This window comes from Actinoplanes couchii, assembly GCF_016862075.1.
In the GTDB taxonomy this organism is placed as follows: domain Bacteria; phylum Actinomycetota; class Actinomycetes; order Mycobacteriales; family Micromonosporaceae; genus Actinoplanes; species Actinoplanes couchii.
In genome coordinates, this window is sequence record NZ_BOMG01000106.1 from 1 (window position 1) to 115,343 (window position 115,343).

Consider the following 115,343-nt stretch of genomic DNA (forward strand, 5'->3'; position numbering starts at 1 on the left):
CCTCATCGGGGGGTCCGCGCGAGGGGCGGACCGATACGGCAGTGCTGCGCGACGGCACCCATGGGGATGAGGTCGCAACGGAGCTGGGATATGAGAACCTGCGACGCCACGAACTACGACACACCGCCTCACCTGGCTCGCCGGACACGGATCGCTGACCACCACACAGCGGTATATGCATGTTGGCCAGTGATCGATCAGCGAAGCAGGCGACGCACTCACATACCCCGCGTTCCACCGACGGTCCGCGGCTGCAAGTGTCGGCCCACTCGCGCGGGAACACAGCTACAGCCGGCGGGCCCGCTGACCGCTACCCGGAGCCGGAGTGCTGCGGCCACCGGCCGGCCGGCTCACCTGCTCGCGCAACACCGATGCCGCGCGGCGGGCGCGCTCGGCCTCCGCCCGGTACGCCGCGGCTGCCCCGGCATCGCCGGCCATCTCCGTCTGCTCGCCGATGTCACCCGCACGGGTCAAGGGCTCCAGACCACCCAGAAATCGATGGGCAAAGATAAAAGAGGGTTTTCGCGTGGCCTGTGGCCTGCGAAAACCCTCTTACTGTCGGGCTGACAGGATTTGAACCTGCGACCCCTTGACCCCCAGTCAAGTGCGCTACCAAGCTGCGCTACAGCCCGATCCCGCCCGGAACATCAGTCCCGCGCGACATCTCCTAAAGACTACCAACCTCACCCATGGGCTTTTCCTCGACCCCCCGGCCCCAGCTTCTTGCGGGGCTTGACGGTCACCTCGATGGGGCTGCCCTCGAAGCCGTACTCCTCGCGGAGCTTGCGTTCGATGAACCTGATGTAGCCGGCGTCGAACGGGCCGGTCGTGAACAGGACGAAGCGGGGCGGGGCCACGCCTGCCTGGGTCGCGAACAGGACGCGCGGGGCGCGGCCGCCGCGGACCGGGTGCGGGGTGGCCTGGGTCAGCGCTGTCAGCCACTGGTTCAGGGCGCCGGTCGGCACGCGGGTCTCCCACGACACCAGGGCCCGGCGGATGGCGGGAGCCAACTTGTCCACCGCGCGGCCGGTCTTGGCCGAGATGTTGACCCGGACCGCCCATGTCACCCGTTTGAGGTCGCGGTCGATCTCCTTGTCCAGGTAGAACCGGCGGTCGGGGTCGACCAGGTCCCACTTGTTGAAGGCGATCACCAGCGCCCGCCCGGCCTCGATGGCCTGGCTGATGACGCGCTGGTCCTGTTCGCTGATGACGTCGCCGGAGTCCAGCAGGACCACGGCCACCTCGGCGGCCTCGACCGCGCCGGCGGTGCGCAGCGAGGCGTAGTACTCGGTGCCGGAGGCCTGGTGGACGCGCTTGCGCAGGCCGGCGGTGTCGACGAACTGCCAGACCTCGCCGTCCATCTCGACCAGGCTGTCGACTGGGTCGACCGTGGTTCCGGCGACCGAGTCGACTACCGCGCGTTCTTCTTTCGCGAGGCGGTTGAGCAGGCTCGACTTGCCCACGTTCGGGCGGCCGACCAGCGCCACCCGGCGGGGGCCGCGCGGGGCACCCTCCAGCACGGGCGGGGTCTCCGGCAGCGCGGCGAGGATGCTGTCGAGCAGGTCGCCGGAGCCGCGGCCGTGCAGGGCCGAGATCGGGAACGGCTCGCCCAGGCCCAGGGACCACAGCGAGACGGCTTCCAGCTCCAGGTTCTGGTTGTCGGCCTTGTTGGCGACCAGGATCACCGGCTTGTGGCTGCGGCGCAGCATCTTGACGGCGGCCTCGTCGACGTCCGTGGCGCCGACGGACACGTCGACGACGAAGATGACCACGTCGGCGGTCTGCACGGCGATCTCGGCCTGTGCCGCGATGGCCGCTGCCCGGTCTTTAGCGTCCGGTTCCCAGCCGCCGGTGTCGACGACGGTGAAACGGCGGCCGGTCCATTGGGCGTCGTACGGGACACGGTCCCGGGTCACCCCGGGCTTGTCCTCGACGACCGCCTGACGACGGCCGATGATGCGGTTGACCAGCGTCGACTTGCCCACGTTGGGGCGGCCGACGACGGCGACGACAGGGACAGGGCCGGTGAATTCCTCGGAAGTCGACGACGGATCAGCAGAGCCGAAATCGAATCCACCCTCGAAGTCGTTGAGATCGAGGCCGGCGGGAAGCTCAGTCACTTACTTACCTTGCTGTTCAGCAGATGCAGGAGGTGGGCGACGACCTCGTCGATGCCCATGCCGGTGGTGTCGACCTCGAGGGCGTCGGACGCCTGCTTGAGGGGGTCGACAGCCCGGCTGGAGTCGAGCTTGTCGCGGCGGGCCAGGTCGGCCTCGGTCGCGGCGACGTCGGCGGAGTTCTCGGCGCTGCGGCGGGCGGCGCGGGCGGCTGCCGAGGCGGTCAGGTAGACCTTCAGGTCGGCGTCGGGGGCGACGACCGACGCGATGTCGCGGCCCTCGACGATGATGCGCGGGTGCCCGGCGATGATGGCCTTCTGCAGCGCCACCAGGTGCTTGCGGACCGACGGCACGGCGGCGACGGCGGAGACCGCGCCGGTGACCTCCGGGCCGCGGATCGCTTCGTCGACGTTGGTGCCGTTGGCCGCGAAGTGCGGGGCGGCCGGGTCGGTGCCGATCGACAGTTCGGTCTCCAGGGCGATCTTGGCGATGGCATCCGGGTCGTTGAGGTCGGCGCCGCCGTTGATCACCGCCCAGGTGATGGCCCGGTACATCGCCCCGGTGTCGAGGTACACCCCGTCGACCGCGGTCGCGAGACGCCGGGAAACGGTGGACTTGCCCGATCCGGACGGGCCGTCGACGGCCACCACACACTTCTCCGGCCGTTGCTGAAGGGCCACCGTTCCTCCTGAGGGGCTCGCCGCCAAACCAACCCTCCCATTGTGCCCGTGGACCGAGTCATCGACGAACCGGGGCTGGTGCGCTATGTTACCGACAAGTAACTAAGGAGGCCCGGCATGCCGACCCTGGACCGCCACGACGACGTCTACGTCCTCGACCTGGGAGCGGGCGAGAACCGCCTGCACCCCGACACCCTCACCGAGATCAACACGCTGCTGGACGAGGTGGAGAAGGCCACCCGACCAGCCGCCCTGGTCACCACCGCCTCCGGCAAGCACTGGAGCCTCGGGCTCGACCTGGAATGGGTGGCCGCCAACGCGGAACAGCTGGAAACCTACGTCTCCTCCGTACAGCAGATGCTCGCCAGGTTCTTGACCTTGCCGTTGGTGACCGTCGCCGCGATCCCCGGGCACGCCTTCGCCGGCGGCGCCATGCTGTCGATGGCCCACGACCTGCGGATCATGCGCGCGGACCGCGGTTTCTGGTGCCTGCCGGAGGTCGACATCGACCTGCCGTTCACGCCCGGAATGAGTGCTTTGATCCAGGCGCGACTGACTCCGCAGGTCGCGCACGAGGCGATGGTCACCGCCCGGCGCTTCGGGGGCGCCGAGGCCGCCGCACGGCACATCGTCGATCAGGCCGTCCCGGCCGACGAGGTGCTGCCCACCGCGATCGCCCTGGCCACGGCCCAGGCGGGCAAGGCCGGGCCGACCCTCGGCACGATCAAGACACGGCTCTATCCGGGTGTGCTGGAGGCGTTGCGGGCGCAGCGGTTCTGACCGCCGGGCGGCTGCGGGAGACGGCGACACCCGCCAGGCACAGGGCGCCACCGATCAGAGTCAGCCAGCCCGGCACCTCACCCAACAAGATCCAGGACATCAGGACCACGATTGCCGGTACGACGTACGTAGTCGAACCCATCCGTCCCGCAGTCGTCCGCGCCAGTGCGTACGCCCAGGTGGTGAACGCGATCGCGGTCGGGAAGACACCCAGGTAGACGACGTTCAAGGTGATCGCCAGCGGCGCCTTCGCCACGTCCTGTACCAGCTGACCGGCGAACGGCAGGCACGCGACCGCCCCGATCACACAGCCGAACGTGGTGGCCTGCAGCGCCGTCGCGTGCTTGAGCGCCGGCTTCTGGGCGACGACACCTGCCGCATAGGTGACGGCAGCGACCAGACAGAGCACCACGCCGAGCACCGAAGCCTGACCGTTTCCGGACATGGAGAACCCGACAACAACCGTTCCGGCGAACGACACCGCCATACCGGCCAGCAGCCGTGGCGGAAAACCCTCGCGCAGCAGCCAGCCGGCCAGCAACGCCATCACGGCCGGCCCGATGTTGACGAGCATGGCGGCGGTGCCCGCGTCGACGAGCTCCTCACCCCAGTTGAGGGCCACGTTGTAGACGCCGAACCAGACGACCCCGGAGATCGCGATCCCCGGCCAGGCCGCGCGCGGCGGCAGCCCCTGCCGGCTCACCACCATCATGATCAGCAGGGTGACCGCGCCGGCGAGCAACCGCCCGAGCGCCAGCGAACCGGGCGTGAAGTGCGGCGCCGCCGCCCGGATCCCCACAAACGCGGACGCCCACAACACCACCGTCACGGCAGCCGCAGCGAGGGCGGCACGCGAGGGACGTACCGAAGAATCGTCTGTCACGACCACCGATCCAACCGTGCCGCGCGGGTGACCGCTAGCGGATAAGTCCGGAGTGGTCGATGCAGATTCCGAGGGGCTACGATGCCGAATCGAACAGGTGTACAGAACGGGGGGCGAGGTGGAGGCACAGGCGCCGGCTCGCCGGACCCGCGGAAAATCGAAGCAACAGAACTGGCGGCGAGCAAAGGATGCCCCTACCGCGGTCATCCGGCTGGAGCTCGATGCCAGTGATCCGTCCACCCGTCATCGGGCCGAAAATCTATTCGGTGCGATCTGGCAGCTACGCCGTACGTTGCAGGTTCAAGCCAGGTCACGAGTGGATGCCTACTGGACCGCGGGACGGCTCCGGGCAACCGAAGGCGGGCCGAAACGCGCGCGGGAGATGTTCGGGCTGTCACGTGCCGCACTTGAGCAGGCCGCAGCACGGCATGTAGACAGGTCCGGGTGGCTGGGTCGTCACCTGTCCAAGGCCCTGGTGATGCACCTCGCGGATGAAGTCTGGGCGACCGTCGAGCGACATCTGTTTTCCAATTCGGCCGGCACCCGGAACGGTAGACCCCGGGTCGGCACATGGTGGACGTCGACACGGATTCCCGGTCGGGCCCGCTCGCATACAAAACTGAATACATGGGAAACGTTCCGGCTGGTAGGAAGCCTCGACGCGCACTGGACCATATATCCCCAACAGCAGCCAGGAAAGCTTACGGTGCCACAACGTCCACCGGGTCGGCGCGGCTGGTGGGATCATGAAGGTCCGTTGACAGTCGTGTTTCCCGGTGCCGGGTCACGCCCGGACCTGGTATTTCCGGTCCGGTTGCCGCAGGGGCCGGGACGGCAGGGGCGCCTTGTTCACTTCCTCGGCAGCCCCGATCGATGGCACAAGATCGACCTGGTCAGGGTCGAGGATCCAAAAGCTCCCGGCGGCTGGCGGTACTACGCCCATCTGATGATCCTCGACCGCGGCTGGACCAGCCCTGCTGTTACCGCGATCCGGTCGGCCGCACCGCAGGATCGCGTAGGTGGCGTGGACGGCAACGTTTCGAACCTCGCAGTCGTGTCCATGCCTGCCAGTCACACCGACGTCGGTGACCTCGCCACCAGCATGATCAGCGTTACCGCGCAGCAGCGAGCCTCAGCTGAGCAGGAACGGTTGATCGCACGGCGTCGACAACGCGCCCTGGACCGGTCCCGGCGTAACAGCAATCCAGAACAATACGAGTTGTCTGCCCGGCAGACGAAGCGAGCCGCACGCCGCGCGGGTGCCGGCTTGAGCGCCCGACAGGTGCCGACCCCACTTGGCCCGCGAGTCGCGAACGCAGGTGGAATCCCCAGACAGGCGTACGCAAAAGACACACTGTCGGCCGCCTACCGCCGAACCCGGGCTGAGCACGCCACCGCCAGCCGGTCGAGTACCCAGGCGAAACGGGCCAGGGCCCGTGACATTGCCCGGAGGATCGTCGCCACCCACGGCCCTCGTCTTGTGGTGGAACATACCGACATCCGTACCTGGGCGAAGCTCTGGGGCCGAGGCATCGCACTGTTCTCACCCGGCATGTTCATCGCCGGCCTCAAGCTCGAATGCGCAATGGCCGATGGCCGGCTCCTACGTGCAGGAACATCGCAGACCGCGCTGTCTCAGCAATGCCCGTGCGGTCTACGAAAAAGAAAGCCATTGACCCAGCGCACCCACCGCTGCGCGACGTGTGGGTTGATCGGAGACCGCGACCTGGTCGCCGCAGCCATGGGCGCCTGCGTCCAACTGACTGACCCCGACCAACCATCCAGCGCGTACATCCACGAAGATCTTCGGGCCGCGCTCGCGGCCCGAATCGCAACAAGAGGGCAGCAAAAGGCCCTCGCGAGGTCAACCGTGTCCACCGATCCCGCCGTGCACGCGGCAGGCCCGGCAGGTACGGCAGCTGCCCGGCAACGGGAAGCCTCTGCCGAGCAAAACCCACGAGCCGTCACTACAGGTCGAACGGCGACCCCCGATGAGACGTCACGCCCAACGGCGCGGCGGCCAAGCGGGAAAGCCAGGACCAGGAAACTGCACGCTGAACACAGCGAGCAGATACGACTCGACTTTTAGCGGGGATCGGACGTCGCGTTGATCGCCTCGACCGCCTCGAAGGCGGGCGTCCGGACGGCGTAGCGGGTGATGCCCCACCGTTTCTCGTGGCGCACGATCGCGGACCGGATCTCGGCGACCGCGCCGATCAGCACGAACGGCACCTCCAGGAGATCACTTACGGACATGCCGATCTCTTCGGCGTGCGGAGCGGCGACCGCCTCCGCATCGTCGGTGATCTCCACGACCTGGACGAGGGACTCCAGCGCCGGGGAACCGGTCCCGGACCGTACCGCCTCGACCTGGCGGTCGATCTGGTCCAGGCGCCAGCGGGCGTCGTGCTGGTGGCCGTCGGCGAGGGTGCGACCGAAACCGGTCAGGCCGACGACGTCCGCGTGGGTGCCGGCCCACCGCAGCATCCGGGTGTTGGCGGTGCCCAGCAGCAGCGGGATCCGGTCCTGCACCGGGCGGGGCTTGTCCAGGCGGGCGTCGGACAATCGCAGGTGCGGGGTGTCGGCGGTGACCGTCTCGCCGGCGAGCAGCTTCCGGACCGCGTCGGCGACGCCCAGGCAGCGGTCCACCCGCCCGGCGACGTCGGGACGCTCCAGACCGACGGCCCGCCACTCGGCCGGGGTGTGGCCGGCGCCGAGCCCGAGGAACGCCCGCCCGCCGGACACCACGTCGAGCGTGGCGACGTCGGTGGCGAGCAGCAGCGGTTCCCGGATGCCGGCGTTGGCGACGTAGGCCCCGAGCCGGATCCGGCTGGTCACGGCGGCCGCGGCGGCGAGCGCGACATGCGGCGCGGCACAGCTGCCGGGATGGTCGGCGGCCTGCAGGGTGTCGAACCCGGCGGCCTCGGCCCGCCGGGCGAGCTCCAGCCAGGAGGCGGCATCGGTGGGTTGCGCCTGCAGCGCGAAAGCGGTCACCCGTCGACCCTGCCACCGGCCCACCCCGGACACCTCACGATTCTGCGCCCGGCAGACGTTTCACCTTCCGTGACGCATCGACTACTTTAAGTACAGTCGATGCAAGTCAGGGGTGGCTCCTATGGCGTATGTCCCGATCCTGAGCGGCCGCAAGGGCGAGTTCGAGGCGTTGAGCAAGCTCAGAGGCACCCAGGTCGGAGATGTGCTGCCAATCATCGAGGTAATGGCCGGAGGCCGGGGAACCACCGCGGATGTTCGCGAGTTCATCACCAGATCCCGGAAATTCCTGCCTCCAGGCCTTTCGATAGGCGTGGACCTCGATCGACTCGAAGCCGGGACCGGAGACCCACTGGACCCCCTCCGCGAGATCTCCGACGCACTCGACAACTTCTGCACCCCGGTTCGCCCGGTCATCCGGCCGCGAGCCGACCCCACACTGCTCCCCGGCCTCAGACACGCCGCCGAACTGAATGGCGGGCATTGGATCGCCCGCCTCGGCCGCGACGGCGGCGACCCGGCCGGCTCCGATGTGGAAGCGCTGGCCGCCGACACCGGCCTGTTCATCGAGGGATGCGACCTGATCATCGAACTTCGCGAGATCATGTCGGCCGACGGCTTGCGGCACGCCGAATCGGTCGTGCGCGCTGTCGGCCACTGGGTTCGGCGATACTCCTGGAACTCGGTGACCGTCGCCGCCGGCTCGATGCCGGCGAGCATCTCGAAGCTGCCGAAGAATCAGCCGACACTGCTCCAGCGACACGAGGCAACCCTCCGACTGAGAACGAGGGATCTCGGGTACCAGTTCGGCGACTACGGCATCGGCCATCCCCGGCCACTGCCACCGGCCGGCGGGCACCCGATCCCCAGCTTGCGCTACACGGCCGACGAGGGGTGGTGGATCTACCGCTGGGCCAAGCACGGCAAGGGCTACGACAGCTTCGGCGACCTCTGCGCCACCCTGATGAGCAACGACCACTGGCCGCCGGAGGGTGCCGGCTTCTCCTGGGGTGACGCTGAGTTGGCCGAACGCACCAGGGGCGACCGCGGATTCGGCGACGCGACGAAGTGGATCGCCTGGGGTACGTCGCATCACCTGGCGTTCATCCTGAGCCGACTGTGACTCACGGGTTGACGGATCGATTGTTATCGTTAACATACATGAAATAGAACCTCCTCGATTCCCCGTCGAGGAGGGTGCGGTCCCGCTTCCCCGAGTGGGCCGCTCATCCCCAGCTCCCCTGCGGAGGCGATACCTCATGCGTATTCGTCAACTGTTCCTCGCCGGTCTCGCCGGCCTGCTCGCGTTCGGCGTGGGTGGGACCGGAGTCGCCCGGGCCGACGCCTACCCCGGGCCCGGCGTGGTCACCGGGTCCACCAACGTGCACGACCCGTCGATGATCAAGCGGCCGACCGGCGGCTACCTGCTCGCGCACACCGGTGACGGGATCACGCTGAAGACCTCCAGCGACCGGACCGCGTTCGCCGACGCCGGCAAGGCGTTCCCGAACGGGACGTCCTGGGCCAACGCCTACACCAACAACGGCGCCAACCTGTGGGCCCCGGACATCTCGTACCGCAACGGCAAGTACTGGATGTACTACTCGGCCTCCACCTTCGGCTCCAGCAAGTCGGCGATCTTCCTGGCCACCAGCACCACCGGCGCGTCCGGCAGCTGGACCCACGTCGGCCGGGTGATCGAGTCGACCACGTCGAGCAACTGGAACGCCATCGACCCGAACCTGACCGTCACCTCCGGCGGCGAGTGGTGGCTGACGTTCGGCTCGTTCTGGTCCGGCATCAAGATGGTCAAGCTGAACCCGGGCACCGGGCTGCGCGCCGACGCCACCCTCTACAACATCGCCGAGCGGTCGGTGAACAGCAAGTCGGTGGAGGCGCCGGTCATCCACTACCGCAACGGCTACTACTACCTGTTCATGTCGTTCGACTTCTGCTGCCAGGGCGCGTCCAGCACGTACCGAACCATGGTCGCCCGGTCGACGAGCATCACCGGGCCGTACCGGGACCGGGCCGGCACCTACACCACCGCGGGCGGAGGCACCGAGATCCTCGCCTCCCACGACGCCATCCACGGCCCGGGGCATCCGTCGGTCTTCGCCGACACCGACGCCGACGTGCTGGTCTACCACTACTACAACTCCTCCGGTACGGCGAAGCTCGGCATCAACCTGCTGGGCTGGGATTCCTCGGCCTGGCCGTACGTGTACTGACCGCGGGACGCGCCGCGGCCAGCCACCTGTTGGGGTCGCGGCGCACCTCGTCCACCGAGCTCAGGGCCGCACCGATCACAGCGGCATCCGGGCCCAGCAGGGACGGGCGGACCTCGATCGGTGACCATCTGCTGGTCAGCACTCGGTTGTTCAGTTCGCGCTGGATGCCGTCGGTCAGCCAGGACGGGAAGATGGAGTAACCGCCGCCTAGTAGGACTACATCAACGTTGACCAGGTTGATCAATGTTGAGAGGGCTGTGCCGAGGGTGACGGCGGCTTGGTCCAGGGCGGCCAGGATCTCGGGTGAACCGGCGGACGCCAAAGCGTCGATGGCTACGGCGGGTGGCATGTCCCCGAAAGAACCGGCGGAACCCCCGGAATCGGCGGACCCGAGGATCTGCCGTAGGCCCGCGAAACACTGCAGGCAACCGGAGGCGGAACAGGCACACGGCGGGCCGGCGCTGTCCACCATCACGTGGCCCAGCTCTCCGCCCCACCCCTTGGACCCGCGCAGCGGCATGCCACCGAGCACCAGGCCCGCGCCGATGTCGAACTCGCCGCTCACGCACACGAAATCGCGCAGCTCCGGGCCGCCCGCATACAGTTCCGCGAGCGCCGCCAGACCGGCGTCGTTCTCCACGCGTACCGGAAAATCGGCTTGGAGAAGGGCGCGCAGCGCGGACGAGGCGTCCACGTCGCGCCAGCCGAGCGCCGGAGCGAACCGCACGACCCCGGCGTCGACCGGTCCCGGCGCGGCGAGTGTCGCACCGACCACGGTCAGGTCCTCGGCCCGCGCCGCCCGGATCGCGCCGTCTGCCAGCCCGGCCAGGTTCCGCAGCGTCGCCGCCGGGTCGGAGGCGCTCCCGGTGTGGGCGGCGAAGGCCAGGTGCCGGACGGTTCCGGTGAGGTCGACGACGCAGACCGACACGGTGTCGTCGCGGATGTCCAGGCCCAGGCCGGCCGGCCCGGTACGCGCCAGGCTCAACCCGACCCGGGGACGGCCGCTGCTGCCGGACCGGGCCGGCTCGGCCTCCACGATCAGCCCCGCGGACAGCAGCTCGTCGACGATCCGGCTGATCGTGGGCCGGGTCAGGCCGGTGGCGGTGGCCAGCTCGATCCGGGACAGCGGCGCCCGCCGGGCCCCGACGATCTGCCGGAACGTGAGGATCAGGTTGTGCGCGCGCAGACTGTCCTGCCGGACGGGCGTGTCGGTGGCGGGCGCGACCCGGTGTACCGGGCGGGTCATGCGGCCAGTTCGCCCGCGTAGGCGGCGGCCCGCGCGGGGCTGACCGGGCCGTCGGCTATCACCGTGACGATCCGCCGCTCCAGGGTGTCGCCGGGGGCCAGCAGCAGCGGCTCGTCCCAGGCCAGGGCGGAGCCGATGCCCAGGTAGTCGCGGGTGCGCACGAACCAGCGGTCGGCCCGGGTACGGGCGGTGGCACCGAGGAACACCAGGGTCCAGTCGCCGCCGTTCACCGACAACCAGTCGGCCGTACGCCCGTGCACAGCCGTCCCCCGCGCCGAGTCGACACGCACCGGCGAACCCGGCTGGGGCGCCCGCCAGAAGAAGCCGCCATAACCGGCGCCGGCCCGCCCGTGCACCGCCGGACTACGGAACGGCAGCTCCCGGACCGTCACGTTGGTCAGCGAGAACCCGAAGTCGAGCGCCCACGCGTCCGCCGACACCGGCCGGCAGGACAGCTCCCGGCGCTCGGTCAGCACCGCGGCACCGTCGATGCCGGTCCAGCGCAGCGTGTGCCCGAGCCGGTCCGGGCCGCGCCGCAGCCACCGGGTGTGCGCCTGGGTGCCCTGGTTGTCGAGCCAGGCCGGGCCGTGACCGGGCATGTAGGTGCGCCCGCCCCAGAAGTTCGCGCCGTCCACCTCGGCGACGGCCACGCTGACACCCAGGTGGTGCCGGTGCGACGCGGGCATCAGCTCGGTCACCGTGACACCGCCCAGAGTGCGGACCGGATGCAGGTACGGGCGGGGCGCCAGCGCCACCGGCAGATCGGGACGCCACGAGTACTCGGCGACCACCCGGTCGGTGAGTCGCAGAGTGGCTGTGGCGTCACCGGTCACGGCTGCCTCCGGGCGGGTCGGTCGATTCCCCAGCAGGATAGCCATCGATCCGCTCAGACCCGGGGACGCCAGCCGCCGAGGTACGTATCGACCGTGAACGCCCGCGCCTGTGCGGCGGTGAGCAGCGGCCGGTCGGCGCCGATCGCACCGGGACCGGTGTTGGCCCATTCGCCGAAACGCTCCCGCGGCCCGCTCCACGGATCGGCGGCGATCTGCGGGCCCAGCTCCGAGTCGCGCACCACGACCTGCCCGGATCGTCCCAGGCGCACGCTTCCCTGGTCGGCAGGACCCAAGACCGAGGAGCGGACGATCAGGATTCCGTACGGCCGGAGCGGGGCGGTGTCCGGTGCGGCGATCGTCGCGCCGGTGTCCGGCAGCAGCGTGCACCGGTCGAGGACTCCGGCACCCGGCCCGGTGATCAGGTCGCCACCGCCGCGCAGGGTGCAGTCGCGCAGGTAGGTGCGCCCGGCTCCGGCCAGCAGCCCGGTCAGTGTCGTCCCGGCGAGCGTGGTGCGGTCCCCGATCGAGCGCACGGCCGGCGCCCCGGTGCCGGTGATGGTCAGGCCGCGGATCGTGGTCCCCGCGCCGAGCAGGGTGAACGTGGCCGCGTCGGCGCCGAGCGGGCCGCCGTAGAACTTGTCCGCGCTCGACGACAGGTCGTAGGCGACGACCGCGTCCGGTGGGCCGGTGATGGTCACGTCCGACTGACTCGGCCACACCCGCACCTGCTCGCGGTAGTAGCCCGGCGCCACCCGGATGGTGACCGGGCCACGGACGTCGCGGGTCGCGCCGAGCGCCGCGAGCAGACTGCCGTAGTCGCCGGTGCCGTCCAGCGCCACGGTGATCGTGCGGGAACCCCGGGCGGTGGCCTTCTGCGGCCCGGCGTGCCTGGTGACCAGGTTCTTCACCTCGTCGACGGGATCCGGCTGGTACTCGTAGGGGATGTCGAAGGGCTCGCCGGCACTGTCGTGGCGTCCGGTCGTACCGCGGAATCGGTTGTTGACCTGAATCAACGTCGCGGTCGATCCGTAGACGACCAGTGGGTCGTTGACCTGGTCGAAGACGCTGCTCTCCACTTGGACGTGGGCGTTGTTGCGGCTCATCGTGCCGTACTGGGTGACGTTCTCCAGGTAGTTGTTGTAGAGGTGTGCGGCGGCGGTGTTGTCGATGCTCCAGTTGCGCTGGACCGTGTTGCGGATCCAGTTGTGGTGGGCGGTCAGCCTGGTCAGCACGTTGCTGGTCCAGCCGACGCCGAGCGCCTTGTTGATGTCGCTGATCACGTTCCAGGACAGGGTGACGTCGGTGGAGTCCTTGCGGATGTCGATGCCGCCGTCACCGACCCGCTCGATCCGGTTGTGGTCGATCCACACGTGGTCGGCGGTGTCCAGGCGGATGCCGTCGTTGTCGTTGTCGGCGCTCTTGCCGTCGAAGTCGCCGGGGATGTACGAGTCCCGGATGGTCAGGTTCCGGATGATCACGTTGTGCGTGCCGTTGAGGAACAGCCCGCCACCGACGAGTTCGGCGCCCGCTCCGTCCCCCACGATCGTCTTGTCCGAGGCGACCCTGACCATGTCCCCGAACGGATCCACGTCGATGCTGCCCCGCACCCGGATGACCAGGGGTTCGCCGGCGGCGGCGTAGGTCCGCAGCTGATCGAGGGTCTCAGCCCACACGATGACGCCGCCCGCCCCACCGGTGGTCCCGGCCGCAAATCCGGTAGCCGCCGCGCGGGCGTCGGTCGCGGCGGAAAAGGCAGTGGTGGCCGGGGCGGCGGGCAGCGGAGCTATCGCGGTGATCGCGGCCAGGAGAAGCGTGCTGATCATCGGGACTCCGATCGGGTGATCCGGAAGTGCGGGAAGTCGGCGTGGCCGGACGGTCCGGTGGCGAACAGGGCCAGGGTGGCGCCGATCCAGCCGCCGGGGGTGGCGGTGAACGGTGAGTCGCACTCCCACCGTTCACCGCCGTACTCGGCGGCGAACCGGGTGACCATCCCGGCCGTCACGGTCAGACGGAGCCGCATCCCGACGTTCTCCGGGACCGCGACCGGCGCCGCCGCGTCCTTCTCCACCTCACCTCCACCTCTGCCTTCGCCTCCGAAGTTGCCTCCGGATTCGGCTCCGGTCTCGGTCTCGGACTGGGCGAAACGGCAGGTCAGAAAGGTTCCGGCGGGTCGTCGTTCCAGACCGATCCATGCGTATGTGCGACCGTGCACCGCCAGCCCGGCCCGCGATCCGACCGCCCCGTCCAGGCGAACCTCGGTCTCCACGACGACGTCCGGTCCGGGCAGCGGCTGCCCGAGCAGGTTCGGCGCGGCGCGCAGGTCGTCACCACCGGGCACACAGCGCAGGCGCAATCCGTCGCCGGAGTGGCCGATGATCCACTCCGGCGACGGGTTCGCCGGCCAGCTCCACCACGGGCCGGGCCGCCCGCCGGAAAAGGTGTCGCCGACCGTCGCCGGTGAAAGAAGACCGCCTGCCGGAAAGGTGCCGCCGACCGCCGCCGGGAAGCCGTCCCCCAGGGCGATGTCACCGGCTGCTGGCGGTGCCGAAGGGCGGACCTGCGGGACCGGGTGGGTGCGGACCGGGGAACCGTTGGCGCCGATGACCGGCCAACCCTCGTCGTCCCAGGTCATCGGCTGGAGGTGGACCACCCGGCCGTAGGCGTCCAGGTCCTGGAAGTGCACGAACCAGTCCGCGCCGTCCGGGGTGTCGACCCAGGCGCCCTGGTGCGGGCCGTTGATGTCGGTGTCGCCCCGGGACAGCACGATCCGCGGCTCGTAGGGGCCGAACACGTCCCGGGAACGCATCGCGTACTGCCAGCCCTGCGCGACCCCACCGGCCGGGGCGAAGATCCAGTACCAGCCGTCGCGGCGGTACCACTTCGGGCCTTCGAGCGTCCGGCAGCCCGGTATCGCGTGACCGTCAACGATCATGCGCCCCTGATCGAGGGGACGGGACAGGTCGGTGCTCGTCTCGTACGCGGAAAGCTGGTTGTTGAATCCGCACCGGCTCTTGGCCCAGCCGTGCACGAGATAGGCGCGCCCGTCGGAGTCCCACAGCGGGCACGGGTCGATCAGGCCCCGGCCGGGCAGCACCAGCGCCGGTTCGCTCCACTCCCCCGCCGGATGGTCGGCACTGGTCACGTAGATGCCGTGGTCGGGGTCGGGCCAGCAGATCCAGAACCGGCCGGCGTGTTCCCGGATCGAGGGAGCCCACACCCCACACCCCGGTTTCGGTACGCGGTAGGAGTCCTCGGGAATCAGCCGCCGCAGCGCGTGCCCGACGATCCGCCAGCGCACGAGGTCGGTGGAGTGCAGCAGCGGCAGTCCGGGCACCCGGTTGAAACTCGACGCGACCAGGTAGTAGTCGTGACCGGATCGGATCACGTCCGGGTCGGGCCAATCGGCGTACAGAATGGGGTTCCGGTACTCGGTCACACCGCCTCCTGAGCTGCTCGGATCGTCGCGTCGCGGGGTGGCCCGTCGGCGATCACCACGGCCAGCCGGCGGGTGAAGGTCCGGCCGGGGGCGATGACCAGCGGCCGGTCCCAGGCGATGGCCGAGCACACCCCGGCGTAGTCGGTGGCCCGCACGAACCACGGGTCGACGGCGGCCTCCCCGGCGGCCTGGAAGATCAGCGTCCACGGATCCCCGGTGGCACCCGCGCCACTCAGGACCACCCACGGGTCACGGCTGCCGTGCACGTCGCCGTTGGAGTCGCGGCCGTAGGCGTGCACCCGGTCCAGGTCGGCCGGTGCCCGCCAGAAGAATCCGCCGTACCCCGCTCCGGCCCGCCCCCGCGTGGCCGGGCTGTCGATGGTCAGCCCGCCGGCGCTGGTCAACGTGTACGAGACCCGCAGCATCCAGGCGTCGCCGGTCAGCTGCGCGACCGCGAGGTCCCGGGATTCCACCGCGAGCAGCGTCCCGTCCCGCCCGGTCCAGTGCAGCTCGTGCGACACCCGGTCGCCGGTCCGGTGCAGCCAGCGCCGGTGTGCCTGCCGTCCGTGGTTGTCCAGGCGCACCGAGCCGCGTCCGGTCACGTACGTGCTGCCGCCCCAGAAGTTGACCTCGTTGACGATCGGCACGGCGATGCTGGCGCCCAGGTGGTGCACGTGGTCGCCGGGCATGAAGCCGGTGACCGTGGTGCCGCCGAGTGTGGTGACCGGGTGCAGGTAGGGCCGGGGCGAGACGGTCGCCGGCAGCTCGGGATCCCAGACGTAGCGGGCGACGACCCGGCCGGCGCAGCGCAGTTCGTGGGCCTTCGTCATGCGCCGCAACTTATCGACGCCGCCCGATTAGGTCAACGTCTGAAACAAATGGCGCGACCCCTGTTGACATGGACGCCACTCGATAGATAAAACACTGAAACAAATCACCGGCACCGGGAGGGACATCGATGGACACCCAGGCGTTCAGCCGCCGTCGGGCGCTGGTGCTCGCCGGGACGGCGGGGCTCGCGGCCACCCTGCCCGGCTGCGGTCGCGGTTTCGGCGGCAAGGGCGCCGACGACGGCAAGATCGAGATCAACATGGTGTGGTGGGGTGACGCCCAGCGCGCCGAGTTCACCCAGAAGACCCTGGACCTGTTCCAGACCGCGAACCCCGGCGTCCGGGTGAAGACCGAGTACCAGGACAGTTCGCCGTACAAGGACAAGCTCGCCGCCCGGTTCGCCGCCGGTGACCCGCCGGACCTGATGGCGATGCGGTTCGACAGCCTGCGTGAGTACGCCGACCGCGGCACCCTGCTCGACCTGGCCGAACACGCGCAGCACCTGGACCTGTCCGGGCTCACCGCCCCGGCCCGGGCGCTCGGCGAGGTCGGCCCGCAGATCTTCGGCGTCCCGTCCGGCCTCAACACGATCAGTTTTGTCGTCGACAAGGCCCTCACCGACAAGTACGGCGTGACGATCCCGAACGGCGACACCTGGTCCTGGGACGACCTGAAGACGTTCGCCGCCGAGGTGACCAGGGCCAGCGGCGGCAAGGTGTACGGGGCCAACTTCGAACCGTGGACGGTCGCGAACCTGCTGGTCTTCGCCCGTCAGCGGGGTGAGGACTTCTTCACCGCCGACGGCCGGCTCGGCGCCACCGCCGGCACGATCACCGCCTGGTTCGACCTGACCGAGGGGCTGCGCGCGGCGAAGGCGTTCCCGCCGGCCGGGTTCATCGACCAGAACAACGGCGCGTCCCCGGCCCAGTCGTACCTGGCGAAGAAGTCGATCGCCTCGCAGATCATCCCGTCGAACAACCTGCTCGGCTACAACCAGGCCTGCGGCGGCAACCTGGTCATGCTGCGCATCCCGGGTGAGACCACCCGGCGCGGGCAGTCCATCGACACCCCGGCGCTGTGGTCGGTCGCGGCGAACTCCAAGCACCCGATGGAGACACTGAAACTGCTGAACTTCCTGATCAACGACGTGGAGGCGGCACGGACCGCCGGCGCCACCCGCGGGGTGCCGCCGAACCGGGCGGTGGCCGAGCAGATCGCGCCGGGGCTGGACGCCGACAACAAGCGGGCCACCGAGTTCCTCAGCGCGCTGCAGAACGAGAAGCTGCCGCCGTCGTACCCGTACCCGGTCGGCGCCAGCAAGCTCACCAACATCCTGAAGACGATCGGCACCGAGGTCGAGTTCGGGCGGCTGAAGACCGCGGCGGCCGGCGAGCAGTTCATCACCGAGGCGCGGAAGGCCATAGCCGGGTGACCACCGCGATCAGCAGGCCTAGGCGACGGCAGGACCGGGCCGGTTACCTGTTCCTGCTGCCCTGGTTCGGCGGCATGGTCTTCATGATCGTCCCGTTCTTCGCCTCGCTCTACCTGGCGTTCACCGACTACGACCTGCTCACCCCGCCGACCTGGGCCGGGCTGGCGAACTTCCGGCGGATGCTGGACGACGCCACGCTGCACCAGTCGCTGAAGGTCACCGTGATCTACACGGTGGTCTCGGTGCCGTTGTCGCTGATGGTGGCGCTGGCCGTGGCGATGGTCCTGGACCGGGGTGTCCGCGGGCTGGCGATCTACCGCAGCATCTACTACCTGCCGTCGCTGCTGGCCGGCAGCGTCGCCATCGTCATGCTGTGGCGCTACATCTTCGGCTACAGCGGGGTCGTCAACGACTTCCTGGCCTGGTTCGGCATTCAGGGGCCGGGCTGGGCGTCCGATCCGCGGTACGCGCTGAGCACGCTGATCCTGCTGCACGTGTGGACGTTCGGCTCGCCGATGGTGATCTTCCTGGCCGGGCTGCGGCAGATCCCGGCGATGTACTACGAGGCCGCCTCGATGGACGGTGCGTCCGGCTGGAAGCAGTTCCGGTCGATCACGCTGCCGCTGCTCAGCCCGATCATCTTCTTCAACCTGGTGCAGTCGCTGATCGCGTCCTTCCAGACCTTCACCCAGGGGTACGTGATCAGCAACGGCACCGGCGGACCGGGCCAGTCGACGCTCTTCTACAACCTGTACCTGTACCAGAAGGGCTTCGCCGAGTTCGACATGGGCTACGCGTCCGCGATGGCCTGGCTGCTGCTGATGATCATCGCCGGCTTCACCGTGGTCAACTTCCTCGCGGCCCGTTACTGGGTCTTCTACGACAATTGACGGGGCCTCACATGTCGCTGACCCTGACCCGCCCCACAAAAACAGAGCCGGAGACGACGCCGCCAAAGAGGCGGACACGGCCACGCTTCCTCAAGCACGTCCTGCTCAGCGGCGTCGGCATCGTCATGATGTACCCGCTGCTGTGGATGATCTCCAGCTCGCTCAAGCGCAGCGACAGCGTCTTCACCGACGAGTCGCTGTGGCCGTCGGTGTGGGAGTTCGGCAACTACGCCCGCGGCTGGACGTCGCTCAGCGAGCCGTTCGAGATCTACCTGACGAACTCGCTGGTCATCGTGGTGCTGAGCATCGTCGGCAACCTGCTGTCCTGCTCGCTGGCGGCGTACGCGTTCGCCCGTCTGCGGTTCACCGGCCGCAAGCTGTTCTTCGCGATGATGCTCGGCACGATGATGCTGCCCGGTCACGTGCTGGTGGTGCCGCAGTACGTGATGTTCGACCGGCTGGAGTGGCTGAACACGTACTATCCGCTGCTCGTCCCGCACTTCCTGGCCACCAACGGGTTCTACATCTTCCTGATGGTCCAGTTCATGCGGTCGCTGCCGCAGGAGCTGGACGACGCGGCCCGGATCGACGGGTGCGGCCCCTTCCGGACGTTCTGGAAGGTGATCATGCCGCTCTGCCTGCCGGCGTTCGCCACCACCGCGATCTTCACGTTCATCTCGGTGTGGAACGAGTTCTTCGCCCCGCTGCTCTATCTCACCGACCCCGAGCTCTACACGGTCCCCCTGGCGCTGCGGCAGTTCATGGACTCCGAGGGCCAGAGCATGTGGGGCGAGATGTTCGCCATGTCGTTCCTGTCCCTGGCCCCGGTGATCGGCTTCTTCATCGCCGGTCAGAAGTACCTCGTGAAAGGCATCGCCACCACCGGTCTCCGCTGATCCCCCGTCCCCGAGAGGAATCCCCATGCGAAGACTCTTCGCACTCCTGCTCCTCACCACCGCAGTGCTGGCCGGGCTCCCCCAACCCGCCCAGGCCGCTCCCTCCACCGGCGTCAACTACCAGCTCAAGGTCACCAAGTCCGGCATGTGCCTGGACGTCCCGGGCGCCTCGACCGCCGACGGCGCGCTGCTCCAGCAGTGGGGCTGCACCAGCAACTCCACCTGGCAGCAGTTCAGCCTCGTCACGTCCGGCTCCGGCTACCAGATCAGGAACGTCAACAGCGGCAAGTGCGTGGACGCGCGATCGGGCGGGCAGCTGCAGCAGTACACCTGCGCTGCCCAGACCAGTCAGCAGTGGACGCTCACGGCCAGCGGCTCGAACACCTACCAGGTGATCAACACCGGCACCGGGCTCTGCATGTCCGACAAGGACGCCTCCACCGCATCCGGCGGAGCCATCATCACCGAGACCTGCACCGCCAACACCAACAAGCAGTGGGCCTTCGCCACCGAGAGCACCGCCGCCGCGACCGTGGCCAAGGACGGCACCGGCCAGTACACCACCGTGCAGGCCGCGGTCGACGCCGTCCCGGCGAACAACACCACCCGCCGGACCATCACCATCAAGGCCGGCACCTACCGGGAGATCGTGACGATCCCGGCGAACAAGCCGTACATCACGCTGCAGGGTCTCGGGTCGTCGGCGAGCCAGACGGTGATCGTCAACAACCACAGTTCGGCCGGCGGCTGGGGCACCTCGGGCAGCGCCACCGTGTTCGTCAACGGCGCGAACTTCGCCGCCACCAACCTGTCGATCTCCAACGACTACGGCGAGGGCAGCCAGGCGGTGGCCGCGAACCTCAACGGCGACCGGTCGGTCTTCGACAACGTGCGGTTCCTCGGCGCCCAGGACACCCTGCTGATCAACAACTACCGGCACTACGTGAAGAACAGCTACGTCGAGGGCACCGTCGACTTCATCTTCGGCGGCGGCACCGCGGTCTTCAACGCCACCGCGATCTACCAGAAGCGCAGCACCGGCGGCCCGATCACCGCGGCCAAGACCGACGCGGCCAATCCGTACGGCTTCCTGATCTACCGGAGCACCATCACCGGTGCCACCAACAACACCACCCAGCTCGGCCGCCCGTGGGGTCCGGCCGCGCAGGTCCTCTACCGCGAGACCAGCATGAGCGCCACCATCGCCACCGGGCAGCCGTGGACCGACATGTCCAGCAACAGCTGGAAGAACGCCCGGTTCTTCGAGTACGCCAACACCGGCTCGGGGGCGACCACGAACAGCAACCGTCCGCAGATGAGCGCGTCGACCGCGGCCAACTACACGCCGCAGAAGTACCTGGCGGGCTCCGACGGCTGGAACCCGGTGGGCTGAGCGATGCGCAGACTCCTCGCGGCAGCACTGCTCGTGGCGGTGGCCGTCCTGGTCCCGTCCGCCCCGTCCACCGCGGCGCCGTCGACCGGCGTCAACTATCAGCTGAAGGTCACCAAGTCCGGCATGTGCCTGGACGTCCCGGGCGCCTCCACCGCCGACGGCGCGCTGCTCCAGCAGTGGGGCTGCACCAGCAACTCCACCTGGCAGCAGTTCAGCCTCGTCACCTCCGGCTCCGGTTACCAGATCAAAAACGTCAACAGCGGCAAATGCGTCGACGCCCGATCGGGCGGACAGCTGCAGCAGTACCCCTGCGCCGCCCAGACCAGCCAGCAGTGGACCCTCACCGCCAGCGGCTCGAACACCTACCAGGTGATCAACACCGGCACCGGCCTCTGCATGTCCGACAAGGACGCCTCCACCGCCTCCGGCGGAGCCATCATCACCGAGACCTGCACCGCCAACACCAACAAGCAGTGGGGCTTCGTGTCGACAGCCGGCCGGACCTGGCCGTCGACCCCGGACGGCTTCGCGTCGACCGGCGGCGGCACCACCGGCGGGGCGGGCGGCACCACGGTCACCGTCACCACCCAGGCCGACCTGGCCCGGTACGCGGCGATGTCCGGCTCGTACGTGATCCGGGTGAACGCCGCAATCAGCATCAGCCCGAAGGGCACCGAGATCCCGGTGTCGTCGAACAAGACGATCGTCGGGGTGGGCACGAACGGCCAGATCGTCGGCGGTGGCTTCTTCCTGGGCGCCGGCACCCGCAACGTGATCATCCGGAACCTGACGATCCGGGACACCCGGATGGCCGACGACGACCCCGATGACGACGTGTACGACTACGACGGCATCCAGATGGACACCGCCGACCACATCTGGATCGACCACAACCTGATCACCCGGATGAACGACGGGCTGATCGACTCGCGCAAGGACACCTCGTACCTGACGGTGTCGTGGAACGTCCTGACCGAGGGCAACAAGGCGTTCGGAATCGGCTGGACCGACAACGTGACCGCCCGGATGACGATCCACCACAACTGGATCCACGACACCGGGCAGCGCAACCCGAGTACCGACAACGTCGCGTACGCCCACCTCTACAACAACTACCTGCAGAACGTGTCCTCGTACGGCAACTACTCCCGGGGCGCCACCAAGATGGTGCTGGAGAACAGCTACTTCCAGAGTGTGAAGGACCCGTTCTATCCGGACGCGACCGCCCAGCTCCGGCAGAGCGGCAGCATCCTGGTCAGCTGCACCGGCAAGCAGGTGACCAGCGGTTCCGCCTTCACCCCGGCCAGCTTCTACGCGTACACCCTGGACGCGGCGGCCGACGTCCCGACCCTGCTGCGCACCTACGCCGGACCGCAGGCCAACATCGGTACGTGACCACTGCCGAACCCTCACCCACCACCCTGCGCTGGGCCGCCGAGCCGACCGGTTCGGCGGACCCGGCGCGGGTGGTCCGGCAGCTCGCCGGCGGCACACACGCCGTCACCCACCTGGTGCGGACGGCCCGCCCGGCCCGGCGGATGGTGCTGCACCGCTACCCGGCCGGCGACACCGCCGCCACCCGGCAGGCCGCCGTGCTGACCGCGCTCGACGGTCTGGACGGCCTCGCGCCCGAGCTGATCGCCGCCGACCCCACCGGGCAGCGGACCGGCACCCCCGCCACCCTGATCACCTGTCTGCCCGGCCGCACCGACCTCACCTCGATGCCCCCGGAGGTGGCCGCCGAGCAACTGGGCCGGGTCCTGGCCCGGATCCACGCCGTCCCCCTGGACCGGGTCGGCCCGCTGCGTGACCTGCCGTTCGACGGCGATCCGGTGCTGACCCACTTCGACTTCTGGGCCGGCAACGTGCTGTGGACCGGCCGGGAGATCACCGGTGTCGTCGACTGGTCCGGGGCGTGCCGGGCGCCGCGCGGTTTCGACGTCGGCTGGGCCCGTCTCGACCTGTTCCTGCTGCACGGCGCACCGACCGCGGACATGTTCCTGAACGCCTACCAGCGAGCGGCCGGGACGACGGTGCCCGACGTCGCGTTCTGGGACCGCCGGGCCGTGACCAGCGCCGATCGCACCGTCGAGGAGTGGCACCCGAACTATGCCTCCCTCGGCCGCGCCGACCTGACCGCCGCCGAACTCCGGGCCCGGCACACCGCCTGGAGTCGTTACCTACCCGTTACCTGATAGCCAGAACAAATCCATAGTGGATCTCATCGGATTTAATGACAGGGCGGCAGACAGCCGCTCGAACCACGGGGAGAAACACATGAACAAGCGTCTGGCTCTCGGCGTCGGCACCGCGGCAGTGGCCGCCACCCTGGCCGGTGCGTCACCGGCCGCGGCAGCGCTCGCCCAGGACGCCCTGGCCACCGCTCCGGTCCAATACGCGACCACCGTTCCGGTCGCCGAGATCCCGACGACGGTGCCGGCCTCCACCGCCCTGGTCAACGCGGTGCCCGAGGACGTCCAGCTGGTCGGGGACAAGCTGTACCCGGTCGGCGACCTGCGGGTCACCGTCACCAGCAGGTACCAGGACGAGGCGCGTTTTGTGCTCCACCTGCCGCAGACCGCCCGGCTCGTCCCGGGTCAGCAGTGCGTGCTGCTCGACTGGAACCTGTCCCAGTGGCTGTGCGAGGGCACCCGCCTGGAGGCCGGCGAGTCGGCCACCACCACGCTGCAGGTCCGGTCGATCCTGGAGCAGGAGGACCACGGCAAGGACGTCGGCTACGTCCAGGGCCTGGCCAACAACAACGAGCGCAGCGAGAAGATCTGGTTCGACATCAAGTGGCCCGCCGCGTGACGGACGCCTGAAGGGGGTGCCGGGCACGTGCCCGGCACCCCCGGCGTGGTCAGGCAAGGTTGATGTAGTCCAGTTCGGCGTACCCGGTGCCGCCCGCGTAGTTCGGCGAGCCCTTGGCCAGCCGGATCATGTTCCAGCCGGCCTTGAGCGTGACCGACGTGCTGACCGTGGAGCCGAAGACGCCCCAGGCCGCGGTCGCCGGATAACTCACGGTCTGCCAGGCGCCGCCGTTGTACGCCAGCCCCTGCGTGGCCGTGGCCCCGGTGCCGTTGGCGTACCCGATCGTCATCGTGTAGCTCCGGGCGGCCGGCACGTTCACCAGGAAGTCGACAAACGCCTGGTTACGCGGGTTGGCCGAGCCGTCGATCTGCCCGACGTACCCGCCGTTGGACGCCGACCCGGAGGAGAACCGGTTGGCGTTGACGACCGTCGCGTTCTCCGCCTCGTAGCGCTGCTGCCACGTCGGCACACCACTGGTCGGGGTGACCAGCAGCTGGTAGGAGTCCCACGCGTGCATCCCGGTCACCGGCACACTGATCGCCCCGCCGGACACCGTGTAGGTCGCCGACGACACCGCGATCGGGGCGCTCTGGTTGGTAGTGCGCCCGGTGATGCCGCTGCGCACGACGGTGGCCCGGACCTGGGTGCCGAGCGCGCCCAGCCCGGTCACCCGGACCGTGTTGTCGCCGCTGTCCCCACCGAAGACCACGTTCACGATCTTGCGGGTGCTGTCGTACGCCGCGACCCCCTCCAGCCACGAGCCGGGCGTGGTCCGCACGACGTTGCCGGCCTGGTCGCCGTACCACTTGTAGGTCCAGTACGAGCTGGTCGGCGCGTTGTTGTGCAGCAGCCCGTTGAGCGTGCCGGCCTCGTACCAGTAGGCGCGTTCCGCCGACCGGATCCCGTGCCGCTCGAAGACCGCCATGTAGTGCACCGAGACGCTGGGAATGTCGACCTGTGACGGCGACGCGTACTCGTTGATCGAGATCGGGCGGGGCGAGATGCCGAGCGACGACTCGATGGCCCGGTAGTCGGCGACGTGCGCCTGCACGTTCAGGTACGAGTCGTTGTCCAGCTCGTGCCAGACGATCACGTCCGGGAGCGTGGCGGTGTCCCGGGCGTTGGTCAGGAAGCTGACCATCCAGTCGTGGTTGTAGATCGAGTGGCTGGGCCCGACGATCGGGGTGACCGTGTCGAGCGTGCGGATCAGCCGGTGGGTGCGGGTCCACCCGGCGTTGAACGTACCGGCGGCGCTGGTGTTCCAGGTCCAGTCCGGTTCGTTCCACAACTCGTAGCCGTCGACGTTGGTGGTGGTCGTCGCGGTCAGCCGGGCGTTGACCATGGTGCGGACCTTGTTCTCCCAGTCGGTCCAGCTGACCCACTTGTAGGGGAAGTCCTTGTAGATGTCCGGCAGCCGCCAGAACTGCTGCGCGCCGGCGCTCGTCACCTTGCCGGCGACGAGGGCGCCGTCGCAGCACGGTTCGGTCGCGCCGTTGCCGAGCTGCTGCACGCCGGGCGGCGGCTGGGTGAGGTGGTTGAGCCGGAGCGGGTACATCTGCTCCAGCGGCGGCTTGCTGCCGACATCGACGGCGTAGAGGCCGCCGGCCGCGACGTGCGTGACCGGGCGGACGACGGTGCCGACGTCGACGGTGAGGGTGTTGCCGGCGGCCCGCGCCGGGCTGGGGACGACCAGCCCGGCGACGACCAGCGGCAGGACGAGGAGTGCTGCCTTTCTGCGGAACACGGTTCACCTCGGTGGGGATGAGGGGACGGGGATTCAGTCCTCCCGTGCGGCCAGCGGGATCCAGACCCGCATCGGGCCCGGCTCGCGGTTGGCCCACAGGAAGTAGGGGATGGCGGTGACGGTGTCGGTCGCCGCCGGCGGGACGGTCCGGGTCAGACCGCGATAAAGATCAACTGCTTCTGGCGGCCGTACGCGGACCAGGGCGCGCAGTGTCACCGGGGACAGACCACCGCTGTGGTACGCCACCGAGATCGGCGCGGACGGATCGAGTTCCAGGTCCTCGAAGAGCACGTCAGGCGTGTCGACGTGTTCCAGGCAGTACACCAGCGGCCCGCGGACCAGGGCTGCCGTGCCCCGCACCGCGTCCACCCGCGGGTGCGCGGCGACCAGCCGGGCCGGCATCGCGAGCGTGAGGATCACCTGGTCACCGGCGTGCCAGATGCGGTGCAGGCGCAGGTACCCGTCCTGGGCCAGGACCGGCGCGACGGTGCCGTTGATCGTCAGCCGCACGTCGGAGCACCAGGCCGGCACCCGCAGCGACAGCGCCCACGGCTCGTCGTCGGTCGCGGCGACGGTGACGGTGATCTGCTCGTCCCACGGGTACCGGGTGGTCACCTCGACCGCCCGGCCGGCGCTCTCGAACCGGCCGCTGCCGTACAGGTGCAGCTGGAGCCCACTCTGGTCGCCGGTCGCGGCGTAGGTGTGCAGCGACGCCATCAGCCGGGCCAGGTTCGGCGGGCAGCAGGCGCACTCGTACCAGTCGAGGCGGTGCCCGGGCGCGTTCTCGCCACCGCCGTCGTGTCCGGTGCGGCGCTGCAGCGGGGTGGAGTAGAAGAACGCGTCCCCGGCGACCGCGGTGCTGGCGGCGACCGCGTTGTGCAGGACCCGTTCCATCTCGTCGGCGTACTTCACGTTCCCGGTGGCCAGCAGCAGTCGCCAGCCCAGCTGGAAACTCGCGATGGCGGCGCACGTCTCGGCGTAGGCACGGTCCGGCGGCAGCTCGTACGCGTCGCCGTAGGCCTCGTCCCGGTGCCGGGAACCCTGCCCGCCGGTCAGGTAGGTGCGGCTGTCGATCGCCGAGTCCCACAGTTTCCCGGTGACCGCCAGCAGATCGGTGTCGCCGGTCTCCACCGCCACGTCGACCGCCCCGGCCAGCAGGTACAGCTGCCGGACCACGTGACCGGCGACCTCGTCCACCGACCGCAGCGGCTGATGGTCCTGGTAGTAGGCGGCGCCGAACCGGCCCTCCCCCAGCTTGCCGTGGCCGCGGTTCGCCACGAACCGGGCGGCCAGGTCCAGGTACGGGCGGTGGCCGGTGACCCGGTACAACTCGGCCAGGGCGGTCTCGATCTCCGGGTGGCCGTCGACCTCGTCGGAGGACCCGTACCGGCGTACCAGAAGATCGGCGAAACGGCGCGCGACCGCCACGACCTGCTGGGCCACCGCATCGCCGGGCGCGGACCGGGCCGCCGCCACGGCCGCCTGGATCAGGTGACCGGCGGTGTACATCTCGTGGCTGAAGTGCAGCTCGTTCCACTGCCGGTCCCGGGTGGCCGGCTCCTGGTAGAAGGAGACCAGGTAACCGTCCGGGTCCTGGGCCTTCTCCAGCAGCGCGGCGGCCTCCTCGCTGAAGGCCTGCGCGGTCCCGGACCAGAACGCCGCTTCCAGGGTCTTGTGCACGTCGGTGTCGGCGAACCAGAAGCCCCGGTACTCCGCGTCGCTGTCCCCGGTGACACGCCGCAGATTGTCCAGGTTGCCGTAGGTCTCCACCCGCGCGACACAGTGCGGCAGGGTCGCGTCGGCGTTGCGGGCCTGCCAGCCGCCGAGCAGCCCGTCCGGGTCGAGCCGCACCCGGTTCGCGGGCAGCGGCCGAAGCCTGCTGATGGCCTCCGGGGTCGGTACGACAGGGCCGTGGAGTTCAGAGCTCATGGGTGTTCCTCTAGTCCTTGACGGCGCCGGCGGTCACACCGGCTGCCACGTACCGCTGGGCCAGGATGAGCAGCAGCGTCGCGGGGATGGAGGCGATCACGGCGGTTGCCATGATCGCGTTCCACTGCTGGTTGTTGTTGCCGATGTAGTGGTAGATGCCGAGGGTGATCGGCTGGGCGTCGCCGCCGCCGTCCAGGGTGGTGGCGAAGACGAAGTCGGACCACGCCCACAGGAAGGCGAACAGGCTGACCGTGACGATCGCGTTGCGCGACACCGGCAGGATCACCGACACGAAGGTGCGCCAGGTGGTCGCGCCGTCGATCATGGCCGCGTTGATCAGCTCGTCGGGGATGCCGGACATGAACGCGGTGAAGATCAGGACGCCGAACGGGACCGCGATGGTCGAGTCGGCGAGGATCAGGCCGGGCACCGTGTTGAGCACACCGAGTCGCAGGTAGATGGCGTAGAAGCCCATCGCCATGATGATTCCCGGGATCATCTGGGCGATCAGCAGCACGAAGCTGAGCGCGCCGCCGCCTTTCGGGCGCAACTTGGCCAGGGCGAACCCGGCCGGCGCGGAGAGCACCAGGGTCAGCAGCACGGTGCCGAGACCCACGATCAGGCTGGTGCCCAGGTACGGCAGCTGCTGATCGATGACCGCGCGGTAACCCTCGAGCGTCCCGTCGTACGGGAAGAGGTGGGGTGGATCGGCTCGCATGTTCGTGTCCTTGGTGAAGGACACGTTGAGCATCCAGTAGACCGGGAACAGCATGATCGCCGTGAGGATCAGACCCAGGCCCGTTTTGAGGTGCTGCCGCATCCTCACTGGTTGAGCCTCCTCTGGAAGCGGATGTAGAGCAGGCCGAAGAAGAGCGCCATGATGATCAGCAGGTTCCCCACCGCGGCGCCGGGGCCGAACTCGGGCAGCAGGCTGCCGAAGCTGAACCGGTAGGACCAGGTCGCGAACGTGGTCGACGCGTCGGCCGGCCCGCCCTTCGTCATGATCCAGATCAGGTCGAAGACCTTCAGCGTGTAGACCAGCCCGAGCAGCAGGGTGATCGCCGAGACCGGCCGCAGCAGCGGGAACGTGATCCGCCAGAACCGCTGCCAGCCGGTCGCCCCGTCCAGGGCCGCCGCCTCGTAGACCTCGGCCGGGATCGCCTGCAGTCCGCTGTAGAGCACCACCAGGTTGAACGGGATGCCGATCCAGACGTTCGCGATGATCACGCTGGTCAGCGCCCAGTCCGGCGAGGTCAGCCAGTTGACCGGCTCGACACCGAAGAACCCGAGGAACGCGTTGACGATCCCGGAGTCGCTGTTCAGCATCCACGCCCACGTCGAGGCGCTGACGATCAACGGCAGCAGCCACGGGACCAGGAACAACGCCCGCAACGTCGCCGACAACCGGAAACTCTGGGCGAAGAACACCGCGAGGGCCAGCCCGATGGCGAACTGGAACGCGATACTGACGAACGTGAACACCACCGTGTGCAGGAACGCCGGCCCGAACGCCGGATCGGCGAACACCTCGCGATAGTTGTCCAGCCCGGAGAACGGGGCGTCCCCGCGCACGAACGACCGGACCGTGTAGTCACGCAGGCTCAGGTCGAGGTTGCGGTAGAGCGGGTAGGCGTAGAACGCGATCAGGTAGATCACGATCGGCGCGCAGAACGCCCAGGCGGTCCAGTGACCCCTGCTTCTCCGCCGCGGCGCCCCCGCCCCCGCCGAAGCGGAGGCGGGAACCCGGGTCAGCACGTCCTGGGCCATCGTTACTTGGTCGCCGAAGCTGCCGTGGTCTGTGCCGTCTTCAGCGCGTCCGCCGGAGTGGCCGACCCGCTGAGCGCGGCCTGGAACGCGGTCCACAGCGGCTGCGAGATCTTCGGGTACTTGGTGCCGAGGTCGTCACTGGTCCGGCCCTTGGCCGCCTTGACCGCCTCCACCCAGACCGTCAGCTCCTTGTTCTCCGCGACCTGCTTCTGCTGCACCGCGTCGGTGGCCGCGATGTAGGAGAGGGTGGTGTCCGTGGTCAGCGCGTTGTCCGCGTTGGTCAGGCAGGCGATCAGCTTCTCCGTGACGGCGTACCGGGCGGTGTCGGACTGCACCGGCGCGGTCACGAACTCGCCGCCGGTCGGGGCCGGCGCGGTGCCACCGGACTGCGACGGGATGGGGATGATCCCGTACTCGAATCCGGTCTTCTTGGCGTTGGCCAGCTGCCAGGTGCCGTTCTCGCTGAACGCGAAGTCACCGGCGGCGAACTCCTGCCAGCTGGTGGTCTGGGTGTTGTTGAGCACCGAGTTCGGGGCCAGCCCGTCCTTGAGCCACCCGGTCCACAGGTCGAGCGCGGCGACACCCTGCGCGGAGTCGAGCTGGGTCAGGTTCGCCCCGGAGCCCCAGAACCACGGCAGGAACTGGAAGCTGCCCTCCTCGGTGCCGATCGCCGAGAAGGTGATGCCCTTCTTGCCTTTCTGTTTCACGGTTTGGAGTGCCGCGGTCAACGACGCCCAGTCCTTGATCGTCGCCGGGTCGATCTTCGCGTCGTCCAGGATCTTCTTGTTGTAGTAGAGCGCCAGGGTGTTGGCGCCGATCGGGATGCCGTACGCCTTGCCGCCGATCTGGCCGGCCGCGAGCAGGTTCGGCGAGACCGCGGCGGTGTCGATCTTCATCTCGTCGGTGCTGGTCAGCACCCCGGCGTCGGCGAGGGTGGACACCACCGGGTTGTCGACGATCAGCACGTCCGGCGAGTTGTCCTGTTGTGCGGCGAGCAGAGCCTTGTTGGTCAGATCGGTAGTGTCGTAGCCGGTCCGCTTGACCGTCACCCCCGCTCCGGTGCCGCACTCGGTCAACAGCTTCACCCAGTCCGACGAGCCGTCGAACTGCGGGTACGGATCCCAGATCGTGTATTCGCCACCGGCGGCGTCAGCGCCGTCGCCGGTGCCGGCTCCGGTTCCGGTGGAACAACCGGTCAGTAGACAAGCCGTGAGGGCGAGTGCCGCCGCGGCACGAAAGGTGGTCATATTCGGGTTCCCCTTGCACATGGAGGAAACGCTTAGGAAATCGATTGCCTAAACGCTAAGTAGCGACTTGCTCGCATGTCAAGAGCAAGTTACGGTCACGTGAAACGCCTCTTCGGACGCGTTAGGAAACTGGGGAGGAAACACTGAGCACCATGGATCGCGCGGTGACCATCAGCCAGGTGGCCGCGCTCGCGGGGGTCTCCACCGGCACGGCGTCCAAGGCACTCAACGGGCGCGGCGCGCTGCGGCCGGAGACCCGGTTACGGGTGCAGCAGGCGGCCGAGCAGCTCGGTTTTGTCGCCAACGCGGCGGCCCGGTCGCTGCAGACCGGGCGCACCTACACGGTCGGCATGATCACCACCGACAGCATCGGCCGGTTCAGCATCCCGCTGCTCATCGGCGCCGAGGACGCGCTCGGGGCCGGGCAGATGTCGATCTTCCTGTGCGACGCCCGGGACGACCCGATCCGCGAGCAGTACTACCTGCGTACGCTGCTCAGCCGCAAGGTCGACGGGATCATCGTGACCGGCCGCCGCACCCAGGCCCGCGCCCCGATCGGGGTCGGCCTGCCGGTGCCGGTGGTCTACGCGTTCATCAGCTCCGCCGACCCGGCCGACTGCTCGGTGGTGCCGGACGAGGCGGACGGCTCCCGGCGCGCGATCCGGCACCTGCTGGCCGTCGGCCGCCGCCGGATCGCCCTGGTCACCGGCCCGGAGCACCACCATTCGGCGAGCGTGCGGGCGCGCGCCGCCGAGGACACCCTGGCCGCCGAGGGGCTGCGCCCGGCGGTGCCGACGCTGTACGGCGAGTGGAGCGAGGCGTGGGGCCGGCAGGCCGCCGGGATCCTGCTGTCCACCGGCGCCGACGTGGACGCGGTGTTCTGCGGCAGCGACCAGATCGCCCGCGGGCTGGCCGAGGCGCTGACCAAGGCCGGGCGGGAGATCCCGCGGGACGTGGCCCTGGTCGGCTTCGACAACTGGGACGTCATGGTCGAGGGCTGCCAGCCGCCTCTGACCAGCATCGACATGGACCTGGAGGGCATCGGGCGGACCGCCGCCGAGCAGCTTCTCGCCGCGATCAACGGAACTCCGGCGCACGGGCAGCACGCCCGCCCCTGCCGCCTGGTCCCCCGAGCGTCGACGGCGGTCTAGGCCACACCCGCCCACCCTGTTCACCACCGCCCGCCCGGCTTGCCGCGCTCTCGAGGCAAACGATTTCCTGCTGAGTCATTGACGAGGATCGCTGGGGTTCGTAACCTACCGGAAATCCCTCGTTGACCAGAGCGCGCGGCTCGTTGAGCGCGCTCTTTTGTTAACGCTCACATCACGCTTTGGAGCGATGCATGAGAGCCTGGAAGATCCCCTTGGTGGCCGCGGTGCTGATCGCCGGGACACCCGCGATCCCCGCACTCGCCGCCGACCTGCCCACCCCCGTCCTCGCGTACGAGTTCGACGGCGACAGCACGAGCAGCGACGTCATCACCGACAGCTCCGGCAACGGCCTGAACGGAACCCTGGTCAACGGCGCCACCGCCGGCCTCACCGACGGCGCGCTCACCCTGCCCGGCGGCGGCCCCACCTCGAACGGCGCCTACGTCACCATCCCCCGGCGCGCCCTGGAAGGCCGCACCGACCTGACCGTCAGCACCCGGGTGAAGTGGGACGGCGTCACCGCACCCTGGCAGTGGATCTACGCGCTGGGCACCGACAACACCCGCTACCTGTTCAGCACGCCCTACAACGGTGACGGCCGGCTGCGCAGCGCCGTCACCAAGAGCGGCGGCAACGCGGAATCCCAGGTCACCGGCTACACGGCGCTGCCGGCGAACCAGTGGCGCACGATCACCGTCACCCTCGGCGGCGGGCGGCTGACCTCGTACCTGGACGGGGTCGAGGTCGCCGGGACACCGACCACCGTGACGGCCGCCGACATCCTCGGCCCGGCCACCGCGCCGGCCGGTTTCATCGGCCGCTCGTTCTACCAGGACCCGCTCTTCGACGGCGCGGTCGACTCGTTCCGGATCTACGGCACCGCCCTCACCGCCGCGCAGGTCGCCGAGGACGCCGCCGTCACCCCGCCGCCGGCCGTCACCGGGCTGGCCGCCACCACGTTCGACGTGCGCACCACCATCGGCGTCGCGCCCGCCCTGCCGGCCACGGTCCGCGGCACCTTCTCCGACGCGTACGACCGGGACGTGCCGGTGACCTGGGCCGCGATCGACCCCGCGCAGTACGCGCAGCGCGGCACGTTCACTGTGACCGGCACCGCGGCGGGACGGCCGGTGACCGCCACCGTGACCGTGATCCGCGACGGCGAACTCACCGTCGACCTGGGCACCAGTACCGGGGCGTTCCACGGCGGCGCGTCCGGAACCCTCTACGGCCTCTACGGCGACGGGCTGCCCACCAGCAACCTGATCGAGGGCATGAACCTGCGCACCGTCTCGACCAAGGCGCAGGACGGACCGCAGCACCCCGGCGCCGACGCGCTGGAGGTGGTGAAGCCGCTCGCCGACGCGACAGGTGGTGACGTCTACGTCTACATGACCGACATCCACCGCGGGTTCCCCTACCAGTGGCCCGGCAGCACCCCGGACGAGAAGATCACCCTCTTCAAGCAGAAGATCGCCAAGCAGGTCGACCAGGTCTCGACCCTCGATCCGGCGTACCAGAAACGCATCGTCTTCGTGCCCTTCAACGAGCCCGAAGGCAACATGTACGGCACCGGCGAGTGGAGTTACAACAAGGTCAGCTGGCTCAGCGACCCCACCGACTGGTTCCGGGCCTGGGACGAGGTGCACGCGATCATCAAGGGCAAACTCCCGGCGGCCCGGATCGCCGGACCCAACACCAGCATCCTGTACGAGCAGGTCAAAGGCTTCCTCATGCACACCGTCGAAGCCGGCACCCTGCCCGACGTGATCACCTGGCACGAACTGAGCCACCCGGAGGCGGTCCGGACCAGCGTCGCGAAATACCGCGCCTGGGAAGCCGACATCATCGGGCGGCGACTGCCGATCAACATCAACGAGTACGCGTTCAACTACCACACATCGGTTCCCGGGCAGATGATCCAGTGGATCTCGGCCATCGAGGAGTCCAAGGTCGACGCGGACATCGCGTACTGGAACATCGACGGCAACCTGTCCGACTCGGCGGTGCAGGCGAACCGGGGCAACGGGCAGTGGTGGCTGTTCAACGCCTACGGGCAGATGACCGGGAACACCGTCCGGGTGTCGCCGCCCTATCCGGGGCAGAACTACTCGCTGCAGGGTGTCGCCACCCTGGACAAGCAGCGCAAACAGGCCCGGGCCATCTTCGGCGGAGCCTCGTCCGCGGGGTACGTGCGGTTCACGAACGTGCCGAAGTATCTGGGGAAGTCGGTGCACGCGTGGATCCGGGAGATCCCGTGGACCGGGCAGGTCGGTGACTCGGCGCAGCCGCGGTTGATCGCCGAGAAGAACGTGCGTGTCGTCGACGGGGCGGTGGCCTTCGAGTTCGGGAAACTGGACGAGGCCTCGGCGTACGAAATCGTGCTCGGACCTGGCTCTCCGGCGGTGAACGGCACGAGCCCGGCGCTGTGGCAGGGCTCCTTCGAAGCCGAGGACGCCACCTACACCGGCAGCGGCTACAGCAGGAACGGGCCGGAGGGGTCGCCGTCGGACGTGTCGAAGTTCTACACGTCCGGGCGGTACGACGTCGGCGGGCTGCGCACCGGCAGTGACGGGGTCCTCGACTTCACCGTCGACGTGCCACGGGACGGGATCTACGACCTCTCGGTGTTCGCGAACTCGCTCAACACCTACGACCTGGTACGCGAGCAGGGGCCGACCAACGTGTTCCTGCGTGTCGACGGGGCGGCCGAGCAGGAGATCTTCCTGCCGCTCGGGTACAAGTGGGCGGTCTGGGATCACGCGGACACCACAGTTTCGCTGACCGCCGGGCGGCACACGATCTCGCTGGCCGCCCGCAGCCTGGACCTCTCCAGAGCCACCAAGGGTGACGCGATCGTCGACCGGATCACTCTGGAGCTGCCGAACCCGGTCGCCACCGACCTCTACGAGGCCGAGCTGGCCACATGGGATCACGCGTCGCCGGCTGCCGGTGGTGTCTCGCTGGGACGTAAGGGCAGCGCGACGTTCTGGGTCTACGCCGAAGCCGACGCGGCACACGTCATCAAGACGGTCGGCAAGGACGTCTCGCTGACGGTCAACGGCATCAAGGTGTCCGGGCCGGCCGTGTCGCTGTCCGGCGGTGTCAACAAGATCGTCGTATCGGGGACCAACTCGCGGTCCTTCATCGACCGGATCGTCGTACGGCAGGACACCCGCGCGCTGCCGTCGGTCACCTACGAGGCCGAGTCCGCCCGGATCGCCGGCACCGCCACGGTCACGGCGAAATCCCTGGCCAGCGGTGGTTCAGCGGTCACCGGTGTGGGCGGCGCCCCCGGCAACACCAACACGCTGACGTTCGACGTGCCCGCCACGAAGGCCGGCACCTACGCGCTGCGGATCCGCTACTCCAACCCGGAGCAGGCGGTGGCCACCCACTACAACCCGGACCCGCTGGCCCGGCACGCCGACATCACGGTCAACGGTGGTACGGCGAAACGGGTCCTGTTCCCGCACAGCTTCCACGACAACAACTTCTGGGACCTGACCGTCCCGGTGACCTTGAAACGGGGCCCGAACACGATCAGCTTCCGCTCCGAGGAACTCCCCAACTTCGACGGCACCACGTACGCCTCCGACGACTGGCCGGACGTGCTGCTCCGCTCGAAGTACGCCCCCCTGATCGACAAGGTGACGGTGGCCCCGTACAGCCGCTGACCCACCGACGACGAAGGCCCCGGTCCCCGCGGACCGGGGCCTTCACCCGTCCTGGCGCACGAAGTCGATCAACGCCTTGTGCAGACTGCTCCCGACCAGCGCCGACACGAGATCGTCGCCGTCCCGCAGGAGGCGGCGGACCGCCGACCGCACGGCGGGCCTGCCGATGTCCTCCCGGTCCACGGCGGTCTCGATGACACGTCTGTCCCGTTGCGGCTGCGGTCGCCGCCAGAAGGCCTCGTCCTCCAGGAGCAGTTCCAGGGCCGTCAGCGCCTCCTCCTCCAACTCCTCGACGCGGTGGCCGCCGAAGCTGTTCGTCTGCCGGTTGTGGTCGCCGATCTGCACCACGACCTGCGAGTTCCGGCCGACCGTCAGCGAGATCTTCCGGCTCCGGTTCTCCCTCTTCTGCGCATCCGCTCTGGCGAGCGCCCGCGGACCGCACCCGAGCCAGAGCTGCCCGGCGCCGGAGACCTGGACGGCGATCGTCGCGGCCTCCGGGGACGGCAGTTCGGAGTCGCTGAGCAGCGCGAACAGACGCCGCGACGACTCGTCGCCGACGGGCTGCAGGATGCCCCAGAAGAAGCAGGCCCGCATCGCGTGCATGACGGCGCCCGCGGAATGGCCCGGATAGTTGTGGGCCAGCGAGGCCAGAGTGGATCCGGGATCACGCGCCACGGTATTGACCATGGATTCCAGGATCTCGGTCGATTCCCGGACCATGTCCCGCGCACTCTCCGCTTTCCCGGCCGACCCGGCGGGTGCGCGGTAGCTGCGGTACAGGGCGTTCGCCTTCAGATGCCAGCCGTCCGACGTTCCGTCGCTGTAGCCGACCGCGATGTCCCCGTCGACATACTTGGCGATGCACAGCTGAAACCGTAGCCGCGGCTGCGCGGGCTTGGGCTGACCCCGGCCCGCCCGGGGACGGGTCTCCTCGTTCTGCCGCTTCTTGAAGATCCAGATCGGGCTGTTCAACCGGGTCAGCGGGCTGTCGGTCGGTTTGAATCCCCGCCACTCCGCGTTGGCCCGCCGCAGATTCTCCAGCGGCAGCCCTTCCCGGAAATGGTGCACCCAGTCCCGCCACGGAGCCCAGAACCGATACATCGACAGCCCGAAGGTGCCGAGGGCGACGAGCGGGAACACCGGCCCGACCGGCCGGAGGAGATGGGCCAGCGCCACGTTGACGATCAGGATCGGCGCCAGGGCGAACGATCCGGCCACGAGCTTCGAAGGACTCTTCGGTAACGGCGTCCCGGCGACCAGGTCCTCGGGGTCCAATCGATGACTGTTCGCGGCGATCGAAGACAAGTCGGCCCATCCTGATCCGGTCAACCAGCGCAGACTCGGCACAGTGTATTCACCAAAACACTGTGAGTCACGAGTCGGATCCGCGACAGGACATTCACAGGCGTCATCGCGGGACGGCCGGGAGGAGGGTGTGGGCCGACCGGATTCGAACCGGTGTCCTCGACCTGAGCAAGGCCGCGCGACGACCTCTGCGCTACGGCCCACAGGGAGGTGGAGGGGACCGGGATCGAACCGGTGTCCTCCTCCTTCGCAGGGAGGCGCGACGACCTCTGCGCTACATCCTCCACCTCGCCGGCGAGCCTACCGGCCCACCGGCTTCGATGGGATGCCCGGCTCAGTGGGCCAGGATCACCGGGATCAGGGCCAGGACCGCCGGGACGGTCTGGGCGTAGAGGATGCGGCGGCTGGCGGTCAGGGCTCCGACGACGCCGGCCACCGCCACGCAGATCAGGAAGAAGACGATCGCGCCGAAGCCGCCGCCCAGCAGACCCCAGATCAGGCCGGCGGCCAGGAAACCGTTGTACAGACCCTGGTTCAGGCCCAGCACCCTGGTCTGCTCGGCGAACTCCGGCGTCAGGTTGAACGCCTTGCGCCCCTGCGGCTTGGTCCACAGGAACATCTCCAGGACCGCGATGTACACGTGGATGAGAGCCACGACCGCGGCCAGGACGTTCCCGATGATCAGCATGAGGGGCAGCGTACCGCCAGCCTGATCATGGTCAGAGACCGTAGGTCTTGCCGATGATGTCGCGCTGGATCTCGCTGGTGCCGCCGTAGATCGTCGACACCAGGGTGGCCCGGACGTGGCGTTCCATGTCGTACTCGGTGGCGTAGCCGTAGCCGCCCATCATCTGCATGCCAGCCAGCGCCACCTCGCGGGCCACCTCGGTCACCTTCAGTTTCACCATCGAGCTCTCCCGGGGCAGCACCTTCCCCGGATCACGGTCGGTCAGGGTCGCCACCCGGTGGACCAGCAGGCGGCAGCATTCGATCTCGGTGGCCAGGTCGGCGATCCGGTGCCGCAGCGCCTGGAAGCTGCCGACCGGGCGGCCGAACTGTCTGCGCTGCCTGATGAAGTCCAGGGCGTCGTCGAAGGCGCGCTGGGCGGTGCCGAGCATCAGCGCGGCCAGGATCAGGCGCTCCACGTTCAGGCCGGCCATCAGCTGCTGCCAGCCCTTGTCGACGGTGCCCATCACGGCGTCGGCGGGCAGGCGTACATCAGTGAAGTAGAGGTCGTTGACCTCTTTTCCGCCCATCGTCTCGATGCCGTTGATCCGCAGGCCGGGGGTGTCGGTGGGGACCAGCAGCATGGTCAGGCCGTGGTGGTCGCCGGGGCTGCCGGAGGTGCGGGCCACCAGCAGGATCGCGTCGGCGATGTGGGCGTTGGAGCACCATGTCTTCTGGCCGTCGACGATCCAGCCGTCGTCGGTGCGCACGGCCCGGCAGGACAGGTTGGCGACGTCCGAGCCGGCTTCCGGTTCGCTCATCGCGATGGCGTACACCCGGCCGTCGACCAGGCCGCCGAGGACGGTCTTCCGCTGCTCGTCGCTGCCGGAGCGCCCGACCGCGGCCGCGACGATGGCGCTGGTGGTGAAGCCGCCGACCGGGGCCTGGCCGTAGGCGACATGCTCCAGGAACAGGCAGGTGTCGACCATGCCGGCGCCGGAGCCGCCGAACTCGTCGGGGACGGTGACGCCGAGCCAGCCGAGGTCGGCCATCTTCCGGTACAGCCCGGGGTGGTGTGGGCCGTCGCCTCGTTGTTCACGAGAGCCGGCCTCCCGGCGGCAGAAGTCGTCGATCGCCTCGGTGAAAGCCTTCTGTTCGGGGGTCAGATCGATACTCATGTCGTCGCCTTCCGGGAGTTACCGCAGGTGATGATCTATGTTGACAGCGAACGTAACATATCAAATATCAAATTTAAGCCCCGCGAATCAAGAGCTCCCGGGAGTTGTCATGGGCACATCCATCGATGTCGTCGGAGCAGCCGTCGACCGAGCCCGGCCGGCCGCCACCTGGTGGGGCGGGCTCGGGTACAAGGAGCGCCGGGTCCACCTGCTGGCCTGGAAGCGGCACATCGCCCGGCGGATCGACGAACTCGCCGCGCTGATCGCCGCCGAGACCGGGAAGTCGCCCGACGACGCGGCCCTGGAGGTGATGCTCGCCGTCGAGCACCTGGACTGGGCGGCCCGCAACGCCGGCAAGGTGCTCGGCCGCCGCAAGGTCCCGTCCGGGATGCTGGCCGCCAACCACGCCGCCACCCTGGAGTACCTGCCGCTCGGCGTGGTCGGGGTGATCGGGCCGTGGAACTATCCGGTCTACACGCCGCTCGGCTCGGTGTCGTACGCCCTGGCCGCCGGCAACGCGGTCGTCTTCAAGCCGAGTGAGCACACCCCGGAGACGGGCGCGTGGCTGGCCACGGCCTGGATCGAGGCGGTGCCGGAGGCGCCGGTGCTGCAGGCGGTCCTCGGGGACGGGAGCGTGGGGGCGGCGCTCGTCTGGTCCGGCGTGGACAAGATCGCGTTCACCGGGTCGGCGGCGACCGCGCGCAAGGTGATGGCCACCTGCGCGGAGACCCTGACGCCGCTGGTGGTCGAGGGCGGCGGCAAGGACGCGATGATCGTGGCGGCGGACGCGGATCTCGACGCCGCGGCACGGGCGGCGGCATTCGGCGGGTTCGGCAACGCGGGCCAGACGTGCGCCGGAGTCGAACGCGTATATGTCGAGAAATCGGTCTTCAACACCTTCGTCGACAAGGTCAGCGCCCTGGCCGTCGGCGAGTTCACCATGACCACCCCGGAACAGCCGGCGATCGTGCGAGCACACGTCGAGGACGCCCTGCTAAGGGGTGGAAAAGCCGTAGTCGGCGGCGCCGAGTCCATCAAATCCGGAAATGTCGCCCCGGTGATCCTCACCGACGTCCCCGAGGACAGCATCGCCGTCACCGAGGAGACCTTCGGCCCGACGCTGGTGATCAACCCGGTGGACAGTGTGGCCGAGGCAATCAAACGGACAAATCACTCCAAGTACGGTTTGGCGGCATCGATCTTCACCCGTAACGCTGGCGCGGCAATGGACACGGCACGGAAACTGCGAGCCGGGGCAGCGAGCATCAACGCGGTACTGGGCTTCGCCAGCGTCCCGTCCCTACCCTTCGGCGGCGTCGGCGACTCAGGTTTCGGCCGCATCCACGGAGCCGACGGCCTGCGAGAGTTCTCCCGGGCCCAGTCGGTGACCCGCCAGCGCTTCAACCCGCCGATGGACCTGGTGCGCCTGGACCGCGACCCGCACACGATGGCCCGGGCGCTCAAACTGTTCCGGATGCGGCACGGCCGTTAGGTTTTGTCGCGCGGATCGCGTGGGAGCGAGGCGAGGTCCAGGTGGTGGCTGGCGTCAGCCGGTGGGAGGTCGCATACCGGTGTTGTATGTGGCCTTCCACCGGATGCCGTCAGGCGCCGGCTGGGCCACGCCGCAGCCCCACGCGATCCACGCGACAAAACCTAAGAATCCCAGATTCCCAGGTCGTCGAGATGCTTGACCAGGCGCTCCGCCCCGTCGGTGAAGTGCCTGGTCATCGCGGTCCGGGCGGCGTCACCGTCGGCCGCGGCGAACGCGGCGAGCACCGCCTCGTGATCGGCGCGCATCCCGTCCCGCCAGCCCGGATCGGACGAGTAGACCCGGGCCGGGGTGTACCGGGTGGCGGTGTGCAGGAACCAGCTGAGTTTCCGGGACCGGGCCAGCCGGTTGACGGCGCGATGGAACTCGAACTCGAAGGTCTCGACGTCGGCGGCCCGCCGCGCCCGCGCCACCTTGCTGTGGGCCACTGTCAGCTCGCCGAGCTGGGCTTCGGTGACGGCGGCGGCGACCCGGGCGGCCAGCTCGCCGGCGATGTCGCCCTGCAACTGGAAGACGTCCAGGATGTCCTGCCGGGACAGCGGGGCGACGACATAACCCTTGCGGGGTTCGAGTTCCACCATGTCCTCGCCGCGGAGCGTGAGCAGCGCCTCCCGGACCGGGGTGATGCTGACGCCGAGGCCGGCGGCGACCTCTTCGAGACGGATGCGGGCGCCGGGGCGCAGCTCGCCGGACATGATCCGGGCCCGCAGGGCGCCGGCGACCTCCTCGGAGAGCATGTCCCCCCACCTCTCGCTTTATCGGCCGTCACCGTATCAAATATCAAAAACGAGGAGGTGTGACCGATGCGCTTGGCAACGACGCTGATGTACTCCGGTGACCCACGGGCGGCCGCCGACCAGGTGGCCGGCTGGGAACGGGCCGGCCTGGACGTGGTGTGGGTGGCCGAGGCCTACGGCTTCGACGCGCCGACGATCATGGGCTATCTGGCCGCGAAGACCGAGACGGTGCAGATCGGGTCGGCGATCCTGCCGATCTACTCGCGCACCCCGGCGCTGATCGCGCAGACCGCGGCCGGGCTGGACGCGATCTCCGGCGGGCGGGCGATCCTGGGACTGGGCGCGTCCGGGCCGCAGGTGATCGAGGGCTGGCACGGGGTCGCCTACGACAAGCCGATCACCCGGACCCGCGAGATCATCGACATCTGCCGCCGGGTCTGGCAGCGCGACGTGATCACCAACGACGGCCTCTACCCCCTGCCGCTCCCCGACGGCCGGGGGACGGGGCTGGGCAAACCCCTGAAGATCCTCACCCATCCGGTACGACCGGAGATCCCGATCTACGTGGCGGCCCTCGGGGAGGCGAACGTCCGGATGACCGCGGAGGTCGCCGACGGGTGGATCCCGTTCCTCTATGTCCCGGAGCGGGCGGCCGGCGTGTGGGGGAAGTCGCTGGCCGCGCGCCCCGCCGAACGGGGACGGCTGGAGATCGTCGCCGGTGGGCCGCTGGCCATCGGGGAGAACCTGGAGCACCTGCGTGATCTGGCCCGCCCGATGATCGCGCTGTATGTCGGCGGGATGGGCGCCAAGGGCCGCAACTTCTATCACGACGTGGTCAGCCGCTACGGATTCGAGGCCGAGGCCGACCGCATTCAGGAGCTGTATCTGGCCGGGCACAAGAAGGAGGCCGCCGCGGCGGTTCCCGACGAGTTGCTCGAGTTGGGCAGCCTGATCGGCCCGGAGTCGTATGTGCGGGACCGGATCGCGGCGTACCGGGAAAGCGGGGTGACGGTCTTGAATGTCACCCCGCTGGATCCGGATCCGCGCCCGGCGCTGGCGAAGGTGAAGGAGATGATCAGCTGAGATGGGTCGTTACGACATCCGGGACCGGATCGCGGCACTCGATCCGGAACGTGACCATCTGGAGATCTATCAGCTCTCGTCCGGGCGGGAATTCCCCTGGGACTACACCCGGGCGCTGGAGTTCGCGCTGTTCCGCACCTATTGCGTGCCGAGCATCTCGAAACTGCTCACGGCGACCGGCGAATTCCGGGAGAGGCCACAGCGGCGGTACGACGACACCGCGCTGCTGATGGCCGAGATGGCCGCACACGGCTACGACTCGGAGCGCGGCCGGGACGCGCTGAAGGTGGTCAACCGGGCGCACGGACGGTACGCGATCAGCAACGACGACATGTTGTACGTGCTGAGCACGTTCGTCTACGACCCGATCGACTGGATCTCCCGTTTCGGGTGGCGACCGCTGCATCCGCACGAGAAGTCGGCGGCTTTCCACTACTACCGGGCCGTCGGTCACCGGATGGGCATCAAAGACATTCCCGATTCATACGATGAGTTCGCAGATTTCAAGGCCACCTTCGAACGGCGACATTTCGTCTTCTCGCCGACGAATCATGAGGTGGGAACCTACACCGTGGAACTGTTCGCCGCCTGGTTCCCGGCGCCGCTGCGGCCCGCGGTGCGCCTCGGCGTGCGGGGCATGCTCGACGACCGGATGCTGACGGCGTTCGGCTTCGATCCGGCACCCTCCTGGGTCGGTGCTCTGGCCACCGCTGGATTGAAGTCGCGAGCACGGGCTCTGCGATTCTTCCCACCGCGCCGCGAATCGGTCCTCGGGCGGCCGAAGCACAGTCGCACCTATCCCGGTTATCCGGCCGGTTATCAGCCCTCCGACCTGGGCGCTCCCCCACCACCGGCGGATCTGCCGGCCGAGCACCTGCGGTCATCACGTCAGGGTCAGGGGAATATTGACATGCCTTGATGCATTGCCGAACGTCGATGTCTGGGGGTTTGCTGTGAGCACCTTTCCCCCGATGTCGGAGGTCGTTCATGAGACGACGTTCCCTCGCGGTGCTGACCGCGGTCGCGTTGAGCGCGACCGCGGCGGTGTCCGCCTCCTCCCCCGCCGGAGCCGGGGCCGCCCCCGACCCGGCCGCCGAATACCAGGTCCTCGACGTCCGCACGGTCGCACAACGCAACACCATCCAGCGCACCGGCGCCGCGATCGACGGCATCGAACACTCGGTCGCCAGCATCACCGCCACCGGCGCCGAGGTCAGTAGGCTGCGGCAACTCGGGTTCACGGTGGAGTCGCCGCTGTCCGCGACGGCGTTCCCGCCGGCCGACGCGGCCTACCACGACTACGCGGAGACGATCGCCGAGATCAACACCGTGGTCGCGGCCTACCCGTCGATCGCACGTAAGCAGGTGCTGGGCAAGTCGTACGAGGGCCGCGACATCGTCGCCGTCAAGATCTCGGACAACGTCGCCACCGACGAGAACGAGCCCGAGGTGCTGTACGACGCCAACCACCACGCCCGCGAGCACCTGACCGCCGAGCAGGCGCTCTACCTGCTCAACCAGTTCACCGGCACGTACGCCTCGGACAGCCGGGTCAAGAACATCGTCGACACCCGGGAGATCTGGATCATCCCGATGGTGAACCCGGACGGTGTCGAGTACGACATCGCCACCGGCAGCTACCGCTCGTGGCGCAAGAACCGGCAGCCCAACAGCGGCTCCAGCTACGTCGGCACCGACCTGAACCGCAACTACGGCTACAACTGGGGCTGCTGCGGCGGCTCGTCCGGCACCACCTCGTCGGCCACGTACCGCGGGCCGTCGGCGTTCTCCTCACCGGAGACCAGGGTGATCCGGGACTTCGTGAACAGCCGGGTCGTCGGCGGCGTCCAGCAGATCAAGGCGGCGATCGACTTCCACTCGTACTCGAAGCTGGTGCTCTGGCCGTACGGGCACACCACCGCGAACACCGCGACCGGCATGAACGCCGACCAGTACAACACGTTCGCGACGCTCGGCCAGCAGATGGCGGCGACCAACGGGTACACGCCCCAGCAGTCCAGCGACCTCTACATCACCGACGGTGACTCGCTCGACTGGCTGTGGGGCGTACACAAGATCTTCGCCTTCACCTTCGAGCTGTACCCGGGCAGCGCGTCGGGCGGCGGCTTCTACCCGCCGGCCAGCGTGATCCCGGTGGAGACGGCCCGCAACCGGACGGCGGCACTGATGATCGCCGAGGCCGCGGACTGCCCCTACAAGGTGATCGGCAAGCAGGCCACGTACTGCTAAATGTTGAGGTAGGGCTCTTTCCAGGCGGCGAACCGCTCGCCCCACTCGGCCTGCGCGGCCCTGACGATCTCGTCCGGATCGTCGGTGGCCGCCAGGCCGAAGTGCGTGCCCAGCCAGGTCACGAACTCGTCGTGCGCCTCGCTGTGCCCGGAGTCGTCGGGCCGGTGGAAGTAGACCTCCTCGTGGTCCACGCTCGGCTCGGTGTCGTAGGTGAGCAGCCGTAGCAGGCCCCGCAGATCACCGGCGATCACGTGCTCGCCGCCCTCGTCGCCGAAGACCACCACCGGCAGGGCGGCCAGATCCTCCCGGTCGTCGGCACGCCAGATCGCGTAGAACGATCCGCCGCCGGTCGCGGTGGCGAACGGGATCAGCCGGGCCAGGAACTCCGGGTCCTTGGACCACCCGGCCTCGAGCCCGGACGTGTCGTTCCAGTCGTCGAGGCCGAAGCACTCGGAGTAGGCGCCGTAACCGGTGCCCGTCTGAAACTCCTGGAGAAGGCGCAGTTCAGGGATGCTCACCCGCCCACGATATAAGCAACCCGGGATGTTTATATCCATCAACGTCGATGCAATGATCGGTGCACCCCCAGACCTGAGGAGAACCGACATGCGCAGATGGCGAACCCTTCTGGCCGTCCTGGCCGCGGCGGTCACGGCAGCCACGATGTCCCCGGCGGCGGCCTCCGCCGACCCGATCACCCCGACCGTCGTCGGCGGCACCACCGCCACCCTCGGCGAGTTCCCGTTCATGGTTCGCCTGTCGATGGGCTGCGGCGGCGCCCTCTACAGCCCGACGCTCGTGCTGACCGCCGGCCACTGCGTCAGCGGCACCGGCACCAACACGTCGATCACCGCCACCTTCGGCGTCGTCGACCTGCAGTCGACCAGCCGGGTGACCCGCAAGTCGAACTACGTCTACCGGGCACCCGGCTACAACAGCACCGGTGACGACTGGGCGCTCATCCGCCTGGCCAGCGCGGTCAGCGGCACCAACATCGGCACCCTGCCGATCACCACGTCCACCACGTACGACACCGGCACCTTCACCATCGCCGGCTGGGGCGCCGCCAGCGAGAACGGCGCGCAGCAGCGCTACCTGCGCAAGGCCACCGTGCCGTTCGTCAGCGACACCACCTGCAACTCGTCGAGCATGTACAACGGGCAGGTCAACGCGGCCCGGGAGATCTGCGCCGGCTACACCGCCGGTGGCGTCGACACCTGCCAGGGCGACTCCGGCGGCCCGATGTTCCGCCAGGGCGCGTCCGGCCTGGTCCAGGTCGGCATCGTCAGCTGGGGCGACGGCTGCGCCCGCCCGAACAAGCCGGGCGTCTACACCCAGGTCAGCTACTTCTCGGCGGCCATCAAGGCCGCGGCCACCTCTCTGGGCGGCTGATTCCCCCTCCGAATGATCACCCCGGACTCCCCGGGGTGATCATTTGCAGGTGTCTCTCGAAGAAAGCATCCTGAACCTGCTGGCCACCCACAACATGTGCGTGCTGGCGACCACCGACCCGAGCGGCGCCCCGCACGCCACGCCGGTGCGTTACTTCGCGGACGGCTTCGACCTGATCGTCACGTCCCTCGGCGACTCCCCGAAGATCCGTAACCTGCGCGCCGACCCGCGGATGTCGGCAGGCGTCTTCGCCCCGCTGACCACCGTCGAGAGCAGCCGGGGCGCCCAGCTCTTCGGCACCGCCCGGATCCTGTCCCCCGGCGACGAGGAATTCGAATCCCGCTGGCGGATCGTCACCCCGCGCATCCACGAGACCGAACGCGACCGCTTCCTGGCCGACCCGGCCCGCTGCGTGCTGGCCGTCCTGTCGCCGGCCCGGATCGTCTACACCGACCACTGGCAGAAGCGGGACGGCCACCCCACCCGGCGCACCCTCACCCTGTGACGAGCTGGTCGCGGACCTCCATCAGGGCGAAACCGAGAAGATTCAGGCCCCGCCAGCGGTACGGGTCGGCAGCGCGCTCGTCGTCCCGGGCCAGCCCGATCCCCCAGATCCGGTCCACCGGGCTCGCCTCGACGAGGATCCGCTCGCCGCTGCCGGTCAGGTAGTCACGCATCGCCTGGTGCGCGGAGAACTTGGCCAGGTTGCCGGCCACCACGATCGGCACCCGCTGCTCGTCCCACACCCGCTGATCGAACCGGGCCACCCGCCCGCCCAGATTCTTGGCCTGCTGCGGGTGCCCGGCGGCGAGAATCCGCTCGGCCATCGTGTCGTCCCCGAACAGCACCGCCTTGCGCCACATCATGTAGTGCTCGGCGGTGGCGAACCGCACCCCGTCCACAGTGAACGCGGACGGGAACCACTGGCTCAGGCACCCGGACCCGGGAGCCCCGCTCTTCTCCGGCTGATGCCCCCAGAAGAACAGGTACTTTCCGCGCCGCCCACCTTTCAGCTCGGCCTTCAACCCGGCTACGTCCCGAACACTCATGGCCGCGAGTCTGCCCTGCCGGCGGACTCCTGGCGCGTGATTTTCCGGTCGGGTCAGCCGGTGAAGCGGGGGCTGCGGGCCATCGAGCGGTAGGCGGCCAGCGACGACGTGTCGGTGTCGAAGCGGAAGTTGTGGTCGGTGCCTTCCTGGATGTCGGTGTCGAACCAGACGACGGCGCCGACTGCCGGGGTCTTCTCGACCCAGGTGTGCAGCTGTTTGATCCACGTCGCCTTGTTCTTCACCGCGGCCGTCTCGCTCAGGATGATCGGCTTGCGGGCGCCGTACAGCTTGGTGATCGGGTTGAACAGGGTCGACGGGGTCTCGTTGAAGAAGTTGTAGCCCGAGATGCCCACCCAGTCGACGTACGCGTCACCGGGGTAGTACTTCTGCACCTTGTTGGCGGCCGTGTTCGGTGACGAGTTCCAGTTCGGGCTCCACACCCAGGCCACGTTGTCGGCGCCCTGCTCGCCGAAGATGCGGTGCAGGCGCTTCCACACCTTGACGTAGTTCGCCGGGTTCTGCCCGTTCTGCGGGCCGCCCCACTCGAACCAGTCGCCGTTCATCTCCCAGCCCCAGCGCAGCAGCACCGGCCGTTTCATGTTCTTCAGCTTGCGGGCCACCGAACGGATGTTGGCGTCCGAGCTGCCGTTGAGGATCCCGGCGTACGGCGCGCCGTGCCACGACACCATCAGGGTGCTGCTCTTGGCGACCTGCGGCTCGGAGGTGGGCACGTACCCGTTCCACGGGTAGAACCGGTGCACGATCCGCTGTTCCCGGTCGAGCTGCCCACGCCGCAGCGACAGGCTCTGCTTCAGGTTCTTGCCACCGAGCGCCAGGTACGACCCGAGCATCACCTTGCCGGCCGGCGCCTGCACCGGGCCACCGCGACCGGACGGGCGGGCCGCCTCGGTGGTGGCCGACGCGGACGGTGACGCCGAAGCCGAGGCCGACGCTCCGGCGGTGCCGGCCGCGGCGGCCGACGACGTGGCGGTCGTGGCCGAACCGAGCCGGGCGGTGGCCGCCGACGACGGTGACGCGACCGGCGGGGTGGTGGGAGGCACAGTGGACGGCGGGGTGCCGGCCGACGACGTGGTCGCCGCGGTGGTGCCGCAACCGGCTGCTCCGGTGAGGGCGATCAGGGTCAGCATCTGACGGCGCTTCAAGTCTTCCCCACCTCCGCGTGTGGTGATCACCAGCATGAACCGTGGGCCATCATGCACCACGTTCCGGAGTCACGTCAGCGGCTGACGGTGCAGAAGATGACGCAGGCCACAGCGATACGAGGGCATGTCCGACAAGTTCGTCCGAACGGTCGGCGGTATGGCCCGAAGGGCCAACCACCTGCGGTTTCGGCGAACACCCCGGAACCCGCGGCGTAGGTTTCGAAGTGCCGGGGGCGCCGAGCCGGCGCCCCGGAGGACACGGGGGAAGGCAGCAGGATGAATCTTCGTAACAGTGGCGCGATGGCCGCCGGAGCGCTGTTCCTGGCGACTGCGGGGACCGTCGTCGTGGCGGCACCGGCCGTCGCCGCACCGGCGCCCGTCACGATCGTCGCGGGCGCGTCGGAACCGCGATCGGACCGGGATTACGAGCGGGGCTACCGGGCCGGTACCAGGGATGGCTGGGAGCAGGCCCGCGAGCAGTGCCGGCCGGGCCGGGACCGCGACGGCAACCGGCGGGCCGACCGTGACTGGGTTCGCGGGTACAACCAGGGCTGGGACCACGGCTACAAGAAGGGCTGGTGGGAGTTCTGCCGCTACGACAAGGGCCGCGACGACAAGGGCCGTGATGACAAGGGCCGCGACGACAGGGGCCGTGATGACAGGGGCCGCAACGACAGGGACCGCGACGGCAACGGGCCCGGCGGATACAAGAAGTGAGATCCGCGGACACCGGCCGGGCCACCACGCCCGGCCGGTGTCCGGCGTTTCAGGTGTACAGCGCGCCGATCTCCTCCGCGTACCGCTCCTGGATGATCCGCCGCCGCAGCTTCAGCGTCGGCGTCAACTCCCCGCTCTCCGGGGTCCACCCGCGCGACAGCACCCGGTAAGTCTTGACCTGCTCGGGCCGGGCCAGTTTCGTGTTGGCCGCGTTCACCGCCACGTCGATCTCGGCGCGCAGCACCGGATCCTCGGCGAGGGCGGCGACCGTGGTGAACGGCAGGCCCTTGGACCGGGCCCAGAGCGGCGCGATCTCCTCGTCCAGGACGATCAGCGCGGTGACGTACGGCTGCCGGTCACCGACCGCCACCGCCTGCGCGATCAGTGGATGCGCGCGCAGCAGGTTCTCGATCTGGGCGGGTGAGATGTTCTTCCCGCTGGAGTTGATGATCAGCTCTTTCTTGCGGTCGGTGATGGTCAGGTAACCGTCGTCGTCGAACGCTCCGACGTCCCCGGTGGCCAGCCATCCGTCGCCGTCGGTGACCGGGTCCACGCCACCGTCGGCCCGCAGGTATCCGGCGCAGACCAGTGGCCCGCGGGCCAGGATCTCCCCGTCCTCGGCGAGACGGATCTCCATGCCACCGTTGGGGCGGCCGACGGTGCCCGTACGAAAATGATCAGGGGTGTTGATCGTCGCCGTGCCAGTCGTCTCGGTCATCCCCCAGACCTCCAGCACGACGATCCCGATGCTGGCGAGGTAGAGCAGGACGTCGTACGGGATCGGCGCGGACCCGCTGCCGGGCCAGAGCAGGTTGTCCATCCCGAGCTTGGCGCGCAGCGGCTTGAGCACCTGGGCGTCCAGGGTGGCGTGTTTGGCGGCCAGCTCGAGCGGGATCTCCGCGCCGGACTGGCGCAGCCCGTGCACCTGCAGCGCCACCTCCCGGGCCATCTCGACGGCCGCTTTGACCTGCGGTTCGGCGGTGGCGAGCTGGCCCTGCACCCCGGCGACCATCTTCTCCCAGATCCGGGGCACCCCGAAGAACGACACCGGCCTGACCCGGACCAGCCCGGCGAGCAGCTGGGTCGGGTCGGAGCAGATGGTGACGTGCCCGGCCCGGTAGATCGGGTTGTAGACGCCGAGGACCCGTTCGGCGATGTGGGCGAGCGGCAGGTAGGCCAGGGTCGCGGCGTGGTCCGGCGTCTCGATGGTGTGTTCCATGACGACGGTCTGGTAGATCACGTTGTGGTGGGTGAGCATCACGCCCTTCGGGTCGCCGGTGGTGCCGGACGTGTAGAGCAGGGTGACCGGCTGGTCCGGGCGTACCTCCCGCCAGGTCTTCTCGAAGGCGGCCGGGTCGGCCCGGTGCGCGGCCGCCCCGCGCACGCCGAGGGTGCGCAGCGAGACGACCCGGCCGGTGTCGGCGCCGGTGTGCTCGGCGACCACCACCCGGCGGATCTCCGGGACGTCGTCGAGGATCGGCTGCCAGCGGGCCAGCGCCGCCTCGTCCTCCAGCACCACGATCCCGGCCTGACTGTGCCGGGCCAGGTAGCGCAGCTGGTCGGTGGAGAGGGTGGCGTAGACGGTGGACGGGACCGCGCCGAGGTGGACGGCGGCGAGGTCGATCAGCCAGTGTTCGGGCCGGCTGGACATCATGATCAGCAACCGGTCGCCGGATGCCAGGCCCAGGTCGGCGAGGCCGCGGGCGAGGACGGTGACCTCGTCGCGCAGCTCCCGCCAGGTGAGGGTGTCCGGTGAGCCGAGCAGGCTCAGGGCGGGCAGCTCCGGGAACTCGGTGGCGTTGCGGTGCAGCAGGGCAGGGATCGTCAGGTCTCGGGCTATGTCGGCACAGCGCTGTTCGAGGACGGGTTCCATGGCGCGACTGTAAACGCGCATTAACTTCCATGGAAGGCGCGATGCGAATACGGCTTAACTTTCTACGCCTGGAGCACGGTGATCATCAGCCGGCCGAGATGGGTGTCCATCCCGGAGCGGCGGTCGAAGCGGACCAGCCGGCTCAGGTCGGTGGCCAGGTTGAGGGCGGCGTGCACCAGGACCCGGGCCTCGGGCACGGCCAGGTCGGGGCGCAGCCGGCCGAGCAGCCGCACCCACTCCTCGACGTGCAGTCGCTGCACCTTGCGCAGCTCATGCCGGTCGGCCTCGGGCAGATTGTTGTTCTCCGCCAGGTAGACGCTGACCAGGGCACTGCGCTCGAAGGTCAGCTCCACGTACGACCCGACCATCCGGCGCAGCGCGTCGGCGTCGCCGGTCGCGCCGGACAGCGCCTCCGCGGTGGACTCGGCGACCCGCTCGGAGGCGCGGTAGAACGCGGCCGCGAGGATGTCCGCCTTGCCGGGAAAGTAACGATAGACGCTTGACGCGTTGATCCCCGCGGCCCGGCCGATGTCCTCCACGCCGACCGCGTGGTACCCGTGCCGGTGGAACAGTTTCACCGACTCGGCCAGCAGGATCTCCCGGCGCGCCGTCACACCCAGGACCGGTTCCGGCTCCGGGTACTCGGTGGTGGGCACCAGCGGGGTCGCCGGCTCGCCGTGCAGCAGCGCCCGGGCCACCCGGCGCAGGACGGCCTCGGCGCGGCCCCGGGCGATCGCGGCCCGGTGGGTGCCGAGGCTGCCGAAGACGCTGAGGGCGGCCCGGACCAGGGCGTGCGCGTCACGGCCGGTCAGCTCCGGGCGTGCCTGCCGCAGCGGTACGACGATCCGGCTCGCGAGAGTGCCCAGCTCGGCCAGGAACTCCTCGCGGTGCTCCGCCTCCAGGTAACGCCACTCCCACTGGTAGAGACCGGCCACCTTGCGGTGCTCGACGGCGAGCCGGGCCAGCACCGCGAGCAGGGCGTCCAGCCGCCGCTCCGGATCGTCACCGGCGTCGGCGGGCGGCGCGGTGGCGACGCTGACCGCCTCGACGAGCTGCCGGGTGGCGTGCACGAGCATCGCGTACTTGTTCGGGAAGTGCCGGTAGATCGCCGGGCCGCTGATGCCGACCGCGGTGGCGATCTCGTCCAGGCTGACCCCGTGGTAACCCCGGTCGCAGAACATCTCGGCGGCGGCCAGTGCCAGCTGGGCCTTGCGGTTCTTGGGCCGTTTACGAACCGCGGGGGACGTCGGCTCGCCGGCCGCGGCGATGCTCATGACAGACAGCCTAACGGTGACCCGTGGTTCACCTCCGATCACGTCTCATATCCTTGACACCTAGCGGAAACATCGGGAAAAGTTAGTCGCAATTCGCACACAGGGGAGTTGTCGATGACGACCGAGGCCTATCTGTACGACGCCGTGCGAACCCCGCGCGGCCGGGGGAAGAAGACCGGATCCCTGCACGGGGTGAAACCCATCTCGCTGGTGGTGGGCCTGATCGACGAGTTGCGGCGGCGGTTCCCGTCGGTCGACCCGGCCGACATCGAGGACGTGGTGCTCGGTGTGGTGTCCCCGATCGGCGACCAGGGCTCCGACATCGCCAAGACCGCGGCGATCGCGGCCGGGCTGCCCTACGAGACGGCCGGTGTGCAGCTCAACCGGTTCTGCGGCTCCGGCCTGGAAGCGGTGAACATCGCCGCGCAGAAGGTCCGGTCCGGCTGGGAGGACCTGGTCCTGGCCGGCGGGGTCGAGTCGATGTCGCGGGTGCCGATGGGCTCCGACGGCGGCGCCTGGGCGATGGATCCGGAGACCGCGCTGAACACCGACTTCATCCCGCAGGGCATCAGCGCCGACCTGATCGCCACGATGGACGGCTTCACCCGCGAGACCGTCGACGCGTACGCGGTCGGCTCGCAGCAGAAAGCCGCCCGCGCCTGGGCGAACGGCTGGTTCGACCGCTCGGTGGTCCCGGTCCGCGACCGCAACGGCCTGCTGATCCTGGACCGCGACGAGCACATCCGCGCGGACAGCACGGTGGAGAGCCTGGGCAGACTGCCGGCGTCCTTCGCGACCATCGGCGACCAGGGCGGCTTCGACGCGGTGGCACTGCAGAAGTACCACTGGGTGGAGAGGATCGACCACGTGCACACGGCAGCCAACTCGTCGGGCATCGTGGACGGCGCGGCGCTCACGCTGATCGGCTCGGCCCGGGCCGGCGAGCGGGCCGGCATCACCCCGCGGGCCCGGATCGTGTCCGCGGCGCTCAGCGGCGCCGACCCGACGATCATGCTCACCGGCCCGGCGCCGGCCGCCCGCAAAGCCCTGGACAAGGCCGGGCTGACCGTCGACGACCTGGACCTGGTCGAGATCAACGAGGCGTTCGCGGCGGTGGTGCTGCACTTCGTCGACGATCTGAAACTGGACCCGGAGAAGGTCAACGTCAACGGCGGGGCCATCGCCATGGGCCACCCGCTGGGCGCCACCGGCGCCATGATCCTCGGCACCCTCGTCGACGAGCTGGAGCGACGCGGCGGCCGGTACGGCCTGGCCACGCTCTGCATCGGCGGCGGCATGGGCATCGCCACCATCGTCGAACGACTCTGAGGGGAAACGACAAGTGTCCGAGACCATTCGGTACGACCGCGCCGCCGACGGCATCGTCACCCTCACGCTCGACGACCCGAGCCGCGGCGCCAACACCATGAACGACGCGTACGTGCGCAGCATGGAGGAGACGGTCAGCCGTCTCGAGGCCGAGCGCGACGAGATCACCGGCGTGATCATCACGTCGGCGAAGAAGTCCTGGTTCGCCGGCGGTGACCTGGACCAGCTCGGCTCGGTGCCGGCCGACCGCGGCGGCGACGTGTTCGAGCTGTCCACCAGGGTGAAGGGCCAGCTGCGGCGGCTGGAGACGCTGGGCCGGCCGGTGGTGGCCGCGCTCAACGGGTCGGCTCTGGGCGGCGGACTGGAGCTGGCGCTGGCCACCCACCGGCGGATCGCGCTGAAGGATCCGCGGCTGGAGGTCGGGCTGCCCGAGGTGACACTCGGCCTGCTGCCCGCCGGCGGTGGCGTGGTCCGCACCGTCCGGCTGCTGGGCCTGACCACCGCGCTGATGGAGGTGCTGCTCAAGGGCACCCGGCACAAGCTCGCCAAGGCACTGCAGCTGGGCCTGATCGACGAGGTGGTGGACACCCCGGAGCAACTGATCGCCGCGGCCCGGGAGTGGATCATCCAGAATCCGGAGGCCGCCCAGCCGTGGGACACCAAGGGCTACCGGATCCCGGGCGGGACGCCGTCCACGCCGTCGCTCGCCGCGCTGCTGCCCGCGTTCCCGGCCAACCTGCGCAAACAGCTCAAGAACGCGCCCTACCCGGCGCCCCGCAACATCCTGTCGGCGGCCGTCGAGGGCGCGCAGGTCGATGTGGACACCGCGCTCGTCATCGAGACCCGCTACTTCGTCGACCTGGTCACCGGCCCGGTCGCCAAGAACATGATCAAGGCGTTCTTCTTCGACCTGAACGAGGTGAGCCAGCGCGACATCGGTGAGGTCCCGCCGATTACCAAGGTCGCGGTGCTGGGCGCGGGCATGATGGGCGCGGCGATCGCCTATGTCAGCGCGCGCGCCGGGCTGCCCACGGTGCTGCGGGACGTGACCCTCGACGGCGCGCGGCGAGGGAAGGCGTACTCGGAGAAATTGGTCGCGAAGGATGTCGGCCGCGGCCGCATCACCGAGGAGAAGGGTGACGCCCTGCTCGCCCTGATCACCGCGACCGACCAGATCGCCGACCTGGCCGGGGCCGACCTGGTGATCGAGGCGGTCTTCGAGGACCCGGCGCTCAAGCACAAGGTGTTCGCCGAGATCGAGGGTGTGGTCGCGCCGGACGCGCTGCTCTGCTCCAACACCTCGACACTGCCGATCACCGCGCTCGCCGAGGGGGTCAGCCGGCAGGCCGACTTCATCGGGCTGCACTTCTTCTCCCCCGTCGACAAGATGCCTCTGGTCGAGGTGATCAAAGGCGAGAAGACCAGCGACCTGGCGGTACGCCGGTCGCTGGACGTGGTCCGCCGCCTGCGCAAGACACCGATCGTGGTCAACGACAGCCGTGGCTTCTTCACCAGCCGGGTCATCGGCACGTTCACCAACGAGGGCATCGCGCTGCTCGCCGAGGGTGTCGCCCCGGCCAGCATCGAGCAGGCCAGCAGCCAGGCCGGCTACCCCGCGCCGGTGCTGCAGCTGATGGACGAGCTGACCCTGACGCTGCCCCGCAAGATCCGTGACGAGTACCGGGCGGCCGCCACCGCCACCGGCCAGGACTGGGAGTCGCACCCGGCCGACCAGGTCATCGACCGGATGATCGACGAGTTCGGGCGGCCCGGCCGGTCCGGTGGCGCGGGCTTCTACGAGTACACCGACGGCAAGCGCACCGGGCTGTGGCCGGGCCTGTCCGCGTTCGCCAAGCCGGACGTGGCGATCCCGTTCGAGGACCTCAAGGAGCGGATGCTCTTCATCGAGGCCATCGAGACGGTGAAATGCCTCGACGAGGGGGTGCTGACCTCGGTCGCCGAGGCGAACATCGGCTCCATCCTGGGCATCGGCTACCCCGGCTGGACCGGCGGGGTGCTGCAGTACATCAACCAGTACGAGGGCGGTCTGCCCGGTTTTGTGGCGCGGGCCCGGCAGCTCGCCGAGCGGTACGGCGACCGGTTCCTGCCGCCGCCGCTGCTGCTCGCCAAGGCCGACGCCAACGAGACGTTCGTATAAGAACACGGCCCGGGTCGTGGGGATCAGCGTGATCTCCGCGACCCGGCCTGCATAAATTCCCATTTTCGTCAGGTGCCGGTAGGACGCCTGGCCGATGCATGATCGATGATCTCCGGGCTACCGTCCACCCCGGAGGTTGATCATGAGCTTCGAACCGGAGTTACCCAGCGGCCCGGTGGGGGAACCGTGGACGCCCGCCATCCAGGCCCTGCTGCGGCACCTGGAACAGGCGGGCTTCGACGGCGCGCCACCGGCCGACCGGCCCACCGGCCCGGCGATGCCCTGGCCGGAGTGGGCGCGCAACGACGACACGCTGTGGCAGGTCGCCCAGTGGCTGCGCGAGTACCACACGGCCGTCGAAGGTTTCGTGCCGCCCGCGGACGCCGTCTGGCGCAAGGGCGGCGACTGGGAACCCGGGCTGATCATCGGGCACAACGACGCCGCCCCGTACAACGCCACCCGCGACGGGCTGCGCCTGACCGGTTTTGTCGGCTGGGACTTCGCCGGCCCGGTAACCCGCGACGCCGACCTGGCGTTCACCGCGTTCGCCTGGGTGCCCCTGAACGCCGACGACGACTGGGCCGACCTCGCCGACCGCCCCCGCCGGCTACGGCTGCTGCTCGACGCGTACGGCTGGCGCGGCACCACCGGCGGCATGATCCGCGAGGTCCGCGACCGGATCAGCGCCGCCATCCACGACATCCGCCGCCTGGCCACAGCCGGCGACCACGACTGCCGCGAACTGATCCACTCCGGCCTCGACCTACGCCTGGCCAGCGCGGTCAAGGAACTGGCCGCCTTCCCCGCCTAGATCGTCGTCGCGCCGCCGTCCGCGACCAACTCGAACCCGGTGGTGCGCGAGGTGCCGTCCGAGCGGACCGAGACAACCCCGTCCACGATCCCCATCGAGGACGCCGCCCCGTCCCAGGTCGTCCTGATGACCCGGACAACCGACCCCAACCCCTTGATCCCCGACTTCCACACCCTGGCTACCCGGTCCGCCCCCGGGTAGTGAGGTGCGGGGAGAGCGGGGCTGCGGCCCGGCGAGGGACGCATCCGCCCGGCAGTCGCGGGGAGAGCCGGGCGGGTCGCTCTCCTTGCGTGGCCGCCACGGGAGTTGTGGGATCGGCGGGCGGTGTAGGCGTATCGGAAGAAGGGGTTATGGGGTGGGGATCGGGGTGTTCAAGAGGGCGTCGATCTCCTCGGCTGGTATCGGGCGGGCGAAGTAGTAGCCCTGGGCGTAGCGGTAGCCCAGGGCGTGCAGGCGGTCGACCTGGTCTCGGGTTTCCACGCCCTCCGCTACCGCCCGTAGGCCCAGCGTGCTGGCAATCGTGCTCAAGGACGACGCGATGGCTTCCTGTTCGGCGGTGCCGTTCAGGTCGTCGATGAAGGACTTGTCCACCTTCAGCGTCGTCACCGGGCAGGTGCGTAGCAGCGTCAGCGAGCTGTGGCCGGTGCCGAAATCGTCCAGGGCCAGGCCTACGCCCAGCTCCCGCAGCTCCCGTACCGTTTCCAGGGCCGCCCCGCCGGCGAAAACCGCCGTTTCGGTGATCTCGATGGTTATCGACTCGGGGGTCAGGCCGTGGCGGTGCAGGGTGTCGGCTACCAGCGGTGGCAGGGACGGGTCCAGCAGCTGGCGGGCCGAGACGTTGATGTTGACTCTCGGGGCGGTGCCGTGGCGATCCTGCCAGGTGGCCGCGTCCGTGCAGGCCTGGTCGATGATCCAGGCGCCCAGGTCGATGATCAGGCCGCTGTGTTCGGCTACCGGGATGAACTCGGCGGGCGAGATCACCGGGCGGTCCGACGGGTGCCAGCGGATCAGCGCCTCCACGCCGCTCAGGGCGCCGGTCGGCAGCTCAACGATCGGCTGGTAGAGCAGACGGAACTCGCCCAGCTCCAAGCCCCGGCGCAGGGCCGCGGCCAGCTCGGCGTGATGTTGGGCGGTCGCGTCCAGGGACGGGCTGTGTTCGCGGGAGCGGTCGGTGCCGGTGTACTTCGCGGCCTGCAGGGCCACCTCGGCGCGGCGCAGCAGGTCCGGCACGTCGGCGCCGGAGCCCGTCGCCACGCCGGCGGTCACCGTCACCAGCAGGTCGCGGTCGGCCACCCGCAGCGGGGTGCGGAACGCCGCCACCAGGGACTCGGCCAGGCCGGTGCCGGCCGACGGCAGCAGCACGCCGAACTCGTCGCCGAGCAGCCGCGCCACCACCGCGTCGTCGCCCGCCGTCGCGCTGACCCGTTCGCCGGCCGCCCGCAGCAGGGCGTCGCCGGTGTCGTCGCCGAGCCGGTCGTTGAGGGTCGCGAAACCGTCCAGGTCACAGACGGCGACCGTGGTCGGCGCGGTCCGGGCGGCCAGGGTGTCGGTGAACAGGCGGCGGTTCGGCAGCCCGGTCAGGTCGTCGCGGTGCGCCTGGTCGTCGAGACGGTCCAGCAGGACGGCGTTGTCGACGAGCGCGGTCAGCTGCCGGAGCACCACCAGCGCGGTCAGCGCCACCGAGCCGGCGGCCAGCCCGGACGGCAGGAAGCCGTTGCGCAGCGTCACCACCAGGAGCATGGTGCCGACCACGGCGACCGCCGCGTACGGGACCAGGCCGACGTGCCGCCACACCCCGCCGCGCCGTTCGGTGGGCAGCGGCTGCGGTTTCTCGGTACGCGGGCCGGTGTTGATCCGGGTCTGCACCCGGGCGGCGAAGGTGAACAGCACCCCGGCCAGCGGCAGCGTGACCACCGTCCCGTTCAGGTGCCGGACGTCGATCAGCGCCGGGTCGATCAGCCACGACGCCGGGCCGAGCACCCCGGCCGGGGTGAGCGCCCACAGCGCGGGCGCCAGCGCCGGCCCGGCCCCGGTGACACCCACCTTGATCAGCGCGACGACCGCGGCGCACGCCGTCACCATGACCACGATCAGCAGGGTCGTGACCAGCGGATCGCCGTGGGTGAACCGGCTGGTACGCCACACGAAGTGGGTCAGCACCAGGGTCGCGGCGACCCCGACGATCGCGACGTCCAGCACCGTGGCGAGCGTGCCCCGCCAGCTGCGGCGTTCGGTCGGCAACCGGATCACGGCGGCCATCGCGAGACCGGCGGCGGCCACGTACCCGGCCGCGGTCACCGGGTTCATCGCCGCCGCCGAGCCGGTGAGCAGCTGCAACACCAGGTGCGCGACGGTGCCGGCGGTCAGCAGCGCGTTGACCGTGGCCAGCCGCCGCCAGAAGTCGCGGACCGCCCCGTTCCCGGTCAGCGCCGCGTTCCGGCAGGCCAGCACGGCGATCGCGGTGGCGCCGGCGGACACCGGCCAGAGCAGCCACTCCGGTGCCGGCCAGCGGAAACCGGCGGCGCCGAGACCGATCCCGGCCAGCACCCACACCGCCGCGACGGTGAGATACGCGGTCGCTCTCGTCACGAGACCTTCGATCGGCAGGTGGGTGCCGCGACCTGAGTCATCCGGCGATCAACACGCTCTTCTGCACCTTGCCCATGCCGTTGCGGGGCAGACTGTCGACCAGATGCACGGCTCTGGGACGTTTGTGCGCGGCGAGCCGTTCGGCGACGAACGTGATCAGTTCGTCCGGCGCGACCGGATCGGCCACCACGAACGCGGTGATCTGCTCACCCAGGTCGGCGTGCGGCAACCCGACCACCGCCGCCTCCCGGACCGCCGGATGCAGCAGCAGGGTGTCCTCGACCTCGCCCGCACCGACCCGGTACCCACCCGTCTTGATCAGGTCGGTGGAGGCCCGGCCGACGATCCGGTGCCAGCCGTCCGGGCCGATCGTGGCGACGTCGCCGGTCGGGAACCAGCCGTCGGTCAGCTCCGGCGGGCGCACCCCGCCGTCGTGCAGGTAGCCGTCGAGCAGGGTCGGGCCGCGGACCTCCAGATGGCCGATGCTCTCCCCGTCCCGGTCCGCGCCGACCAGCCGGGTCTCGACACCGGTCAGCGGGAGGCCGACGTGGCCGGGGCGGCGTTCGCCGTCGGCACGGGCACTCACCGTGATCAGGGTTTCGGTCATGCCGTACCGCTCGACCGGAGCCTGGCCGGTCAGGGCGGCGAGCGCGTCGAAGACCGGGACCGGCAGCGGGGCACTGCCGGACACCAGGAGGCGGGCCGGGGCCAGGGCGCGGGCGGCGGCGGGGTCGGCGGCGATCCGGGACCATACCGTCGGTACGCCGAAGTACATCGTGCCTTGGGTCGAGGCGTACGCCGCGGGGGTGGGCTTGTGGGTGTGGACCAGGCGGGAACCCAGCCTGAGTGGACCCAGAACACCTAGGACCAGGCCGTGTACGTGGTAGAGCGGCAGCCCGTGGACCAGGGTGTCGTCAGGTGTCCACTGCCAGGCTTCGGCCAGGCCGTCCAATCCGGCGGCGATGGCGGCTCGGGAGATGACCACGCCTTTGGGGGCTCCGGTGGTGCCGCTGGTGTACAGAACCAGTGCCGGTGCGTCCGGCGAAGGCTCGCTGATTTCGCCCGACATTTCCGACATTTTGGATTTGATGAGCTTCGCCCCAGAGTCCCGCAAGATGTGCGCCCGCTCCAACGACCCCGCATCCGGGGGAATCGGCACGATCGGCACCCCGGCCAGCAGAGCCCCGGTGACCGCGACGATCGTCGACAACCCCGGTGTGGCCTCCACCGCCACGATCCGCTCCCCGGCGATGGCGGCCGCCACCCCGGAAGCACGCCCGAGCAGTTCGTGCCGGGACAGCGTCCCCTCCGGAGTGACCACGACCCGATCGAGATCGGCGGACTGGTGCAGTGAGTCCAGCAGACGCATGACCCCGATCCTACGAAAGGACGATCAGCCGCCCCTTGCCGCGCTCACGTCCCGGCCCGGCGCCCATCAGTGGCGCTTACCGTCGGAAGGGTCGAAAGGGGGCTTGGTTGGACCTGCGCCGGCTCACTCGCGGGTACCGGCGGCCGATCGTCGCGGCGGCCGCACTCAGTCTCCTCGGCACGATGCTGGCGCTGGTCCAGCCACTGCTGGCCCGGGAAGCGGTCGACACGGCGGCGGCTGGCCGGATCCCGTGGCCGGTGATCGGCGCGCTGACCGCCCTGTTCGCCGCGCAGGCCGCCGCCCTGGCGCTGGCCCGCTGGGTGCAGGCGCACACCGGCGAGACGATGACCCGCGACCTGCGCCGGCACCTGACCGGGCATCTGCTGCGGGTCCGGCTGTCCGCGCTGGACACCGGCCGGATCGGCGACCTGATCGCCCGGACCTGTGGTGACACGGCCGCGGTCAAGACGCTGATCGCGCAGAGCCTGGGCACCGGGCTGGCCGGGGCGATCGGGCTGGTCGCGTCGATCGGGGTGCTGGCCTGGCTGGACCCGTGGCTGCTGGGCGCGGTGGTGGTGCTGTTCGGCGGCTCGTTCGCGGCGCTGCTGGCGGTGGTCCGGCGGGTGCGCGCCGAGTCCCGGACCGCGCAGACCGCCGAGGGGGTGCTGCTCGCGGATCTGGAGCGGGCTCTCGGCGGCATCCGGCTGGTCCGGGCGTGCCGGGCCGAGGAGGTGGAGGCGGTCCGGCTGGACACGTCGGCGCGCGGGGCGTACCTGGCGAACCTGCGGATGGCCGGCATGGTCGCCCTCAGCGGTCCGGCGAACGACCTGGCGGTCAGCGGGGCGTTCCTGGCGGTGCTGCTGGTCGGCGCCACCCGGGTCTCGTCCGGGGCGATCACCCTCGGTGAGCTGATCGCGTTCACGCTGGCGATGACGTACCTGGCCGCCCCGATCTACGAGATCTTCCAGGCGGTCAGCGCGGTGCAGCAGGGTTCCGGCGCGCTGCAGCGGATCGGCGAGGTGCTGGCCATGCCGGTGGAGACCGATCGCCCGGTAGCGGTGGCCCGGGTGACCGGCACCCCCCGGCGGTCCGGCCCGGTGATGGAGTTCCGGGACGTCTGGTTCGGCTACGACCCGACCCGGCCGGTACTGCGCGGCGTCGGTTTCAGCATCCCCGCCCGCGGCCAGACCGCCCTGGTCGGCCCGTCCGGAGCGGGCAAGTCGACGATCTTCGCGCTGGCCGAGCGCTTCTACGAACCGGACCACGGCACCGTCCTGCTGCACGGCCGCGAATCCCGGTTCATCCCGTACTCCCGGCACCGCTCGGTGGTGGGCCTGGTGGACCAGGACAACCCACTCCTGGCCGGCACGCTGCGTGACAACCTGCTCTACGGCGCCACCTCGGTCACCGGCGGTGAGATCCGCCGGGTGCTGGCGATGACCGGCCTGCACCGCCTGATCGAAACCCTCCCGAACGGCCTGGACACCCCGGTCGGCGACCACGGCCGCCGTTTCTCCGGCGGCCAGCGCCAGCGGATCGCGATCGCCCGCTGCCTGCTGGCCGAACCCGATGTGATCCTGCTCGACGAGCCCACCGCCCACCTGGACCCGGACAGCGAGAACGCCCTGGCCGAGACCCTGCACGAGGTGTCCGCACGCTGCGCCCTGCTGATCATCGCCCACCGCTTCTCCACGATCCGCACCGCCGACCGGGTCCTGGTGGTCGACGAGGGCCGCATCACCGCCGCCGGCACCCACGACGCTCTGTCGCAAGAAGACGGTTACTACCGAAGAATGGCAGATCAACCCCCATTTTCCGGTACGGGCTACACCTCCCCGCCGAACCCACGACTCCCGTGACGGTCGCCGCGAGGAGGGCGGCCCGTCCGGCCCTCCCCGCGACCGCCGGGCCGGATGCGTCCCTCACCGACGACGGTGATGAAGGAGCAGGCCGTCGATGATGACGCCGAGTTTCCAGGTGGCATGACCGTGGCTGTCGCGCCCGGCGGTGGTCATGGCCGGGAGCAGAGCCGTGATGGTGGGGTGGGTGTCCGGGGACAGGTTGCCGTAGGCGGCGTCGAGTTCGCTTCCGGCGGCGGCGGACATGGCCGCCTCGGTGGCGTCGGCCGAGTCGCCGGTCGCCGCCAGGACCCGCTGGTGACGCAACCTGGCAGCGAGTTCCAGTGCTGACGAGGTCACGAACTGATCGAGCAGGTCGGCCGCCCATGGGCACAGGCTGTCGTCGATGCCGCCGGCGCGCAGCAGGGTCATCGACGCCTCGAGCAGGCGTAGGGCGTTCGGCCCGGTCGGCGCCCGGGTGATGGCGACCAGGGCGATGCCGTCGTGCCCGCCGAGTGTGGTGATGGCCCGGTCGACGAGCAGCTCCAGCTGGGCCCGCCAGTCGCCGTCGGCCGGGCCGGGCAGGCGGACCCCGGCCAGGGCCAGGTCGTAGACCTCGGCCATCAGCTCATCGCGGTCGGCCACGTAGACGTAGAGCGACGCCGGCCCGGTATCCAGCGCTTGCGCGACCCGGCGCATGGTCACCGCGCCGGTGCCGGTCTCGTCGACGAGTCGCAGTGCCGCCGCGATGACGGCTTCGCGGCTCAGCGGCGCTTTGGCGGGGCGGGTCCGTGGCGTGTCCCGGGGACGGGCGGTGCGGTCAGTCACTCGACCACTCTACCGCTTGACGAACACTGTTCGTAGCGAACATAGTTCGTCACGAACAACGTTCGTCAGGAGATGTGATGGAAAAACGCTGGTGGGTGCTCGCCGTGGTGTTGACGGGCGCCGTGATGGATCTGCTCGACGCGACGGTGATGACCGTCGCCGGGCCCTCGGTGCTGGCCGGGCTCGGCGGCACCGAAGCCACCCTGCAGTGGCTGACCGCGGGCTACGCGCTCCCGTTCGGGGTGCTGCTGGTGATCGGCGGGCGTCTCGGCGACCGGTGGGGACGCCGGCGGCTGTTCGTCATCGGCGCGGCCGGCTTCACACTCGCGTCGGTGGCCTGCGCCGCCGCCGTCTCACCGGAGATGCTGGTGGCGGCACGGGTGGCCCAGGGCGCGCTCGGCGCGTTGATGATCCCCCAGGGTTTCGGGGTGCTGACGACGGTCTTCACCGGCGACCGGGAACGAGGACGCGCCTTCGCCCTGTTCGGCCCGGTCAGCGCCCTGGCCGGAATCGGCGGGCCGATCCTGGCCGGCATGCTGATCGCCTGGGACCTCGGCGGCCTCGACTGGCGCCTGATCTTCCTGATCAACGTGCCGCTCGGCGCCTTCGCGATCCTGGGGGCGCTGCTCTGGATGCCCGCCGATCACGGCGACTCCGATGCACGACTCGACCCGCTGGGCGCGGTGCTGGTCGCCGCCGGGTCGGCCCTGCTGGTGCTGCCGCTGATCCAGGGCCGGGAAGCCGGCTGGCCATGGTGGACGTTCGTCATGCTCGCCACCGCGGTGCTCGCCTTCGCCGCTCTCGCCCGGCGACAGACGACGAGCCGTTCCCCGATCCTCGCGCCGGCCCTGCTCCGCAAGCGACCGTTCGTCGCGGGCCTGTCCGTGGCCGTGCTCCTGTTCGCCGGGTCCGGTGGCCTGATGCTCATCCTGTCGCTGTACCTGCAGCTCGGCCTGCACTACTCGGCACTGCACACCGGACTGGCGCTCGCTCCGGTGGCCGCCGGGATCGCCGTCTCGTCCCTGCTCGTTCCGGTGCTGTCCCCGCGTCTCGGCCGTCACCTGCTGCACGCCGGGCTCGGCGTCGAACTGCTCGGTGTGCTCGGATTCGCCGCCGTCGCGTCCACCGGCATGTCGGACCCGGCGTTAGGCGCCGCCGGTCTGGTGAGTGGGCTCGGGCTGGGCCTGCTGTTCGGCCCGCTGATCCAGCGCACCCTCTCGGTGGCCGCTCCCGGCGAGGTGGGCAGCGCCTCCGGAACCATCAACGCCGTCCAGCAGATCGCCACCGCTCTCGGTGTCGCCGTGCTGGGCACCGTCTTCCTGGCCGGCGCCGTTCCGGCCCGCGCCCTGGCCACCGGCGCGCTCGTCGTGGCCGCCTCCTGCGTGCTCTGCGCCGTGGCCGTCCTGGCTCTGCCCCACACCGAAAGGAACGCAGCATGAGTATCGAGGTCGTAGTTCTCGGGGCCGCCGGCCGCACCGGCCGCCTGATCGTCGCCGAAGCCCTGCGCGCCGGGCATCACGTCACCGCAGCCGTCCGCGACCCCGGCAGCATCGAACCCGTTCCCGGGTTGCGTGTGGAACGAGCCGACATCCGTGACCCGGACAGCCTGCGCGCCGCACTCCGGGGCCAGGACGCCGTCGTCTGCGCGATCGGCCCGGCCGGGCGCAAGGCCGGGAACCTCTACTCCGACGGCGCCCGGGCTGTCGTACCGGCGATGCGGGCCACCGGGGTCACCAGGCTGCTGGCGATCACCTCGGTCGGCGTCCGGTCCGACGACCCCCACCACGCCTGGTGGTACCGCCACCTGATCCGCCCGATCGGCGCCGACCTGTACGCCGACATGGCCCGGATGGAGGACACCATCCGCGACAGCGACCTGGACTGGACGTTCGTGCGCCCCACCTACCTCCGGGACGGCGAGCCCACCGGCACCTGCCGAGCCACCGACAACAGCACCCCGAAAGGCGGCTGGCGTGTCACCCGAGCCGATGTAGCCCACTTCATCGTCGAGGAACTGACCGCACACCGCTGGTCCCACCAGTCCCCCAGCCTGGCCGAATAGCCGGCACCCCACCCGAACGCAGCCTGACGCGTCGTGGAGCTGATACGGGATGCGCAATCGTGGCCGCCTGACTGCACTGCCGGGTAGCCCGGGGGAATCTCACCCCCGGGCCCCCACAGATCCGGACGTAAACCTCTCGGTTTATCCGGCTCGTGCCGTTCATTTATCAGGTCGTGTACCGCAGCGCCCAATGAGCGAACATCCTGGGTTTCCGCTCGCGGACTGCTTTCAGCCATGTCCGCGTCCGGTCTTCGCTGGGTTTGAGCCGCTTGTACTTCCACCGCGCCCAGCGCATCAGATGGCGGTCGGTGCGCTTGCCGATCGGGATGACCGCGCTCGGGTAGAACGCGGTGAAGTAGTTCAGCCAGCCCCGTAGAGCTGGATTGATCTCTCCGGCGAGGTCGGCCAGATTCTCGGTCGTGCGTCGATGAAGCCGCCAGGAGGCCACCTTGCGGCTCATGTCGGCCAGTTTCCCCGGGGCAACCGCAGGCAGGAATCCCGTGCGGGACCGCCTACGGATCTTGTCCCATGCTTTTCGGGGACGAAACGTATATCCGCAGAACGTGAACGTCACCCGGCCGTAGGACTGGCGCCGCCGGTCGTCCTTGCAGTACACGATCCGCGTCTTGTCGGGATGCAGTTGCAGCCCGATGTCAGCGAACCGGCGATCGATCGCCTGCCACACATGATGCGCCTGGCGTTCGGTCACGCAGTGGACCACCACATCATCTGCGAACCGCTCGAACCAGATGGCAGGGAACTCCCGGGCCATCCAGGTATCGAAGCCGTAGTGCAGGAAGATGTTGGCGATCAACGGGGAGATCGGGCCGCCTTGCGGTGTTCCCTTCGTCCGTCGGGCCAAGGTTCCATCGGGCTTCAGCATCGATGTTTGCAGCCAGCGCGTCACATACAGCATGACCCATGACTGGGACACGTGTCGCGCTATCGCCTTGAGCATCAAGTCCCACGGCACCGAGTCGAAGAACGCTTTGACATCCATATCGACGACCCAATCCCGCCGGAAACACCGCTCTCGACACATCCTTACCGCGTCGATCGGTGACCGGCCGGGACGATAACCATAAGAGTCGTCGTGGAAGACTTTCTCCACGTCCGGCTCCAATACCAGCACCGCCGCCGTTTGGGCCACACGATCAATCACGTTGGGGATTCCCAGGATCCTGACTCCGCCTTTCTTCGGGATCTCCACAGCCCGGACCGGCCCAGGGAAGTAGCTACCCGACGACATTCGATTCCACAGCCGATACAGGTTGTTACTCAGATTCTGCTCGAACTGCTCGATCGTCACGCCGTCGGCCCCGGCCGCTCCCCCGTTACCTTTCACTTTCAACCACGCATCCCAGATCAGATGCTTGGAGATATCATGCGACTTTCCTGACAAACTCGGCTGATTCACGCGGCTCCTCCCTTGCGGTTGACCACGTGCGCCAGCCTGAACGACCCCGCCCCTTGGCTCCCCGGCCCACTGCGATACGCAGGCGGTTCACAGCTACTACGGGCGAGTCCGCCAGCGGCCCCGCTTCGGTACTCTGCTCCTCGCGGTTTCCGCCGCTTGGAGTTCTTCCTCTCGCCGCCGGTCCCCCAGCGGACAGTATCGGGGTCCGCCTTCACACGTTCCATATGAGAGCCTGGACCGGGCTCATGCTGCCTATATGCCGGACACCGCCTGGGCAGTAAACGGATTTCCCCCAGACTTATCCCGAGACTCACATCCGGCCTCGGTTTTGATGTCATCTGACTGAGTTTCGACACGTCAACGACAGAGAACTCTCGTTCATCGCTCATCTTCCCGGTCCATACCTGACGCAGTCTCAGCCACGCCTTTTCCACGACGCTCAAGACGACGGTCTTCAGCCAACGCCCCTCGTGGTGGTTTGAAGCCTGCTTCCGCAAGCCGGCTTCGGAGGGCCAAACAACCTCCATCTCCCATACAGCACCACGATCAACGAGGACGCCATCCATACAGAATCTCCTCGCTTCCCGTGTTCGTGTTCGCAAGACGTGATCTCAGCAAGGAGAGGCGTCTGATTCGGCACGACACGGGCAAATGCCCGCGGACCGGACGGTGCTGGATATACACGAGCCCTGACCTGCTATTACCAGGCCTTACTGATCCTGATCTGGTTCCGCAAGGCCGAAGACACCGCTCTGCTCGGCGCCGGTTTCGGAGGTCCGCATGCCGCCGCTCCGGGTAGGGGCCGGCGCCCTCGGCCATCTGACCGAATCGGACCCGTGCCGAACCACCACGGACCGTCTCTCCCCCGATGCCGCGACATGATCCACGCCACCATCGACGAGTGCGCGTCCTGCCGGCCCTCGCACCGACCGGTCGCCGTTCAAGCGCTTGACCTGCTGAATCCCTTCGATCGCCGGCCTCCGAGCCGGGCGGGAGCGCCCGAGGGATCTGCCGCGAAGTGCTGAGGCCGCCATCGACCGGATTAGCTTTCCGACGTGTCGGGTACAGAGCGGTCGGCGGGAAAACCCGCCCTGAAATGGAGACAAAATCATGCTGGTTCTTGGTCTTATCCTTCTTCTGCTCGGCATCTTCCTGAAGGTGTCCATCCTCTACACGATCGGCATCGTTCTCCTGGTGATCGGTGCGGTGCTCTGGATCCTCGGCGCCGTCGGCCGCCCGGTCGGTGGTCGAAAAGTCTGGTTCTGAGTTCGCCGCCAGCTAACGCGACAAGGGCGTCCCACCATGGAGTGGGCGCCCTTTCGCGTTCCCCGGGCCTGGACCGGTCGACCCGGCGGATTCATGCCATCGGCGGGTGCGCCGGTGACGCGGGGAACCGGAATGACTCAGCGGCTTCGGTTGCGGGGGTGGTTGCGGGCTGTCCGCTCGTTGCCGTGCCGGTAGTTGCCGGTGACGCGGGCCACCAGCTCCTGCGGGTCGCCGGTTTCCACGTCGGTCAGGAAGCGGGTCGCGGCCGCGCCGCGTAGGACGCCGGCGGGGCGGTCGTGGTGCAGGAGCTCCACGTCCCCGTTCTTGCGGAGGCGGTAGGTGAATCCTTCAGGTTTACCGGGCATCCCCGCATCCTCGTCACGGACAGCGCCGCCGGCCACCGGTTTACCGGAGGAACGGCGTGACCTCGGGCGGCTACGGAATGCTGATCACATGAAGCGATCGGAGCTCGTCGGCGACTCCTGGACAAAGATCCTCGCCTGGTTCGCGCGGCATGCACCGGACCAGATCGACGGCTTTCGCGCCCCCGCCACCGAGCCGGACCTGCGCGCTGTCGAGGAGGCCATGGGTGTTCGGCTGCCGGCTGACCAGCGGGCGTGGTGGCGTCTGGCCGACGGGACCGACGAGGAACGGTTGATCGAACTCGTTCCGATGGCGTTCCGGCCGCTCTCCACCGGGCGGGCCCGGAAGTTCCACCGTGGGATTGTCGATCTCGCGCCGAAGGTGCCGGAACTGCCGGAGTGGATGGCGGAACCGGCCGGGTCGCCCACTTACGGAACATGGCTTCCGCAGTGGCTGCCGGTCGCTCGCGACTTCGGCGGCGATTTTCTCTTTCTCGATCTGCGCCGGGGGCCGCGTTTCGGATGTGTCGGCATACACCGGAATGACGATTGGCAGTACGACGGGCCGGACTGGCCGAACGTGGCGGCCATGTTGGCGGAGGTTGCCGGCGCGCTGACCGGCGGCACCGAGTTCGACCGGTGGCATGCCGGTGTCGAAGACGGCTGTCTGACCTGGCTGATGGATTGACGGCGCGGCCGCCGGAATACTCTGGGCGCGACAGGGGTGTGGGGAGGGCGGATGCGGATCGGGGATCTGGCGGCTCGGTCGGGGGTCAGTGTCCGGTCGTTGCGGTACTACGAGGAGCAGGGGCTGCTCTCCAGTGCGCGCAGTGCCGGCGGGCACCGGCACTATCCGGAGGAGAGTGTGGACCGGGTCGCCTATCTGCAGCGGCTCTACTCCGCGGGGCTCTCCAGCCAGGCGATCCTGGAGGTCCTGCCCTGCCTCGAATCGCCGGGGGACGAGTCCTCCGACGCGGCGTTCGCGCATCTCGTCACCGAGCGGGACAAGCTTGTCGACCACATCGCGGGGCTCACCCGTACCCTCGCGTCGCTCGAAGAATTGATCTTGATGAACCGGACAAGACGAGGCGAGAGGTCCGCCACAGAAGCTTGAATCTCACATCAATGTGAGATTTTAGCGTGACCCCATGACACCACGAACGATCATCATCACCGGCGCCAGCGACGGCATCGGGGCCGCCGCGGCCAGGCAACTCGCCGCCCGAGGGGAACGTGTCGTCGTCGTGGGGCGGTCGCCGGACAAGACCGCCGCGGTCGCCGCGGCCGCGAAAGCGCCCTACCACCTGGCCGACTACGGCAGCCTCGACCAGGTGCGGCGGCTGGCGGCCGAACTGCTGGACGCCTACCCCCGGATCGACGTGCTGGCCAACAACGCCGGGCAGAACTTCCGCAAGGGCGACACCGGTGACGGCTTCGACAAGTCGCTCCAGGTCAACCACCTGGCGCCGGTCCTGCTGACCACGCTGTTGATGGACCGGCTGGTCGATTCCGGCGCCTCGGTGATCCAGACGGCCAGCGAGGCGTCCCGGATCTTCGGGCGGCTCGACCTGGACGACCTGAACAACCGCCGGAAATGGAGTGCCGACAAGGCCTACGGCGACAGCAAGATCGCCAACATCCTTTTCACCAGCGAACTGCAGCGGCGGTACGGCCACCGAGGGCTGAACGCGGTCAGTTTCCATCCGGGTGAGATCGCCACCAACATGGGTCACGACACCAGCAGCCCGACCCGGCTCATCTACCGGACCACGATCGGGCGACGTCTCTTCCTGGACGACGTCGAGTCCGGCGGCCGTACCCTCGCCCGGTTCGTCCAGGGGGTTCCCGGTGTCGACTGGCAGCCCGGCCGGTACTACGTGAAGGACCGGCTACCGAAGAAGACCAATCCCCAGATCGGGGACATCGGGCTGGCCGAACGGCTGTGGGAGCGAACCCAGGAGGCGCTGAACGGTGGTTCCGATCGACGGAATCACTGATTAGAGTGCCCGATCGTGCCTGCTCTCTTCGCTGTCAGCGACATCCATGGTCACCGCGCCGAGTTCCATGACGTGCTGCGGGACACCGGGCTGATCGACGCCGCCGGGGACTGGTCGGGGGCGGACGCCCGGCTGTGGCTGCTCGGCGACTACTTCGACCGGGGCCCGGACGGGATCGGGGTGATCGACGACATCCGGCGGCTGACCGGGCAGGCGGCGGCCGCCGGGGGCGAGGTCGGTGCGCTGCTCGGCAATCACGAGGTGCAGCTGCTGGCGGCCAAGAGGTTCGGGGCGGCGACCATTCCGGGCTGGGAGTCACGGACCGACGGGTACTACGGGGCCTGGTTGGCGTACGGCGGACAAGATCGTGATCTGGAAGGTCTGACCGCCGACCACGTGGCCTGGCTGGGGTCGCTGCCCGCACTGGCCGTGGTCGACGATCACCTGCTGATGCACTGCGACAGCACCCGGTACCTGGACTTCGGCGACGACCTGGACGCGGTGAACGCGGTGGTGGCCGAGGAGATGACCGGCACCGATCCGGGCGAGTGGCTCTATTTCGTCAGCCGGCTCAGCGGCCGTGGCGAGTTGTCGTCGCCGGCCGCGGTCGACGCGCTGCTCGGCGCGTTCGGCGGATCCGTGATCGTGCACGGGCACAGCACGCTGATCAGCCAGTTCGGCTACACCCGGGAGACGGTCCGGGAGCCGCACCGGTACAGCGACGACCGGGTGCTGGCGATCGACGGCGGCGTTTTCGAGGGTGGTCGACTGCTCGTGGCGGAGCTGGGTACCGTGCGGGGATGATCTGTTCGTGTCCCGAGTGCGGGTCGGCCGGCATCCCGCTGATCTTCGGCTATCCGGTGGCGGAGGCCCAGGAGGCCGCCGCGCACGGGGAGCTGGCGCTCGGCGGCTGCATGATGCCCACCGAGCCACCGAACTGGCAGTGCCCGCACGGTCACCGCTGGCGGGACGCCGACGAGGCCCTGTGGGACGAGCAGTTGCTGACCGTGCTGGCCGCGCACGGTTACCCGGCGGACTGAGTTTCCCGCCCGTCCGGCCCACAGTTTTGGCACAGGTTCGCGATACACCCGTTGCGTCCATACGGTACCGTTTCGCCGCGCCGGTTCGCAGGCACCATCGTCGATGCCGGTTTGTCCGAGTTGACGCGGAACGGGGTACTTGTGAGAAGACGTGTGGGCGTGACGGCGCTGGCCGCGACCGTTGTCCTGAGTGGCTGTACGTCGGAGTCCGAGGCGGCGCAGACACCGGGCCTCGAGGCCAGGGGAACCGTGCTCACCACCGTGCAGCCGGCCCGCCAGGACCTGACGAACCAGATCAGCCTGGCCGGAAAGGTGACGATCAACCCGGTGTTCGGGCTGGCCGCCCCGGCCGCCGGCGAGATCCGGTACGTGGACCGCAAGCCGAGCACCACCCCGGTGGACCGGCGGACCTGGGTGGCGACGGTCTGGGTGAAGGGCTCGCCGCGCCGGGTGGAGATCCCGATCGGGTCGGTGATGGCCGGCCGTCTGATGGACGACCGGGCCCCGGTCTCCAAGGGCATGCCGGTGGTGTCGGCCAAGCACATCGGCTACGGCATCGTGGCGGACATCGACAGCGCCCAGGCGTACCGGATCTCCGGATCGGTCGAGTCGATCAAGGCGCAGATCAAGAACGGTCCCGGCCCGTTCGAGTGTGAGCCGGTGGGCACGATCGCCGCACTGCCGGCCGGGTCACTGCCCGCGCCGAAGCCGTCGGCCACCACCAATCCGGCACCCGGCTCGTCCGGAGCGCCGGCGCCGGAATCGGGCGAGGATCCGGGCGCGGCCACCGGCGGCGAGGGCTCCGAGCCGACCGGCCTGCAGGTGGTCTGTGTCGCCCCGGCGAAGACCCGGCTGATCAACGGCTCCGACGTGACCCTCGACGTGATCACCGGCCGGGCCGAGAACGCCCTGGTCCTGCCGGTCGAGGCGGTCGCCGGGCTGTCCGGCAAGGGCAAGGTCGACCTGGTGATCGGCGCGGACAAACAGCGCAAGACGATCGACGTGGAGCTCGGCATCTCGGACGGCAAGGTCGTCGAGATCAAGAAGGGCCTGGTCGGCAGCGAGACCATCGCGGTCCCGGGGCCGAACCTGCCGACGCCGGCGCCGGAGGTGACCGGGTGACGGCGCTGATCCAGCTCTCCGGCATCACCAAGATCCTCAAAGGACAGGAGCAGCCGCGTACGATCCTGGACGGCGTCAGCCTCGACGTGCACGCCGGGGAGAGCCTGGCCATCGTCGGCCGCTCCGGCTCCGGCAAGAGCACCCTGCTCAGCATCCTGGGCCTGTTCGACCGCCCGGACCAGGGCAGCTACCTGCTGGACGGCACCGACATCAGCCGGCTGCCGGAGCGCCGGGCGGCGAAACTGCGCAGCTCGCACTACGGGTTCGTGTTCCAGCGGTTCTTCCTGCTCAAGCACCTGACCGCGGCCCAGAACGTGGCGATGGCACTGGTCAACGGCCAGGGCTGGCTGCCCCGGCGGCAGCGTAGGGCGAAGGTGATGGCGGCCCTCGAGGAGGTCGGCATCGCGCATCTGGCGAAGAACCGCCCGTCCCGGATGTCCGGTGGTGAGCAGCAGCGGGTGGCGATCGCCCGGGCCCTGGTCCGGGAACCGAAGATCCTGCTGGCCGACGAGCCGACCGGCGCCCTGGACACCGAGACCGGCGCGCTGGTGATCGACGCGCTGCAATCGGTGACCGCCCGTGGTTGCTCGCTGATCCTGGTCACCCACGACCGGGACCACGCCGCCCGGATGGGCCGGGTCGTGCACCTGGAGGCCGGCGTGCTGACCGAGCAGGTGGCGGTCTGATGCGGCTGTCGGGACGGTTCCGGTCGGCGCTGATCATCGGGTTGCAGGGGATCCGGTCCCGGAAGACCCGCACCCTGCTCTCGATGGTGAGCCTCTTCCTCGGCGTACTCGCGGTGGTGGTGGTGCAGGCCGGCGCGAGCATCGCCGAGCGGGCCGTGCTCGCCGACCTGGAGCTGTACGAGGGCCTGGACGGCACCACCGTGATGGAGATGGGCGGCAGCTCCCCGAAGATCGGGACCACCGTGGTGGACACGGTCGCCGGGCGGGACGACGCGGTGGCCATGACCGGCATGTCGGCGATCATCGGCGAGCCCGGGGTCCGGCCGGTGAACGAGGGCGCCTCCCCGTTCGACGGGAACAGCATGTACGGCGGCGGCCCGCCGATGAACTGCGACAACACCGGCTGTTACGAGATCCCGGCGTCCGAGCTGGCTCCGCAGGGGCAGGCGATCGAGGTCCGGCTGACCGCGCTCACCGGTGACGTCCGCAAGTTCCGGCCGTACCGCCCGCAGTCCGGCGAGTGGCTGGACTTCTCCTCGATGCCGTCGCTGGCGCCGAAACTGGTGCTGAACCGGGAGGCGGCGAAGGGCTTCGAGCAGTACCGGGTGCCGGCCGAGATGCGGATCCCCGGTTCCACGGCGAACCTGACACCGCAGATCGTCGGGGTGGTCGACGACGCCGACCCGCAACCGCGTGCGTACGTGCGGATGGACGAGCTGACCCACTGGGTGCCGGTCAGCAAGCTCGTCGACCCGAACTACACCGAGGTACGGGTCCTGATGGTCACGCCGACCCCGGTCGAGCAGGTGCTGACGTCGAAGCTCAAGGCGATCGGCGTCGAGCCGTACGTCAACGTGGTCAACTCCCGGGAGGACCAGCAGGAGCAGCTGGCCCTGATGCGGATGATCTTCCTGGCGATGGCCGGCCTGGTCCTGCTGATCGGTGTGGCCGGCATCCTGAACGTGGGTCTGGCCACGGTCGGCGAGCGGGTCGAGGAGTTCGCGCTGCGCCGGGCGGTCGGCACCCCGCGGGCGCTGCTGGCCGGCATCGTGCTGGCCGAGACGCTGATCACCGGGATGCTCACCGCGGCGCTGGCGATCGCGGCCAGCGCGGGCGCCTTGAAGGTGATCGTCGTGGTGGCCGGCAGTTCGACCCCGTTCCTGCAGGGTGTGGTGTTCCCCTGGGACGCCGGGGTGGCCGGGGTGATCGCCGGCCTGATCGCCGGTGTGCTGGGTGGTCTGATCCCGGCGATCCGGGCGGCCGGGATTCCGATCGCCACCGTCATGCGCGCCTGATATTTCCCGACATTCCCCCGGGTATCACCGATGCCCGGGGGAAATGGCGAGAAATGCCGCCGACGGAAGTCCGACAATTCATTTAGCGGGGTGGATCCCTGCCAATCGCATTGCTACCCTCACCCCCGTTCCGAGAATTGATCGTGATCATTTTCGTCGACGGGGGTCGACTTGTGATGAACAGACGTTCCCTGGTGACGTCGGCGCTGGCTCTCACCCTGGCCGGGTGCGGCCGGGAAACCGGCTCCGCCCAGCTCAGACCACCCAGCGGCCCGATCGTGCTCGGCTTCTCCCAGGTCGGCTCGGAGAGCGGCTGGCGGCTGGCGAACACCGCCTCGATCAAGAAGGCCGCCGAACGCAACCGCGTCGAACTGCTCTTCAAGAACGCCGAGGGCGACCAGAAACGGCAGCTCGCCGACATCCGCTCGTTCATCCGGGCCGACGTCACCGCGATCGCGTTCTCCCCGGTGGTGGAGACCGGCTACGACGAGGTGCTGCGCGAGGCCCGCGCCGCGAAGATCCCGGTGATCCTCACCGACCGGCTGATCGAGACCGCCGACACCTCGCTCTACGTCAGCTCGATCGGCGCCGAGTTCGCCGCCGAGGGCAACCTGGCCGCGATCTACCTGGAGAACGACTACAACGACACCGAAGAACAGGTGCACGTGGTGGAGATCCTCGGCAGCACCGGCGCCACCCCGACCAAACTGCGCGCCGAGGGCTTCGCGACCACCGCGAGCCGCAGCGGCAAACTCAGGATCGTCGCGGCCGAGACCGGGAACTGGACCGTCGACGGCGGCGAGACCGCGATGCGCAGACTGATCCGCAAGGTGAAACGGATCGACGCGGTGTTCGCCCAGAACGACGACATGGGCCTCGGCGCGGTGAAAGCCCTGGAAGCGGCCGGGAAGAAACCCGGCACCGACGTCCGCCTGGTCACCGTCGACGCCACCAAGAAAGGGCTGGAGAGCCTGGTCGCCGGCAAACTCAACTACGTCGTCGAGTGCAGTCCGCTGATCGGCGAACAGTTGATGGGTGTCGTCGTCGCGATCCATCTCGGCGGGCGGATCGACAAACGCATCTCACCGGAACAGAACGTCTTCGACGCCGTTTCCGCGAAAGACGTGCTGGGCGACCGTCAATACTGAAACAGGCGGCCGCCCATTACCTTGTCAGTCCCCGACAGCCTTGAAAAGGGCTGCCACCTCGGCGGCGGAAAGGTGCCGGAAACCGCCCGGCCGCAGATCGCCGAGACGGATCGGGCCCACCGAGGTACGGATCAGGCGGGTGACCGGGTGGCCGACCGCGTCCATCATCCGGCGCACGATGTGCTTACGGCCCTCGTGGAGCACGATCTCCACCTGGGCCGTCTTGCCGATCGCGTCGACCAGGCGGAACGAGTCCACCTTCGCCGGGCCGTCCTCCAGCTCGACACCCTTCTGCAGGGCGCGGCCGACGGTACGCGGCAACGGGCCGACCACCTCGGCCAGGTACGTCTTGTTGATCTCGTACGACGGGTGCATCAGCTTGTGTGCCAGACCACCGTCGTTGGTGAACAGCAGCAGGCCCTCGGACTCGGCGTCCAGCCGGCCCACGTGGAACAGCCGCTGCTCGAAGTTGGCGCCGAGGAAGTCGGCCAGCTCGGTGCGGCCCTTCTCGTCGTCGAGGCTGGAGACCACACCGCGCGGCTTGTTCAGCGCCACGTAGACGAGCTTGGTGTTGGTGATCACCCGCTGCCCGTCGACGTGGATCTCCGCGGTGGCGGGGTCGACCTTGTCGCCGAGCCTGGCGACCCGGCCGTTGACGGTGACACGCCGCCGGAAGATCAGGTCTTCGCAGGCGCGGCGGGATCCGACACCGGCAAGGGCCAGGACTTTCTGAAGGCGTTCGGCGGTGTCAGCCTGAGGCATCGAGCACTTCTTCCACATCGTCGGGCAGGAACGGAGCGAGCGGCGGCAGCTGATCGACCGAGTTGAGGCCCAGCTTCTCGAGGAACAACGGCGTCGTCCGGTACAGGTATGCCCCGGTTTCCGGTTCGGTACCGCATTCCTCGATGAGGCCGCGAGTGACCAGCGTACGCATGACCCCGTCACAGTTCACACCGCGGATGGCGGAGATACGCGAACGCGTCACCGGCTGCTTGTAAGCGACCACGGCGAGTGTCTCCAGGGCGGCCTGGGTCAGCCGCACCGACTGGCCGTCCAGGACGAACCGTTCGACGTACGCCGCGTACTCCGGCCTGGTGTAGAGCCGCCACCCGCCGGCCACCCGGCGCAGGTCGATGCCGTGGCCGGCCGCGGTGTACCGCGCCGAGATGTCCTCCAGGGTCCGGGCGATCCGCTCCACCGGCTGCTCCAGAACCTGCGCCAGCTGCAGCTCACCGACCGGTTCGTCGACCACCAGCATGATCGATTCGAGCGCGGCGGCGAGGTCGGCATCATCGATCAACACCGCTTCTTCGGTACGGACGACGCTCTGCACCGCGGCGGCAGCGCTCTCCCGGGGCCGCCGAGGCTGAACCGGAACCGCCGCCGCAACCACCTCCACCACAGGCGCTTCCACCACAGCCCCAGCCTCGGGTTCAGCCTTGGGTTCGGGCTCTGCCGCAACTGGTTCGGGCTCAGGTTCTACCGCAACTGGTTCGGGCTCGGGTTCGGGCTCGGCGGCGGCAACCTCTGCTTCCAGTTCGGCCTCGCCCGCCCCCTTCTTGCCGGACATTTCCGAAATGTCGGTCAAGGAAGAAGCTGTCGGCTCCGGAATCTCGTCCGGCTCTGGATCCTCGTCCGGGTCCGGATCCCACGTCAGGGTCGAACCCCAGCTCAGCGTTGAACCCCGGGTCGGTGTCGAATCCCGGGTCGGTGACGAGCCATGGTCCGGCTGCGAATCTTCGTCCGGATCGCCGGCCTTCTCCGCCGGGGCGGTGGCCTCGGGCTCGGGGGTGTCGGGAGCCTCGGGTGGGGTCGGGTCGTCGACCGAGGACGGGTATTCCGGGTCCGGGTCTCGGCGGCGTTCCCACGGGGGAACCCAGGCCGCCGCCTGTGCGGCCAGGCTCTCCGGGCGCTCCTCGGTGCTCACTGTCTCTCCTCCACGGCTGTCGGCCCGGTCGCCGGAGCCTCCTCGTCAAGATCGGTATCGGGCGCGCCCGAGTCAAGGCCCACCGGTGCAGGTTCGTCCGAACCGGTGGTCTCCTCGACCGGTTTGCTGCCCTCGTAGTCGTCGATGTCGAGTTCGACGTCGGCCGCGTCGGCACCGCCGATCCAACGGACGACCAGTTCGTCGAGCGACACCGGCTGTTCGAAGTCGATCAGCCCTTCCCGGTACAGCTCCAGCAGCGCCAGGAACCGGGCCACCACCTCGAGGGTGTTCTCACAGTCCGCGACGAGCAGGCTGAACGTGGCGGTGCCGGCCCGCCGCAGCCGGTCCCGCAGCAGCCCGGCGTGCTCCCGGACACTGACCCGCACCTGGTGGATGTGCGCGATGGAGACCTGCGGCGGCCCCGGTTTGGGCAGGAACGACCGGAGCGCCAGTTTCAGCATCCGCGCCGGCCCGACACCCAGGACCAATTCGGGGAGGGCTTCGGCGTACCGAGGCTCCAGAGAGACCTGTCGCGGCCAGCGACGCGCCCCGACCGCCTCGAGTTCGGCGATGTGCGCGGCGGCCTCCTTGAAGGCCTTGTACTGCAGGAGCCGGGTGAACAGCAGGTCGCGCGCCTCCAGCAGGGCGAGGTCCTCCTCGTCCTCGACCTCGGCGGCGGGCAGCAGCCGGGCCGCCTTGAGGTCCAGCAGAGTGGCCGCGACCAGCAGGAACTCACTGGTCTCGCCGAGGTCCCAGTCGTCGCCCATGGCCCGGATGTAGGCGATGAAGTCGTCGGTGACCTGGTGCAGCGCGATCTCGGTCACGTCCAGCTTGTGCTTGCCGATCAGCTGCAGCAACAGGTCGAACGGTCCGGTGAAGTTGTCCAGCCGGACGGTGAAGCCGGAGGCGGCGTCGGCGTCCGTGGCTTCGGGGGGTGGCTGGTCGGGCTCGTCAAGCACGTGCCGACCGTAGACCATGTCGTTGACTAGTTGATCCTGGCGCACGCTTCTTCAACGTCATCGGCGGTGCCGGGTTGCTCCGCTACCGTGTTACCGGCCGGTTACGTTTCCCCGCAATCCCGGTTACGCTGCGGCGATGCGGTCACTGATCTCACCCCGGCTGCTTCTGCGCGAGTGGGAGGAGAAGGATGTCGACTTCCTCCTGGACATGTACTCGCGCTGGGAGGTGGCCCGCTACCTCGGCTCGTCACCACGGGTGCTGGACGGCCGGGACGACGCGGTCGCCACACTCACCCGCTGGCGGGACCGGCAGGACGACGTGCACACCATCTGGGCGATCCAGGACCGGGCGACCGGCCATCTGCTCGGCACGGCGCTGCTGGTGCCACTGTTGGCGTCCGGGGAGAAACTGACGCCCACCGACGAGACCGAGATCGGCTGGCACCTGCACCCCAACGCGTGGGGCAAGGGTTACGCCACCGAGGCGGCGAACGCGGTGATGGCGTACGCGGCGAGGTCCGGCATCGACCCGGTGCTGGCGGTGACCTGGCCGGAGAACGAGGCGTCACAGGCGGTGTGCCGGCGTCTCGGCATGCGCCATGCCGGACAGACGGACCGCTTCTACAACATGACGTGCGAGCTGTTCACCACCGAGAAGTGACCGGCCGCCGGGCCCGGCACCCGGCGGCCCGCTGTCTCACTTCTTCTTGGCGACCTTCTTGGCCGGCTTCTCGACCTTGACGGCCTTGACGGCGGCGGGCTTCTCGACCTTGACGGGCTTCACGGCGGCCGGCTTCTCGACCTTGACGGGCTTCACAGCCTTGGCGGCCTTGGCCGGCTTCTCCGCCTTGGCGGGCTTCACGGCCTTGACGGGCTTCGCCGGCTTGTCGGCCTTCTTCGCCTTCGGGGCCTCGACCACGACGGCGGCCTTCTTGGCCTTCTTCTCCTTGATCGGAGCCTCTACGGCCTTCACGGCCTTCTTCGCCTTGGCCTTGACGGCTTCCGTGGTCTTCGCCATGTCAGCCTCCCTTCGTCGTGATCCCGCGCAACCGAACGGATGCACCTGGTCACGGCGACTGTAGACGCTCCCACAAAATCTGGCATTCATGTGACCGAAGTGAGACGTTCACCATGACGTTCTCCGGCGGATGCCGCACAGTGCTCCACCATTGCGGACATCCCTAGTCAAAGGTTCTGTCCATGGTGGATCAAGGGTAGCGTTACGGCATGGCGCTTCTGGACGATCCCGGACTGTTCGGCCGGCAGTGGGCGGCGAGATACGACGATCCCGGCAACCCCGATCCCGGCCCCGCCGTGGAGTTCCTGGCCGCCCTCGCCGACGGTGGCCCGGTGCTGGAGCTGGCGATCGGCACCGGGAGGGTGGCCCTGCCGCTGGCCGCCCGAGGCATCCCGGTCGAGGGGGTGGAGGCCTCAGCCGAAATGGTGGACGTGTTGCGCGCCAAACCGGGCGGGGCGGATCTTCCGGTGGTGATCGCCGACATGGCCGACGTGCCGGCCGGCGGCACCTATCCCCTCGTCTACCTGGTCTTCAACACCCTGTTCAACCTGACCACGCCGGGCCGGCAGGAGGACTGCCTGCGCAATGTGGCCCGGGTGCTGCCTCCGGGCGGGCGGTTCGTGGTCGAGGCTTTCGTGCCCGACGGCGCGAAGTTCGATCAGGAGGAGCGGGAGGTCCAAGTGCGCGACGTGACCGAGGAGTCGGTCACGGTCCGGATGCACAGGTACGACCGGGCCGCGCAGACCTTCGTCCGGCAGACGATCACGTTCACCGACGGCGGGGTGAAGCTGGAGCCGTTCGGCATGCGGTACCAGTGGCCGGAGCAGATCGACACGATGGCCGCGGCGGCCGGGCTCGTCCTGGAGGACAGGTTCGCGACCTGGCAACGTGATCCGTTCACGTCGGACAGCACCGATCACATCTCGGTCTACCGCAAACCATCCTGATCCCCGCGGCTGAAGAAGACGGCGCACTCGACGGCCCGTCGCCAGTTGGCGTATTCGTGTTCCCGGCGGCCGGCGTCCAGAGCCGGACGCCAACTACCCGCGCGGTGCCGGTTCGCGCGCAGGTCGCGTAGGTCCGACCAGTAACCGACCGCGAGCCCGGCCGCGTATGCCGCGCCCAGTGACACCGTCTCGGCGACCATCGGACGGACCACCGGGACCTGGAGGAAGTCGGCGACTATCTGCATCAGCAGGTTGTCGGCTGTCATTCCACCGTCGACGTTCAGGGCGGTCAGCGCCAGGCCGGAGTCGGCGTTCATGGCGTCGACGACGTCCCTGGTCTGCCAGCCGGTCGCTTCCAGGACGGCACGAGCCAGATGACCCTTGGTGATGTACGAGGTGAGCCCGACGATCACCCCACGCGCCTCGCTGTGCCAGTAGGGCGCGAAGAGCCCGGAGAAGGCGGGCACGATGTAACAACCGCCGTTGTCGGTCACCGTACCGGCCAGGGTTTCGATCTCGGAGGCCGTGCCGATCAGGCCCAGGCCGTCGCGCACCCACTGCACCAGCGAACCGGCGATCGCGATCGAACCCTCCAGCGCGAACACCGGCTTCTCGTCGCCGATCCGGTAACCGACAGTGGTGATCAGCCCGTGCCGGGAGCGGACCGGCGTGGTGCCGGTGTTCAACAGCAGGAAACCGCCGGTGCCGTACGTGCACTTGGCCTCGCCCGGCTCGAAACACGTCTGCCCGAACAGGGCCGCCGACTGGTCCCCGATGGCGGCGGCGATCGGCACGCCGGGCAGCACCGCGTCGGCTGTCCCGTACACCTCGGACGACGACCGGATCTCCGGCAGCATGGCCCGCGGGATCCCGAAGATCGCCAGGAGCTCGTCGTCCCAGTCCAGGGACGAGAGATCCATCAGCATCGTACGGCTGGCATTGGTCACGTCGGTGATGTGCAGGCCACCGGTCATGTTCCAGATCAGCCAGCTGTCCATGGTGCCGAACAGCACCTCACCGCGTTCCGCGCGCTCCTTCAAGAGGGGCGTGTGCTCCAGCAGCCACTGGATCTTGGTGGCCGAGAAGTAGGTGGCCGGAGGCAGCCCGGTCCGGTCCTGCACGAACGAGGCGTCCAGGTGTGACACGTCGGTGCGGGTGTCCTGCCAGACGATCGCCGGGGCCACCGGAACACCCGTCGCCCGGTCCCACAGCACCGTGGTCTCGCGCTGGTTGGCGATCCCGATCGCCGCCACCTCGGACGCCCCGATGCCCGCCTCGCGCAGCGCCCTGCGGATCAGTTTCTGCAGGTCCCGCCAGATCCGGGCGGCGTCGTGCTCGACCCAGCCGGGCCGTGGATAGGACTGCGGATGCTCGGCCCGCACCACCGAGACGACCGTCGCGCGCCGATCGAACAGGATGCACCGGGTCGACGTCGTCCCCTGATCGATCGCCAGCACGTAACTCACGACGTCACCTCCGCTGCGCTCCGGCGACGCCATGAGTCATGACCTGAGCCCGATGATTCGCTCGCCGGCTCGCTCACGACTGCACCTCGCGGGAGATCGACCGGGCCGCCGCCACGACCTGGTCCACCAGTTGCGGGCGGGGGTGGCGCCGGGTGTCGGTGACCCGTTCCACCGGGCCGGCGATGCCGATCGCGCCGACGACCAGCCCGCCGGAGGTGCGCACCGGAGCGGCCACCGCGGCAAGGCCCGGCCGCCACTCCTCCACGGACAGGCCCCAGCCGCGGGCGCGGGTCACGGCGAGGTCGTCGCGCAGGACGTCGCGGCTGGTCACGGTTCTTCTGGTGTACGCGTCCAGCCCGGCCGCCGTGACCGCGGCGGCAGCGGTCGCGTGGTACGCGAGGAGCACCTTGCCGAGGGCCGTGGCGTGCGCTGGTAGACGTACGCCGATCCCCAGATTCTGCAGTGAATCGTCGGGACGGAACACGTGGTGGACGACGAGCACCTGTCCGTCGCGCAGCACACCCAGCCGGGCCTCCTCGCCACTGCGGGCGGCCAGGGCGTCCGCCCAGTTCAGGGCCCGGCCGCGCAGCTCGTTGTCGTCGATGCCGGACGACGCCAGGTCGAGCAGCCCACGGCCGAGGCGGTAACGGGCGGTCCGCGGGTCCTGTTCGACGAACCCGACGTGCTCCAGGGTGCGCAGAATGCCGTGCGCGGTGGATTTCGGCCAGCCGAGGGCGTCCGCGATCTCCTTGACCCGCAGCCGGTCCTCCCCCGCCGCGAGCAGGCGTAACACCGCCGAGGACCGCTCGATGGACTGGATCAGGCCGGGCACGTGCGACATTGTCGCACGCACCGCGTTGCCGCACGCCCGAACCGTTCCTAACGTCGCGCTCGTCGAGGACGGGAGGCACTTGTGGCGCACTACATCGGAGCGCTCGATCAGGGCACCACCAGCACGCGGTTCATGATCTTCGACCGGGCGGGGCACGAGATCGGCCGGCACCAGCTGGAACACCAGCAGATCCAGCCGCGGCCCGGCTGGGTCGAGCACGATCCCGCGGAGATCTGGGAGAACACTCTCAAGACCATCGCGGTGGCACTCGCCGACACCGGCCTGGCGCCGGAGGACCTGGCCGCGATCGGGATCACCAACCAGCGGGAGACCGCGGTGCTGTGGGACCGGGCGACCGGTGAGCCGGTGGCGCCCGCGATCGTCTGGCAGGACACCCGCACCGACTACCTGGTGGCGCGGCTGGACGCCTCGTTCGTGCAGGACCGCACCGGGTTGCCGCCGGCCACCTACTTCTCCGCCACCAAGATCCAGTGGCTGCTGGAGGAGATCCCCGGTTTGCGGGCGCGGGCGGAGAACGGCGAGGTGCTGTTCGGCACCGTCGACTCGTGGCTGATCTGGAACCTCACCGGCGGCCGGCACCTGACCGACGTGACCAACGCCAGCCGCACCATGCTGATGAGCCTCGACACCCTCGACTGGGACGACGAGCTGCTCGCCCTGTTCGGGATCCCGCGCGCGATGCTGCCGGAGATCCGCTCGTCCGGGGAGATCTACGGCACCGCCGACGCCGCCCTGCCCGGCGTGCCGATCGCCGCCACCCTCGGTGACCAGCAGGCCGCCCTGTTCGGGCAGACCTGTTTCGAACCCGGCGAGGCCAAGTGCACGTACGGCACCGGCGGCTTCCTGCTGATGAACACCGGCACCACCCCGGTCCGGTCCAGCCACGGCCTGATCACCACGGTCGGCTACCGCTTCGGCGACGAGAAACCGGTGTTCGCGCTGGAGGGCTCGATCGCCGCGTGCGGCTCCGCCATCCAGTGGCTGCGCGACCAGGTCGGCCTGTTCGACACCTCGGAGGAGAGCGAGAGCCTCGCCGAGACCGTCGACGACAGCGACGGCGTCTGCTTCGTCCCGGCGTTCTCCGGCCTGTACGCGCCGTACTGGCGCCCCGACGCGCGCGGCGCCATCGTCGGCCTGTCCCGCTTCCACACCGCCGCCCACATCACCCGGGCCGCGCTGGAGGCGATCAGCTACCAGACCCGCGACGTGGTCGAGGCGATGGCCCAGGACACCGGCACCTCGCTGGACTGCCTCCAGGTCGACGGCGGCGTCACCGCGAACGCGCTCTGCATGCAACTCCAGTCCGACATCCTCGGCGTCCCGGTCAGCCGGCCGGTCGTCGCCGAGACCACCGCGCTCGGGGCCGCGTACGCCGCCGGGTTGTCCATCGGGTTCTGGAAGTCCCTCGACGAACTGCGCGCCAACCGGCACGAGGACCGGCGCTGGCAGCCGTCCTGGACCGCGGAACGCCGCACCGAAGGCATCACCCGCTGGCGGGCGGCCATCGACCGCACCCTCGACTGGGTCAGCGTCAGCTGACCGGGCTCTGGAAAAGAGGAACGTGACATGAAGACCGGAGTGATCTCACCCCAGGCCCGCGAGAAGGCCCTCGCGGCCCTGTCGTCCGGCGAGGAGCTGGACGTCCTGATCGTCGGCGCGGGCGTGGTCGGGGCCGGCTCGGCCCTGGACGCCGCCACCCGCGGCCTCTCCGTCGGCCTCGTCGAGGCCCGTGACTTCGCCAGCGGCACCTCCAGCCGATCCAGCAAACTCATCCACGGCGGCCTGCGCTACCTGGAGATGCTCGACTTCAGCCTGGTCCGGGAGGCGCTGCGCGAGCGTGGCCTGCTGATCCAGAAACTGGCCCCGCACCTGGTCCGGCCGGTGCCGTTCCTCTACCCGCTGCAGAAGCGGGCCTGGGAACGGCTCTACATGGGCGCCGGCCTGGCCCTCTACGACATCCTCGCGCTGTCCGGGAACGGGGCCGGGGTGCCGATGCACCGGCACCTCAGCCGGGTCGAGGCGCTCAAGGCGTTCCCGTCGCTGCGCCCGGAGACCCTGGTCGGCGCGATCCGCTACTACGACGCCCAGGTCGACGACGCCCGGCACACCATGTTCCTGGTCCGGACCGCGATGGCGCACGGCGCGCACGTCGCCTCCCGCACCGAGGTGATCGGGTTCCTGCGCGACGGCCGCCGGGTCGTCGGCGTCCGCGCCCGCGACCTGGCCACCGGCGCCGAGTTCGAGATCAAGGCCCGCACGGTGATCAACGCGACCGGGGTGTGGACCGGCGACAGCCAGGCCATGCTGGCCGGCGAGCGCGGCGAGTTCACCGTCACCGCGAGCAAGGGGATCCACCTGGTGGTCCCGCGCGACCGGATCGCCGGCCACACCGGCATGATTCTGCGTACGTCCACCAGCGTGCTGTTCGTCATCCCGTGGGACGACCACTGGATCATCGGCACCACCGACACCAAGTGGGACCTCGACAAGGCCGACCCGGCCGCCTCCGGCAAGGACGTCGACTACCTGCTGGACGAGGTCAACAAGGCTCTCGCCACCCCGCTGACCAGGGACGACGTGCAAGGTGTGTACGCCGGACTGCGCCCGCTGCTGTCCGCGCAGGCCGCCAGCACGGCCAAACTGTCCCGCGAGCACGCGGTCGGCAACCCGGTCCCCGGCATGATCGTGGTCGCCGGCGGCAAGTACACCACCTACCGGGTGATGGCGAAGGACGCCGTCGACGCCGCCGCCCGCGACATGTCCACCCGGGTCCAGCCGTCCTGCACCGACCAGATCCCGCTGCTCGGCGCCGACGGCTACCGGGCCGCCTGGAACCGGCGCACCGCCCTGGCCCGCTCCGCCGGCCTGCCGGTGTCCCGGATCGAGCACCTGCTGCGCCGCTACGGCACCCTGATCGACGAGGTGCTGGGCCTGATCGAGGCCGACCCGTCACTGGGCGAGCCCCTGGAGGGCGCTCCCGGCCACCTGAAGGCCGAGATCGTGTACGCGGTGACCCACGAGGGCGCCCGCCACCTGGACGACGTCCTGACCCGCCGCACCAGGGTCGCCTTCGAGACCCCCGACCGCGGCGTGACGGCGGCCCACGCGGCCGCGTCACTGATCGCCCCGGCCCTGGGCTGGTCCCCGGCCGACGCGAAACGCGAGGCGGCGGCCTACGAGTCCCACGTGATCGCCGAACTGTCCGCCCAGACCCAGCCCGACGACACCACCGCCGACGCCACCCTCCGCGGCGTACCAACCCAGGCCTCCCTGGCCTCCGCCTCCTGACCCCGATCCGGACGGGCCCGGTCTCGCCGGGCCCGTCCGCGCCGGTCACCGATCATCCAGCCGGTGGCCTGCTCCAGTGTTCGGTCATCACGGCCATCGCGTCGGTCAAGGTCATCGACGCGACCTCGGACTCGGGCACACCGGCCTCGTGGATCAGCTGGTAGACCAGGCCGGCGGGCAGGGATTTCGCGGGGGTGCCACCGTCGTCCTGGCCACGGTCGGGGAGTTCCTTGTCCCGGACGCAGGTCCAGAACTCCGCTTCGGTCACCACCAGTTGATCGGTCAGGATGGTCTTCCACAGCGCGGGGCCGTAGGTCGTCTTGTCCACCGGGCGCGAGATCCGTGTTCGCAGGATCCTCCCGTCACGCAGCGGCAGCTCGTAGGTGACGTGATGGCCGACCGCGCGGCCGCGCGCGTCACGGACCGTGTTCCACTGCTCGGTGACGCAGAACTGGTTGTGGTCGACCCGGGTGCCGGCGTTCACGCGGCCGCCGTCATGGCGCCGCCCAGCAGCCAGTCGCGCAGCTGCTCGTCGGTGGAGAGCTCCACGAGTTCGACCACGGGACGGTGCGGGGCGTGGTTGGGGGCGGTGCGCAGGCGGTCGTTCCAATCCTCCGCGTACTCCCGCAGCGCGACGACGGCGTCGTCCAGGGCCGCGTCGAAGGTCTCCCCGTCACCGTGCACCGGAAGGCCCGGCAGGATGACCGCCCAGCCACCTCCCTCGGCCAACACCTCGGCCCGCGACGGACGAAGCGCTGCCAGCTCGTCTCGTAGTTGCCGCGCGGGAACAACCAGGTACTTCTCGCTGTCGCGAGTCACCGTGGTGACGAGTCCTGCCTCAGCAGCATCGAGAACCGCCCGAAGATTTCGCCGGGCGATGGTGTACGACTCGAAGTGACGGGCCTGGTTCATCAGGGCGCTCCTGGATAGTCGGGTGCTCCTATCCTCCCAGGCAAGATGAGTACGTCAAGTACTTCACGTACTTGCCACTCGATGCAGACCGCACGGTGACCACCGCATTCGCCCGGCGGTCGCGTGGGGGGCCTCGAGTGGGACCGCCTTGCGGGACGGGGCGGGACGTTCTGGGTCTGCTTGAGGTGCTATTCGTATCGGCGTAGGGGATTTGTTTCTATCTTTTGTGGGCTTCGGGTGGAACCGGCGGCGAATACCGCGGCTGCCGCGATTGTCAGGGCTGTGCACAACAGCAGGGTTCCGGTGTAGCCGAGTAGGGCCAGGGCGCCTCCTGCCATGACGCCGGAGAGGACCATTCCCGCTGTTGTCGCGTTGGCGAAGAGGGTGGTGGCCCGGCCTGTCGCGGGGGCCATGGCGTCCTGGAACCAGCGGATTCCGGCTGCACCCACTACTGCTATGCCGGTGCCTCTGGCTATCTGGCCGGCTATCAGCAGCGGGACGTCCCGGGCCAGGATCGTCACCGCGAAGAACAGGGTGAAGCAGACCATTCCGGTCAGGATTATCAGGCGCTGGCTCACCCCGGCGGGGATCGCCGCCAGCGCCAATGCCGTCAGTACCTCCACCACCGCGCAGACGCTGAACAGGACTCCCACCGTGGTGGTCGGTAAATGCAGATCGCGGGTCACGTAGAGCGGCAGCACCATCGAACCGGCGAACATCGCCGCGAAGAACAGGGTCACGCCCGTGGTCAGCAGGAACGTCGCCCGTGGGGCCAGGCGGACCTCCGGCTCGGTGCCGGGATGCTGTGGGCTGCGGTCGGCGGGCGCCGGGACCATCAGCAGGAGCCATGTCGCGGCGACGGCTATCAGGACCGCCGCGGTTCTCGGGATCGCCTGGAAACCCCTGGATGCCAGGACCGCCGTGCCCAGCAGCGGGCCCACCGCCCACGCCAGGGACCAGGCCGAACGCAGCAGCGGGGCGGAACGGCGGCCGGCCGGACCGTCGCCGAGGATCACCCGGGCCAGGGCGAACAGCTGGGGGAACGCCGCCACCAGAGCGCCCAGCAGGGTGAACGCGATCAGGACCAGCAGCGGGAACGACGTGACCACCGTCATCAGGGCCAGGGCCGCGGCGCCGGAGAACATCGCGGCGGCGGCGAACCGGCGCGACGGGCGGCGGTCGAAGGCCCGGCCGGCCAGCCAGCTGGTCAGGATGCCGCCGATGCCGTGGATGGAGACGAAGACGCCGGTCTCCAGCGGGCCGAACCCGGCCACCTCGGTGACGTACAGGACAAAATACGAGCCGACCATCGCATCGGCGACGCCGAGCATCAACACGGCGACTACCAGTGATATCGACATCGTTCACCACGATAACCGTGGTGAACGGCTCCGGTCAGGCCCAGATACGCAGGAAGAGCACGCCCAGGAAATCGATCGCCCACAACAGCAGCGGGTAACCGAGCGGGAAGAAGGCGCAGATCAGGAGGATCAGGGCGCCGACGTTCTTGTCCTCGAACCAGAGCCGCATCCAGGCCATGCTCGGGCCCGGACGGCGCAGCGCGTGCCACAGGATGCCGAAACCGTCCAGCGGCGGGATCGGGATCAGCGCCAGCAGGCCGAACCCGAGCAGACCGCCGCCGAGCGACAGCAGGATCTGCTGGTCGTACCCGCCGCCGGAGACGCCGCGCAGCAGCTCACCCGGCGTCAGCCAGGACAGCGCCGTGCCGCCGTAGACCAGCGCGTAACCGGCGATCACCAGCAGACCGGCGAGGATGCAGGCCACCGGGCCGGCGGCGAACACCGCGGCCGCCCGGCCCCGGCCGCGGTACCGCGGCACCTCGTCGACGGTGATCTGCCGGCCCCAGCCGGTCCCGCCGATCAAGGCGCAGACCGCGCCGAACGGGTCCAGATCCTGGCGGAAGCTGAAGCGGGGCGCCGGACGGCCGTCGTTGAGACCGACGACACGCGCGGTGAACCGCATCGCCAGCGAACGCAGTGCGATGGCGAGAAGGAAGGCGACGACCAGGGCGACGAAAGCCACCGGCTCGCCGAGCGCGAAGAGCACGGGTGCGGAACCTAGCCTCGTTCTGCCTGGGCGGCGATGACCTCGCGAGCGAGCTGACGGTAGTTACGGGCGCCGGACGACGCCGGGTCCAGCGTAGTGATCGGAGCGCCCGCCACGGTCGACTCCGGGAACTTCACCGTCTTGGTGATGACCGTCTGGTACACCTTGTCGCCGAACGCCTCGACCACCCGCTGCAGCACCTGGCGGCAGTGCGTGGTGCGGGAGTCGTACATGGTGGCGAGGATGCCCTCGAGCTCGAGATCGAAATTCAGCCGCTCGCGCACCTTGTCGATGGTGTCCAGGAGCAGCGCCACCCCACGGAGGGAGAAGAACTCACACTCCAGGGGGATCAGCACACCGTGCGCGATGGTCAGCGCGTTGATCGCCAGCAGGCCCAGCGAGGGCTGGCAGTCGATCAGGATGAAGTCGTACTCCTTGCGGACCGAGCGCAGCGCCCGGGCCAGGGCCATCTCCCGGGCCACCTCGTTGACCAGCTGGATCTCGGCGGCGGAGAGGTCGATGTTGGCGGGCAGCACGTGCAGGCCGGCCACATCGGTCTTGATGATGACGTCCTCGGTGGCCACGTCGTCCTGCATGAGCAGGTTGTAGATGCTCAGGTCGAGGTTGTGCGGGTTCACTCCGAGGCCGACCGAGCAGGCGCCCTGCGGGTCGAAGTCGACGAGGAGGACCTTGCGCCCGTACTCCGCGAGGGCGGCACCGAGGTTGATGGTGCTCGTCGTCTTGCCGACGCCACCCTTCTGGTTCGCCAGCGCGATGATGCGAGCCGGGCCGTGCCTGTCCTTCGGCATCGGCTCGGGAATGGGGCGGCGCATCGTGTACGCCGTGGGGTCGGCCGGGCCCAGGTCGGCACCGAGATCCAGGGAAGCCTGCTGCTCGCGGAGCGCAGAGGTCCAGGCGTCCGCACGCTCGCCGTTCCCTGCCATGACCTTCGCCCCCTTTCGACTCACAGCTGGAGCCGATGCCCGACTGTACGCCAACCGTGCCGCCCTGACGGGGTCAGCCGGTCGGCGTGTCGCATCCACGCATCCACAGCGTCTAACGAGCGCGCGGGTGAGCGGTCGCGTACACCTCCCGGAGACGTTCGACGGTTACCAGGGTATACACCTGCGTCGTCGTCACCGAGGCGTGTCCCAGCAGTTCTTGCACCACCCGTACGTCAGCGCCCCCGTCGAGCAGATGCGTCGCGTAGGAGTGACGCAGCGTGTGTGGGCTGACCGCGTACGGACCGTCCACCGGCAGGCCCACCGCGAGCGCGCACCGGCGCAGCACCGTCCAGGCGCTCTGCCGGGACAGCCGGCCGCCACGGGCGTTCAGGAACACCGCCGGCGTGCCCCGGCCGGACTCGGCCAGCGAGGGCCGCGCCCGCACCAGATAGGCCTGCACCGCGGACCGGGCGTAACCGCCGACCGGGACCAGGCGCGCCTTGCCGCCCTTGCCCCGCAACACCACCGCCGGATCCACGTCCAGTTCGAGATCGTCGATGTCGGCGCCGACCGCCTCGGAGATCCGGGCGCCGGTGCCGTAGAGGAACTCCAGCAGCGCCCGGTCACGCAACCCGAGCGGGGAGTCGGCGTCCGGCACCGCCAGCAGCCGGCCGACCTGCTCCACGTCCAGGGCCTTGGGCAGGCGTTTCGGCGGGGCCGGGGGACGTACCTCAGCGGCCGGGTCGTTCGGGGTGAGCCGCTCGCGGACCGCGAACCGGTGCAGGCCGCGCACCGCCGACACGGCCCGCGCCGCCGACGACGCCGCCAGCCCCTCCTCGCGCAGCGCCGCCAGGTGCCCGGCCACGTCGGCGGCCCGCACCCCGGCCAGCTCGGTGACCCCGGCGGCGGCCAGCCACTCGGCATATCGATGAAGGTCACGCTGATAGGAGGCGAGGGTGTTACGGGACAGGCCACGCTCCACGGTCAAGTGGTCGAGATAGGTCCTGATCGTCCGGTCCAGGCTCAGAGTGCCACCTCCGTTTTCCGAAGTTTACGTCTGACCTGCCGCTCTTCCCGGATGCACGGACCGGTATCCGCCGCGCGCAGGTCCGGCCTGTACGGTTCCACCCGATGAGCGGCTTTCCCTGGCTTCTGGTGGACCAGAACACCGACAACGGTGAACTCGTGATCGCCGCCTGCTCCGACATCGACGGCCTCTTCGTCGACCCGCCCGCGCCGCCGGTCGAGCGGTACACCCTGCTCGGCTGCGAACCGACCGGCCGGCTGCGGGACGCCTGCAACGGTTTCGGCCCGGCCCTGCTCGGCAACGTCGGCCTGGACGCCGTCCACCCGCCCGGCTCGGACCACCCGGCACACTGCTGGCACTGCGCCGAGGAGCTGCTCGACATCACCGTGCTCGACGCCCGGGCCTCGGTGCTCGAACCCGGACTGTTCGACGTCACCCTGGAAGGCCGGCTGCGGATCGAGGAGATGGCCCGGTTCGCCCGCGGCGCCGACAAGGCCCCGGACGCCGACGGCTACCGCCTGGTCGGCGTCACCGGGCACGGCGACGAGGACTTCGGCTCCTGCCGCGACGTCGACGGGGTCTTCCGCAGCCGCCCGGCCCCCGCGCCGCGCGGCGCCACCCTGATCGGCTGCCGCCCCGAACCGCCGCTGCAACGTGCCCTGGACGCCCTGGCCCGCGGCGCGGCACGACGGCGGCGCTGGGTGCAGGGCTCGATCTTCAGTGTGGACCGGGACGGCACCGCGGTCGGCATGGTCGGCGCCGCCCTCGGGGCCGAGGTCGCCGCGGTACGCCCGTCCCGGCTCGGTGACGGACTGGTCGACGTGACGGTGGAGCCGACGTACGGCGACGCGATCGGCGGCCCGCGCCCGGCCGGAGCCCGCGTCGTCTGGCAGCAGTGGCGGGCCAGCCGCCCCGAGGTGCTCGGCGAATGGGCCGAACACGACGCCGACCTGCGCCACGAGTGGGCCGGGGTGGCGCTGGCCCACCACGAGCACCGGCCCGACCGGCCGTCCGGCGCCACGTACCACCTGGCCGGGGTGAACATCACCGACGTGGAAGGGTTCTTCTGCGCCATCGGCGAGGCGATCAACGGGCCGGGTGGTTACTTCGGCTGGAACCTGGGCGCCCTGCACGACTGCGCCCACGGCGGCTGGGGTGCGGCGCCCGCGTTCACACTGGTCTGGCACGACTCCGAGGTGGCACGGCAACACCTGATCGGCGGGTACGACAGGCGATGGTGGGCGCCCGCGGTGACCATGGACGACCTGCTCGGTTATCTCGCCGACTCCGGCGTCGAGGTCGAGCTCCGCTGACTGTTCGTGCACACTCCGTCCACTTTTTGTCCGGCGCACTGTGGACCGTGTAGGTTGCCGCCATGCCGGTCGATCTCAACGCCTCGGTCCCGCACTCGGCGCGGATCTACGACTTCCTGCTCGGTGGCAAGGACAACTTCGAGGCCGACCGCCAGGCCGCCGCGGAGATCGTCAAGCACTCCCCGAGCATCCCGGTGTCGATGCGTGCCAACCGGGACTATCTGGCCCGGGTCGGTCATTTCATGGCCGCGGATCTGGGCATCCGTCAGTTCCTGGACATCGGGACCGGCCTGCCCACCACCCCGAACCTGCACCAGGTGGTCCAGGGTGTCGACCCGTCGGCGCGGATCGTCTACGTGGACAACGACCCGATCGTGCTGGTGCACGCCCGCGCCCTGCTGACGTCGTCGGCGGAGGGCTCGACCTCCTACCTGGACGCCGATCTGCGCGACACCACGACGATCCTGGAGTCGGCCGAGGTGCGAGCGCTCGACTTCAGCCGTCCGATGGCGATCAGCCTCATCGCGATCCTGCAGTTCATCACCGACGAGGACGAGGCGTACCGGGTCATCGACACGCTGATCGACCGGCTCGCCCCTGGCAGCGCCCTCGCCATCTCCACCGTCACCGCCCACAACGAGCAGGCCGTTCAGGGCGCCAAGGCGTACACCGCCCGGGGCATCCCGGCCAAACCGCGGACCGACGACGAGGTCCGGGGCCTCTTCCGCGGTCTGGAGATCGTCGAGCCCGGGGTCACCCTGGTCAACCGGTGGCGGCCGGACGGCGCGATCCCCGAGGACTTCCACGTCCAGATGGCCGGCGCGGTGGCCGTCAAACGGTGAGTCTCTCCGTGTAATCGGTGAAACCCACCACGTTGCCCCACGGGTCGGCGATCTCCACCGTCCAGCCGGTCGCCACCGGGAACGGCTCGGCCAGCAGTGTCACCCCGGACTCGGTCAGCTCCTCGGCGGTCGCCCGCGCGTCCGCCACCTCCAGCCACAGGCGGGGCCCCGTCACGTTGCGGGGCTCCTCACCGGTGCGGCGCACCAGCAGCCCCGGGGCCTGGTCACCGAGGCGGAACAGCGCGATCCCCGACTCGTCCCGCCGGAACGCCACCGGCAGACCGAGCCGCTCCGCGTAGAACTCCACAGCGGCATCCAGATCCCCGACGGTGAACAGCACGTTGTCGATCCCACGAATAGCGATCACGTCTTCTTCTCCACCCGGCCAACCGTACAAGGGACGGCCCCGCGCAATGGTCAGCCGGCCATGAAGACGCAGAAGGTGTGGCCGTCGGGGTCGGTGTAGACGCGTAGCGGCTCCTCCGGATCCCTGCTGCGATCGAGACGTAGCGTGCCGCCCAAGGCGAGCACTCGATCGTGTTGACGGTTCAGTTCCTCGAGTGAATCGACCTGGGTGTCCAGGTGCATCTGTTGCGGGACGTCGTCGGCCGGCCAGCTTGTCGGGCGTACCCCGGTGGTCTGCTGGAACGCCAGCTGCCAGGAACCCGCCGGTGGGCGTAGGACCAGCCAGTCCCGGCCCTTCGGGTCGTCCTCGCCGGGGGCGGGTGGCTCGTCGCCCGGCCGGTACTCCAGGGCCAGCAGCTCCCGGTAGAACTCGGCCAGCCGGCGCGCGTCGGTGGTGTCGAGCACGAACGAGCGGAGGATCGGCACTGTCATGCCGTTCGGATACCCGCCTAAAGTGGATTGATGCGTGTCCTGGTCGTCGCCGCGCCGCTGGTCGGGCACGTCTTTCCGCTGGTGCCGCTGGCCCGGGCGCTGCACGGCGCGGGGCACGAGATCGTGTTCGTGACGGCGGGTGACGGGCTGCGGGTGGCGGCGGCCGGGTTCCCGGTGCGGGACGCGGCTCCGGGGTTCACCTTTCACCGGGCGGCGGTCCGGGCCGTGCTGCGGCGTCCGTTTCTGATCGGCGCCGAGCCGGCCGGGACGGCGGGCACCCGGATGACCGGGGGACTGTTCGGCGCGGTGAACGACGCGATGCTGGCCGGGGTGCTGGACGCGGCGCGCGAGTGGCGGCCGGACCGGATCCTGTTCGAGCCCTCGGCCGCGGCGGGTGCGGTGGTCGCGGCCCGGCTGGGGGTCACCGGGATCCTGCACGAGAATTCGTTGTACGACGGGCCGGCGCTGCTCGCCGCCACCCGCATGCGCGGACGGCCCGAACTGGCCCCACCGGCCGCGGTGATCCGGATCGCCCCGGCGAGTGTGGCGGGGCGGGGCACCCACCTGCCGATGCGGTTCGTCCCGTGGGCCGGTGCCGGTGAGCTGCCGGGCTGGCTGGCCGAGCCCTCGCACCGGCCCCGGATCCTGGTGAGCCGCAGCACCGTCGCCCGCCCCGGCCCGGACCGGACGACACCGCGCATCGTCGCGGCGGCCGCCGAGGTGGACGCCGACGTGGTACTGATCCGGCCGCCCGAGAAGTACCTGACCGTCCGGCCGGCCGCAGAGTACCGGAACGTCCGGAGTGTCGGCTGGGTGCCGATCCCCGCGGCGCTGGCCTCGGCGACCGCGATCATCCATCACGGCGGCGCCGGGACGACCTTGACGGCGCTGCAGGCCGGTGTCCCGCAGCTGATCGTTCGCGGCGCCGGCGACCGGCGGCACAACGCCGAACTGGTCGCGGCCCGTGGCGCCGGGCTGGCCGCCGACCCGCGGGACATCTCCCCCGCCCTGCTGAACCGCCTGCTCACCGACCCGGTGGTGGGGTCGGTGGCCCGGGCGGTGCGCGCCGAGATCGCCGCGATGCCACCACCGGAGAACCTGGTCGAGGCCATCCGTCAGGCGGTCCGCTGATCAACCCCGGTCGGCGCCGGGCCGTAGCGCGGCGAGCGCCAGGTCGACGAGGGCGTCCGCGTACTCCTCGGTGAGCGGGCCGGTCCGCAGCATCCAGCGGTGGTACATCGGGCCGACGAACAGTTCGACAGCCAGGTCCGGGTCGATGCCGGCGCGCACGTGGCCCCGCAGCCGGTCCTTGATCGTGTCCAGCTGGGGCCGCAGGATCCGGTCGCGCACCTGGTCGGCGAAGCTCTCGCTGGTCAGCGACTCCACGGTGAGCGCCCGGGTGATCTCGGACAGCTTCGGGTCGGCGAGTTCGGCGACGGTGGCGCGGACCACGAGACGAAGGTCGGCCTCGAGGTCACCGGTGTCCGGCAGGGCCGGTGGCCCGGCGGCGGTGACCTGTTCGGCGAGGGCGTCGAGGACGATCTCGCCCCGGCCCTTCCACCAGCGGTAGATGGTCTGTTTCCCGACGCCGGCCCGAGCCGCGATGGCCTCGATGGTGAGCGCGGCATACCCGGATTCGGTGATCAACGCCAGGGCTGCGTCCAGGATCGCCGTGCGGGATCGTTCGCTACGACGGGTGGCGTCGGGTGGTTTCGGCACGGTAGAGAGCCTAACCCAGGACGAGACGCAACGTCTCGTCTTGACAGCTCGACCAAAAGACGAGACGCTACGTCTCGTCTCGCCGAGAAGCCGAGAAGCCGAGAAGCCAACCAAGGAGTCCGACAATGCACATCGCGATGGTCAGCATCCCGTTCCCGGGGCACGTCAATCCCAGCATCGAGATCATCCGGGACCTGGTCGGCCGGGGGCATCGCGTCACCTACGCGAACGATCCCACCTGGCGTGATCAGGTAGAGGCCGCCGGGGCCGAACTCAAGGAATACCGTTCGACGCTACCCAGAGGAGACGACTGGGCCGGCGACGCCATCGACCACCTGACGCTCTTCCTGGACGACGCGATCGCCATGCTGCCCCAGCTCCGCGCGGCCTATCAGAACGACAGGCCGGACATTTTCCTGTACGACATCGCAGGCGCCCCGGCCCGTCTCCTGGCCGAGGAGTGGAGCATCCCGTCGATGCAGCTCTCCCCCACCTTCGTCGCCTGGACCGGTTACGAACAGGACATGGCCCCGATGGTCGAGCAGATGCGCGCCGACCCGAGGGGCGCCGACTACTACCGCCGGTTCACTCAGTGGCTGACCGAGCAGAAGTCGTCGACCACCGACAGCACCGCGTTCATGGCCCACCCGGCGCAGGGCCTGGTCCTGATCCCGAAACAAATGCAGCCGAACGCCGACCGGGTCGACGAGTCGGTCTTCACTTTCGTCGGGCCGATCCTCGGCGACCGCGACGACCAGGGCGACTGGACCCGCCCACCAGCGGCGGAGAACGTGCTGCTGGTGTCGCTGGGGTCGACGTTCACCGACCACCCGGAGTTCTACCGGAACTGCATCAGGGCATTCGGTGACCTGCCGGGCTGGCACACGGTGCTGCAGATCGGCAGGTTCGTCGACCCGGCGGTGCTCGGCGAGATCCCGGACAGTGTGGAGGTGCACACCTGGGTGCCGCAGCTGCGGATCCTGGGCCAGGCCGACGCGTTCCTCACCCACGGCGGCATGGGCGGATCGGCGGAAGGTCTCTATTGCGGTACGCCGATGCTTGTCGCCCCGCAGGCAGCCGACCAGTTCGGGAACGCCGACATCCTGGTCGAGCTGGGAGTGGCCCGCCGGATCGACACCGCGATCACCGCCGCGGAACTCCGTCAGGCACTCCTGGATCTGGTGCGTGACCCCGCCGTACGCAGCAGAAGTGTGGAAATCAGTGACCGGCTGAAGCAGAACCATGATGCCGCGACGCTCATCGAGAACGCCGCGGCAGCAGGCGTCTAGCCGGGCAGGACCGTCCAGCCGGTGTCGCGGGCGCGGGCGGCGGCGAGGAGGCCGCCGACCGCAGCCGCGTTGGTGATCTCGCCCCGGAAGACCATGGCGACCGCCTCGTCCAGATCGACCAGGCGCACCTCCAGATCGGCCTCCTCGGCGGTCCGGACGTGCCGGTCGGCCTCGGGCACCGGCGCCAGGTCCCGGGCCAGGAACACCCGCACCCACTCGTCGGCGAAACCGGGCGAGGTGTGCAGGTCGATCAGCCGCTCGATCCGCCCGGCCGTGAGGTCGGCCTCCTCGGCCAGCTCACGGCCGGCGGTCAGCGCCTCGTCCTCGCCGACCACGTCGCGCAGCCCGGCGGGCAGCTCCCACAGGTGCTGCCCGACCGGGTGCCGGTACTGCCGGATCAGCACGACCCGGCCCCGGTCGTCGAGGGCGACCACGACCACGGCGCCCCGGTTCTCCACCACGTCCCGGGCGGCGGTGCTGCCGTCGGACATGGTCACCTGATCGGTGTAGACCGAGAAGATCGCACCGTGGAAACGCTCTTCCCGGGACACCGTCTCGTGGGTGAACCCCATGTCAGGCCTCGGTGATCTCGGGCGCGTCCAGCGACACCGGCAGTTCGTCGGCCGCCGCGTACGCCACCGCGGCCCGGACCAGACCGTCGAAGAGCGGGTGCGGCCGGGTCGGGCGGCTCTTCAGCTCCGGGTGGGCCTGGGTGGCCACGAAGTACGGGTGGGTCTCCCGGTCCAGCTCGATGAACTCGACCAGACGGCCGTCCGGGGAGGTGCCGGAGAAGACCAGGCCGGCCTGGGACAGCTTGTCGCGGAAGTCGTTGTTCACCTCGTAGCGGTGCCGGTGCCGCTCGGAGATCTCCGTCGCGCCATAGACCTCGGCGACGATCGAACCGTCCTTGAGCGTGGCCGGGTACGCGCCGAGCCGCATGGTGCCACCCAGGTCACCCTTGCCGGCGACGATGTCCTCCTGATCGGCCATCGTCGAGATCACCGGGTAGGTGGCCTTCTCGTCGAACTCGACCGAGTTCGCCCCGGCCAGACCGGCCAGGTTGCGGGCCGCGTCGATGGTCATGCACTGCAGGCCCAGACACAGGCCGAGGATCGGGATCAGGTTCTCCCGGGCGTACCGCGACGTATTGACCTTGCCTTCGATGCCGCGGACACCGAACCCGCCGGGGATCACGATGCCGTCGACGCCCTTGAGCGCCGCCGCCGCACCGGCCGGGGTCACGCAGTCGTCGCTCGGCACCCAGCGCAGCTTGATCTTCACCGTGTTGCCGAAACCGGCCGCCCGGATCGCCTCACTGACCGACAGGTAGGCGTCGGGCAGATCGACGTACTTGCCGACCAGGGCGATGGTGATCGTCCGCTTGGGGTGGTGCACCCGCTCCAGCAGGTCGTTCCAGGTCTTCCAGTTGACATCACGGAAGGACAGACCCAGGCGGCGTACGACGTACGCGTCGAGCCCCTCGTCGTGCAGCACCTTCGGGATGTCGTAGATGCTCGGCGCGTCCGGGCAGGCGATGACGGCTTCCGCGTCGACGTCGCAGTAGAGCGCCAGCTTGTGCTTCATCTTCTCCGGGATCTCCCGGTCACTGCGGCAGATCAGGGCATCCGGCTGGATACCGATGTTGCGCAGCGCGGCCACCGAGTGCTGGGTGGGCTTGGTCTTCAGCTCACCCGACGGGGCCAGGTAGGGCACCAGCGAGACGTGCAGGTAGAAGACGTGATCCCGGCCGACCTCGTGGCGGACCTGGCGGATCGCCTCCAGGAACGGCAACGACTCCATGTCGCCGACCGTGCCGCCGACCTCGGTGATGACCACGTCCGGAACGTTGCCGTTCTCGTCCGGGTCGGCCATCGCGAAGATGCGGCTCTTGATCTCGTTGGTGATGTGCGGGATGACCTGCACGGTGTCGCCCAGGTACTCACCGCGCCGCTCCCGGGCGATGACCGCCGAGTAGACCTGGCCGGTGGTCACGTTCGCCTTGCCGGACAGATCCCGGTCGAGGAAACGCTCGTAGTGGCCGACGTCGAGGTCGGTCTCGGCCCCGTCCTCGGTGACGAAGACCTCGCCGTGCTGGAACGGGTTCATCGTTCCGGGGTCGACGTTCAGATAGGGGTCCAGCTTCTGCATCACGACGCGGAGACCGCGGGCGGTGAGCAGATTGCCGAGGCTCGAGGCGGTGAGGCCCTTACCGAGCGAGGAGGCGACGCCCCCGGTGACGAAGATGTGCCGAGTGTCGCGCACTGATGAGGCCAAGGCCCGCTCCCGTGGTCGCCGTTCTTACGGTTCTTGCGGCCGGGGCGAGCCCCATCCACGGGAATTCACCGTAACACTCATTGCCGCCGCCTCCACGGTCGGGCCGGTTGACCTGCGTGTCACGACACAGTCAATGGATCCTCGTCGGCTTTCCGTAGTAAAGGGCCGCCGGGGCCGTCCGTCTCCCCGGGCGGCGGCGTCCGGTCCGCGGCGTGCAGCAGCACCCGCAGCGCGGTCAGCACCGCCACCGGCACCGCGGCGGCCGCGGCGGCCCCGGCAGCACCCAGCGCGGTGCCGCCCAGGACACCCGCGATCAGGGTCGCCACCACCGTCCCGGCCACCCCGGCACGGACCGCCGGGTGCAGGCCGTAGACCCGGTTCAGGCCACCCCACGGGGAGAACTGGCAGAACACCATCATGATCGCGCCGAGCAGCGCCAGCAGGGTGAGCGGGCTGTCCACCAGCGCCTGCCCGTTCGCGGCGGTGGCCCGCTGCATCGCCGGGCCGGCCGTGCCGTCACCGAGCGCGGTCAGGATCCGGCCCAGCGTGCCCTGCTCCAGCGGCGGACGGCGCAGATCCACCACGGCGAACGCCAGAGTCACCGCGACACCGGACAGCGCCGCCCACGCGAACCGGGGGAACGTCAGCCAGCCCCCGGTGCTGATCGCCGCGGCCACACACACCCCGGCGGTCACCGCGATCGCCCCGACCGGGTCCGCACCCAGGTAGGGGCTGCCGACCATGACCACGCCCAGGCCGCCGAAGGTGACCACCACCAGCGGGCGCCAGCGCTTCGTCGCCCACTGGGCCAGCGAGCCGGCCAGCAGGAGCAGACCGGCCACGAACACGCCCAGGCCGACACTGCCCAGCCCGGCGTACCGGACGCCGTGGATCGCCGAATAACCGGCCACCCCGTTGAGCTGCAGCCGGGCCCCGGTCACCAGGTCCACCGCCACCACCAGCACGCTCACCGCGGAGACCGCGGCCATCGGCCACAACGTCCGCTCGAACCGGGGCGCCAGCCGCACCAGCAGGGTGCCCGCGGCCATCAGAGCGGCCGTGGCGGCCCCGAACAGCCAGGCCGGGTGATCGCTGTTCCACCACGGGGCCACGTCCGCCAGCAGCGACGCCGGGATGGCCAGACCGGCCGCGATCAGCGCCAGCTCGGCCAGCACCACCACCCGGCGCGGCGGCAACGGCGGACCCAGCGGACCGGCGTGCCGGCGGGCCCGGATCAGCACCGGCACCACCGCGACGAAGAGCACCAGCTGCACGATCGCCAGCACGGTGAAGAAGATCTCGGCGACCCCACGCTGGGCGATGGCCCGCCGGTCGGCGTCCCGGTCACCCTGCATCGCCTCGGCCGGATCGGCGGGCCGGCCCGGGGCCGAGGTGGCGGTGTACCCGGCGAACAACTTCTCCGGCGCGTCCCGGCCCAGCACCGACAACACCGTCGGCGCCAGGTCGACCAGCTGCAGATAACCCTCCCGGCCGGTGCCCGCCGAGGTCAGCCAGCCGCCCTCCCAGCCCGGGCCCTCGGCGATGGCCACGTGCAGGCGGGAGGTGGTGTCGGTGTCGGCGAGGCCGGCGATCAGCATCATCGAGTTCTGCGGGCGGGCGGCCAGGACCCGGGCCAGGGTACGGTCGGCGGCCTCCACCGCGGCCGCGCGCTCCGCCCCGTCACCGGCGATCGTGCCCAGGTCGACGACGCTGAGCACACAGTCGTCCAGCAGCGGGGCCGGATCGGCGGGCAGCTCGGCGACGTACCTGTCGACCCGCCCGAACGGCCGGGCCGCGGCGATCGCGGCACCCGGGCCGACCGCCACCGAACAACGGACCGACTCGGCCAGGGCACCCGGCGTCGTCCCGTACGGCAACCGGTCCTGATTGGCCCGGACCACACTCGGCTGATCGGTGAGGTTCGCGCCGATCCCGTCCGGCTGGGTCAGCGCGGGCGCCGCATCGGGGCAGCGCCCGGACACCGCCCGGGTGTCCCAGGCCGCGTAGTTCCCGGCGCCCAGCGTCAGCCAGCCGTCGGCCGGGCAGGTCACCGCATGCGCCGACCGCACCGACAGCCAGCCCACCGAGCCGTCCCGGGCCTCCTGCCACAGCGCCGGGGTCCGGACCGGATCCAGATCCTCCCAGCGCAACCCGGCCGCGGCCGCCACCACCACGTAGTCGGCGTCACCACGGGTGGTCTGCCCACCCGGGCGGAACGTCAGCCCGGCCAGGCTCACCGCCGCGACCAGCACGGTCAGCAGGTACGGCACCCAGGTCGGGATCCTCGAGCCGGGCGGTGTCCCCGGTGGGCGGACCCGCCGCAGCCGGTCCAGCCGGCGTGACGTGCTCACCGGCGGACCGCCGCGACTTCCGCGTAAGCCGACCGCACGTCGGCGACCACGTCGTCCTCACCCGGCCAGGTCGCGGCCTGCCGGGGCCCGCGCGCGGCGTAGTCGGCACGCAGCTGCTCGTCGCCCAGCAGCCGGCGGACCGCCTCGTCCAGCGCCTCCGGGTCCTTCGGCGGGATCTGCACCGCCGCGTCCCCGACCAGGCCGGGCAGCCCGCCGACCGCGGTCGCGACCAGCGGCACCCCGGCGTGCAGGGCCTCCTGGGCGAACAGCTGCCGGGCCTCCCAGTCACTGGTGATCACCGCGAGGTCGGCGCCGGCCAGCAGATCCGGCACGTCCGCCCGGTGCCCGAGCAGCTGCACCGGGGCGTGCAGCCGGGAGGCGCGCTGGGCCAGCGGCATGTAACTCGGCCCCGACCCGGCGATCACCACCACCGGCGGCGGCGTCAGGTCACGCCAGCGGGCGGCCACGTCCACGAGCATGTCGTAGTTCTTCTGCGGGTGCAGCCGGCCGACCGACACGATCAGCGGGGTGCCGCCGCGCAACCCGAACTCGGCACGCACCGCCGCCCGGGACCGTTTCGGGGGCGCCAGCTGCGGTGCCGCCACCGGGCCGAGCCGCGCGTTGCGCGCCCCGAGCGTCACCGCCCGCTGCACCAGGTCGTCCGACGCGCCCAGGGTGATCGCGGCGTTACGCGCCACGATCCGCTCCAGCAGGGCGCCGGCCTGGCCTTTGATGCCCCGCGCGAGGACGGCGTTGTGCCAGGTCACCACCAACGGCACGCCGGTACGGGCGACCGAGGCCACAAACGCGGCGCGCAGACCGTGCGCGTGGATCACCTCGGCGTCGCGCCCGGTGATGGCCTTGCGCAGCTGCCGGATCGCGCCGGAGTCCTGCGGGCCCGGGTCGGCCGGGATCTCCACCACCGAGAACTCCAGCCCCGACGCGGAGAACCCGAAATGCTGGTCGACCGCCGACGGCCCGCACACCAGCACCCGGCAGCCGGCGGCGACCAGGCCGCGGGCCAGCGAGGCGACGTGCTGGCCGATCCCGCCGGTACTGGACGCGACCACCAGCACGACCGAGCCGCGCCATCCCTCGTCGCTGCTCACGACCCGTAATCCCCTCTCCTCGGCGACCGATCCCCGGCCCACCGCTCGCCAACCGCTCGCCGCTCGCCCGCTCTCGCCGGGATCGGCTCTCGCCTGCCCCACCCGCCGGTGGGCCACTTCCCCGCCGCGCCTGGGCGGTCTACCTCTCCGCCACTCGTCCGGCGGGCCTTCCCCCACTGCCTTCGCGGTGACCCGCTGCGAACCGTCCTCGCGGTGGCCCGCCGTCATCCATCACCCTCGCGGCGGTCCTTGCCCGCTGAACTGCCCTTGCGGCCTGTCGCCCTGGTGGCCTGCCGCTCTGGCCAGTGCCCTCTCGGGCCGTCACTCTTACGCGGCGGGACGTCTCAGGCCACCGGCCGGCATCTCCGCCACCGGCCGGCATCTCCGCCACCGGCCGGCGTCCCTGCCGCGGGCCTGGCCGGACAGCGGCCGGGCCGCCGCCGGGTGTCACCGCGGCACCCGGCGTCACCGGCCCAGGCGCCGCCGCACGGTGGCGGCCAGCGGCCCCAGGTCGTGCCGGTCGAGCGCGAAGGCGACCACACCGAAGACAGCCACGACAGCCATACCGCCCAGCATGCCCTCAACGAGACTGCCGAGCACGCCCGGGGTGGGCCGGACGGCCGACCCCGACCAGGCGACCGTGCCCCACCCGGCGAGCCCCGCGACCACCGCCGCGACGACCGCCGCGAACGCGGCCCGGCCCAGCCCGGCCAGCGCGTCCGGGCCGGCGTGCCGGCGCACCGCGAGGACCAGCAGCACACCGGTCACCGTCATGCCGATCGCGTTGGCCAGACCGAGGCCGAACACCTCCCGGCCCGCGCCGGGGAGCAGAGTGGCGACGATCACCGCGACCCCGGCGGTGAGCCAGCCGACCGCGGAGGCCACCGCCGCCGCGACCGTCGCACCGCGCGCGTAGAGGGCCCGGGAGAGCAGAGCGAACAGCGCGTAACCGATCAGCCCGGGCGCGAAACCCACCACCCCGGCCGCGGCACCGCGCGCGTTGATCAGCGCGGTGATCGGAACGGCCAGACCGGCCAGGGCCGCGGTGCCGAACCCGGCGAGAAGCACCACCGACCGGGCCGTGCCCGCCAGCGCGGTGGCGAACCCGGCCTCGTCCCGGTTCTCCACGGCGGCCGACAGACGCGGGTAGACAGCGGTCGCCAGCGGCACGGCGAGCACCGCCCACGGCAGCAGGAAAACCGTCTGCGCCCCGGTGTAGTGGCCCATCTGCTGCGCGGCCACCACCAGGATCAACCCGGCGACCAGCTGCTGGGCGCCGACGGTGACCGCTCCGGCCCAGCCCAGGCGGACCGCCTGCCGGCCCTCGTCGCCGGGGAACCGGAACGACGGCCGCAGCCGCAACCGCAGCCGGCTCACCGGGATCACCAGGCACAGGCTGAGCACCACGACACCCAGGGTGGTCCCGATCGCCAGGGTGAGCTCGCCCGCCCGGCTCAACCCGGCGAACCCGGTGCGCGCGCCGTCGAGCACGGCATAGGTGAGGTACGTCCCCATCACGGTCACGCTGGACAGCAACGGCGCGATCACCGGCCAGGCGAACCGGTGATGGGCCTGGAGCACGCCGGTCAGCACGATGCCGACGCCGTACAGCGGCAGTTGCGGGGCGAAGATCCGCAACATCCGGACGGCGATCTCCTGGTGCTCCGCCGGGATGTCGAACATCCCGATGATCCACCCGGCGGCCGGCAGGACCAGCAGGGCCAGCGGGACGCTCAGCGCCAGGACCCAGGTCAGCAGCGCGGCGGTGACCCGGCTGACCCGCTCCCGGTCGCCGGCGGCCACCGCGCCCGCCAGCAGCGGCACCACCAGGCTGGCCAGGGCGCCACCGGCCGCCAGCTCGAAGACGATGTTCGGGACCAGGTTCGCGGCCAGGTAGAGCGACGCCAGCCCGTCCTCGCCGACCGTGTAGAAGAAGACCGTCGTGCGGCCGAAACCGGCGAGCCGGGCCAGCACGGTCAGGATCGAGATGAGCGCGGCGGCCCCGGCGAGCTTGGCCACACCCGACCGGCCGGAAGCCGGCACGACGGCCGGAGCGCCACCGGCAGCCGGGCCCGAGGCGACAGCCGGGGCCCCGTCAGCAGCCAGGTCCGGGGCGGGAACCGGCGCGACAGGCGGGGCCTGGTCAGCAGCCGGGTTCGGGGCGGGAACCGGCGCGACAGGCGGAGCACCGCCGGCAGCCGGGTCCGGGGCGGGAACCGGCGCGACGAGCGGGGCGACGCCGGTGGCCGGGGTGGCGGGAGCCGGGTCGGTCCCCGTATCGCCGCGGGGTGAAGAAACCGGCGAAGCGGGAGAGAAGGGACCGCCGGAAGAATCGCCTGGCTGGGTCGTCACCGGGGTTGGCGGCCCAGCTCGTCGAGCGTGCGCAGCCACGGCGTGTCGTTGATGACCTTGGTGAAGCTGACCTTCTCGCTGGCCGCGGTGAGAGCGGCCAGGGCTGCCAGGGTGACCGCGCGGCCGGTGGTGCCGGTGCGGGCGGTGAGCGCCACGCCGAGCAACGCGCCGAGCGAGTTGGCCCCGGCGTCACCGAGCATGATCTGCTCGCCGAGGTCGTCGGGCAGCAGGGCCGCGCCGGCGCCGAGAGCCCCGGCGGTCAGCGACGCGTTACGGCCGACGGCGAGCGGAGCACCGAGCACCGCGCCAGCCTTGAGCGCCCGGCCGGGACGCAGGTCGAGCAGGTTGAGCAGGTTCGCCGTCCCGGCGATCACACCGGCGCCCAGCAGCACGTCCGAAGCCCGCCCGAACCGGCTGCCCCGGGTGCTGCCGATCAGCGCGGACGCGGCGAGCCCGGCCGCACCCACCCCGACGATCTTGACGAGGCCGCTGGTGACGTAACCCTCGCGCAGCGCGCCCAGGTGCCCGGCGAAACCCTTCGCGGCCTTCTGCTCGGGCCGGTTGCCGGCCACATCGTCGTAGAACCCGACCGCGCCGCTGACCGCCCCGGCCGTCACCGCCGCGGCGGCGAGCCGGAACGTCGGAGCCCCGGCCGCCGCGCCGACGGTGGCGCCGGCCGCGAGCGCGGGACCACCGGCGAGGGTGACGGTGCGCCCGTGGAAGTTGGTCCGCCGCAGTTCACCCGCCCGGGGATCGCGCTGCACCCAGCCGAGGACGGTCCGCGCGACCAGGGCACCGAGACCAGCGGAACGGAGGTAGGCCATGGCAGCGGAGTCTATCGGGGCCGGGCTACGGAGCGGTCGACGGCACGATGGAGGTGACCCCGGTGCCCAGCCCGTAGTGGCCGACCTTGCCCTGGACCAGCCGGTCCCACATCACCAGGGTGGTCGCGACCTGACCCTGCACGGTGCTGGCGTTGTCGACCGTGGAGATGGTCGCGCTGAGCGCCGGGTCGTTGCGGATGCCGGAGACCAGGTTCCCCTCGCCCGCGTCGTCACCGGCGACCACCAGCGCACGGCCCTTGCCGAGCTGCTCGGCCATGGTGACCGCGTAACCGCTCTTCTTCGTCGCCTCGCCGTCGGTCGCCGGCACCCCCGCGACCAGCACGATCGCCTCGGCCCCACCGACCGCGCCGTCCTCGACGGTGACGTAGCCGGGCTTGGTGAACGCGGCGAGCACCGCCGTCACGTCGTCGGCGGTCGGCGCCCCGGTGCCCTGCATCAGGGTGAGCGCCAGCAGCGCGCTCGCGGTCTCCACCCCGTCGCTGTTCTGCGGCAGGGTGGCCCCCTCCACGGACGGCTGGGTCGACTGGTCGGCCAGATCCAGCAGCTCGTTGACGAAGTTCGGGTCGAAGAACTTCTCCTCGACCGTGACCCGGGAGCTGATCGTCGCGCCGGCCACCGTCAGCATGTCGACGACACCCTGGGCCGAGTCGTCCGCGCCGGGCAGCGACACCACGGCCAGCTTCCGGCCGGCCAGCTTGCCGCCGAGCAGCATCGGCGCGATCTCGGTGGCGAACTCCTGGTTGCGGTTGACCTCGTCGTTCAGCTTGTTGACCTGCTCACGGCGGACGTTGTTGTCCTTGTTGAGCGCGGCCAGGTTGTTGCGCAGGTTCTCGGAGACCGGGCCGTTGAGCGCGGCGGTCCCCACCACCAGGCCGATGGCCAGCGCGAGGAAGACCGCGGTGAGCGACACCACGTGGTACCGGAAGTTGATCACAACGCCCTCAGAAGAGATTGCCGAGCTGGAAGACGAAATTGTCCCACCACTCGGACACGACGGTGAGGTACGCCTTCCCCACCGTGGACACCGCCACCGCCGAAGCCATCGCGGCCACCGCGGAGAGCACCAGCAGCAGCACCGCCGAACCGGAGATGCTCTGCCGGTAGAGCCTGCTGACACCCTTGGCGTCGACCAGTTTGCCGCCCACCTTCAACCGGGTGAGGAATGTCGAGGCCATGCCACCCCGGCCCTTGTCGAGGAACTCGACCAGGTTGGCGTGCGTGCCGACGGCCACGATCAGGGACGCGCCCTTCTCGTCGGCGAGCAGCATCGCCAGGTCCTCGCTGGTCGCCGCGGCCGGGAACGTCACCGCGTCGACACCCAGGTTCTCCACCCGTTTGAGGCCGGGCGCCCGCCCGTCCGGGTAGGCGTGCACCACGATCTCGGCGCCGCAGCGCAACACGTCGTCGGTGACCGAGTCCATGTCGCCGATGATCAGGTCGGGGGTGTACCCGTTCTCCACCAGCGCGTCGGCCCCGCCGTCGACGCCGATCAGCACCGGCTTGTACTCCCGGATGTACGACCGGAGAACCTCCAGGTCCTCCCGGTAGTCGTAGCCCCGGACAACGATCAGCACGTGCCGCCCGCCGATCCGGGTCTGCACGTCGGGCACACCCACACCGTCCAGCAGGAGATCGCGCTCCTGCTTCAGGTAGTCCATGGTGTTCGCCGCGAACGCCTCGAGCTGCACCGACAGGCCCTCACGGGCGTCGGCCATCGACTTGGCGACGGTCTCCGCGTCCTGCCGGGCCCCGGAGGCCACCGGCTCGCCGTCGAGCAGCACGGTGTCGCCCTCGATCGCGACCACCTTGCCCTCGCGCAGGCCGGTGAAGACGTCCTCACCGAGGTCGTCGACGAGGATCACCCCGCCCTGGATCAGCACCTCGGGCCCCAGGTTCGGATAGCGGCCGGAGATCGACGGCTTGGCGTTGAGCACCGCCATGACCCCGGCGGCCACCAGCGAATCGGCGGCCACCCGGTCCAGGTCGACATGGTCGATCACGGCGATCTCACCGGGGCGCAGCCGGCCGGTCAGGCGTTTGGTCCGCCGGTCCAGCCGGGCCACGCCGGAGACCGGGCCAGGGTCGGCACTCCTGGTCCGGCGCAGGGTGGGAATGGGAAGTCGCATCCCGGCCATCCTGACATGCCGTCGCACACTGATCCCCCACGACATGCGCCAGCTCACTTGATCAGGCGCGTTTCTCCCGAGCAGCCACCGAGAGCAGCTCCTCGGCATGGGCGATGCCCAGGTCCGAATCGGGCAGACCCGCCAGCATCCTGGACAATTCCCGGGCCCGTTCGGTCTCCTCGACGATCCGGACCCCACTGGTGGTGATCGCCCCGCCGGTGTCCTTGGCGACCACCAGGTGCCGGTCGGCGAACGCCGCGACCTGCGGCAGGTGGGTCACCACGAGCACCTGATGGGTGCGGGCCAGCCGGGCCAGCCGGCGCCCGATCTCCACCGCCGCGGTGCCGCCCACCCCGGAGTCGACCTCGTCGAAGACCAGCGTCGGCGGGCCACCGGCGCCGGCGAACACCACCTCGATCGCCAGCATCACCCGGGACAGCTCACCACCGGAGGCGCCCTTCTGCAGGGGCAGGGCCGGCGCGCCCGGGTGGGCGTGCAGCCGCAGCTCCACCTCGTCGGCGCCGTCCGCCCCGGCGGCCAGGGTCTCACCGTCGACGGTCACCGCCGGCTCGTCCTTCGACGGGGTCCGGGTCAGCACCGCCACCTCGACCCGCGAGTGCGGCATCGCCAGCCCGGCCAGCTCCACGCTGACCGCCTCGGAGAACCGGACGGCCGCCTCGCGCCGGGCCGCGGTCAGCCGCCCGGCCAGCTCGCCGACCGTCGCCTCCAGCCGCTTGCGCTCGGAGTCCAGCTCCTCCAACAGCTCGTCGGAGGAGTCCAGCTCGCCCAGCTTGGTGCGCGCGGTCTCCGCCCAGGTGATCACGCCGTCGATGTCGTCGGCATATTTCCGGGTCAGGGCGCGCAACGCCGCCCGCCGCTCGTAGATCGCCTCCAGCCGGGCCGGATCGGCGTCCAGCGAACCCAGATAGGTCGACAGCTCCGAGGAGACGTCGGCGACCAGGGTGGCCGCCTCCTCGATCCGGGCGGCCAGGTCACCCAGCGACGAGTCAACCTCGGCCTGCCCCTCCAGGGTGCGCCGGGCCAGCCCGAGCAGCTGGGTCGCGTCGGGGGTGTCGTCGGCGACCTCCACCCCACCGGCCAGCGCCTGCGCCGCCAGGGCGGCCGCGACCCGCAGCCCCTCGGCGTGCTCCAGCCGCTGCACCTCGTTGCGCAGGTCCTCGTCCTCACCGGGCTGCGGGTCCACCCGGGTGATCTCGTCGAGGCCCAGCTTGAGCAGATCGGCCTCCTGCGAGCGCTGCCGCGCGTTGCGCCGCCGGTCGTTGAGGTCGTCGACCACGGCCCGCCAGCGGGCGAACGCCTCCCGGTACGACTCGATCAGCTTCTCGTGCTCCGGACCGGCGAACCTGTCCAGCGACGAACGCTGCTCGGCCGGGCGCAGCAGCCGCAACTGGTCGGACTGCCCGTGCACCGCCAGGATCTGGTCGCCCAGCTCGCTCAGCGTCGACACCGGCATGCTCCGGCCACCCACGTGCGCCCGGGACCGGCCCTCGGCCGTCACGGTGCGGCTCAGCAGGATCGAACCGTCGTCGTCGGCAGCGCCGCCGGCGTCGGTGATCCTGGTCCGCACCGCGTCGCCCAGGTTGCCGCGCAGTTTGAGCCGGCCCTCGACGACCGCCCGGCCTGGATCAGCCCGGACCCGGCCGGCATCGGCCCGGCCACCGAACAGCAGACCGAGGCCGGTGACCACCATGGTCTTGCCGGCACCGGTCTCGCCGGTGATCACATTCATTCCCGACGTGAGCCGCAGCGTGGTGTCGTCGATGACACCCAGCCCGGTGATGCGCAGTTCCTCCAGCACAGCCAGACAGTATCGGGAGCCCCCGACAATTGCCCAACGGCGTCGGTCTGATCAGCGTCGATTCCCTCGCCAGCCGACGACCGGAAGACCGAACTTCGCCACCAGCGTGTCGGTGAACGGACGCGGGGCCAGGCGCACCAGGCGCACCGGCAGCTGACCCCTTTCGACAGTCACCTGCGAGCCCGGCGGAAGATCCCAGGTGCGACGGCCGTCACAGCACAACACCGCAAATGACGTGTACGGGTCGACAGTCAGCACGAAGGTCGACGTCGGGGCTGTCACGATCGGCCGGCTGAACAGCGCGTGCGCACTGATCGGCACCAGCAGCAGCGCCTCCACCTCGGGCCACACCACCGGGCCACCGGCCGAGAACCCGTACGCCGTGGAACCGGTCGGTGTGGCACACACCACACCGTCGCAGCCGTAGCGGGACAACGGCCGCCCGTCCACGTCCACGAGCAGCTCGAGCATCTGCGCCCGCTGCCCCTTCTCCACGGTCACCTCGTTGAGCGCCCACGACTCGGCGATCAGGCGGCCGTCGTACTCCGCCCGCACGTCGAGCGTCAGCCGCTCGTCGACCGTGTAATTACCGGCCACCACCTCGGCGACCGCCTCGTCGATGTGATCGATCTCGGTCTCCGCGAGGAACCCCACCTTGCCCAGGTTGATCCCGAGCAGCGGCGCCTTCGCCGGCCGGGCCAGGTCCGCGGCGCGCAGAATGGTGCCGTCACCACCGAGCGCCAGCACGATCTCCACACCCTCGGCGGCCTCCGGGCCGGACACCGGCTCCACCCCCGGGGGCAGCTCCAGATCGTCGACCTCCTCGGCGATCACCCGCACCTCGAAACCGGCGGCGATCAGGTCGAGCGCCACGGCACGGGCGTGCTGTGTGCTCTGCCGGCGACCGGTGTGCGTGACCAGCAGGGCCGAGCGGCTCATTTCTCCTCCAAGAGCTCGACAGCATGAGGTCCGGCCTCGACCACCGCTTCGATGCGGGCCGGATCGGCCGGCGGGGCGTCCCGCCGGAACCACACGAAGAACTCCACGTTGCCGCTCGGGCCCGGCAGCGGACTGGCCGTCACATCGGCCACCCCCAGCCCCAACCCGGCGGCGGCCGTCGCCACGTCCAGGACCGCCTCGGCACGCAGCCGCCAGTCCCGGACCACCCCACCCGCGCCGACCCGTTCCCTACCCACCTCGAACTGCGGCTTCACCATCAGCGCCAGATCGCCGTCCGGGCCGGTGCACGCGGTCAGCGCGGGCAGCACCAGCCGCAGCGAGATGAACGACAGATCCGCCACGGTCAGATCGACCACACCGCCGATCGACTCCGGGGTGATCGTGCGGACGTTGGTGCGCTCCTGCACCACCACCCGCTCGTCGGTACGGATCGGCCAGGCCAGCTGCCCGTACCCGACATCCACCGCCACCACCTGGCGGGCGCCGGCACGCAACAGCACGTCGGTGAACCCACCGGTCGACGCGCCCGCGTCCAGACACCGGCGACCCTCGACCGGCAGTTCGAACGCCTTGAGCGCACCGAACAGCTTGTGGCCGCCCCGGGACACGTATTCGGTCTGCGGATCCTCCCCGGTCACCAGGATCGGGTCGGCGGGATCCACCATCGCCGCCACCTTGTGGGCGACGGTGCCGCGCACCTGCACCCGGCCGGCCTCGACCAGCGAGGCGGCCTGTTCCCGGGAGCGGGCGAGCTTACGACGGACGAGCTCGGCGTCGAGACGCGCACGGCGGGCCATCAAATTCCTTTATTTCGGTACGGCGGTACGGTTCGCTGACGGTCAACGGTCGATGCCGGCCAGGGTTTCCTGGAGCACCTGATGCGCGGCCTCGTACTCGGCGATCTGCTCGGCCGGCGCCAACCGCGCAGCGTTGGCGAGCGACCGTAACACCGCGTCCACCGCCGGGTGCCCGCTGCCCTCACCGTCCCGAAGAACCACCCCCGAGTCACCCCCACCGAACCGCCCGGCGTCACCCCCACCAGGCCGCCCGGAGTCACCTCCGGCGGGCCGCCCGGCGTCACTCTCGCCGGGCCGCCCCACGTCGCCACCCACGGGCCGCCCGGTGTCGCCCCCACCAGGTCGCTCCGGGTCGCTCTCACCGGGCCGCGCCCCGAAACCACCACCGGGCCGTCCCACGCCGGGCCCACCGGGCCGGGGCCCGTGCGGCGGCGGTCCCGGCCGAAATCCTCCCGCCGGCGGCCCCGGACGCGGACCTGGCTGTGCTGCGCTGGGAAAGGTCACCGGCTCAGGCCTCCGTGCTCTCGACAGTCTCGCTGGCCGGCTTGCCCTGAGCGGGCACCCGAGGAGCCCGCTTGGCCGGAGCCTTCCGAGGCACGCCGCCCGTCCGGACCGCATCATCCGCCCGGGCCGCGTCATCCGCCCGGGCCGCGGAGTCCTTCTGGGCCACGGATTCCTTCTGGGCCACGTCGTCCGTCCGGGCCGCGTCCTTCCGGGCCACCGAAGCCTTACGCGGCACCGCTTCACTACGCGGCGCGGGTGCCTTCGCCGGCGCATCGCCGCGCGACGCAGGCGCCTTCCGCGGCGTAGCCACCTTCCGAGGCCGAGCAGCCTTCTCCGCAGCGACCGCTCCCTCAGTCACCGGAGCAACCTCAACAGCGGAGCCCGCCGCCTTCGCACCAGACCGCGCCGCAGCGCTCTTCCGCGCGGGCGCAGCCTTGGCCGGGACAACGTCCACAGGTGCGACCTCAGCCGCCGGGCCCGCCGCGTCCAGCGCGGGAGACGCCGCGTCCAGCGCGGGAGACGCCGCCGTTACAACCTTCTTCGCGGGAGCCTTCTTCGCCGGGGCGTTTTCTCCCGGTAAAGCCTCAGCCGTTGAGGTCACCGCGTCCGTAGCGGGACTCGCCGCCGTTGCGGCCTTCTTCACGGGTGCCTTTTTTGCCGGTGCCTTCTTTGCCAACGGCGCCTTCTTCGCGACCGGGGCCGGAGCTGGAGCCGGAGCCGGAGCCGGAGCCGGAGCCGGAGCCCCCGCAGCCTCGGCCGCCGGCCCGGTCGCCTTCCGCGGCACACGCTTGACCGGGGCTCGCTTGACCGGGGCTCGCTTCACCGGCGCGGACTCGGACGGCCCGGATCCAGCGGCCGCAGGCTCAACCGCGGACGAGGACGAGGAAGACGAGGGTGAAGACGAAGGGGCGGACGAGGGAGAGGAAGCGGACGAAGAGGGAGACGAAGACGCGGCAGAAACCGGCGCCGAAGCGGCCGCCGAGTTGCCGGACACCCCGGTCCCGCCGGTCCCGGCGGAGGGCATCGCGTTCGGAGCGGCCTTGACCGCCTTCTTGGCCACCGCCTTCTTGACGGGCCGCACCGCCGGAGCAGAACCCGAACCCGGTCCCCCGGCCGACCCCACCGACCCCGAAGGTTTACCTGAACCCGCCGGCCCCACCGATCCCGCCGCCCCCACCGGAGAAGACGACCCCGGCAGAGAAGACGACCCCGCAGCGCCGGAAGCCTGGGCCTCACGCAACTGCCGTTCCAGGTCGTGGACCCGCCCGGTGAGATCCGACACCTCTTCAGCGGTGGCCAGGCCCACCCGCCCGAGGGCCCGGTCCACCTCGTACCGCACGATGCTGGTCAGCGCCTCACGGTTGGCCAGCCCCGCGGACATCAGGTCCTCCACGATGCCCTGCACCTGTGTCGCCGTGGCCCCGCCCCGGTTGAGCAGGTCCCCGGCGACCTGTTGTGCTTTCTTCCGGGGTGCCTCCGTCAAGCCGAGTGCCAGGTCCAGATACGCCCGCCATGCGTCCGGCATGTCCCGCCTCCTCTTGCGCGTCGGGTGCCACGCTACCGGGCACCTCCTGGAAACTCCTGAGGTACCAGGTTGGTGTCGTGAGGCAGGATGGGCTCATGGCCACCGTGGACGACTGCCGCAAAGCACTGCACGACCTAGCCGCCCGCCTCGAGGCCAACGCCGAGGCACGGGGCAAGCTGGACCTGGATCGCACCCTCGCGTGCCGGCTCACCGACCTGGGCGCGGCCTTCCACGGCCGGATCACCGAGGGCCGCCTGGTCGACATCACCGACGGCGACGACCCGAAGGCGAAGATCGCCCTGGTCACCACGAGCGACGAGCTGCTGGCTCTGGTGGCGGGCAAGCTGGACATCACCCGCATGCTCACCAGCATCCGAGCGAACCCGTTCGACCTGCTCAAGCTCCGCAAGCTCCTCTGACAGACGCACCCCACCGGCCGTGCCCAGAGGTACGGCCCCAACCCCACACCGGTTCAAACCGACCGAAGCCCAGCGCCCGGCGAAGGTGTGGGCGAAACCCCGGAAAACGGTGAGCGGTGTGGGCGGAACCCCCGGAAAACAGGTGAGCGGAACGTCCCGCCCGGCCGCCGAGCCGGCCAGGGTCGACGACGCAGCCCAGAGCGCCTCCCACCTCTTGGCGGATCTGGCCCGCTTACACCGATAAAACCTTTTTGCCGGTACGCCAGATCAGCACTTCGCCGAGCTACCCCGCACGTGGCCAACCGCGAGATACCACCCACTCGAGGTGTCCCCGCGACCGCCGGGCCGATGGCGGTGGAGACGCCCAAGAACAGAACGGCCGGTTCCGGTCACCGTCACCCACACGGGGAACAGTGACCGGAACCGGCCGCACTCAAAAAACCTAGATCTTCCAGCCGAGCAACAGATCCCGCGCCTCCGCCGACACCGGATCGATCCCGGACAACGGAACCCCGGACCAGGTAGCCGCACACAGCAGACGCAAAGCATCCACCGGATCGCCGGAACCGTCCAGCGACACCCGCGAACCCTCCCGGGACACGCTCCACCCACCGGCTTCCGAACCGGACACCGGCACCCGCAGGTCGTCCGCCGCCCGGAACAGCCCCGACAGATCTGCCGCCACATAGGTGGGCCGCCGGTCCGCGGGCGCCGCCAGCAGATCGGCCGGGCCACTGACCCCGGTCAGCACCAGCAGACTGTCGATGCCCGCCGTGACCGCGCCCTGGATATCGGTGTCCAGACGATCGCCGACCGCCAGGGGCCGTTCGGCACCCGACTGTTTCGCGGCCGTCCGGAACAGGCCGGGCTGTGGTTTGCCCACCACCACGTCGGGTTCCCGGTCGAGGGCCGTCCGCAGCACCGCGACCAGCGAGCCGTTACCCGGCAGCGGGCCGCGTGGGCTGGGGAGGGTGCGGTCGGTGTTGGTGGCGTACCAGACCGCTCCGGACCGAACCGCGAGAACCGCCTCGGCCAGCACCTTCCAGCCGACCTCCGGGCCGTAGCCCTGAACCACCGCGACCGGCTCGTCCTCCAGCCGGTCGACCGGGGTGAGACCGGCGTCGCGCACCTCGGCACGCAACGCCTCGGCACCCACCACCAGCACGTTCGCACCGGCGGGAAGTCGCTCCGCGAGCAGTGCGGCGGAGGCGCCGGCCGAGGTCAGGACCTCGGCCGGCTCCGCGCTCACACCCATGCCGGTCAGCAGCGCCGCCACATCGGCGGCACGCCGGGACGCGTTGTTGGTCGCGTACGCGATCGCGGTGCCGTCGGCACGCAACCGCTGCACGACCTCGACCGCTCCCGGGATCGGCTCGTCGATCAGGAAGACGACGCCGTCCAGATCGAAGATGACCAGATCGTGACTGCCGGCCAGGTGATCACTCACGCCTTCGGCTTCTCCTCGTCAGCAGCCCCGGCGACACCCTCGTCCCCGGCGGCCTTCTCCGCGGAACCGGCCTCGGCAGGCGCAACCGGCTTACCGGCCTCAGCCTTCTCACCCTCAGCCTTGCCAGCCTCGAGCTTGTCAGCCTCAACCGTGCCGGCCTCGGCCTTGACGGTCTCGACCTTGTCAGCCTGAACCTTCTCGGCCTCGACCTTCTCGGCCTCGACCTCATCGGCGTCGCCGAACGTCTCCGGAGAAACCGCACCCTCCGGGGCGTCCTTCACGAGCGCGTCGGTGTTGACGTCCGTCGCGGCCACAGCAGCGACCTTGTCGTCGTCCTGCTCGTCCTCGTCGTCGAGGTCGTCCTCGTCCTCGTCGTCGGCGAGGTCGTCGTCATCGTCGTCGTCGTACTCGTCCGAGTCGTCCTCGTCGTCGTCATCCGAGTCGTCCTCGTCGTCCGAGTCCGAGTCCGCGGCAGAGTTCGACGGAGCACCGTCGGTGCCGGCCTCGTCGTCCTCGTCCTCGTCGTGGTCGTCGCCCTCGATAGTGACCCCGTCGAGCTCGAGCAGCCGCTCGGCAGCGTCGGTGACCTGGTCCTCGTCGACCGCGGCGGCCCGGGAGAACCACTCACGGGCCTCGTCCCGCCGGCCGGCGGCCAGCAGCGAGTCCGCGAAGGCATAGCGCAGACGCGCCGCCCAGTCCGCGTTGCCCTCGGCGCTCAGCTCGCCCACCTGCAGCATCGCCACAGCGGCGTCGTGCTGACCCAGGTCGCCCCGGGCACCGGCGGCGACGATGAGCAGCTCGATCGCGGTCGCCTTCTCCAGCTTCTCCAGGTCGGCGCCACGGTACAGGTCGATCGCCCGCTCGGGCCGGCCCAGCGCCCGCTCGCAGT

Annotated in this window: 101 protein-coding genes, 3 tRNA genes and 3 pseudogenes (1 of these 107 running past the window's edge); 45 read left to right on the forward strand and 62 right to left on the reverse strand. The window is 70.0% G+C overall.

What is annotated here, in order from left to right:
• Positions 1–285: 285 nt before the first annotated feature.
• The 4 genes from Aco03nite_RS43165 to cmk all read right to left on the reverse strand — a co-directional run bounded on the left by Aco03nite_RS43165 (position 286) and on the right by cmk (position 2,797).
• Positions 286–474 (reverse strand): hypothetical protein, encoded by a 189-nt coding sequence (locus Aco03nite_RS43165; protein WP_203807173.1) that lies wholly within the window; start codon positions 472–474, stop codon positions 286–288.
• Positions 475–558: 84 nt separating this feature from the next.
• Positions 559–632, reverse strand: a tRNA-Pro gene (locus Aco03nite_RS43170).
• 51 nt (positions 633–683) lie between these two features.
• Positions 684–2,120, reverse strand: coding sequence for a ribosome biogenesis GTPase Der (der, locus tag Aco03nite_RS43175; RefSeq protein WP_203807175.1), 1,437 nt, complete (start codon positions 2,118–2,120; stop codon positions 684–686).
• Positions 2,117–2,797 carry a (d)CMP kinase gene (gene cmk, locus Aco03nite_RS43180; RefSeq protein WP_203807177.1) on the reverse strand — a complete coding sequence of 227 codons (681 nt, stop codon included), beginning with the start codon at positions 2,795–2,797 and terminating at the stop codon, positions 2,117–2,119. Before cmk ends, der begins: the two co-directional genes overlap by 4 nt.
• 117 nt (positions 2,798–2,914) lie before the next feature.
• Here cmk and Aco03nite_RS43185 point away from each other — a divergent pair, with 117 nt between their 5' ends.
• The gene (locus tag Aco03nite_RS43185) at positions 2,915–3,577 is read left to right on the forward strand and encodes an enoyl-CoA hydratase-related protein (protein WP_203807179.1); all 663 of its coding nucleotides are present in this window, start codon (positions 2,915–2,917) and stop codon (positions 3,575–3,577) included.
• Here the strand turns inward: Aco03nite_RS43185 and Aco03nite_RS43190 are convergent.
• Positions 3,522–4,460 (reverse strand): DMT family transporter, encoded by a 939-nt coding sequence (locus tag Aco03nite_RS43190; protein ID WP_239145915.1) that lies wholly within the window; start codon positions 4,458–4,460, stop codon positions 3,522–3,524. The two genes, Aco03nite_RS43185 and Aco03nite_RS43190, sit on opposite strands and share 56 nt — an antisense overlap.
• Positions 4,461–4,578: 118 nt before the next feature.
• On the opposite strand from Aco03nite_RS43190, the gene Aco03nite_RS43195 reads away from it, so the two are divergent.
• Positions 4,579–6,549, forward strand: a complete 1,971-nt coding sequence (locus Aco03nite_RS43195; protein WP_203807184.1) for a zinc ribbon domain-containing protein — start codon at positions 4,579–4,581, stop codon at positions 6,547–6,549.
• Here Aco03nite_RS43195 and Aco03nite_RS43200 read toward each other — a convergent pair.
• A complete protein-coding gene (locus tag Aco03nite_RS43200; RefSeq protein ID WP_203807186.1) occupies positions 6,546–7,454 on the reverse strand; it encodes an LLM class flavin-dependent oxidoreductase in 909 nt (302 codons plus the stop codon). The two genes, Aco03nite_RS43195 and Aco03nite_RS43200, sit on opposite strands and share 4 nt — an antisense overlap.
• A gap of 121 nt (positions 7,455–7,575) precedes the next feature.
• Here Aco03nite_RS43200 and Aco03nite_RS43205 point away from each other — a divergent pair, with 121 nt between their 5' ends.
• A complete protein-coding gene (locus Aco03nite_RS43205) occupies positions 7,576–8,574 on the forward strand; it encodes a beta family protein (protein ID WP_203807188.1) in 999 nt (332 codons plus the stop codon).
• A 136-nt stretch (positions 8,575–8,710) separates the two neighbouring features.
• Positions 8,711–9,682 carry an arabinan endo-1,5-alpha-L-arabinosidase gene (locus Aco03nite_RS43210; protein WP_203807190.1) on the forward strand — a complete coding sequence of 324 codons (972 nt, stop codon included), beginning with the start codon at positions 8,711–8,713 and terminating at the stop codon, positions 9,680–9,682.
• On the opposite strand, the gene Aco03nite_RS43215 is transcribed toward Aco03nite_RS43210, so the two are convergent.
• The 5 genes from Aco03nite_RS43215 to Aco03nite_RS43235 are packed head-to-tail and all read right to left on the reverse strand — an operon-like array spanning position 9,636 to position 16,027.
• A complete protein-coding gene (locus tag Aco03nite_RS43215; protein WP_203807191.1) occupies positions 9,636–10,928 on the reverse strand; it encodes an ROK family transcriptional regulator in 1,293 nt (430 codons plus the stop codon). The genes Aco03nite_RS43210 and Aco03nite_RS43215 overlap by 47 nt on opposite strands.
• Positions 10,925–11,806 (reverse strand): DUF6807 domain-containing protein, encoded by an 882-nt coding sequence (locus Aco03nite_RS43220; protein WP_203807193.1) that lies wholly within the window; start codon positions 11,804–11,806, stop codon positions 10,925–10,927. Before Aco03nite_RS43220 ends, Aco03nite_RS43215 begins: the two co-directional genes overlap by 4 nt.
• Positions 11,807–11,814: 8 nt before the next feature.
• Complete coding sequence (locus Aco03nite_RS43225) at positions 11,815–13,584, reverse strand: pectinesterase family protein (protein WP_203807195.1); 1,770 nt, start codon at positions 13,582–13,584, stop codon at positions 11,815–11,817.
• Positions 13,581–15,197 carry a glycoside hydrolase family 43 protein gene (locus Aco03nite_RS43230; RefSeq protein WP_203807197.1) on the reverse strand — a complete coding sequence of 539 codons (1,617 nt, stop codon included), beginning with the start codon at positions 15,195–15,197 and terminating at the stop codon, positions 13,581–13,583. Before Aco03nite_RS43230 ends, Aco03nite_RS43225 begins: the two co-directional genes overlap by 4 nt.
• Complete coding sequence (locus Aco03nite_RS43235; RefSeq protein WP_203807199.1) at positions 15,194–16,027, reverse strand: DUF6807 domain-containing protein; 834 nt, start codon at positions 16,025–16,027, stop codon at positions 15,194–15,196. The genes Aco03nite_RS43230 and Aco03nite_RS43235 overlap by 4 nt, the downstream gene beginning before the upstream one ends.
• 128 nt (positions 16,028–16,155) lie before the next feature.
• On the opposite strand from Aco03nite_RS43235, the gene Aco03nite_RS43240 reads away from it, so the two are divergent.
• The 7 genes from Aco03nite_RS43240 (at position 16,156) to Aco03nite_RS43270 (ending at position 23,450) form a co-directional block, all read left to right on the forward strand.
• Entirely contained in the window at positions 16,156–17,460 is a 1,305-nt protein-coding gene (locus Aco03nite_RS43240) for an ABC transporter substrate-binding protein (protein ID WP_203807201.1), read from the forward strand.
• On the forward strand, positions 17,457–18,350 hold the full coding sequence (locus tag Aco03nite_RS43245; RefSeq protein WP_239145916.1) for a carbohydrate ABC transporter permease: 894 nt from the start codon (positions 17,457–17,459) through the stop codon (positions 18,348–18,350). Before Aco03nite_RS43240 ends, Aco03nite_RS43245 begins: the two co-directional genes overlap by 4 nt.
• A gap of 11 nt (positions 18,351–18,361) precedes the next feature.
• Positions 18,362–19,246, forward strand: coding sequence for a carbohydrate ABC transporter permease (locus tag Aco03nite_RS43250; protein WP_203807203.1), 885 nt, complete (start codon positions 18,362–18,364; stop codon positions 19,244–19,246).
• Positions 19,247–19,271: 25 nt separating this feature from the next.
• Positions 19,272–20,639 (forward strand): pectinesterase family protein, encoded by a 1,368-nt coding sequence (locus tag Aco03nite_RS43255; protein WP_203807205.1) that lies wholly within the window; start codon positions 19,272–19,274, stop codon positions 20,637–20,639.
• Between the two features lie 3 nt (positions 20,640–20,642).
• A complete protein-coding gene (locus Aco03nite_RS43260; protein WP_203807207.1) occupies positions 20,643–22,034 on the forward strand; it encodes an RICIN domain-containing protein in 1,392 nt (463 codons plus the stop codon).
• Entirely contained in the window at positions 22,031–22,834 is an 804-nt protein-coding gene (locus tag Aco03nite_RS43265; RefSeq protein ID WP_203807210.1) for a phosphotransferase family protein, read from the forward strand. Before Aco03nite_RS43260 ends, Aco03nite_RS43265 begins: the two co-directional genes overlap by 4 nt.
• A gap of 82 nt (positions 22,835–22,916) precedes the next feature.
• On the forward strand, positions 22,917–23,450 hold the full coding sequence (locus tag Aco03nite_RS43270; protein ID WP_203807212.1) for a hypothetical protein: 534 nt from the start codon (positions 22,917–22,919) through the stop codon (positions 23,448–23,450).
• A 49-nt stretch (positions 23,451–23,499) separates the two neighbouring features.
• Here Aco03nite_RS43270 and Aco03nite_RS43275 read toward each other — a convergent pair whose 3' ends face one another.
• The 5 genes from Aco03nite_RS43275 to Aco03nite_RS43295 are packed head-to-tail and all read right to left on the reverse strand — an operon-like array spanning position 23,500 to position 30,137.
• Complete coding sequence (locus Aco03nite_RS43275) at positions 23,500–25,194, reverse strand: carbohydrate-binding protein (RefSeq protein ID WP_203807214.1); 1,695 nt, start codon at positions 25,192–25,194, stop codon at positions 23,500–23,502.
• Positions 25,195–25,227: 33 nt separating this feature from the next.
• Positions 25,228–27,123 carry a glycoside hydrolase family 127 protein gene (locus Aco03nite_RS43280; RefSeq protein WP_203807216.1) on the reverse strand — a complete coding sequence of 632 codons (1,896 nt, stop codon included), beginning with the start codon at positions 27,121–27,123 and terminating at the stop codon, positions 25,228–25,230.
• A 10-nt stretch (positions 27,124–27,133) separates the two neighbouring features.
• Positions 27,134–27,943: a carbohydrate ABC transporter permease gene (locus Aco03nite_RS43285; RefSeq protein ID WP_203807218.1), complete on the reverse strand. Its 810-nt coding sequence runs from the start codon at positions 27,941–27,943 to the stop codon at positions 27,134–27,136.
• Between the two features lie 2 nt (positions 27,944–27,945).
• Positions 27,946–28,890: a carbohydrate ABC transporter permease gene (locus Aco03nite_RS43290; RefSeq protein WP_203807220.1), complete on the reverse strand. Its 945-nt coding sequence runs from the start codon at positions 28,888–28,890 to the stop codon at positions 27,946–27,948.
• 2 nt (positions 28,891–28,892) lie between these two features.
• Entirely contained in the window at positions 28,893–30,137 is a 1,245-nt protein-coding gene (locus tag Aco03nite_RS43295; protein WP_203807222.1) for a sugar ABC transporter substrate-binding protein, read from the reverse strand.
• Between the two features lie 152 nt (positions 30,138–30,289).
• On the opposite strand from Aco03nite_RS43295, the gene Aco03nite_RS43300 reads away from it, so the two are divergent.
• Together Aco03nite_RS43300 and Aco03nite_RS43305 are read left to right on the forward strand one after the other, a co-directional pair.
• Positions 30,290–31,288: a LacI family DNA-binding transcriptional regulator gene (locus Aco03nite_RS43300; protein WP_203807225.1), complete on the forward strand. Its 999-nt coding sequence runs from the start codon at positions 30,290–30,292 to the stop codon at positions 31,286–31,288.
• Between the two features lie 191 nt (positions 31,289–31,479).
• The gene (locus Aco03nite_RS43305) at positions 31,480–34,965 is read left to right on the forward strand and encodes a LamG-like jellyroll fold domain-containing protein (RefSeq protein WP_203807227.1); all 3,486 of its coding nucleotides are present in this window, start codon (positions 31,480–31,482) and stop codon (positions 34,963–34,965) included.
• 42 nt (positions 34,966–35,007) lie between these two features.
• On the opposite strand, the gene Aco03nite_RS43310 is transcribed toward Aco03nite_RS43305, so the two are convergent.
• The 5 genes from Aco03nite_RS43310 to Aco03nite_RS43330 all read right to left on the reverse strand — a co-directional run bounded on the left by Aco03nite_RS43310 (position 35,008) and on the right by Aco03nite_RS43330 (position 38,114).
• Entirely contained in the window at positions 35,008–36,270 is a 1,263-nt protein-coding gene (locus Aco03nite_RS43310) for a hypothetical protein (RefSeq protein WP_203807229.1), read from the reverse strand.
• A gap of 130 nt (positions 36,271–36,400) precedes the next feature.
• Positions 36,401–36,473 (reverse strand) — tRNA-Ser (locus Aco03nite_RS43315).
• Positions 36,474–36,481: 8 nt separating this feature from the next.
• A tRNA-Arg gene (locus tag Aco03nite_RS43320) sits at positions 36,482–36,555 on the reverse strand.
• Between the two features lie 49 nt (positions 36,556–36,604).
• Entirely contained in the window at positions 36,605–36,958 is a 354-nt protein-coding gene (locus Aco03nite_RS43325) for a DUF1304 domain-containing protein (protein WP_203807231.1), read from the reverse strand.
• 31 nt (positions 36,959–36,989) lie between these two features.
• Positions 36,990–38,114, reverse strand: a complete 1,125-nt coding sequence (locus tag Aco03nite_RS43330; protein WP_203807233.1) for an acyl-CoA dehydrogenase family protein — start codon at positions 38,112–38,114, stop codon at positions 36,990–36,992.
• A 109-nt stretch (positions 38,115–38,223) separates the two neighbouring features.
• Between Aco03nite_RS43330 and Aco03nite_RS43335 the strand changes: the two genes are divergently transcribed.
• Entirely contained in the window at positions 38,224–39,606 is a 1,383-nt protein-coding gene (locus Aco03nite_RS43335; RefSeq protein ID WP_239145917.1) for an aldehyde dehydrogenase family protein, read from the forward strand.
• Between the two features lie 161 nt (positions 39,607–39,767).
• On the opposite strand, the gene Aco03nite_RS43340 is transcribed toward Aco03nite_RS43335, so the two are convergent.
• Positions 39,768–40,400 (reverse strand): GntR family transcriptional regulator, encoded by a 633-nt coding sequence (locus Aco03nite_RS43340; RefSeq protein WP_203807237.1) that lies wholly within the window; start codon positions 40,398–40,400, stop codon positions 39,768–39,770.
• A gap of 66 nt (positions 40,401–40,466) precedes the next feature.
• Between Aco03nite_RS43340 and Aco03nite_RS43345 the strand changes: the two genes are divergently transcribed.
• The 3 genes and pseudogenes from Aco03nite_RS43345 to Aco03nite_RS43355 form a co-directional block, all read left to right on the forward strand.
• Entirely contained in the window at positions 40,467–41,483 is a 1,017-nt protein-coding gene (locus Aco03nite_RS43345; protein ID WP_203807239.1) for an LLM class F420-dependent oxidoreductase, read from the forward strand.
• 1 nt (position 41,484) lies between these two features.
• Positions 41,485–42,402, forward strand: coding sequence for an oxygenase MpaB family protein (locus Aco03nite_RS43350; RefSeq protein ID WP_203807241.1), 918 nt, complete (start codon positions 41,485–41,487; stop codon positions 42,400–42,402).
• A gap of 68 nt (positions 42,403–42,470) precedes the next feature.
• Positions 42,471–43,730 (forward strand): annotated as a pseudogene (locus tag Aco03nite_RS43355) (M14 family metallopeptidase); the annotation flags it as partial.
• Here Aco03nite_RS43355 and Aco03nite_RS43360 read toward each other — a convergent pair.
• A complete protein-coding gene (locus Aco03nite_RS43360) occupies positions 43,730–44,251 on the reverse strand; it encodes a hypothetical protein (RefSeq protein WP_203807245.1) in 522 nt (173 codons plus the stop codon). The pseudogene Aco03nite_RS43355 and the gene Aco03nite_RS43360 overlap by 1 nt on opposite strands.
• 88 nt (positions 44,252–44,339) lie before the next feature.
• Between Aco03nite_RS43360 and Aco03nite_RS43365 the strand changes: the two genes are divergently transcribed.
• Positions 44,340–45,125, forward strand: a complete 786-nt coding sequence (locus Aco03nite_RS43365) for a S1 family peptidase (RefSeq protein WP_203807247.1) — start codon at positions 44,340–44,342, stop codon at positions 45,123–45,125.
• Between the two features lie 49 nt (positions 45,126–45,174).
• Complete coding sequence (locus tag Aco03nite_RS43370; protein WP_239145918.1) at positions 45,175–45,630, forward strand: pyridoxamine 5'-phosphate oxidase family protein; 456 nt, start codon at positions 45,175–45,177, stop codon at positions 45,628–45,630.
• Here Aco03nite_RS43370 and ybiA read toward each other — a convergent pair.
• On the reverse strand, positions 45,620–46,174 hold the full coding sequence (gene ybiA, locus Aco03nite_RS43375; protein WP_203807249.1) for a riboflavin biosynthesis intermediates N-glycosidase: 555 nt from the start codon (positions 46,172–46,174) through the stop codon (positions 45,620–45,622). The genes Aco03nite_RS43370 and ybiA overlap by 11 nt on opposite strands.
• Before the next feature lie 53 nt (positions 46,175–46,227).
• Positions 46,228–47,337, reverse strand: coding sequence for a glycoside hydrolase family 26 protein (locus Aco03nite_RS43380; protein ID WP_203807251.1), 1,110 nt, complete (start codon positions 47,335–47,337; stop codon positions 46,228–46,230).
• 276 nt (positions 47,338–47,613) lie between these two features.
• On the opposite strand from Aco03nite_RS43380, the gene Aco03nite_RS43385 reads away from it, so the two are divergent.
• On the forward strand, positions 47,614–48,054 hold the full coding sequence (locus Aco03nite_RS43385) for a hypothetical protein (RefSeq protein WP_203807253.1): 441 nt from the start codon (positions 47,614–47,616) through the stop codon (positions 48,052–48,054).
• A gap of 49 nt (positions 48,055–48,103) precedes the next feature.
• On the opposite strand, the gene Aco03nite_RS43390 is transcribed toward Aco03nite_RS43385, so the two are convergent.
• Positions 48,104–49,927, reverse strand: a complete 1,824-nt coding sequence (locus Aco03nite_RS43390) for an AMP-dependent synthetase/ligase (RefSeq protein WP_203807255.1) — start codon at positions 49,925–49,927, stop codon at positions 48,104–48,106.
• A 62-nt stretch (positions 49,928–49,989) separates the two neighbouring features.
• A complete protein-coding gene (locus Aco03nite_RS54405; protein ID WP_203807257.1) occupies positions 49,990–51,201 on the reverse strand; it encodes a TetR/AcrR family transcriptional regulator in 1,212 nt (403 codons plus the stop codon).
• 114 nt (positions 51,202–51,315) lie between these two features.
• Between Aco03nite_RS54405 and Aco03nite_RS43400 the strand changes: the two genes are divergently transcribed.
• The 3 genes from Aco03nite_RS43400 to Aco03nite_RS43410 all read left to right on the forward strand — a co-directional run bounded on the left by Aco03nite_RS43400 (position 51,316) and on the right by Aco03nite_RS43410 (position 55,499).
• Positions 51,316–52,530 carry an acetyl-CoA C-acetyltransferase gene (locus tag Aco03nite_RS43400; protein ID WP_203807259.1) on the forward strand — a complete coding sequence of 405 codons (1,215 nt, stop codon included), beginning with the start codon at positions 51,316–51,318 and terminating at the stop codon, positions 52,528–52,530.
• Between the two features lie 13 nt (positions 52,531–52,543).
• On the forward strand, positions 52,544–54,688 hold the full coding sequence (locus tag Aco03nite_RS43405; RefSeq protein WP_203807261.1) for a 3-hydroxyacyl-CoA dehydrogenase NAD-binding domain-containing protein: 2,145 nt from the start codon (positions 52,544–52,546) through the stop codon (positions 54,686–54,688).
• A 142-nt stretch (positions 54,689–54,830) separates the two neighbouring features.
• Positions 54,831–55,499: an aminoglycoside phosphotransferase family protein gene (locus Aco03nite_RS43410; protein ID WP_203807263.1), complete on the forward strand. Its 669-nt coding sequence runs from the start codon at positions 54,831–54,833 to the stop codon at positions 55,497–55,499.
• Here Aco03nite_RS43410 and Aco03nite_RS43415 read toward each other — a convergent pair.
• The 3 genes from Aco03nite_RS43415 to Aco03nite_RS43425 form a co-directional block, all read right to left on the reverse strand.
• Positions 55,496–55,648: a hypothetical protein gene (locus Aco03nite_RS43415; protein WP_203807265.1), complete on the reverse strand. Its 153-nt coding sequence runs from the start codon at positions 55,646–55,648 to the stop codon at positions 55,496–55,498. The genes Aco03nite_RS43410 and Aco03nite_RS43415 overlap by 4 nt on opposite strands.
• Before the next feature lie 199 nt (positions 55,649–55,847).
• Entirely contained in the window at positions 55,848–58,088 is a 2,241-nt protein-coding gene (locus Aco03nite_RS43420; RefSeq protein WP_239145919.1) for a putative bifunctional diguanylate cyclase/phosphodiesterase, read from the reverse strand.
• A gap of 37 nt (positions 58,089–58,125) precedes the next feature.
• Complete coding sequence (locus tag Aco03nite_RS43425) at positions 58,126–59,457, reverse strand: AMP-binding protein (protein ID WP_203807267.1); 1,332 nt, start codon at positions 59,455–59,457, stop codon at positions 58,126–58,128.
• A gap of 107 nt (positions 59,458–59,564) precedes the next feature.
• Here Aco03nite_RS43425 and Aco03nite_RS43430 point away from each other — a divergent pair, with 107 nt between their 5' ends.
• Positions 59,565–61,316 carry an ABC transporter ATP-binding protein gene (locus Aco03nite_RS43430; RefSeq protein ID WP_203807269.1) on the forward strand — a complete coding sequence of 584 codons (1,752 nt, stop codon included), beginning with the start codon at positions 59,565–59,567 and terminating at the stop codon, positions 61,314–61,316.
• Between the two features lie 63 nt (positions 61,317–61,379).
• On the opposite strand, the gene Aco03nite_RS54410 is transcribed toward Aco03nite_RS43430, so the two are convergent.
• A complete protein-coding gene (locus Aco03nite_RS54410) occupies positions 61,380–62,123 on the reverse strand; it encodes a TetR/AcrR family transcriptional regulator (RefSeq protein ID WP_203807271.1) in 744 nt (247 codons plus the stop codon).
• A gap of 77 nt (positions 62,124–62,200) precedes the next feature.
• Between Aco03nite_RS54410 and Aco03nite_RS43440 the strand changes: the two genes are divergently transcribed.
• Both Aco03nite_RS43440 and Aco03nite_RS43445 read left to right on the forward strand, forming a co-directional pair.
• On the forward strand, positions 62,201–63,562 hold the full coding sequence (locus tag Aco03nite_RS43440; RefSeq protein ID WP_203807273.1) for an MFS transporter: 1,362 nt from the start codon (positions 62,201–62,203) through the stop codon (positions 63,560–63,562).
• A complete protein-coding gene (locus Aco03nite_RS43445; RefSeq protein ID WP_203807275.1) occupies positions 63,559–64,185 on the forward strand; it encodes an NAD(P)-dependent oxidoreductase in 627 nt (208 codons plus the stop codon). The genes Aco03nite_RS43440 and Aco03nite_RS43445 overlap by 4 nt, the downstream gene beginning before the upstream one ends.
• A gap of 166 nt (positions 64,186–64,351) precedes the next feature.
• On the opposite strand, the gene ltrA is transcribed toward Aco03nite_RS43445, so the two are convergent.
• A complete protein-coding gene (gene ltrA, locus Aco03nite_RS43450) occupies positions 64,352–65,602 on the reverse strand; it encodes a group II intron reverse transcriptase/maturase (RefSeq protein ID WP_203807277.1) in 1,251 nt (416 codons plus the stop codon).
• 1,110 nt (positions 65,603–66,712) lie between these two features.
• Here ltrA and Aco03nite_RS43455 point away from each other — a divergent pair.
• Positions 66,713–66,868 carry a hypothetical protein gene (locus Aco03nite_RS43455; RefSeq protein ID WP_092549807.1) on the forward strand — a complete coding sequence of 52 codons (156 nt, stop codon included), beginning with the start codon at positions 66,713–66,715 and terminating at the stop codon, positions 66,866–66,868.
• A 137-nt stretch (positions 66,869–67,005) separates the two neighbouring features.
• Here Aco03nite_RS43455 and Aco03nite_RS43460 read toward each other — a convergent pair whose 3' ends face one another.
• Positions 67,006–67,233 (reverse strand): hypothetical protein, encoded by a 228-nt coding sequence (locus tag Aco03nite_RS43460; RefSeq protein ID WP_203807279.1) that lies wholly within the window; start codon positions 67,231–67,233, stop codon positions 67,006–67,008.
• 88 nt (positions 67,234–67,321) lie between these two features.
• On the opposite strand from Aco03nite_RS43460, the gene Aco03nite_RS43465 reads away from it, so the two are divergent.
• From Aco03nite_RS43465 to Aco03nite_RS43505, 9 genes are all read left to right on the forward strand, one after another.
• Complete coding sequence (locus tag Aco03nite_RS43465; RefSeq protein WP_203807281.1) at positions 67,322–67,918, forward strand: SMI1/KNR4 family protein; 597 nt, start codon at positions 67,322–67,324, stop codon at positions 67,916–67,918.
• A gap of 51 nt (positions 67,919–67,969) precedes the next feature.
• Positions 67,970–68,344, forward strand: coding sequence for a MerR family transcriptional regulator (locus tag Aco03nite_RS43470; protein ID WP_203807283.1), 375 nt, complete (start codon positions 67,970–67,972; stop codon positions 68,342–68,344).
• Positions 68,345–68,378: 34 nt separating this feature from the next.
• A complete protein-coding gene (locus Aco03nite_RS43475; protein ID WP_203807285.1) occupies positions 68,379–69,227 on the forward strand; it encodes an SDR family NAD(P)-dependent oxidoreductase in 849 nt (282 codons plus the stop codon).
• A 15-nt stretch (positions 69,228–69,242) separates the two neighbouring features.
• Entirely contained in the window at positions 69,243–70,031 is a 789-nt protein-coding gene (locus tag Aco03nite_RS43480) for a metallophosphoesterase (protein ID WP_239145920.1), read from the forward strand.
• On the forward strand, positions 70,028–70,267 hold the full coding sequence (locus tag Aco03nite_RS43485; RefSeq protein WP_203807287.1) for a hypothetical protein: 240 nt from the start codon (positions 70,028–70,030) through the stop codon (positions 70,265–70,267). Before Aco03nite_RS43480 ends, Aco03nite_RS43485 begins: the two co-directional genes overlap by 4 nt.
• Positions 70,268–70,408: 141 nt before the next feature.
• Positions 70,409–71,389, forward strand: coding sequence for an efflux RND transporter periplasmic adaptor subunit (locus Aco03nite_RS43490; protein ID WP_239145921.1), 981 nt, complete (start codon positions 70,409–70,411; stop codon positions 71,387–71,389).
• Positions 71,386–72,075 carry an ABC transporter ATP-binding protein gene (locus tag Aco03nite_RS43495; RefSeq protein ID WP_203807289.1) on the forward strand — a complete coding sequence of 230 codons (690 nt, stop codon included), beginning with the start codon at positions 71,386–71,388 and terminating at the stop codon, positions 72,073–72,075. The genes Aco03nite_RS43490 and Aco03nite_RS43495 overlap by 4 nt, the downstream gene beginning before the upstream one ends.
• Positions 72,075–73,370, forward strand: a complete 1,296-nt coding sequence (locus tag Aco03nite_RS43500; RefSeq protein WP_239145922.1) for an ABC transporter permease — start codon at positions 72,075–72,077, stop codon at positions 73,368–73,370. The genes Aco03nite_RS43495 and Aco03nite_RS43500 overlap by 1 nt, the downstream gene beginning before the upstream one ends.
• A gap of 176 nt (positions 73,371–73,546) precedes the next feature.
• The gene (locus tag Aco03nite_RS43505; protein ID WP_203807291.1) at positions 73,547–74,518 is read left to right on the forward strand and encodes an ABC transporter substrate-binding protein; all 972 of its coding nucleotides are present in this window, start codon (positions 73,547–73,549) and stop codon (positions 74,516–74,518) included.
• A 24-nt stretch (positions 74,519–74,542) separates the two neighbouring features.
• Here Aco03nite_RS43505 and Aco03nite_RS43510 read toward each other — a convergent pair whose 3' ends face one another.
• The 3 genes from Aco03nite_RS43510 to Aco03nite_RS43520 all read right to left on the reverse strand — a co-directional run bounded on the left by Aco03nite_RS43510 (position 74,543) and on the right by Aco03nite_RS43520 (position 77,422).
• On the reverse strand, positions 74,543–75,298 hold the full coding sequence (locus tag Aco03nite_RS43510) for a pseudouridine synthase (RefSeq protein WP_203807293.1): 756 nt from the start codon (positions 75,296–75,298) through the stop codon (positions 74,543–74,545).
• Entirely contained in the window at positions 75,267–76,106 is an 840-nt protein-coding gene (scpB, locus tag Aco03nite_RS43515) for an SMC-Scp complex subunit ScpB (protein WP_239145923.1), read from the reverse strand. The genes Aco03nite_RS43510 and scpB overlap by 32 nt, the downstream gene beginning before the upstream one ends.
• A 335-nt stretch (positions 76,107–76,441) precedes the next feature.
• Complete coding sequence (locus Aco03nite_RS43520) at positions 76,442–77,422, reverse strand: segregation and condensation protein A (RefSeq protein WP_203807297.1); 981 nt, start codon at positions 77,420–77,422, stop codon at positions 76,442–76,444.
• Positions 77,423–77,540: 118 nt separating this feature from the next.
• Here Aco03nite_RS43520 and Aco03nite_RS43525 point away from each other — a divergent pair, with 118 nt between their 5' ends.
• Positions 77,541–78,065 (forward strand): GNAT family N-acetyltransferase, encoded by a 525-nt coding sequence (locus Aco03nite_RS43525; RefSeq protein ID WP_203807299.1) that lies wholly within the window; start codon positions 77,541–77,543, stop codon positions 78,063–78,065.
• Between the two features lie 36 nt (positions 78,066–78,101).
• Here Aco03nite_RS43525 and Aco03nite_RS43530 read toward each other — a convergent pair whose 3' ends face one another.
• On the reverse strand, positions 78,102–78,422 hold the full coding sequence (locus Aco03nite_RS43530) for a hypothetical protein (protein ID WP_203807301.1): 321 nt from the start codon (positions 78,420–78,422) through the stop codon (positions 78,102–78,104).
• 209 nt (positions 78,423–78,631) lie between these two features.
• Between Aco03nite_RS43530 and Aco03nite_RS43535 the strand changes: the two genes are divergently transcribed.
• Positions 78,632–79,369: a class I SAM-dependent DNA methyltransferase gene (locus tag Aco03nite_RS43535; protein WP_203807303.1), complete on the forward strand. Its 738-nt coding sequence runs from the start codon at positions 78,632–78,634 to the stop codon at positions 79,367–79,369.
• Here the strand turns inward: Aco03nite_RS43535 and glpK (Aco03nite_RS43540) are convergent.
• Positions 79,351–80,835 carry a glycerol kinase GlpK gene (gene glpK / locus Aco03nite_RS43540; RefSeq protein WP_373872681.1) on the reverse strand — a complete coding sequence of 495 codons (1,485 nt, stop codon included), beginning with the start codon at positions 80,833–80,835 and terminating at the stop codon, positions 79,351–79,353. The genes Aco03nite_RS43535 and glpK (Aco03nite_RS43540) overlap by 19 nt on opposite strands.
• Positions 80,836–80,908: 73 nt before the next feature.
• Positions 80,909–81,667 carry an IclR family transcriptional regulator gene (locus Aco03nite_RS43545; RefSeq protein WP_203807307.1) on the reverse strand — a complete coding sequence of 253 codons (759 nt, stop codon included), beginning with the start codon at positions 81,665–81,667 and terminating at the stop codon, positions 80,909–80,911.
• 81 nt (positions 81,668–81,748) lie between these two features.
• Here Aco03nite_RS43545 and glpK (Aco03nite_RS43550) point away from each other — a divergent pair, with 81 nt between their 5' ends.
• Both glpK (Aco03nite_RS43550) and Aco03nite_RS43555 read left to right on the forward strand, forming a co-directional pair.
• Complete coding sequence (gene glpK / locus Aco03nite_RS43550; protein ID WP_203807309.1) at positions 81,749–83,227, forward strand: glycerol kinase GlpK; 1,479 nt, start codon at positions 81,749–81,751, stop codon at positions 83,225–83,227.
• A 27-nt stretch (positions 83,228–83,254) separates the two neighbouring features.
• Positions 83,255–84,976 (forward strand): glycerol-3-phosphate dehydrogenase/oxidase, encoded by a 1,722-nt coding sequence (locus Aco03nite_RS43555; protein ID WP_203807311.1) that lies wholly within the window; start codon positions 83,255–83,257, stop codon positions 84,974–84,976.
• A 52-nt stretch (positions 84,977–85,028) separates the two neighbouring features.
• On the opposite strand, the gene Aco03nite_RS43560 is transcribed toward Aco03nite_RS43555, so the two are convergent.
• The 6 genes from Aco03nite_RS43560 to xerD all read right to left on the reverse strand — a co-directional run bounded on the left by Aco03nite_RS43560 (position 85,029) and on the right by xerD (position 89,926).
• Positions 85,029–85,460, reverse strand: coding sequence for a hypothetical protein (locus tag Aco03nite_RS43560; protein ID WP_203807313.1), 432 nt, complete (start codon positions 85,458–85,460; stop codon positions 85,029–85,031).
• Positions 85,457–85,888: a hypothetical protein gene (locus Aco03nite_RS43565; protein WP_203807315.1), complete on the reverse strand. Its 432-nt coding sequence runs from the start codon at positions 85,886–85,888 to the stop codon at positions 85,457–85,459. The genes Aco03nite_RS43560 and Aco03nite_RS43565 overlap by 4 nt, the downstream gene beginning before the upstream one ends.
• A gap of 188 nt (positions 85,889–86,076) precedes the next feature.
• Positions 86,077–87,249: an MFS transporter gene (locus Aco03nite_RS43570; protein WP_203807316.1), complete on the reverse strand. Its 1,173-nt coding sequence runs from the start codon at positions 87,247–87,249 to the stop codon at positions 86,077–86,079.
• 34 nt (positions 87,250–87,283) lie between these two features.
• Positions 87,284–87,955 (reverse strand): zinc metalloprotease, encoded by a 672-nt coding sequence (locus Aco03nite_RS43575; protein ID WP_203807318.1) that lies wholly within the window; start codon positions 87,953–87,955, stop codon positions 87,284–87,286.
• 11 nt (positions 87,956–87,966) lie between these two features.
• Positions 87,967–88,899, reverse strand: coding sequence for a ParA family protein (locus Aco03nite_RS43580; protein WP_203807320.1), 933 nt, complete (start codon positions 88,897–88,899; stop codon positions 87,967–87,969).
• Between the two features lie 112 nt (positions 88,900–89,011).
• The gene (gene xerD, locus Aco03nite_RS43585) at positions 89,012–89,926 is read right to left on the reverse strand and encodes a site-specific tyrosine recombinase XerD (RefSeq protein ID WP_203807372.1); all 915 of its coding nucleotides are present in this window, start codon (positions 89,924–89,926) and stop codon (positions 89,012–89,014) included.
• Positions 89,927–90,030: 104 nt separating this feature from the next.
• Here xerD and Aco03nite_RS43590 point away from each other — a divergent pair, with 104 nt between their 5' ends.
• Together Aco03nite_RS43590 and Aco03nite_RS43595 are read left to right on the forward strand one after the other, a co-directional pair.
• Complete coding sequence (locus Aco03nite_RS43590) at positions 90,031–91,239, forward strand: barstar family protein (protein ID WP_203807322.1); 1,209 nt, start codon at positions 90,031–90,033, stop codon at positions 91,237–91,239.
• 62 nt (positions 91,240–91,301) lie between these two features.
• On the forward strand, positions 91,302–92,081 hold the full coding sequence (locus Aco03nite_RS43595) for an SAM-dependent methyltransferase (protein WP_203807324.1): 780 nt from the start codon (positions 91,302–91,304) through the stop codon (positions 92,079–92,081).
• On the opposite strand, the gene Aco03nite_RS43600 is transcribed toward Aco03nite_RS43595, so the two are convergent.
• Positions 92,071–92,448, reverse strand: a complete 378-nt coding sequence (locus Aco03nite_RS43600) for a VOC family protein (RefSeq protein ID WP_203807326.1) — start codon at positions 92,446–92,448, stop codon at positions 92,071–92,073. The two genes, Aco03nite_RS43595 and Aco03nite_RS43600, sit on opposite strands and share 11 nt — an antisense overlap.
• Positions 92,449–92,498: 50 nt before the next feature.
• Positions 92,499–92,918, reverse strand: a complete 420-nt coding sequence (locus tag Aco03nite_RS43605) for a VOC family protein (RefSeq protein ID WP_203807328.1) — start codon at positions 92,916–92,918, stop codon at positions 92,499–92,501.
• Positions 92,919–92,948: 30 nt separating this feature from the next.
• Between Aco03nite_RS43605 and Aco03nite_RS43610 the strand changes: the two genes are divergently transcribed.
• Positions 92,949–94,049 (forward strand): nucleotide disphospho-sugar-binding domain-containing protein, encoded by a 1,101-nt coding sequence (locus Aco03nite_RS43610; RefSeq protein ID WP_203807330.1) that lies wholly within the window; start codon positions 92,949–92,951, stop codon positions 94,047–94,049.
• Here Aco03nite_RS43610 and Aco03nite_RS43615 read toward each other — a convergent pair whose 3' ends face one another.
• Positions 94,050–94,637, reverse strand: a complete 588-nt coding sequence (locus tag Aco03nite_RS43615; protein WP_203807332.1) for a TetR/AcrR family transcriptional regulator — start codon at positions 94,635–94,637, stop codon at positions 94,050–94,052. It abuts the gene before it with no gap.
• A 125-nt stretch (positions 94,638–94,762) separates the two neighbouring features.
• On the opposite strand from Aco03nite_RS43615, the gene Aco03nite_RS43620 reads away from it, so the two are divergent.
• The gene (locus Aco03nite_RS43620; RefSeq protein WP_203807334.1) at positions 94,763–95,926 is read left to right on the forward strand and encodes a macrolide family glycosyltransferase; all 1,164 of its coding nucleotides are present in this window, start codon (positions 94,763–94,765) and stop codon (positions 95,924–95,926) included.
• Here Aco03nite_RS43620 and Aco03nite_RS43625 read toward each other — a convergent pair.
• The 12 genes and pseudogenes from Aco03nite_RS43625 to Aco03nite_RS43680 form a co-directional block, all read right to left on the reverse strand.
• A complete protein-coding gene (locus Aco03nite_RS43625; protein ID WP_203807336.1) occupies positions 95,923–96,498 on the reverse strand; it encodes an NUDIX domain-containing protein in 576 nt (191 codons plus the stop codon). The genes Aco03nite_RS43620 and Aco03nite_RS43625 overlap by 4 nt on opposite strands.
• 1 nt (position 96,499) lies before the next feature.
• Positions 96,500–98,200 carry a CTP synthase gene (gene pyrG, locus Aco03nite_RS43630; protein ID WP_203807338.1) on the reverse strand — a complete coding sequence of 567 codons (1,701 nt, stop codon included), beginning with the start codon at positions 98,198–98,200 and terminating at the stop codon, positions 96,500–96,502.
• Between the two features lie 119 nt (positions 98,201–98,319).
• Positions 98,320–100,482 carry a hypothetical protein gene (locus Aco03nite_RS43635; RefSeq protein WP_239145926.1) on the reverse strand — a complete coding sequence of 721 codons (2,163 nt, stop codon included), beginning with the start codon at positions 100,480–100,482 and terminating at the stop codon, positions 98,320–98,322.
• 65 nt (positions 100,483–100,547) lie between these two features.
• Complete coding sequence (locus Aco03nite_RS43640) at positions 100,548–101,660, reverse strand: glycosyltransferase family 4 protein (protein WP_203807339.1); 1,113 nt, start codon at positions 101,658–101,660, stop codon at positions 100,548–100,550.
• Between the two features lie 400 nt (positions 101,661–102,060).
• Positions 102,061–103,703: pseudogene (gene murJ / locus Aco03nite_RS43645) on the reverse strand (murein biosynthesis integral membrane protein MurJ); the annotation flags it as partial.
• A 305-nt stretch (positions 103,704–104,008) separates the two neighbouring features.
• Positions 104,009–104,836 (reverse strand): hypothetical protein, encoded by an 828-nt coding sequence (locus Aco03nite_RS43650; RefSeq protein ID WP_203807341.1) that lies wholly within the window; start codon positions 104,834–104,836, stop codon positions 104,009–104,011.
• Between the two features lie 25 nt (positions 104,837–104,861).
• On the reverse strand, positions 104,862–105,791 hold the full coding sequence (locus Aco03nite_RS43655) for a copper transporter (protein WP_203807343.1): 930 nt from the start codon (positions 105,789–105,791) through the stop codon (positions 104,862–104,864).
• 7 nt (positions 105,792–105,798) lie between these two features.
• Positions 105,799–106,992 carry a putative cytokinetic ring protein SteA gene (steA, locus tag Aco03nite_RS43660; protein WP_203807345.1) on the reverse strand — a complete coding sequence of 398 codons (1,194 nt, stop codon included), beginning with the start codon at positions 106,990–106,992 and terminating at the stop codon, positions 105,799–105,801.
• A 52-nt stretch (positions 106,993–107,044) separates the two neighbouring features.
• Positions 107,045–108,802, reverse strand: a complete 1,758-nt coding sequence (gene recN / locus Aco03nite_RS43665) for a DNA repair protein RecN (RefSeq protein WP_203807347.1) — start codon at positions 108,800–108,802, stop codon at positions 107,045–107,047.
• A gap of 51 nt (positions 108,803–108,853) precedes the next feature.
• Complete coding sequence (locus Aco03nite_RS43670; protein ID WP_203807349.1) at positions 108,854–109,741, reverse strand: NAD kinase; 888 nt, start codon at positions 109,739–109,741, stop codon at positions 108,854–108,856.
• Positions 109,738–110,559 carry a TlyA family RNA methyltransferase gene (locus tag Aco03nite_RS43675; RefSeq protein ID WP_203807351.1) on the reverse strand — a complete coding sequence of 274 codons (822 nt, stop codon included), beginning with the start codon at positions 110,557–110,559 and terminating at the stop codon, positions 109,738–109,740. Before Aco03nite_RS43675 ends, Aco03nite_RS43670 begins: the two co-directional genes overlap by 4 nt.
• Before the next feature lie 42 nt (positions 110,560–110,601).
• A complete protein-coding gene (locus Aco03nite_RS43680; protein ID WP_203807353.1) occupies positions 110,602–110,760 on the reverse strand; it encodes a hypothetical protein in 159 nt (52 codons plus the stop codon).
• Between the two features lie 1,923 nt (positions 110,761–112,683).
• On the opposite strand from Aco03nite_RS43680, the gene Aco03nite_RS43685 reads away from it, so the two are divergent.
• A complete protein-coding gene (locus Aco03nite_RS43685) occupies positions 112,684–113,007 on the forward strand; it encodes a sterol-binding protein (protein WP_203807355.1) in 324 nt (107 codons plus the stop codon).
• Between the two features lie 442 nt (positions 113,008–113,449).
• Here the strand turns inward: Aco03nite_RS43685 and Aco03nite_RS43690 are convergent, their stop codons facing one another.
• Positions 113,450–114,454 (reverse strand): HAD-IIA family hydrolase, encoded by a 1,005-nt coding sequence (locus tag Aco03nite_RS43690; RefSeq protein ID WP_203807357.1) that lies wholly within the window; start codon positions 114,452–114,454, stop codon positions 113,450–113,452.
• Positions 114,455–114,792: 338 nt separating this feature from the next.
• Positions 114,793–115,343, reverse strand: a pseudogene (locus Aco03nite_RS53700) (Replicase polyprotein 1ab) (its annotated part continues 247 nt past the right edge of the window); the annotation flags it as partial.

Excerpts from the sequence above, each read along its gene's own strand:
- Aco03nite_RS43185 (WP_203807179.1), top strand. The coding sequence starts at position 2,915 with ATGCCGACCCTGGACCGCCACGACGACGTCTACGTCCTCGACCTGGGA.
- Aco03nite_RS43205 (WP_203807188.1), top strand. The coding sequence starts at position 7,576 with ATGGCGTATGTCCCGATCCTGAGCGGCCGCAAGGGCGAGTTCGAGGCG.
- Aco03nite_RS43210 (WP_203807190.1), top strand. The coding sequence starts at position 8,711 with ATGCGTATTCGTCAACTGTTCCTCGCCGGTCTCGCCGGCCTGCTCGCG.
- Aco03nite_RS43215 (WP_203807191.1), bottom strand. The coding sequence starts at position 10,928 with ATGACCCGCCCGGTACACCGGGTCGCGCCCGCCACCGACACGCCCGTC.
- Aco03nite_RS43220 (WP_203807193.1), bottom strand. The coding sequence starts at position 11,806 with ATGGCTATCCTGCTGGGGAATCGACCGACCCGCCCGGAGGCAGCCGTG.
- Aco03nite_RS43225 (WP_203807195.1), bottom strand. The coding sequence starts at position 13,584 with ATGATCAGCACGCTTCTCCTGGCCGCGATCACCGCGATAGCTCCGCTG.
- Aco03nite_RS43235 (WP_203807199.1), bottom strand. The coding sequence starts at position 16,027 with ATGACGAAGGCCCACGAACTGCGCTGCGCCGGCCGGGTCGTCGCCCGC.
- Aco03nite_RS43240 (WP_203807201.1), top strand. The coding sequence starts at position 16,156 with ATGGACACCCAGGCGTTCAGCCGCCGTCGGGCGCTGGTGCTCGCCGGG.
- Aco03nite_RS43250 (WP_203807203.1), top strand. The coding sequence starts at position 18,362 with ATGTCGCTGACCCTGACCCGCCCCACAAAAACAGAGCCGGAGACGACG.
- Aco03nite_RS43255 (WP_203807205.1), top strand. The coding sequence starts at position 19,272 with ATGCGAAGACTCTTCGCACTCCTGCTCCTCACCACCGCAGTGCTGGCC.
- Aco03nite_RS43260 (WP_203807207.1), top strand. The coding sequence starts at position 20,643 with ATGCGCAGACTCCTCGCGGCAGCACTGCTCGTGGCGGTGGCCGTCCTG.
- Aco03nite_RS43270 (WP_203807212.1), top strand. The coding sequence starts at position 22,917 with ATGAACAAGCGTCTGGCTCTCGGCGTCGGCACCGCGGCAGTGGCCGCC.
- Aco03nite_RS43280 (WP_203807216.1), bottom strand. The coding sequence starts at position 27,123 with ATGAGCTCTGAACTCCACGGCCCTGTCGTACCGACCCCGGAGGCCATC.
- Aco03nite_RS43285 (WP_203807218.1), bottom strand. The coding sequence starts at position 27,943 with ATGCGGCAGCACCTCAAAACGGGCCTGGGTCTGATCCTCACGGCGATC.
- Aco03nite_RS43290 (WP_203807220.1), bottom strand. The coding sequence starts at position 28,890 with ATGGCCCAGGACGTGCTGACCCGGGTTCCCGCCTCCGCTTCGGCGGGG.
- Aco03nite_RS43295 (WP_203807222.1), bottom strand. The coding sequence starts at position 30,137 with ATGACCACCTTTCGTGCCGCGGCGGCACTCGCCCTCACGGCTTGTCTA.
- Aco03nite_RS43300 (WP_203807225.1), top strand. The coding sequence starts at position 30,290 with ATGGATCGCGCGGTGACCATCAGCCAGGTGGCCGCGCTCGCGGGGGTC.
- Aco03nite_RS43305 (WP_203807227.1), top strand. The coding sequence starts at position 31,480 with ATGAGAGCCTGGAAGATCCCCTTGGTGGCCGCGGTGCTGATCGCCGGG.
- Aco03nite_RS43325 (WP_203807231.1), bottom strand. The coding sequence starts at position 36,958 with ATGCTGATCATCGGGAACGTCCTGGCCGCGGTCGTGGCTCTCATCCAC.
- Aco03nite_RS43330 (WP_203807233.1), bottom strand. The coding sequence starts at position 38,114 with ATGAGTATCGATCTGACCCCCGAACAGAAGGCTTTCACCGAGGCGATC.
- Aco03nite_RS43335 (WP_239145917.1), top strand. The coding sequence starts at position 38,224 with ATGGGCACATCCATCGATGTCGTCGGAGCAGCCGTCGACCGAGCCCGG.
- Aco03nite_RS43340 (WP_203807237.1), bottom strand. The coding sequence starts at position 40,400 with ATGCTCTCCGAGGAGGTCGCCGGCGCCCTGCGGGCCCGGATCATGTCC.
- Aco03nite_RS43345 (WP_203807239.1), top strand. The coding sequence starts at position 40,467 with ATGCGCTTGGCAACGACGCTGATGTACTCCGGTGACCCACGGGCGGCC.
- Aco03nite_RS43350 (WP_203807241.1), top strand. The coding sequence starts at position 41,485 with ATGGGTCGTTACGACATCCGGGACCGGATCGCGGCACTCGATCCGGAA.
- Aco03nite_RS43365 (WP_203807247.1), top strand. The coding sequence starts at position 44,340 with ATGCGCAGATGGCGAACCCTTCTGGCCGTCCTGGCCGCGGCGGTCACG.
- ybiA (WP_203807249.1), bottom strand. The coding sequence starts at position 46,174 with ATGAGTGTTCGGGACGTAGCCGGGTTGAAGGCCGAGCTGAAAGGTGGG.
- Aco03nite_RS43385 (WP_203807253.1), top strand. The coding sequence starts at position 47,614 with ATGAATCTTCGTAACAGTGGCGCGATGGCCGCCGGAGCGCTGTTCCTG.
- Aco03nite_RS43390 (WP_203807255.1), bottom strand. The coding sequence starts at position 49,927 with ATGGAACCCGTCCTCGAACAGCGCTGTGCCGACATAGCCCGAGACCTG.
- Aco03nite_RS54405 (WP_203807257.1), bottom strand. The coding sequence starts at position 51,201 with ATGAGCATCGCCGCGGCCGGCGAGCCGACGTCCCCCGCGGTTCGTAAA.
- Aco03nite_RS43400 (WP_203807259.1), top strand. The coding sequence starts at position 51,316 with ATGACGACCGAGGCCTATCTGTACGACGCCGTGCGAACCCCGCGCGGC.
- Aco03nite_RS43410 (WP_203807263.1), top strand. The coding sequence starts at position 54,831 with ATGAGCTTCGAACCGGAGTTACCCAGCGGCCCGGTGGGGGAACCGTGG.
- Aco03nite_RS43425 (WP_203807267.1), bottom strand. The coding sequence starts at position 59,457 with ATGCGTCTGCTGGACTCACTGCACCAGTCCGCCGATCTCGATCGGGTC.
- Aco03nite_RS43440 (WP_203807273.1), top strand. The coding sequence starts at position 62,201 with ATGGAAAAACGCTGGTGGGTGCTCGCCGTGGTGTTGACGGGCGCCGTG.
- Aco03nite_RS43445 (WP_203807275.1), top strand. The coding sequence starts at position 63,559 with ATGAGTATCGAGGTCGTAGTTCTCGGGGCCGCCGGCCGCACCGGCCGC.
- Aco03nite_RS43455 (WP_092549807.1), top strand. The coding sequence starts at position 66,713 with ATGCTGGTTCTTGGTCTTATCCTTCTTCTGCTCGGCATCTTCCTGAAG.
- Aco03nite_RS43460 (WP_203807279.1), bottom strand. The coding sequence starts at position 67,233 with ATGCCCGGTAAACCTGAAGGATTCACCTACCGCCTCCGCAAGAACGGG.
- Aco03nite_RS43465 (WP_203807281.1), top strand. The coding sequence starts at position 67,322 with ATGAAGCGATCGGAGCTCGTCGGCGACTCCTGGACAAAGATCCTCGCC.
- Aco03nite_RS43470 (WP_203807283.1), top strand. The coding sequence starts at position 67,970 with ATGCGGATCGGGGATCTGGCGGCTCGGTCGGGGGTCAGTGTCCGGTCG.
- Aco03nite_RS43475 (WP_203807285.1), top strand. The coding sequence starts at position 68,379 with ATGACACCACGAACGATCATCATCACCGGCGCCAGCGACGGCATCGGG.
- Aco03nite_RS43485 (WP_203807287.1), top strand. The coding sequence starts at position 70,028 with ATGATCTGTTCGTGTCCCGAGTGCGGGTCGGCCGGCATCCCGCTGATC.
- Aco03nite_RS43500 (WP_239145922.1), top strand. The coding sequence starts at position 72,075 with ATGCGGCTGTCGGGACGGTTCCGGTCGGCGCTGATCATCGGGTTGCAG.
- Aco03nite_RS43505 (WP_203807291.1), top strand. The coding sequence starts at position 73,547 with ATGAACAGACGTTCCCTGGTGACGTCGGCGCTGGCTCTCACCCTGGCC.
- Aco03nite_RS43510 (WP_203807293.1), bottom strand. The coding sequence starts at position 75,298 with ATGTGGAAGAAGTGCTCGATGCCTCAGGCTGACACCGCCGAACGCCTT.
- Aco03nite_RS43520 (WP_203807297.1), bottom strand. The coding sequence starts at position 77,422 with ATGGTCTACGGTCGGCACGTGCTTGACGAGCCCGACCAGCCACCCCCC.
- Aco03nite_RS43525 (WP_203807299.1), top strand. The coding sequence starts at position 77,541 with ATGCGGTCACTGATCTCACCCCGGCTGCTTCTGCGCGAGTGGGAGGAG.
- Aco03nite_RS43530 (WP_203807301.1), bottom strand. The coding sequence starts at position 78,422 with ATGGCGAAGACCACGGAAGCCGTCAAGGCCAAGGCGAAGAAGGCCGTG.
- Aco03nite_RS43535 (WP_203807303.1), top strand. The coding sequence starts at position 78,632 with ATGGCGCTTCTGGACGATCCCGGACTGTTCGGCCGGCAGTGGGCGGCG.
- Aco03nite_RS43555 (WP_203807311.1), top strand. The coding sequence starts at position 83,255 with ATGAAGACCGGAGTGATCTCACCCCAGGCCCGCGAGAAGGCCCTCGCG.
- Aco03nite_RS43565 (WP_203807315.1), bottom strand. The coding sequence starts at position 85,888 with ATGAACCAGGCCCGTCACTTCGAGTCGTACACCATCGCCCGGCGAAAT.
- Aco03nite_RS43570 (WP_203807316.1), bottom strand. The coding sequence starts at position 87,249 with ATGTCGATATCACTGGTAGTCGCCGTGTTGATGCTCGGCGTCGCCGAT.
- Aco03nite_RS43580 (WP_203807320.1), bottom strand. The coding sequence starts at position 88,899 with ATGGCAGGGAACGGCGAGCGTGCGGACGCCTGGACCTCTGCGCTCCGC.
- Aco03nite_RS43590 (WP_203807322.1), top strand. The coding sequence starts at position 90,031 with ATGAGCGGCTTTCCCTGGCTTCTGGTGGACCAGAACACCGACAACGGT.
- Aco03nite_RS43595 (WP_203807324.1), top strand. The coding sequence starts at position 91,302 with ATGCCGGTCGATCTCAACGCCTCGGTCCCGCACTCGGCGCGGATCTAC.
- Aco03nite_RS43605 (WP_203807328.1), bottom strand. The coding sequence starts at position 92,918 with ATGACAGTGCCGATCCTCCGCTCGTTCGTGCTCGACACCACCGACGCG.
- Aco03nite_RS43610 (WP_203807330.1), top strand. The coding sequence starts at position 92,949 with ATGCGTGTCCTGGTCGTCGCCGCGCCGCTGGTCGGGCACGTCTTTCCG.
- Aco03nite_RS43620 (WP_203807334.1), top strand. The coding sequence starts at position 94,763 with ATGCACATCGCGATGGTCAGCATCCCGTTCCCGGGGCACGTCAATCCC.
- Aco03nite_RS43625 (WP_203807336.1), bottom strand. The coding sequence starts at position 96,498 with ATGGGGTTCACCCACGAGACGGTGTCCCGGGAAGAGCGTTTCCACGGT.
- Aco03nite_RS43650 (WP_203807341.1), bottom strand. The coding sequence starts at position 104,836 with ATGGCCTACCTCCGTTCCGCTGGTCTCGGTGCCCTGGTCGCGCGGACC.
- steA (WP_203807345.1), bottom strand. The coding sequence starts at position 106,992 with ATGGCCGGGATGCGACTTCCCATTCCCACCCTGCGCCGGACCAGGAGT.
- Aco03nite_RS43670 (WP_203807349.1), bottom strand. The coding sequence starts at position 109,741 with ATGAGCCGCTCGGCCCTGCTGGTCACGCACACCGGTCGCCGGCAGAGC.
- Aco03nite_RS43675 (WP_203807351.1), bottom strand. The coding sequence starts at position 110,559 with ATGGCCCGCCGTGCGCGTCTCGACGCCGAGCTCGTCCGTCGTAAGCTC.
- Aco03nite_RS43685 (WP_203807355.1), top strand. The coding sequence starts at position 112,684 with ATGGCCACCGTGGACGACTGCCGCAAAGCACTGCACGACCTAGCCGCC.